This is a genomic window from Streptomyces malaysiensis subsp. samsunensis, assembly GCF_024519315.1.
Lineage (GTDB): Bacteria > Actinomycetota > Actinomycetes > Streptomycetales > Streptomycetaceae > Streptomyces > Streptomyces malaysiensis.
Map to the genome: position 1 here is coordinate 57,672 of NZ_JANIIC010000009.1, position 115,103 is coordinate 172,774.

General features: G+C 70.2%; 96 protein-coding genes and 3 pseudogenes (2 of these 99 cut by a window edge). 50 read left to right on the forward strand and 49 right to left on the reverse strand.

The window, feature by feature from the left end:
- The 3 genes from NQU54_RS10365 to NQU54_RS10375 form a co-directional block, all read left to right on the forward strand.
- A protein-coding gene (locus tag NQU54_RS10365; protein WP_257630807.1) for an N-6 DNA methylase crosses the window boundary here: on the forward strand, positions 1–863 show its end. Its footprint begins 1,156 nt before the window's first position; the window shows 863 of its 2,019 coding nt (coding positions 1,157–2,019); its start codon lies off the left edge, out of view; its stop codon occupies positions 861–863.
- A gap of 62 nt (positions 864–925) precedes the next feature.
- Positions 926–2,194, forward strand: a complete 1,269-nt coding sequence (locus NQU54_RS10370; RefSeq protein WP_257630895.1) for a restriction endonuclease subunit S — start codon at positions 926–928, stop codon at positions 2,192–2,194.
- The gene (locus NQU54_RS10375; protein ID WP_257630808.1) at positions 2,191–5,487 is read left to right on the forward strand and encodes a type I restriction endonuclease subunit R; all 3,297 of its coding nucleotides are present in this window, start codon (positions 2,191–2,193) and stop codon (positions 5,485–5,487) included. Before NQU54_RS10370 ends, NQU54_RS10375 begins: the two co-directional genes overlap by 4 nt.
- Positions 5,488–5,799: 312 nt before the next feature.
- Here the strand turns inward: NQU54_RS10375 and NQU54_RS10380 are convergent, their stop codons facing one another.
- Positions 5,800–7,953 (reverse strand): AIPR family protein, encoded by a 2,154-nt coding sequence (locus tag NQU54_RS10380; RefSeq protein ID WP_257630809.1) that lies wholly within the window; start codon positions 7,951–7,953, stop codon positions 5,800–5,802.
- A gap of 158 nt (positions 7,954–8,111) precedes the next feature.
- On the opposite strand from NQU54_RS10380, the gene NQU54_RS10385 reads away from it, so the two are divergent.
- Positions 8,112–9,629 (forward strand): serine/threonine-protein kinase, encoded by a 1,518-nt coding sequence (locus NQU54_RS10385; protein WP_257630810.1) that lies wholly within the window; start codon positions 8,112–8,114, stop codon positions 9,627–9,629.
- A 726-nt stretch (positions 9,630–10,355) separates the two neighbouring features.
- On the opposite strand, the gene NQU54_RS10390 is transcribed toward NQU54_RS10385, so the two are convergent.
- Both NQU54_RS10390 and NQU54_RS10395 read right to left on the reverse strand, forming a co-directional pair.
- A complete protein-coding gene (locus tag NQU54_RS10390) occupies positions 10,356–10,889 on the reverse strand; it encodes a protein NO VEIN domain-containing protein (RefSeq protein ID WP_257630811.1) in 534 nt (177 codons plus the stop codon).
- Positions 10,807–13,122, reverse strand: coding sequence for a sacsin N-terminal ATP-binding-like domain-containing protein (locus tag NQU54_RS10395; protein WP_257630812.1), 2,316 nt, complete (start codon positions 13,120–13,122; stop codon positions 10,807–10,809). Before NQU54_RS10395 ends, NQU54_RS10390 begins: the two co-directional genes overlap by 83 nt.
- 506 nt (positions 13,123–13,628) lie before the next feature.
- Between NQU54_RS10395 and NQU54_RS10405 the strand changes: the two genes are divergently transcribed.
- Positions 13,629–13,805: a hypothetical protein gene (locus tag NQU54_RS10405; protein ID WP_257630902.1), complete on the forward strand. Its 177-nt coding sequence runs from the start codon at positions 13,629–13,631 to the stop codon at positions 13,803–13,805.
- 427 nt (positions 13,806–14,232) lie between these two features.
- On the opposite strand, the gene NQU54_RS10410 is transcribed toward NQU54_RS10405, so the two are convergent.
- On the reverse strand, positions 14,233–14,550 hold the full coding sequence (locus NQU54_RS10410) for a hypothetical protein (RefSeq protein ID WP_257630813.1): 318 nt from the start codon (positions 14,548–14,550) through the stop codon (positions 14,233–14,235).
- A gap of 441 nt (positions 14,551–14,991) precedes the next feature.
- Entirely contained in the window at positions 14,992–16,059 is a 1,068-nt protein-coding gene (locus tag NQU54_RS10415) for an integrase core domain-containing protein (protein WP_257630814.1), read from the reverse strand.
- 310 nt (positions 16,060–16,369) lie between these two features.
- On the opposite strand from NQU54_RS10415, the gene NQU54_RS10420 reads away from it, so the two are divergent.
- From NQU54_RS10420 to NQU54_RS10465, 10 genes are all read left to right on the forward strand, one after another.
- A complete protein-coding gene (locus tag NQU54_RS10420) occupies positions 16,370–17,962 on the forward strand; it encodes a B12-binding domain-containing radical SAM protein (protein ID WP_257630815.1) in 1,593 nt (530 codons plus the stop codon).
- Positions 17,963–18,023: 61 nt separating this feature from the next.
- A complete protein-coding gene (locus tag NQU54_RS10425; protein ID WP_257630816.1) occupies positions 18,024–19,289 on the forward strand; it encodes a radical SAM/SPASM domain-containing protein in 1,266 nt (421 codons plus the stop codon).
- Positions 19,286–20,203 (forward strand): phosphotransferase, encoded by a 918-nt coding sequence (locus NQU54_RS10430; protein ID WP_232545908.1) that lies wholly within the window; start codon positions 19,286–19,288, stop codon positions 20,201–20,203. Before NQU54_RS10425 ends, NQU54_RS10430 begins: the two co-directional genes overlap by 4 nt.
- Positions 20,200–21,252: a phosphoenolpyruvate carboxykinase (ATP) gene (locus NQU54_RS10435; RefSeq protein ID WP_257630817.1), complete on the forward strand. Its 1,053-nt coding sequence runs from the start codon at positions 20,200–20,202 to the stop codon at positions 21,250–21,252. The genes NQU54_RS10430 and NQU54_RS10435 overlap by 4 nt, the downstream gene beginning before the upstream one ends.
- Positions 21,249–22,079: a phosphorylase family protein gene (locus NQU54_RS10440; protein WP_059148740.1), complete on the forward strand. Its 831-nt coding sequence runs from the start codon at positions 21,249–21,251 to the stop codon at positions 22,077–22,079. Before NQU54_RS10435 ends, NQU54_RS10440 begins: the two co-directional genes overlap by 4 nt.
- On the forward strand, positions 22,076–23,092 hold the full coding sequence (locus NQU54_RS10445; protein ID WP_059148739.1) for a thymidylate synthase: 1,017 nt from the start codon (positions 22,076–22,078) through the stop codon (positions 23,090–23,092). The genes NQU54_RS10440 and NQU54_RS10445 overlap by 4 nt, the downstream gene beginning before the upstream one ends.
- Positions 23,079–23,561 carry a TIR domain-containing protein gene (locus NQU54_RS10450; RefSeq protein WP_059148738.1) on the forward strand — a complete coding sequence of 161 codons (483 nt, stop codon included), beginning with the start codon at positions 23,079–23,081 and terminating at the stop codon, positions 23,559–23,561. Before NQU54_RS10445 ends, NQU54_RS10450 begins: the two co-directional genes overlap by 14 nt.
- A complete protein-coding gene (thiD, locus tag NQU54_RS10455; RefSeq protein ID WP_257630818.1) occupies positions 23,558–24,367 on the forward strand; it encodes a bifunctional hydroxymethylpyrimidine kinase/phosphomethylpyrimidine kinase in 810 nt (269 codons plus the stop codon). The genes NQU54_RS10450 and thiD overlap by 4 nt, the downstream gene beginning before the upstream one ends.
- Positions 24,361–25,482, forward strand: coding sequence for an NAD(P)/FAD-dependent oxidoreductase (locus NQU54_RS10460; RefSeq protein ID WP_257630819.1), 1,122 nt, complete (start codon positions 24,361–24,363; stop codon positions 25,480–25,482). The genes thiD and NQU54_RS10460 overlap by 7 nt, the downstream gene beginning before the upstream one ends.
- Positions 25,479–26,204: a TenA family protein gene (locus tag NQU54_RS10465; protein ID WP_257630820.1), complete on the forward strand. Its 726-nt coding sequence runs from the start codon at positions 25,479–25,481 to the stop codon at positions 26,202–26,204. Before NQU54_RS10460 ends, NQU54_RS10465 begins: the two co-directional genes overlap by 4 nt.
- Here the strand turns inward: NQU54_RS10465 and NQU54_RS10470 are convergent.
- Positions 26,195–27,529 (reverse strand): amidohydrolase family protein, encoded by a 1,335-nt coding sequence (locus NQU54_RS10470; RefSeq protein WP_257630821.1) that lies wholly within the window; start codon positions 27,527–27,529, stop codon positions 26,195–26,197. The genes NQU54_RS10465 and NQU54_RS10470 overlap by 10 nt on opposite strands.
- Before the next feature lie 81 nt (positions 27,530–27,610).
- Between NQU54_RS10470 and NQU54_RS10475 the strand changes: the two genes are divergently transcribed.
- From NQU54_RS10475 to NQU54_RS10490, 4 genes are read left to right on the forward strand one after another with little or no spacing between them, the layout of a single operon-like run.
- Positions 27,611–29,008, forward strand: coding sequence for a nucleotidyltransferase family protein (locus tag NQU54_RS10475; protein WP_059148733.1), 1,398 nt, complete (start codon positions 27,611–27,613; stop codon positions 29,006–29,008).
- A complete protein-coding gene (locus NQU54_RS10480) occupies positions 29,005–29,994 on the forward strand; it encodes a hypothetical protein (protein WP_059148732.1) in 990 nt (329 codons plus the stop codon). The genes NQU54_RS10475 and NQU54_RS10480 overlap by 4 nt, the downstream gene beginning before the upstream one ends.
- The gene (locus NQU54_RS10485) at positions 29,991–30,497 is read left to right on the forward strand and encodes a hypothetical protein (RefSeq protein WP_078640442.1); all 507 of its coding nucleotides are present in this window, start codon (positions 29,991–29,993) and stop codon (positions 30,495–30,497) included. The genes NQU54_RS10480 and NQU54_RS10485 overlap by 4 nt, the downstream gene beginning before the upstream one ends.
- The gene (locus NQU54_RS10490) at positions 30,497–31,504 is read left to right on the forward strand and encodes a pyridoxal phosphate-dependent aminotransferase (RefSeq protein ID WP_257630822.1); all 1,008 of its coding nucleotides are present in this window, start codon (positions 30,497–30,499) and stop codon (positions 31,502–31,504) included. Before NQU54_RS10485 ends, NQU54_RS10490 begins: the two co-directional genes overlap by 1 nt.
- A gap of 15 nt (positions 31,505–31,519) precedes the next feature.
- Here the strand turns inward: NQU54_RS10490 and NQU54_RS10495 are convergent, their stop codons facing one another.
- On the reverse strand, positions 31,520–31,891 hold the full coding sequence (locus tag NQU54_RS10495) for an inorganic pyrophosphatase (protein ID WP_257630823.1): 372 nt from the start codon (positions 31,889–31,891) through the stop codon (positions 31,520–31,522).
- On the reverse strand, positions 31,884–32,135 hold the full coding sequence (locus tag NQU54_RS10500) for a phosphopantetheine-binding protein (protein WP_257630824.1): 252 nt from the start codon (positions 32,133–32,135) through the stop codon (positions 31,884–31,886). Before NQU54_RS10500 ends, NQU54_RS10495 begins: the two co-directional genes overlap by 8 nt.
- A gap of 723 nt (positions 32,136–32,858) precedes the next feature.
- Between NQU54_RS10500 and NQU54_RS10505 the strand changes: the two genes are divergently transcribed.
- From NQU54_RS10505 to NQU54_RS10535, 7 genes are all read left to right on the forward strand, one after another.
- The gene (locus NQU54_RS10505; RefSeq protein WP_257630825.1) at positions 32,859–33,470 is read left to right on the forward strand and encodes a hypothetical protein; all 612 of its coding nucleotides are present in this window, start codon (positions 32,859–32,861) and stop codon (positions 33,468–33,470) included.
- Positions 33,470–34,978, forward strand: a complete 1,509-nt coding sequence (locus tag NQU54_RS10510) for a class I adenylate-forming enzyme family protein (protein ID WP_257630826.1) — start codon at positions 33,470–33,472, stop codon at positions 34,976–34,978. The genes NQU54_RS10505 and NQU54_RS10510 overlap by 1 nt, the downstream gene beginning before the upstream one ends.
- The gene (locus tag NQU54_RS10515; protein ID WP_257630827.1) at positions 34,975–36,237 is read left to right on the forward strand and encodes a type III PLP-dependent enzyme domain-containing protein; all 1,263 of its coding nucleotides are present in this window, start codon (positions 34,975–34,977) and stop codon (positions 36,235–36,237) included. Before NQU54_RS10510 ends, NQU54_RS10515 begins: the two co-directional genes overlap by 4 nt.
- Complete coding sequence (locus NQU54_RS10520; protein WP_257630828.1) at positions 36,230–37,432, forward strand: acyl-CoA dehydrogenase family protein; 1,203 nt, start codon at positions 36,230–36,232, stop codon at positions 37,430–37,432. Before NQU54_RS10515 ends, NQU54_RS10520 begins: the two co-directional genes overlap by 8 nt.
- A gap of 322 nt (positions 37,433–37,754) precedes the next feature.
- Positions 37,755–39,695 (forward strand): condensation domain-containing protein, encoded by a 1,941-nt coding sequence (locus NQU54_RS10525; protein WP_257630829.1) that lies wholly within the window; start codon positions 37,755–37,757, stop codon positions 39,693–39,695.
- Positions 39,696–39,846: 151 nt separating this feature from the next.
- A complete protein-coding gene (locus NQU54_RS10530; protein ID WP_257630830.1) occupies positions 39,847–41,751 on the forward strand; it encodes an ABC transporter ATP-binding protein in 1,905 nt (634 codons plus the stop codon).
- Entirely contained in the window at positions 41,748–43,577 is a 1,830-nt protein-coding gene (locus NQU54_RS10535) for an ABC transporter ATP-binding protein (RefSeq protein ID WP_257630831.1), read from the forward strand. Before NQU54_RS10530 ends, NQU54_RS10535 begins: the two co-directional genes overlap by 4 nt.
- 744 nt (positions 43,578–44,321) lie before the next feature.
- On the opposite strand, the gene NQU54_RS10540 is transcribed toward NQU54_RS10535, so the two are convergent.
- The 9 genes and pseudogenes from NQU54_RS10540 to NQU54_RS10580 form a co-directional block, all read right to left on the reverse strand.
- Positions 44,322–46,193, reverse strand: coding sequence for an AfsR/SARP family transcriptional regulator (locus tag NQU54_RS10540; RefSeq protein WP_257630832.1), 1,872 nt, complete (start codon positions 46,191–46,193; stop codon positions 44,322–44,324).
- A gap of 418 nt (positions 46,194–46,611) precedes the next feature.
- Positions 46,612–46,821 (reverse strand): annotated as a pseudogene (locus NQU54_RS10545) (ATP-binding cassette domain-containing protein); the annotation flags it as partial.
- Positions 46,822–47,522: 701 nt separating this feature from the next.
- On the reverse strand, positions 47,523–48,266 hold the full coding sequence (locus NQU54_RS10550; RefSeq protein WP_257630896.1) for an integrase core domain-containing protein: 744 nt from the start codon (positions 48,264–48,266) through the stop codon (positions 47,523–47,525).
- Positions 48,267–48,519: 253 nt separating this feature from the next.
- Positions 48,520–49,371, reverse strand: a complete 852-nt coding sequence (locus NQU54_RS10555; protein ID WP_059149134.1) for a class II fructose-bisphosphate aldolase — start codon at positions 49,369–49,371, stop codon at positions 48,520–48,522.
- A gap of 95 nt (positions 49,372–49,466) precedes the next feature.
- The gene (locus tag NQU54_RS10560) at positions 49,467–50,417 is read right to left on the reverse strand and encodes a DMT family transporter (protein ID WP_059149133.1); all 951 of its coding nucleotides are present in this window, start codon (positions 50,415–50,417) and stop codon (positions 49,467–49,469) included.
- Entirely contained in the window at positions 50,414–51,406 is a 993-nt protein-coding gene (locus NQU54_RS10565; protein ID WP_059149132.1) for an N-acetylglucosamine kinase, read from the reverse strand. The genes NQU54_RS10560 and NQU54_RS10565 overlap by 4 nt, the downstream gene beginning before the upstream one ends.
- A gap of 49 nt (positions 51,407–51,455) precedes the next feature.
- Positions 51,456–52,619, reverse strand: a complete 1,164-nt coding sequence (locus NQU54_RS10570) for an SIS domain-containing protein (RefSeq protein ID WP_257630833.1) — start codon at positions 52,617–52,619, stop codon at positions 51,456–51,458.
- A complete protein-coding gene (locus NQU54_RS10575) occupies positions 52,616–53,911 on the reverse strand; it encodes a D-tagatose-bisphosphate aldolase, class II, non-catalytic subunit (protein ID WP_257630834.1) in 1,296 nt (431 codons plus the stop codon). Before NQU54_RS10575 ends, NQU54_RS10570 begins: the two co-directional genes overlap by 4 nt.
- Before the next feature lie 199 nt (positions 53,912–54,110).
- Positions 54,111–54,899 (reverse strand): GntR family transcriptional regulator, encoded by a 789-nt coding sequence (locus tag NQU54_RS10580; RefSeq protein WP_043236804.1) that lies wholly within the window; start codon positions 54,897–54,899, stop codon positions 54,111–54,113.
- 429 nt (positions 54,900–55,328) lie between these two features.
- Between NQU54_RS10580 and NQU54_RS10585 the strand changes: the two genes are divergently transcribed.
- On the forward strand, positions 55,329–57,404 hold the full coding sequence (locus NQU54_RS10585; RefSeq protein WP_257630835.1) for a glycoside hydrolase family 36 protein: 2,076 nt from the start codon (positions 55,329–55,331) through the stop codon (positions 57,402–57,404).
- Between the two features lie 464 nt (positions 57,405–57,868).
- Here the strand turns inward: NQU54_RS10585 and NQU54_RS10590 are convergent, their stop codons facing one another.
- Complete coding sequence (locus NQU54_RS10590; RefSeq protein ID WP_257630897.1) at positions 57,869–58,951, reverse strand: integrase core domain-containing protein; 1,083 nt, start codon at positions 58,949–58,951, stop codon at positions 57,869–57,871.
- Between the two features lie 1,046 nt (positions 58,952–59,997).
- Between NQU54_RS10590 and NQU54_RS10595 the strand changes: the two genes are divergently transcribed.
- Positions 59,998–60,606 carry a hypothetical protein gene (locus NQU54_RS10595; RefSeq protein ID WP_257630836.1) on the forward strand — a complete coding sequence of 203 codons (609 nt, stop codon included), beginning with the start codon at positions 59,998–60,000 and terminating at the stop codon, positions 60,604–60,606.
- Between the two features lie 229 nt (positions 60,607–60,835).
- Here the strand turns inward: NQU54_RS10595 and NQU54_RS10600 are convergent, their stop codons facing one another.
- Positions 60,836–60,961, reverse strand: coding sequence for a hypothetical protein (locus NQU54_RS10600; protein WP_257630837.1), 126 nt, complete (start codon positions 60,959–60,961; stop codon positions 60,836–60,838).
- Positions 60,962–61,380: 419 nt separating this feature from the next.
- On the opposite strand from NQU54_RS10600, the gene NQU54_RS10605 reads away from it, so the two are divergent.
- From NQU54_RS10605 to NQU54_RS10615, 3 genes are all read left to right on the forward strand, one after another.
- On the forward strand, positions 61,381–61,938 hold the full coding sequence (locus tag NQU54_RS10605) for a TetR/AcrR family transcriptional regulator (protein WP_257630838.1): 558 nt from the start codon (positions 61,381–61,383) through the stop codon (positions 61,936–61,938).
- A 70-nt stretch (positions 61,939–62,008) separates the two neighbouring features.
- Complete coding sequence (locus tag NQU54_RS10610; protein WP_257630839.1) at positions 62,009–63,163, forward strand: NAD-dependent epimerase/dehydratase family protein; 1,155 nt, start codon at positions 62,009–62,011, stop codon at positions 63,161–63,163.
- A complete protein-coding gene (locus NQU54_RS10615; protein WP_308408478.1) occupies positions 63,160–63,693 on the forward strand; it encodes an alpha/beta fold hydrolase in 534 nt (177 codons plus the stop codon). Before NQU54_RS10610 ends, NQU54_RS10615 begins: the two co-directional genes overlap by 4 nt.
- A 262-nt stretch (positions 63,694–63,955) precedes the next feature.
- Here NQU54_RS10615 and NQU54_RS10620 read toward each other — a convergent pair whose 3' ends face one another.
- The 4 genes and pseudogenes from NQU54_RS10620 to NQU54_RS10635 all read right to left on the reverse strand — a co-directional run bounded on the left by NQU54_RS10620 (position 63,956) and on the right by NQU54_RS10635 (position 66,967).
- On the reverse strand, positions 63,956–64,765 hold the full coding sequence (locus tag NQU54_RS10620; RefSeq protein WP_257630840.1) for a Tim44 domain-containing protein: 810 nt from the start codon (positions 64,763–64,765) through the stop codon (positions 63,956–63,958).
- A gap of 152 nt (positions 64,766–64,917) precedes the next feature.
- Complete coding sequence (locus tag NQU54_RS10625) at positions 64,918–65,400, reverse strand: GMC oxidoreductase (protein WP_257630899.1); 483 nt, start codon at positions 65,398–65,400, stop codon at positions 64,918–64,920.
- Entirely contained in the window at positions 65,400–65,894 is a 495-nt protein-coding gene (locus tag NQU54_RS10630; RefSeq protein WP_257630841.1) for a GMC family oxidoreductase N-terminal domain-containing protein, read from the reverse strand. The genes NQU54_RS10625 and NQU54_RS10630 overlap by 1 nt, the downstream gene beginning before the upstream one ends.
- A 193-nt stretch (positions 65,895–66,087) precedes the next feature.
- Positions 66,088–66,967, reverse strand: a pseudogene (locus NQU54_RS10635) (DMT family transporter).
- A 52-nt stretch (positions 66,968–67,019) separates the two neighbouring features.
- On the opposite strand from NQU54_RS10635, the gene NQU54_RS10640 reads away from it, so the two are divergent.
- A complete protein-coding gene (locus tag NQU54_RS10640; RefSeq protein ID WP_257630842.1) occupies positions 67,020–67,544 on the forward strand; it encodes a MarR family winged helix-turn-helix transcriptional regulator in 525 nt (174 codons plus the stop codon).
- A gap of 55 nt (positions 67,545–67,599) precedes the next feature.
- On the opposite strand, the gene NQU54_RS10645 is transcribed toward NQU54_RS10640, so the two are convergent.
- Positions 67,600–68,370: an IclR family transcriptional regulator gene (locus NQU54_RS10645; protein WP_257630843.1), complete on the reverse strand. Its 771-nt coding sequence runs from the start codon at positions 68,368–68,370 to the stop codon at positions 67,600–67,602.
- A gap of 229 nt (positions 68,371–68,599) precedes the next feature.
- On the opposite strand from NQU54_RS10645, the gene NQU54_RS10650 reads away from it, so the two are divergent.
- The 3 genes from NQU54_RS10650 (at position 68,600) to NQU54_RS10660 (ending at position 72,093) form a co-directional block, all read left to right on the forward strand.
- On the forward strand, positions 68,600–69,883 hold the full coding sequence (locus NQU54_RS10650; protein ID WP_257630844.1) for a lyase family protein: 1,284 nt from the start codon (positions 68,600–68,602) through the stop codon (positions 69,881–69,883).
- A 194-nt stretch (positions 69,884–70,077) separates the two neighbouring features.
- On the forward strand, positions 70,078–71,448 hold the full coding sequence (locus NQU54_RS10655) for an MFS transporter (protein ID WP_257630845.1): 1,371 nt from the start codon (positions 70,078–70,080) through the stop codon (positions 71,446–71,448).
- A 213-nt stretch (positions 71,449–71,661) separates the two neighbouring features.
- Positions 71,662–72,093 (forward strand): hypothetical protein, encoded by a 432-nt coding sequence (locus tag NQU54_RS10660; RefSeq protein WP_257630846.1) that lies wholly within the window; start codon positions 71,662–71,664, stop codon positions 72,091–72,093.
- Positions 72,094–72,117: 24 nt separating this feature from the next.
- Here the strand turns inward: NQU54_RS10660 and NQU54_RS10665 are convergent, their stop codons facing one another.
- The 4 genes from NQU54_RS10665 to NQU54_RS10680 all read right to left on the reverse strand — a co-directional run bounded on the left by NQU54_RS10665 (position 72,118) and on the right by NQU54_RS10680 (position 77,716).
- Positions 72,118–73,797 (reverse strand): SpoIIE family protein phosphatase, encoded by a 1,680-nt coding sequence (locus NQU54_RS10665; protein WP_257630847.1) that lies wholly within the window; start codon positions 73,795–73,797, stop codon positions 72,118–72,120.
- Between the two features lie 204 nt (positions 73,798–74,001).
- On the reverse strand, positions 74,002–74,265 hold the full coding sequence (locus tag NQU54_RS10670) for a hypothetical protein (protein WP_257630848.1): 264 nt from the start codon (positions 74,263–74,265) through the stop codon (positions 74,002–74,004).
- 89 nt (positions 74,266–74,354) lie between these two features.
- A complete protein-coding gene (locus tag NQU54_RS10675; RefSeq protein ID WP_257630849.1) occupies positions 74,355–76,700 on the reverse strand; it encodes a glycoside hydrolase family 65 protein in 2,346 nt (781 codons plus the stop codon).
- A 95-nt stretch (positions 76,701–76,795) separates the two neighbouring features.
- Positions 76,796–77,716 (reverse strand): DMT family transporter, encoded by a 921-nt coding sequence (locus NQU54_RS10680; protein ID WP_257630850.1) that lies wholly within the window; start codon positions 77,714–77,716, stop codon positions 76,796–76,798.
- Positions 77,717–77,935: 219 nt separating this feature from the next.
- On the opposite strand from NQU54_RS10680, the gene NQU54_RS10685 reads away from it, so the two are divergent.
- Both NQU54_RS10685 and NQU54_RS10690 read left to right on the forward strand, forming a co-directional pair.
- The gene (locus tag NQU54_RS10685; protein ID WP_257630851.1) at positions 77,936–80,317 is read left to right on the forward strand and encodes a WD40 repeat domain-containing serine/threonine protein kinase; all 2,382 of its coding nucleotides are present in this window, start codon (positions 77,936–77,938) and stop codon (positions 80,315–80,317) included.
- A 74-nt stretch (positions 80,318–80,391) separates the two neighbouring features.
- Entirely contained in the window at positions 80,392–81,162 is a 771-nt protein-coding gene (locus NQU54_RS10690; RefSeq protein WP_257630852.1) for a class I SAM-dependent methyltransferase, read from the forward strand.
- Positions 81,163–81,263: 101 nt separating this feature from the next.
- On the opposite strand, the gene NQU54_RS10695 is transcribed toward NQU54_RS10690, so the two are convergent.
- Both NQU54_RS10695 and NQU54_RS10700 read right to left on the reverse strand, forming a co-directional pair.
- A complete protein-coding gene (locus NQU54_RS10695; RefSeq protein ID WP_257630853.1) occupies positions 81,264–82,121 on the reverse strand; it encodes a universal stress protein in 858 nt (285 codons plus the stop codon).
- 120 nt (positions 82,122–82,241) lie between these two features.
- Positions 82,242–82,916 carry a CBS domain-containing protein gene (locus tag NQU54_RS10700; protein WP_257630854.1) on the reverse strand — a complete coding sequence of 225 codons (675 nt, stop codon included), beginning with the start codon at positions 82,914–82,916 and terminating at the stop codon, positions 82,242–82,244.
- A gap of 219 nt (positions 82,917–83,135) precedes the next feature.
- Between NQU54_RS10700 and NQU54_RS10710 the strand changes: the two genes are divergently transcribed.
- The 3 genes from NQU54_RS10710 to NQU54_RS10720 all read left to right on the forward strand — a co-directional run bounded on the left by NQU54_RS10710 (position 83,136) and on the right by NQU54_RS10720 (position 86,323).
- A complete protein-coding gene (locus NQU54_RS10710; protein WP_306278571.1) occupies positions 83,136–84,368 on the forward strand; it encodes an Acg family FMN-binding oxidoreductase in 1,233 nt (410 codons plus the stop codon).
- Between the two features lie 166 nt (positions 84,369–84,534).
- On the forward strand, positions 84,535–85,197 hold the full coding sequence (locus NQU54_RS10715) for an amidohydrolase family protein (protein ID WP_257630855.1): 663 nt from the start codon (positions 84,535–84,537) through the stop codon (positions 85,195–85,197).
- Entirely contained in the window at positions 85,139–86,323 is a 1,185-nt protein-coding gene (locus NQU54_RS10720; protein ID WP_257630856.1) for an amidohydrolase, read from the forward strand. Before NQU54_RS10715 ends, NQU54_RS10720 begins: the two co-directional genes overlap by 59 nt.
- Here NQU54_RS10720 and NQU54_RS10725 read toward each other — a convergent pair.
- Positions 86,317–86,949, reverse strand: coding sequence for an NAD(P)-dependent oxidoreductase (locus NQU54_RS10725; RefSeq protein WP_257630857.1), 633 nt, complete (start codon positions 86,947–86,949; stop codon positions 86,317–86,319). The two genes, NQU54_RS10720 and NQU54_RS10725, sit on opposite strands and share 7 nt — an antisense overlap.
- Entirely contained in the window at positions 86,946–87,935 is a 990-nt protein-coding gene (locus NQU54_RS10730; RefSeq protein WP_257630858.1) for an EamA family transporter, read from the reverse strand. Before NQU54_RS10730 ends, NQU54_RS10725 begins: the two co-directional genes overlap by 4 nt.
- 80 nt (positions 87,936–88,015) lie before the next feature.
- Between NQU54_RS10730 and NQU54_RS10735 the strand changes: the two genes are divergently transcribed.
- Positions 88,016–88,897: a LysR family transcriptional regulator gene (locus NQU54_RS10735; protein WP_257630859.1), complete on the forward strand. Its 882-nt coding sequence runs from the start codon at positions 88,016–88,018 to the stop codon at positions 88,895–88,897.
- Between the two features lie 105 nt (positions 88,898–89,002).
- Here NQU54_RS10735 and NQU54_RS50015 read toward each other — a convergent pair.
- A pseudogene (locus NQU54_RS50015) lies at positions 89,003–90,339 on the reverse strand (LacI family DNA-binding transcriptional regulator).
- Here NQU54_RS50015 and NQU54_RS10750 point away from each other — a divergent pair.
- Entirely contained in the window at positions 90,260–91,156 is an 897-nt protein-coding gene (locus NQU54_RS10750) for an aldo/keto reductase (RefSeq protein ID WP_257630862.1), read from the forward strand. The pseudogene NQU54_RS50015 and the gene NQU54_RS10750 overlap by 80 nt on opposite strands.
- 111 nt (positions 91,157–91,267) lie before the next feature.
- On the opposite strand, the gene NQU54_RS10755 is transcribed toward NQU54_RS10750, so the two are convergent.
- On the reverse strand, positions 91,268–91,942 hold the full coding sequence (locus NQU54_RS10755) for an HAD family hydrolase (RefSeq protein ID WP_257630863.1): 675 nt from the start codon (positions 91,940–91,942) through the stop codon (positions 91,268–91,270).
- A 306-nt stretch (positions 91,943–92,248) separates the two neighbouring features.
- On the opposite strand from NQU54_RS10755, the gene tkt reads away from it, so the two are divergent.
- Genes tkt through zwf form a run of 3 tightly spaced genes read left to right on the forward strand, consistent with a single transcriptional unit; the run spans position 92,249 to position 96,819 of the window.
- Positions 92,249–94,297 (forward strand): transketolase, encoded by a 2,049-nt coding sequence (gene tkt / locus NQU54_RS10760; protein WP_257630864.1) that lies wholly within the window; start codon positions 92,249–92,251, stop codon positions 94,295–94,297.
- A 27-nt stretch (positions 94,298–94,324) separates the two neighbouring features.
- A complete protein-coding gene (gnd, locus tag NQU54_RS10765; RefSeq protein ID WP_306278573.1) occupies positions 94,325–95,359 on the forward strand; it encodes a phosphogluconate dehydrogenase (NAD(+)-dependent, decarboxylating) in 1,035 nt (344 codons plus the stop codon).
- Entirely contained in the window at positions 95,356–96,819 is a 1,464-nt protein-coding gene (gene zwf / locus NQU54_RS10770; RefSeq protein WP_257630865.1) for a glucose-6-phosphate dehydrogenase, read from the forward strand. The genes gnd and zwf overlap by 4 nt, the downstream gene beginning before the upstream one ends.
- Before the next feature lie 171 nt (positions 96,820–96,990).
- Here zwf and NQU54_RS10775 read toward each other — a convergent pair whose 3' ends face one another.
- The 3 genes from NQU54_RS10775 to NQU54_RS10785 all read right to left on the reverse strand — a co-directional run bounded on the left by NQU54_RS10775 (position 96,991) and on the right by NQU54_RS10785 (position 99,475).
- The gene (locus tag NQU54_RS10775; RefSeq protein ID WP_232637623.1) at positions 96,991–97,755 is read right to left on the reverse strand and encodes an SDR family NAD(P)-dependent oxidoreductase; all 765 of its coding nucleotides are present in this window, start codon (positions 97,753–97,755) and stop codon (positions 96,991–96,993) included.
- A gap of 148 nt (positions 97,756–97,903) precedes the next feature.
- A complete protein-coding gene (locus NQU54_RS10780) occupies positions 97,904–98,506 on the reverse strand; it encodes a TetR/AcrR family transcriptional regulator (RefSeq protein ID WP_257630866.1) in 603 nt (200 codons plus the stop codon).
- A gap of 60 nt (positions 98,507–98,566) precedes the next feature.
- The gene (locus NQU54_RS10785) at positions 98,567–99,475 is read right to left on the reverse strand and encodes a LysR family transcriptional regulator (RefSeq protein WP_257630867.1); all 909 of its coding nucleotides are present in this window, start codon (positions 99,473–99,475) and stop codon (positions 98,567–98,569) included.
- Between the two features lie 111 nt (positions 99,476–99,586).
- On the opposite strand from NQU54_RS10785, the gene NQU54_RS10790 reads away from it, so the two are divergent.
- Positions 99,587–100,021 carry a tautomerase family protein gene (locus NQU54_RS10790; RefSeq protein ID WP_069872520.1) on the forward strand — a complete coding sequence of 145 codons (435 nt, stop codon included), beginning with the start codon at positions 99,587–99,589 and terminating at the stop codon, positions 100,019–100,021.
- 15 nt (positions 100,022–100,036) lie between these two features.
- Here the strand turns inward: NQU54_RS10790 and kdpC are convergent, their stop codons facing one another.
- From kdpC to NQU54_RS10825, 7 genes are all read right to left on the reverse strand, one after another.
- Positions 100,037–100,666, reverse strand: a complete 630-nt coding sequence (gene kdpC, locus NQU54_RS10795; protein WP_257630868.1) for a potassium-transporting ATPase subunit KdpC — start codon at positions 100,664–100,666, stop codon at positions 100,037–100,039.
- 38 nt (positions 100,667–100,704) lie between these two features.
- Positions 100,705–102,798, reverse strand: a complete 2,094-nt coding sequence (kdpB, locus tag NQU54_RS10800) for a potassium-transporting ATPase subunit KdpB (protein WP_257630869.1) — start codon at positions 102,796–102,798, stop codon at positions 100,705–100,707.
- Positions 102,798–104,462 (reverse strand): potassium-transporting ATPase subunit KdpA, encoded by a 1,665-nt coding sequence (kdpA, locus tag NQU54_RS10805; RefSeq protein WP_257630870.1) that lies wholly within the window; start codon positions 104,460–104,462, stop codon positions 102,798–102,800. The genes kdpB and kdpA overlap by 1 nt, the downstream gene beginning before the upstream one ends.
- Positions 104,462–104,551, reverse strand: coding sequence for a K(+)-transporting ATPase subunit F (kdpF, locus tag NQU54_RS10810; protein WP_069872511.1), 90 nt, complete (start codon positions 104,549–104,551; stop codon positions 104,462–104,464). Before kdpF ends, kdpA begins: the two co-directional genes overlap by 1 nt.
- On the reverse strand, positions 104,548–104,691 hold the full coding sequence (locus NQU54_RS10815) for a hypothetical protein (RefSeq protein WP_167504774.1): 144 nt from the start codon (positions 104,689–104,691) through the stop codon (positions 104,548–104,550). Before NQU54_RS10815 ends, kdpF begins: the two co-directional genes overlap by 4 nt.
- A 166-nt stretch (positions 104,692–104,857) precedes the next feature.
- Positions 104,858–106,213: a diaminopimelate decarboxylase gene (gene lysA, locus NQU54_RS10820; RefSeq protein WP_257630871.1), complete on the reverse strand. Its 1,356-nt coding sequence runs from the start codon at positions 106,211–106,213 to the stop codon at positions 104,858–104,860.
- Between the two features lie 11 nt (positions 106,214–106,224).
- A complete protein-coding gene (locus NQU54_RS10825; protein ID WP_257630872.1) occupies positions 106,225–106,638 on the reverse strand; it encodes an SAV_915 family protein in 414 nt (137 codons plus the stop codon).
- Between the two features lie 212 nt (positions 106,639–106,850).
- Between NQU54_RS10825 and NQU54_RS10830 the strand changes: the two genes are divergently transcribed.
- Positions 106,851–109,340 (forward strand): DUF4118 domain-containing protein, encoded by a 2,490-nt coding sequence (locus NQU54_RS10830; RefSeq protein ID WP_257630873.1) that lies wholly within the window; start codon positions 106,851–106,853, stop codon positions 109,338–109,340.
- Between the two features lie 436 nt (positions 109,341–109,776).
- On the opposite strand, the gene NQU54_RS10835 is transcribed toward NQU54_RS10830, so the two are convergent.
- Positions 109,777–109,899 (reverse strand): hypothetical protein, encoded by a 123-nt coding sequence (locus tag NQU54_RS10835; RefSeq protein WP_257630874.1) that lies wholly within the window; start codon positions 109,897–109,899, stop codon positions 109,777–109,779.
- Between the two features lie 192 nt (positions 109,900–110,091).
- On the opposite strand from NQU54_RS10835, the gene NQU54_RS10840 reads away from it, so the two are divergent.
- Positions 110,092–110,775 (forward strand): hypothetical protein, encoded by a 684-nt coding sequence (locus tag NQU54_RS10840; RefSeq protein WP_257630875.1) that lies wholly within the window; start codon positions 110,092–110,094, stop codon positions 110,773–110,775.
- Entirely contained in the window at positions 110,772–111,302 is a 531-nt protein-coding gene (locus NQU54_RS10845) for a flavoprotein (protein WP_257630876.1), read from the forward strand. Before NQU54_RS10840 ends, NQU54_RS10845 begins: the two co-directional genes overlap by 4 nt.
- Before the next feature lie 81 nt (positions 111,303–111,383).
- On the opposite strand, the gene NQU54_RS10850 is transcribed toward NQU54_RS10845, so the two are convergent.
- From NQU54_RS10850 to NQU54_RS50020, 4 genes are all read right to left on the reverse strand, one after another.
- Positions 111,384–112,544 (reverse strand): LLM class flavin-dependent oxidoreductase, encoded by a 1,161-nt coding sequence (locus NQU54_RS10850; protein WP_257630877.1) that lies wholly within the window; start codon positions 112,542–112,544, stop codon positions 111,384–111,386.
- 29 nt (positions 112,545–112,573) lie between these two features.
- Positions 112,574–113,773 (reverse strand): SfnB family sulfur acquisition oxidoreductase, encoded by a 1,200-nt coding sequence (locus NQU54_RS10855; protein ID WP_257630878.1) that lies wholly within the window; start codon positions 113,771–113,773, stop codon positions 112,574–112,576.
- A gap of 2 nt (positions 113,774–113,775) precedes the next feature.
- Positions 113,776–114,330 (reverse strand): NADPH-dependent FMN reductase, encoded by a 555-nt coding sequence (gene ssuE, locus NQU54_RS10860; RefSeq protein WP_257630879.1) that lies wholly within the window; start codon positions 114,328–114,330, stop codon positions 113,776–113,778.
- A 337-nt stretch (positions 114,331–114,667) separates the two neighbouring features.
- Complete coding sequence (locus NQU54_RS50020) at positions 114,668–114,748, reverse strand: putative leader peptide (protein WP_355853955.1); 81 nt, start codon at positions 114,746–114,748, stop codon at positions 114,668–114,670.
- Between the two features lie 206 nt (positions 114,749–114,954).
- On the opposite strand from NQU54_RS50020, the gene NQU54_RS10865 reads away from it, so the two are divergent.
- On the forward strand, positions 114,955–115,103 hold the 5' portion of the coding sequence (locus NQU54_RS10865) for a LysR family transcriptional regulator (RefSeq protein WP_257630880.1). It continues 763 nt past the right edge of the window; only the first 149 of its 912 coding nucleotides appear in the window; it begins with the start codon at positions 114,955–114,957; the stop codon falls past the right edge of the window.

Genomic DNA, 115,103 nt, shown 5'->3' on the forward strand with positions numbered 1-115,103 from the left:
TGGAGGCTGTGGTCGCGCTCCCCGACCAGCTCTTCTACAACACCGGCATCTCCACGTACTTCTGGATCCTCAGCAACCGCAAGGCCTCGGCCCACAAGGGCAAGGTCATGTTGGTCGACGCCCGCGATCAGTGGGTCAAGATGCACAAGTCCCTCGGGGACAAGCGGAAGGTGATCAGCGAGGAGCAGATCACGCATGTGATGAAGCTGTATGCCGAGGGCCTGGAGATCGCTGAGAGCGAGTCCCACACGTTCCACGGCAAGGTCAAGGTCTTCGACAACGACGACTTCGGCTACCAGCGCATCACCGTCGAACGCCCGCTGAAACTGCGCTTCGAAGTCACCGAGGAGACGCTGGAGGAGGCCCGCGAGTCAAAGGGCGTGATCAAACACTTCGGGGAGGCAGGAGTCGAGCACTTCGCGGACGCTCTCAAACCGCTTCTTGGGAAGACATGGCCAGGAAAGAAGGCGGCCTGGGTGGCGGTCAACGCGGCGCTCGCCGAGGCCCGCATTCCATGGAGCCGCAACGCCTCCTTCCAGAAGGCGCTACGCGAGATCATCGGCGTGCGCGACCCTGAGGGCGAGGTGCAGATGAAGAAGGGCGAGCCGGAACCGGACCCGGAACTGCGCGATTACGAGAATGTGCCCTTGGATCAGGACGTGGATGAGTACCTTAAAGACGAGGTACTCCCATTCGTGCCCGACGCATGGATCGACCATGAGAAGACGAAAATCGGCTACGAGATCCCGTTCACCCGACACTTTTATGTATACGAGCCACCGCGCCCGCTGGCGGAGATCGACGCAAAGTTGAAGGGACTAGAGGAACAGGTTCAGAGGTTGTTGCGAGAGGTGGCGGAGTGAGCGTAACCGAAATCGCTCCATGGCTTGCAGGTTCGCAGTGGCCCACGGCGCCAATTCGTCTCGTGGCAAGATTGGGGTCTGGTCACACGCCGAGCCGCAGTAAACCTGAGTATTGGCAAGACTGCACCATTCCATGGATTACCTTGGCCGACGTCTGGCAGTTGCGTGGCAATCAAGTTGACTTCATCACGGAGACGAAGGAGCAGATCAGCAAGCTCGGGGAAAAAAATTCCGCCGCAGTCAGACATCCCGCAGGAACTGTAATTCTTTCCCGTACTGCGTCAGTTGGCTTCTCGGCAATAATGGGACGAGAAATGGCCACAAGTCAGGACTTCGTGACCTGGACTTGCGGGTCGCGACTTGTCCCCCGCTTTCTGCTGCATGCACTGCGCGCGATGGCTCCGGACCTCAAGCGGATCGCAGCCGGATCCACTCACAAGACGATCTATATGCCAGACGTAGAAAAACTCAGGGTCCCGTTGCCTTCACTGGAAGAGCAGCGTCGCATCGTCGAATTTCTCGATGCCGAGACGACTCGCTTGGATGACTTGGCTCGTGCATGCAGCGACCAACTGGACGCTCTAGCCGAACGCTCATTCGCGAGCGTCAGCGAGATCCTGATCCCGGGCACGCTCACACAGCCACTCGGCAAGTACCCGTACCCCTGGCTTCCCGCAATGCCCAAAGATACCCAACTTACACGCCTTGGCTACGTCTGTCGTCTACAGAACGGTGTCACAGTCGACGAGGGACGCGCTCGAACCGATAGTGACGTCACTCGGCCGTATCTCCGTGTAGCAAATGTTCAGGCCGGACACCTGGCGCTCGATTCCATCACGGAAATCACTGTTCCTAAACATGTGGCGAAGCGAAGCACCCTACGTACTGGCGATGTGCTGATGACCGAGGGGGGTGATCTCGACAAGCTTGGCCGTGGCACGGTGTGGCGCGGCGAGTTGGCCAACTGTCTTCATCAGAATCATGTCTTCGCCCTGCGTCCCGAGCTAGACAAGCTGGATCCGGAATATCTGGCGTTGATGACCCAGACGGTCCATGGCCGGTGCTACTTCGAAAGCACCGGAACTAAGACGACCAACCTGGCCTCCACGAACAGCGGCAAGATCCTCAGCTTTCCCGTCCCGTTGCCCAATCTCCAGAAGCAGCAGGAGCTCGTCAGACAGGTGCAGAAGCAACAGGAGTCCGTGCGACAGGCGTGCCAGGTCCTCACCCTCCAATCGGCTCTGCTCGCCGAACGCCGCCAGGCCCTGATCACCGCAGCAGTAACCGGTCAGCTCGACGTCACCACCGCCCGAGGTGTGGAGGCCCCGTGACCCTCACCAATACCCCCCGTGGCACCGCTCCCGTACAACCCCGCCCGGATTCCGAGTACGCCTTCGAGCGGACCATCGTCGAAGCCCTCACTGCCTCCGGTTGGCACGAAGGCGAGCGGGGGCAGGGCGCCTACAACCCCGAGCTCGGTCTCGACACGGCCCAGTTGTGGACCTTCTTTGGCGCCACGCAGCCCGCCGTCCTGGAGCAACTCAAGGAGTTCACCGGCGAGGCGGGGAGCCCCGAGGCCGCCAGCATCGCCATGCGTGAGTTCGGCAAGCTACTCGCCCGCGAAATCGACGCGCGCGGCACGCTCGACGTGCTGCGCAACGGCGTCAAGGACCGTGGCCTGCACATCGAACTCGCCTACTTCCGGCCCGCGCACGCCATCGCCGAGGACGCGTTCCGCAACTACCGGAGCAACCGCCTGACGGTGACCCCCCGCCTGCGCTATGCGCCCGACCACACCCGCGAACTCGACCTGGTCCTGTTCCTCAACGGGCTTCCCCTCGCGACGGCCGAACTCAAGAGCTCGGCGTCCCAAAACCCTCAGAACGTCGAGGATGCGAAGCACCAGTACCGCACCACCCGTGACCCGAAAGACCTGATCTTCGCCAAGCGGGCCCTTGTGCACTTCGCGGTCGACGAGATGCTCGTCTTCCTCACCACCCGCCTCCAGGGCGAGAAAACGCGCTTCCTCCCCTTCAACCAGGGGTCGAAGGGGCCCGGCAATCCTGGAGGCGCAGGCAACCCGCCCCTTCCCGACAGTGAGAACGGACCGGCCTACCGCACCGCCTACCTTTGGGAGGAGGTCTGGCAGCCGGACAACTGGATGGCGATCGTCAAGCGGTTCCTGCACGTCGAGGACCCCAGGAACAAGAAGGGCGCCGCGAAGACTGGGCGGCCGCGTCGCGTGTCCGTGCACAACCGGACCCTGATCTTCCCCCGCTACCACCAGTGGGACGCCGTCCGCCGCCTCACCACTCACGCCGCGTACCACGGCTCGGGCCAGAACTATCTCGTCGAGCACTCCGCCGGTTCTGGCAAGTCCAACACCATCGGCTGGCTTGCCCACCACCTCTCCGTGCTGCACGGTTCCGCCGAGCCGGGCACGCTCGATCCGAAGGCGGTCGCCGAACGGCGTATCGAGGCCGACAAGCCTGTCTTCCACAAGATTGTGGTCGTCACGGACCGGACCGTCCTGGACGACCAGCTCCAGGACACCATCTACCAGTTCGACCACACGCCGGGCGTGGTCCGCCGGGTCAAGGGAACCGAAGGCGCCAAGTCACAGCAGGTTGCCCAAGCCCTCGGTGACACCGGCACGAAGATCATAATCGTCACGGCGCAGACCTTCCCTCACATCCTCGAAGGCGTCACCGGACTGCAGGACAAGCGGATCGCGATCATCGTGGACGAGGCTCACTCCGGCCAGACCGGCAGCTCCGTGCCCAAGATGCGCAAGGTGCTGCGCGGACTCGGAGCGGAGGAGAAGGCCGGCAAGGACGAGGAGGAGTTCCTCACCGCCTCCGCTGCCGCACGCCAGATGCATCCAATGCTGTCGTACTTCGCCTTCACCGCGACACCCAAGAAGAAGACCCTCAACCTCTTCGGTGTCACCGACCCGGACACCAAGCTCAAGCGCGGGTTCCACATCTATTCGATGAAGCAGGCCATCGAGGAGGGCTTCATCCTCGATCCCCTGCGCAACTACACCCGTTACACGACCCATTGGCGGGTCGCCAAGGACGGTGCTGAGCAGATCGAGGTGGACGAGGACAAGGCGAAGGGCGAGCTCGCCAAGTTCGTCTATCTCAATCCGACCACTCTCGCCCAGCATGCTGAGATCATCGTTGAGCACTTCGCCGTACACGGCCGCCGCCGAGTCGGCGGGCGGGCGAAGGCAATGGTGGTCACCCGATCCCGGCAGGCCGCGTACAAGATGTACAAGCATTTGGTGCAGGCCACCAAGGACCTGGACTGCGCGGACCTTGGCGTCCTCGTCGCATTCTCCGGGGAGCTGGAGGTGGAGAAGGAGATCGACGGGGTCATCACAAAGGTCAAGGTCACCGAGGCTGAACTCAACGGCGTCTCTGAGAAAGAACTCCCTGATGCCTTCGCCTACACCCGCGCCGACGACCGCTACGCCGCCCTGCGCACCGGAAAGCCGGGCGGAGCGCCCCCGCGCACCGAGTACCGCATTCTCGTCGTCGCGGAGAAGTACCAGACCGGCTTCGACCAGCCGCTCCTCACCCACATGTACATCGAGAAGCCGCTGACCGACGTTGCCGCCGTCCAGACGCTCTCCCGCCTCAACCGCACCTACCCTCGCAAGAGCCAGGAGGATCTGTTCGTCCTGGACTTCGTCAACGACCCCGAGGACATCAAGAAGGAGTACGCCCCCTACTTCAAGGAGGCCCGCACCGAACCCGCCGACGTCAACCTCCTCTATACCTCCCAGCGCGAGGTAATGGACCACCGATTGCTGTACGAGGAGGAGATGGACGCCTTCGTCCGGGCCCTGGCCACCGCGCAGGCGGCCGACGGGTCCGCCTCCGTAGGTGAGCCGGGCGCCCGCCGCTGGGAGAAGGCCCACGCCGGCCTCTATCGCCACACCGACGCCGCCCGCGCCCGCTTCGTCGAGCGCCAGGAACAGGACGGGGACGCCGCCGAGGATTTCCGCGCTGACCTGCGCGGTTTCCTGCGTCAGTACGGCTTTCTGTCCCAGCTGATGCCGCGCGTCGACACCCGCCTCGAGCGCCTCTATCTCTATGGCAAGCACCTCGCCAATATCCTGCCCCCGCCCCCGTACGATCCCTCCCTCGACATAGGAGAGATGGACCTCACGCACATGCGGGTCACCAAGGTCGGCGACTACGACATCAGCCTCACCGACAACGACGTCGAGGACCTCGCCCCATACGGTGCCGAAGGCGCGGGTGGCCACCGAGACCCGGACAAGATCCTCCTTTCCGAGCTCATCGAGGAGTTCAACGTCCGCTACGGCCTTGGGCTGAGCGAAGCCGACCGTGTGATGTACGAGGAGCGCATCGTCGCCGCCGCAGAAGATCCGGACCTAGAGGACGCCGCCGTTGCCGCCCGTAACGAGGGCGACTTCGAGCACCCCTTCAACAAGAGGTTCCGCGACATCATGATCGAACGGGCCGAGGCGGACACCAAGTTCACTGAACGCTACTTCTCCGATGCCGAATTTCAGGGGCAGCTTCTTCAGGAGGCCCGCACGGCCGCGTACCGTCTGATCCGGCGCCGCCACAACCTCCCCGACACCCGCTGAGCCCACTGCGGGCGTACGTAAGGCGAAGGGGCGGCTACCGGAACACGCCCACCAGGAGCCACCCCTTCCACGTGTACTGTTCGCGCCCTCAGGCGCCCGGCCGAGGCCGCGTATCCGGCGAACACGGTCCAGGACGCCGGGTCCACGGCGAGCTGCGGGCCCGGTCGGCCGGTCAGTATGACATTCGGGCCCAAGGGCTCCTCCTCGTCGAAGCGCCGACCGACCGCCTGCGGATCGAGCCCCGCCGTTCCGTCGGCAAGACGGTGGGCGGAGCTCGATGTGTGCCAGGCGCCTCCAGGATGACGGTGGCTGTCAGCCCTCCGTCTCCTCCTCGGTGGCCAGCCACTCCACGGCCATGTCCCACAGGGACTTCTTGCCGCCGACGACCCAACGTGCCGGTCCCTGCACAGCGGTCGGCGCCTGATCCCAGCCAGCCAGCTCCCAGATGCGGTTGACGAGGCCGCTCGCCGAGTAGGGGTTGCCGTCGTAGGCCCACACCAGCGGCTTGGAGCGGTCGTTCGTCCAACTCGCTTGCTCCCTGCGGGGGTCGGCGGTCAGCCAGGCCCGTACGGCCTTCTCTTCCGGGGCGTTCATCGGGACGTACAGGACGGGAGTGCCCTCCGCCAGGAGCCGGGCGGTCACCAGGGTCGGCACCGCGTTCGGGCGGCGTCGGCGTCGGGGCTGTGGGGCGGGCGGCTGGTAGGTGTCGGGGACCTCCGGGACGGACCGCTCGGCCCGCACCATCGGCAGGACAAGGCCGACGAGTTCCTTGCAGCGGTCCTCGTTGGTGAAGGTGCTGGTGAGGAAGGACTGCGGTCCGTAGACCGTGTCGATCTGGTGGATGAGCCACTCCACGACCGGTCTGACCAGGTCCGGGACGCGAGCGAGGAGCGGCGCGAGGTCGAAGTGCGGGTCGTCGACGTCCTCCATGCCGGGGGCGAGGAGCTGGAAGACCAGATGGCAGATCAGCAGGTCACCGCGGAGCGTCGTGTCAGCTGCCCGGCCGCGAACCTGCTCGTGCAGCCGCTCCAGCGCCTCGCCGACCTCGCGGTGAACCAGGACGCAGCGCCAGATACGCAGGGCGCTCGGCTCCTCGCCGAACAGCCGCGCGTAGTTGCCGAGCCGGCCGCTCTCCCAGAGCAGATCCGTCGACCTCTTGGCGCGAACCGCCAGTTCCGGCGTACGGTGCGCGCAGGCCAGCGCGACGGCGGCATGCGCCACCGAGCAGCCCGCCTCCGGCGCCGGATCGGCCTCGCCGCGCTTGTACACGTACTGCTTGCCGAGGGACAGGTCGAAGTCCTCGCGGATGCGCGCCTGGGTGTCGTCCAGGGCGATGAAGTCCCGTAGCGATACATCGTTCTGGGTGTTGGTGGTCTGCGTGATGCGTTTCGCGTAGGTGGCCCGCTCGTCGCCGAGGTCGCCCAGGGCGATCACCCGGACGCTGACGTCTGCATCTTCGACGGTGTCCGGTGTCAGGCTCCGTGCCTCGTGGATCGAGGTGACTGTCTGGGCGCCGTTGACGACGCTGACGTTGCCCAAGATGAGGTCCACCGGCTCGTCGGGGCGACGGCGCCCGATCCAGCGCTCCTCGATGCTGTCGCACAGTACCGTGATGCCGTTGTTGAAATACCAGAAGTTGTCGGGTTCTTCGGCCAATGTCTTCTGGATGCCGGAGTTGATCGTGGTCAGGCCGAGGGAGTTCCGGATGTTCTGGGAAAACAGGCGCGGACCGTGCCTGTCATACCACTCAGCCACTTCGCCAGCCGCTACCGTGCCCTGGAAGGCGGTGAACGGCGTGTCTCGCTTGATCCACTTCTGCATCCGCACGGTGACGTCCACCGGGGCGGGCGCCCGGTCGTCCTTGAGCTGCTGCAACAGCTCACCCGCGTCCAGGAGTTCATAGCCGAGCATGGGGCCGTGCCCGCGATGGTCCTCGACTGCACGGTCCAGGACGTCCGTGGCGTGCTTGCTGAGCGGGTCGTCCCCCACGAGCGCGATCACCAGGTGGATCTTCAGGCGGGCGTCCGCCAGTGCGGAGTCCAGCTGCGCGGTGAAGGGCCGCAGCTTGTCGTTGAACACCTCGAACTTACGCTGCTCCAACAGGCTGAGCCCGTCGACCAGAGCGAGGGCCGCGTTCTGGTTGAAGCCCGCGTTCCCCCTGTCGTTCCACTTGGCCTGGACGAGCCACACCTGAGCTCCGTCGGTGACCGCGACCGCGTCGAGCCCGCCGTCCTCGTACCCGTCGATGACAGCCTTCGCGCAGGCCTCGTGGTCCAGGCCGGTCTTGCGGCGCAGCGCTGTCGCTGCCACTGCCCGCGACAGCCATGCGCGCTCCAGGTCGCGGCCCGACTTCTGTTCCAGACCACTCTCGTCGATAAGTCCCCGATAGCCCCGCTTGAGTCCCTCCTCGATCTGGTGCAGTTCCTGACGCGTCGTCCTCGACGGCCCCCGCCCTGTACCGCTCACGCTTCTCCTCGACCCCTCGTCGCCACCCCGCTTGTGTGCGCCGGGCCAGCGTAGCCCGGCACCATTCGCTCACCATGTGCGGGAGTCAGTGTCCGCGTGGACCTGCCGTACGCTCTTTCGAGGACCAGGTGCCCCATACGTCAGGAGGACGCCACCACATGACCATGGGCCAGACCCGACGCATCGCCGATCGATACGAGCTGAGCGCGCTGCCGATGCCCGGCGGCATGGGCCTGGTCTGGGAGGGATACGACATCGTCCTCGACCGGCCCGTCGCCATCAAGCAGATCCGCGTCGAGAAGGCCCGCACGCCCGCCGAACTCGCCGTGCTGGTAGGCCGGTTCAGGCGGGAGGCCCGTGTAACGGCGCGGATCGAGCACCCGGGCGTACCCGCGGTGTACGACGCGGCCATCGACCAGAACGCCGACTCGCCCGACGAGGCCGCCGAACTGTACGTGGTGATGCAGCTAATCCGGGGCATGGACCTGCGGGACATCCTCGCCGAGCAGGGCCCCCTGCCCGTCGAGTGGGCGGTCGCCGTAGCCGCGCAGGTCTGCTCCGTGCTGTCATACGCGCACGCCGTACCCGTCGTCCACCGGGATCTGAAGCCGAGCAACATTATGATCGACAGCAGCGGGGCGGTGAAGGTCCTCGACTTCGGTGTGGCCTCTGCCTTAGGAACCGACACGGCCCAGCTGACCGAGACCGGTCGCCCGGTCGGCACCCGGGACTACATGGCCCCCGAGCAGTTCCTGGGCGTCGGCGTCAGCCCGCGCAGCGACCTCTATGCTCTGGGGTGTGTCCTGCACGAGATGCTCGCCGGGCGCAGGGTGTTCAGCGGGACGGGCGATGCCGCGCTGCGGCACGTCCACGACAGCCCCGAACCACTTCGTTCCCTGCGGCCCGACGTCCCCGTCGAGCTGGAACGGCTCGTCCTGGACCTCCTGGAGAAGAATCCCGACGACCGCCCTACTGATGCGCATGCCGTCCACGACTGGCTTGTCCCACACCTTCCGTCACTGGGCTCCGGTACCGCACCGCGAGGCCCGTCCGGCCTGGCGGATCCCACCCTCCCCTATCGCACCCCGCTCGCTCCCAAGAGCCGCCCAGCCGTACGCGCCGTGCCTGGACCGGGGCGTCCCGCACCGCCCGCCGCACTGTCCGACGCGCTCGTCCAGGAGGGGGAGGAGGAAGCGGTGCGGCTGTTCGAGGAGGGGCGTTTCACGCAGGCCGCCCACGTACTGGAGGAGCTGCTCGACCAAGCCGACCCGCTCGACCCGCGCTTGTCGGAGACTCGGCGCATCCACGCGGGCGTCCTGCTCGCAGGAGAGGATTTTCGCCGTGCTCTCGGCGCGTTCCGGCATTTGGCAGCCGAAGCGACGGACGGCAGTGACCTCCGTGAATACCGTCAACACATCGCGCTGTGCCTGGCCACACTCGGCGAGCACGAACAGGCACTGGAGGAGTACCGCTCTTTGCTGCCAGACGCCCCGCACGCCGAGGTCGTCACGCTTCGGCAGAAGATCGCTGACCTTCTGCTGGCACTGCATCGCGCGAGCGAGGCGGCCGACTTGCTGCGAAGCCTTGTGAGCGAACTTCCTCCGGAACACCCCGCCGCGGTGCGCTCCCGCGAGCTGCTCAACCGCATCCAACTCGCGGGAGGAGCGACCGAATAAGGAGCTGGTGAGCAGCGTGGAGGCGTGTCCATTCACGGATGGTGCTGACCTGCGGCGAGACCCGGTGATCTCGGCAATCTGACGGTCTTGTAGTTTCTTGGTCGTATCGCGGCCGGGACCGTCGTACGAGGAGCCTGCCACGCTGGTCGCTGTGCAGGTCGGCGTGATCGATGAGCTGCGAGCTGAGGTCGCTGCGCTCCGGGCGAAGAACGCGCGGTTGCAGCTGCGCGGAGGCACAACCGATTCCTCCCCTCGCCCGGACTCCGGTCGGCGGCTTCGGCAGCGCCAGCTCTAGTTCGGCGTTGAGTGGCGCGATCCGTAGGGTCCCGGTACGAGTCCTCCCGGCACGCTCTTCCCCTTCTCCCAGGTCACGCTCGCGCAGACCGCCAAGCTGCTCGAGCCCTGGGGCGTGGACGGTGGAAGTCGTCGGAATCCCGGACCGAGCTTGCCGCCGATGCTCGGCCGGGATACCGTCGCGCCGCTTAAGCAGCGTGTGAGCCCGCGCATGCCACATGCAGCCGCCGCCCGGTGTCCTCGGGTTTATCTCCATACCAGAGGTTCTGAAATCCACCATCACGGGTCGGCACTCGCCGGCTCCAGGCATCGGGCATGCCCACGCGCGCCCCGCGATCCACTCTGCCTCAACGATCGCTCGATGTCGTAGAAACCAGAGAAGTAGACACGGGCCTTCCCGCACCGCCCACTGTGACCGGCGTACTTGATCTCTTATTTCTTCGAGATCGGGCGGGATGCTCCATGGGTCGGAGAAAACTGGTATCGCAGACCCCGGCCTACCACTCGGAACCGGTCACGCCCGGCCGCCGCGAATGGGTTTGGCAGTTCGAGCACCTGTCGCCGTTCTGGATCGAGGGCAGAGGTGATCAGCAAGATCCGATAGCGGGTCCCACGGGCGTACTCTCGCGCCGCCCTTTCCTCGGAGACACCCAGTTCGAACTCCATCCGCTCTGTGTCCGACTCGCTGGTCGCCTTCACCTCGTACAGGCGTGTGGTGCTGCGGTAGGCAACCTCGAAGTCGTAGCCGTGGCTGTCGGATGCTGCCGCGTCCTCGTTGAGGACCGCGGCGTAGCCCGAGATCCAGTGGACGTCGGAGTACCGGCGCTCCAGCCAGGCGCGTGCGGAGACCTCGCCTACCAGGCCGATGGCTGCTTTCTGTTCCTCACTCAGCTGGGCCTTGCGCGAGATGACGATCCTCGGTGTCCGCGTGTGCGGTGCGCGGCGAGGTTGCGGTACGGACGCCATCGTGCTGAGGCGCACCTTCCCGGACTGCGCGAGGAAGGTCTCGTCGACAGTCCGCGCGGCCGCTGAGCCAGCGTTGACGCAGGGCGGCCAGGGACGGGATCTCGTCGCCACCCGCGTCCAGGAACTTCGCTAGGCGTCGCCCTCCCTCGGTGCCCCAAGCCGGGGAGAAGAGACAACTTGTCGCCTTGATCCAGTCGCCGTCACCAGTGGGCAGGCGAAAGCCTGTCTGGGGCAGCCGACGGCGCTCGACCGCAGTGAGTGAGGGGAAGAGGCGGAGGGCGAAGGCCAAGGCATCCCGGCACAGGGCGTCCGAGGGGCTCTTGGCGAGGAGATCTCTCAGTGCCTCGAAGACCCGGCCGGGCCGATACGGGCGTACCAGCCGGTGGGTTTCGAGGAAGGTACGCCCGGGACGTTCCCAGGCGATGCCGGGATGGGTGAAGGCCATACGCCGACGCAGGGCCTTCAGCGCCTTCGGCACCTCAGCGGTGCCGTTGCCGCCCTCGTCCTCGGGATGGAAGAAGACGGATTGCTCGCTCTTGCCGGCCGTCTCCGCACCACCGAGCGCGGGCCAGAGCCGACCATCCTGATCGAGGATGATCCGCCGGCCGCTAAGGTCTTCGGGGTGGTCCGCGAACGCCCGCGCAAGGTCGTCATAGAAGTTTGCCCACAGGGGAACCGGCTGGGCCTCTCGAGCGGGCTGCAACCGTTCGGCGACGCGCTCCACCCACGCCGCAGCCGTCTGCGACGAAGGGAGCATCTGCGTTGTGAGAAGGTCCTGGTGGAGCTTGAGAAGACGGGCCTCCCTGAGTGGCCCGACAGAAGGATCGAGGAGGGGCCCTCCGGCCTCGGCCAGCGCCTTGGCGGTGAGGACCGTCCAGGGGCGCGTCCCGTCAGGCCATGCGAACGAAGCCCGAAGCGTGCCCCACGCGTCGGCCTCGACCAGGGGAACGATCGGTTCGTCCGCCAGCTTCCCGTCGAGCACCCTGTCGATTCGGGCCGGGGCGTCCCAGCACACGAGGTCCAGGACGAGATGCCGGACCGCGGAACACGGCCCCTGAGCCCGCAGTGCTGACACCAACCGCAGGCATAGCTCGGCTAATTGGTCCAGGAGGAACGGGTTCAGGCCCACAGCCTCGCTGATGTGAAGCCGGGCCAGTTTGGTGAAGAACGGAGCGTGGGCGTGGCCGCGGAAGGGTGCACAGGCCGCATCCGACATCGGGAGGAAGGTGTACAGCAGACCGCGTTCCAGGTCTTCGTCCAGCCGGAGCGCGAGTCCGACCCAGGCTTCGCCTTCCCACTTCAGCCACTTCGCGTCGATCTCGCGTGCCTCGACGCTCCGTTCGATCACTCGTCGCAGCTCCTCGGGGGCGAGCGTGCGGCGGGCCAGCAGATAGCGTCCCCCTTCCGCGAGGTCAACCTCCTCGACCCACCCTCTCTCCTCCCGGGCAACCAACGTGGACGGGGCCACGGAGCGGGCCAGTACGCGGCGACCGCCCCGGTCCCCGCCGTCCTGGACGTCTACGATCAGCTGACCGACCCGGTCCAGGAAGAGCAGCAGCGGTGCCTCGCCACTGATCGCTTCTGTGGCCTGCGCGATCGCGGCCTCCACCGCGTGCTTGTTGCGCAGTGGCAGGCGTACGACTGTGGAGAATCCCTCCGCGGCCAGGGACGTGAGCTCGGCATCGGTGACCTTAGCCGGGACCGGCAAGGCCAGGGGCGAGATGTCCTCGATCACCCGATCGGCCAGCTCCGAGTCGTCCACTAGCCCGCGTACGTCCTCAGGCCGCGCGAACCGGAAGCAGAAGCCGTCGAACTCCGCCGATGACGGAGACGCCTTGGAGTAGACCTCGGGCCAGTCCGTCAGCTCGAGCACACTGCGGAATCCGAGCCCCTTGTTGCCGATGCCCTCCCCGGCGCCCTTGTCCGACAAGGCGAGTTCCGTGATCGCGCGGAAGTTGCTGTTGGTGAATCCCGCGCCCTCGTTGGCAACGTACAGGACACCATTCTCGCCCGCATGCGGGCAGACGAGGACAGCGATCCTTCCAGCGCCGCACTCGGCCAGCGCGTCGTGCCCGTTCTGGATGAGCTCCAATACGGCGCGGCCCTCGTACTCCTGGGCCGTGTCCTCACTGACCGACTTCAGGCTCTCAGCAAAGCGCCAGTCCTCCCCTGCCTGGTCGTAGATCTGGATACGCCGCCGGGTCAGCCCCGTGATGATGTCCTGGAAGGCCATGCCAGCCTCCCCGTCTCGCATGGGTGAAATCACTTATCCCCCTCTGTGACCACGCACACAACGGGTGCGTGCCAGGAACCATGGCGCTCGCCCTGGGCCTTTTGCAGCAACGCTCGCTCTTTCCGGCCAACCTTGGTGGTGATTCATGGGTCGGCCAAAGGCAGCTGCGCGGCGGCTCCGGGTCAGAAGTCATCCGGTTAGAAGCGGCATGGGATGACTCAAAGAGATGCTTCAAACGCCTTGGCTGTCAGTGGCGGATGCTACGGCGGTGCGTGCGTCATAGCTGTACTGATCACGAACGTTGTTAACACCAGTCGGGCTTGATCATGGCGAAGACCTCCGGCGTGGTGGAGCTGTCTAGGACCGCACCGCACGGAGGTCTTCGTGTCTCACCGTAATGCCCGGCTGGCTGTTCACGGCAGACGGCTACCGGTCGAGCGTGTCCGCTCCGACCGTCCCATCGCCCCTCCACCTACCCGCCCGAGCTGCGCAAGTGCGCGGTGCGCATGGTCGCCGAGGTCCGCGGTGACTACCCGACCGAGTCCGCCGCGATCAACGCGGTCATGGTCAGGCTGGGCATCGGCTCGCGCGAGACGCTGCGCAAGTGGGTCCGGCAGGATCAGATCGGCTCCGGACAGCGTCCGGGGACGACAACGGAGGAGTCCGAGCAGATCAGGCGATGAAGAAAGAGACCGCCGAACTCAAGCGGGCCAACGAGATCCAAGGCCCCGGCGAGATTACTCGCAGCCGAGCTCGACCGGCCACACACGCTCGTAGCGTGCTACCGCCTCTTACGTGTCGAACCTGCGGCTACACCAGCGCCAGCACCGTCGTACGGGGCGTAAACCGTGGGGTATCGGCCCACATAGCTCCTGGGGGCGCGTACTGATAGCCCACGGGCTTTGTGAGAGTGCTGGTCGAGTCTCATTTCGGCCGACGCTTTGTGTGTTCCGGAGTCGTAGGTGAGCCGCAGCCCGAGCTGCCGGTAGATCTCGGCCCTGTCCTCGGGCCCGGTCTGGCGCACCACGGCGGCCAGGTCCTTGATCGAGCGGACGACCTGGGCGATCCCCTCCCCGCCACGCCGTAGGAGGTGGCGGCATGTCGTCGATGTCACGGCGCGCCGCCAACGGCTCGAACTCGGGGACTACGGCAGAAGCAGCTCTCCCCGCAACACCGGTGTGTACGTATGGTGCGTGTCGGGCCTCGGACACGTACCAATTCCCCACGGTTGTTCGTCGGCCGTGGGGATTTGTCGTTCTTCGAGCCGAGCGAGATCTCGGCGCGCACGGTCGCTTGCGCTGGAGCGTAGGTGAGCCGGAGCCCCAGCAGCCGGTAGATCTCGGCCTTGTCCTCGGCCTCGGCCTGCTGGATGACGGCGGCCAGGTCGCTGATAGACCGGACGAGCCGGGCGATCTCATCGCGGGACATCCGGGCGCCCGCCCCCTTCGACGACGAGCGCAGCTCAGCCTCCGCTCTGACCCGGCGGGCCTGCGTCTCGGCGATCCACTGTGTGACGAGGGTGGGGTCGGCGCCTGCTTCGAGGGCGGCCCGGTGGGTGGCCAGCTTGGCATCGCAGTCGGGATGACCGCGCGGGCAACTGCGGCGGCAGCAGGCTCTTGGTCGGGTGCCGCCGCGGTCGCCATGAGGTCGATGGTGTCGTCGAGCCGGTGCGGCAGAAACACTGTCGCCAGCCAGTTGTCGAGTGGCACGGTGATCCAGCTCTCGCGGAGGTAGATGTTGCGGGGGTGGTGGACGCGGTTGGCCAGGGCGTATTCCTCGGGGAAGCGGCAGCGGTAGTAGGCGTCGCCGTGGGACCCGTAGCGCTTCAGAACGGCTTCACTGGTCGTGAGCTGGGGTTTCGTTGGGTGGTCAGCTTGCTCGGTGGTATTCGTTGATGAGGCCTGTGACAGCCTGTCTGCGTGCGATCTGAGTTGTCGGTAGCGGTATGACGTTCGGGTCGTCGAGGGGTGCGAGCTGGTTTCGGCCTTGGTGGGGCCGATGGCTGTTGAAGTGACGGGCGTAGTCGTGAAGGAGTTGCTCCGCGTGGCCTCTGCCAAAGATCAGTACTCGGTTGGTGCACTCCTCGCGGACGGAGCGTACGAACCGCTCGGCATGCGGATTGCAGTTGGGGCTCCGGGGCGGGATCTTGGCCACGTTTATGCCCTCGCTGGCGAACACGGCGTCGAAAGCCGCCGTGAACTTCCGGTCCCGGTCGCGGATGAGGTGGGTGAAGTTCGTGATGCGGTCGCCGACCTGCCAGAGCAGCTGTCGGGCTTGCTGGGTGGTCCAAGCGCCGGTGGGGTGGGCGGTGACACCGAGGATGTGGACGGTGCGAGTGCGGACCTCCATGGCGAACAGGGCGTACAGCCGCTGCAGTCCGATGGTGTCGATGTGAAAGAAGTCCGTGGCCAGGAGGCCGTTTGCCTGTGCCCTGAGGAATTCCGTCCACTCTCTGCGCGCCTTCTGCCGGCATTGCCCTGAGTTGAGGCTGGCGGCGCGCAGGATACGGCGGACGGTGGCTGTGCTGATGATGTGGCCGAGGCGGCGTAGCTCGCCGTGTACGCGGCGGAAGCCCCACCGTGGGTTCTCGATGCCAAGCCGGATGACCAGGTCGCGGACTTCTTCGGATATCGGTGGGCGGCCTGGGGGAGGTGGCCGGGTCCACTTCTTCTTCAGCAGGCGCTGGTGCCAGGCGAGCAGAGTGCGTGGCGAGACGAGCCGGTTGCCGCGGAGGGCGCGGGGCAGGAGCCGGGCGAGTGCGGCAAGCAGCGCCCGGTCCGGCCAGTTGGGCTTTGGGGTGGGCACCTGTCGGCGCAGCACGGTGACCTCGTGGCGCAGGATGAGTATTTCGGCGTTCTTGGCCGCGGTAGATCGGCAGAGCAGAGCGAGCCACGCGAAGATTCGTGTGGCGAGTAGGTAGGTCAGCTGTACGAGCACAATGACTGATCATGCCCGACCGCGGGGTAAATGCCCAGGTCAGCAGCGGTGAAGCTGTTTTGAAGCGCTACGCGCCCCCACCGATCTGTCACCCTAGAGACGCAAGCACTCCAGTGAGGTAGTTGCGGCAACGCAAAATAGATGAAAACCACCTCTAACGGAGTCCTACTAGTCATCTCCCTTCTCTCTGTGCAGCTTGCTGGGTCGTCGGCGTCACGGGCCAGGGGAATGCAGTGAAGTTCGCGAGTGCGTGTCCGGCGGCGATCCGACGCCGACCCGGCAGAGATCGCCGAGGGCGATCCTGAACCCCATGAGCAAACGGAATGGGCCGGACCGCATTGTGCTGGCCACGCCCTCGCCGGTCACGCACCGCACCGCGGAGGAAAACCTCGGTCTTGGGTACCTCGCCGCCTACCTGCGTCAGGAAGGGTACGAGGTCGCGCTCATCGACGGCTGGCTGCAGGGTATCGACGTGGAGGCGCTGGCGCGGCGCATCGTCGATGCTCGCCCCGCGCTGGTGGGCTTCGCCTGCTACCGCAGCAACATGATGCCCGCCATCGAGGCCATGCGGCTGGTGCGCCGGGCCGGGGTCCGGCCGGTGACGGTGGCAGGGGGCTACGGTCCGACCTTCCACGCCGCGGAGTTCCTGGAGGCCGGATTCGACGCGGTGGTGCGCGGCGAGGGCGAGTTGCCGATGCGGATGCTCGCCCAACACGTGTGTACCGGCACCCCGTCGCTGGAACGCATTCCGGGTCTGAGCTTCCGCGACACCGACGGGACCCAGCGGCACAACGCCGAGCCCGCCCCCAAGCTCCCCTTCGCACAGTTGCCGCACCCGCACCGCGACACACTCGACCTGACGATCGCGCGGCGCAGCCTTGTGCACCTGCAGACAGCTCGCGGATGCCAGGCCACCTGCACGTTCTGCTCCATCATCGCCTTCGAGCGGGTCGGCGGCGGACCGACCTGGCGCCAGCGCAGCATCCGGGACGTCGCCGACGAGATCGAGCGGCTGTGGGAACAGGGCGCCCGGTATTTCAAGGTCATCGACGACTCGCTGGTCGAACCGCCGCGGGACGCCGCCTGGTGCGCCGAACTCGCCGACGAATTCGAGTCCCGCGGAGTGAGCCCCCGGCTGCGCGGCTCGATACGTGCCGACCGCGCCGAGGAGGACGTGGTCCGGGAGCTGGGCCGGGCCGGTTTCTTCTCCTTCTCCTGCGGTATCGAGAACTTCTCCCCCTCCGCCCTGCGCCGGATGGCCAAACGCGCCACTGTGGAGCAGAACTTCGCCGCTCTGGACCGCTTCCGGGCGCACGGCATCTACGTCCAGGCCGGGCACATCCTCTTCGACGACCGCACCACGCTGGCGGAACTGGAGGACAACTACGCCGCGATGCGCCACTATTCGTGGACGATTTCCAAGGGCATCTTCACCGAGATGTACGCCGCGGCCGGCACCCGCTTCACCAGGACGCTGACCAGGCGCGGCGGGCTGCAGATTGACCAGGACGCGCTCGGCAACACCCGCTACGACGTGCTGGATCCCCGGGTGCGGTGCGTCTACGGCGCGCTCAAGCGCTGGCAGAAGGAGCACGCGGCGGTCTACGACAAGGCCATCGACCCGCTTTCCGCCCCCAAGGCCTTGGACGACGCCGAACTCGCCCTGATGCACAGACTCTCCGTCGAACTGCGCGAGACGGACCTGGATCTCTTCCGCCTGCTGCTCGACGTCGCCACCGGGCCCACGGCCACCGCGCACCTGGAAGAGGAGATCCACGACCTGGTCGAGGCAGAGATCGCCCGCACCGCCCCCCACTACCGGAAGCTCGACACGCAGGTGGAGGAGGCGTATTGCGAGGTCGGACTCGTCTACGACGCGGACGACAACCCCTTTCTGTGCTGATCCCCTCCGACTGCCCCTACTCCTCCCGCCGCTGGAGAGTTCTCCCTTTTACGGAAAGGCCGTGGTCAACGTGTCCGAAGAGCAGAGCGCCAAAGTGGAACTCCCCTGGCAGCGCAAGTCGCTCCCGCTTGCGGTGATCGACGCGAAAGAGCACTTCACCCGGCCGGTGGGCCCGATCGAGCATGAGGACGCGGACGAGTGCCCGATCGACATCAAGAACATCGGCTGGACGCTCGGCAACGACTGTCCCTACCGCTGCACCCACTGCTACTCGATGTCCGCCCGCGAAAAAGGCATGGACTTCACACCCGAAATCGTCGACCGCATCGTCGAGCAGCTGGCGGCCAACGACGTCGAGACGGTGAACCTGGGCGGCAACGAACCGCTCTTCACCAACGGGCCGAACCCCAAGAACACCCTGCTGCCGAGGATCATCGACGGTCTGACCGACGCCGGCATCATCGTGGGACTCACCACCTCCGGTATCACGGCCCTGCACCTGGAGCGTGACCACAACGCGAGCTGGCGCCGGCTCAACGACCTCGACATCAGCTTCGACTCCCCGTTCGAGGACGAGCACAACGCCAACCGCGGCGCGAAGATCTACAAGCAGGCGATCCGCACCCTCGAGCTGGCCAAGGAGTACGGCCTCGACCACTCGATCATCATGTGCGCGATGAACTGGAACTTCACCCAGGCCCACCTGGAAGGCCTGCTGGAACTGGCGGTCAAGTACGACGCGCACCTGCGGATCAACCCCATCAAGCCCGTGGAGCCCAAACACATGGACTCGCTCCTGCCTGCTGAGCAGTACTACGAGGGCTTCTCCTTCCTGATGAAGCACTGCTCTCCGGTCGACCTCGGCGAGCCGCCGATCGCCGCGGTGACGGACTACCAGAACGCCAAGGGCTGCCCCTGCGGCCGGACCTCGTTCCGCATCCACTCCATAACACCTGACGGACGCATCCCGGTCTCGCCCTGCGTGTACCTGCACGACTACAAGGTGGGCGACCTGCGGGTCGACAACCTCTACGACATCATCCGCTCTCCGCAGTTCGCCTCCTTCCGCCGCCGCAACGCCAACCCACACCTGCTGGAAGGGTGCGAAGGCTGCGAGCTGCTGCAGTCCTGCCGCGGCGGTTGCGCCGGACGCTCCTACCTGCACCATGCGCACGAGACGGGCAAGCGCTCGCTGTTCGTGCGGGACCCGTACTGCCCCAAGGACGTCGCGCCCAAGCAAGAGTTCCCGCAGCAGCCCACGGTGCCGACCGACAAACGCCTGGTGCACATGGACTACTTGTGCACCTGGATCGGCAAGCCGAAGTGACCGCGCTGCCCGGGAAGGGCGGCGTCCTCGACGGGGCACTGGTCGACCTGGTGCCGCAGCGGGTGGCCGACCGGATGGCGGCACGGATCGGTGCCGAGCACCTGGTCCAGGTGCGAGCCGACAGCTTCAAGGAGAGGTCGGCGAACGCCTGGTTCCGCGGCACGGCCCGCAGGCGCGAGATCTTCGTGAAGCTCTACGCACGACAGGACCGGGCGGTCGTCGAACGGCTGGTCGCCCGATCGCTCGGTCCGGCGTGCAGCACGCGCCTGCTGGACAGCGGAACGGCCCCGGACCTCGGCGGATACGCGGTCTTCGACTGGGAACGCCTCGTCCCGCTCCCGCCGACCGCCGACTCCGCCGCGGCTGCGGGCCGCCTACTGGCCGCCGTGCACGAGACGGCTCCACCCGGCGCCGCGCCGCTGCAGGACCAGACGCCCTGCGAGGCGCATCTCGAAACGCACCTGTCGGCGCTGGCCGCCGAAGCGCCGGACCTGTACGGGTTGATCCGCGGGCGGCTGGCCGAACCCGCGCTGAGCACGCTGGTGCGAGAGGCCGGACGGCGTTCGGTGACCGCTCCGCGGGTGCTGCTGCACGGCGACTTCTCCCTGCGCAACGTCGCCCGCGGGGCCGGGGGCCGCGAGGTGGTCTTCGACTTCGAGCGGGCCGCGCTCGGCCCGTTCGAAGTCGACCTGCAGAGGCTGTGGGACCGGGAGCTGGCAGCGATCAGGGGCGGCCGCACGGCGTTCACCGCCGCCTACCGCCAGGAGCGGGACACGGACCCGGGACCGCCCGACCCGGTCCTGCTCGACTTCGCCCGCCTGTCCTGCGCGGTCAGCACGCTGACCGCGGCACGGCGCACCGACGACCCCGACTTCGAGGCCGAAGGCCTCACAATCCTGAAAGTCCTGCGATGACGACCAAGAGCTCGACGTCCCGTCTGCTGGCCGTTCCGGCGGCCGGTATCACGCTGACCGTCACCGGAGACCCCCGTACGGTGGCCGCGCTGGAGGAACTGGCCGCTCCCTTCTTCCCGCCCTCCTGCGGCCCGGACGGACGGTCTCTGCGCACGCCACCCGCCCCGGAGAGCCACTGGCAGCTGGACCTGGTCCGGGGACCCGCCGGTGGCACGGCGGAGGCCGAACCGGACGGCACCCCCGCGCACCGCACGGACTTCGACACGGCCGCTCGCCGGATCACCGTGCTCTGCGCCGAGGCCGAGTGGCTGCCGGTGATCGGCCTCCGGTATGCCCGGACCCTCAGCCGGGCGGTGGCGATCGGGGCGGGCGCCGTCCCGCTGCACGGCGCGGCCGTGGAACTGGCGGGCACCGGGATCATCCTGACGGGCGAGAAGATGGCCGGGAAGACCACCGCCGCGCTGTCCCTGGTCCGAAGCGGCGGCGCACTGATCTCCAACGACGACGTCCTGCTCGTCGCAGGCCCGGAGGGCTGGCGGATGGTCGGCGGGCCGCGCTCGGTGGGCATCCGGATGGAGTCACTGGGCGAGCACCGACCGGTGCTCTCGGCGGCCCGGCTCGCCGAGGCGACCGGCGCGCACCCCTCCAACCGCCCCGGCAAGCGGTTCCTGGCCCCCGGAGCGGTCGAGCGGATAGGCGGCTCGGTACAGGTCCAGGCTCCGGCCCACGTGCTCATCGAGCTGGTCAGCGACCCGGATCGATCCGTACGGCACCGATCGGGCGATCACGCACTGGACGACAAGGAGGCAGCCACCGTGCTGCGCGCATACCTGGAGGATGCCGCCGACCGACGGCGTTTCGACCTGATCGACGCCCTTGGCGCCCCGCCGCCCTCACTCACCGCCGACGTCCTCGGCTCCGTGGTGGGCTCGCTGCGGTTCTTCCGCTTCACCCACCCGGTCAGTGGCTGGGTGGACGCCTTCCTGGACTTCGCCCGCGCCGTCGCACCGGTCTCCTCCGCCATGGCCGCCTGGACGGTGACCGCATGAAGCTCGGAGTCGTCCTGCGCGCCGAGAACCTCATCCGGGAGAAGGAGTTCCGCCACAACCGGGTGGTCACTCCTTACGGCCCGGTGGACCGCATCTTCAGCGGTGCCCTGCACGGGGTGGAGACCCACTTCCTCTACGGCCGCTTCCCCGGCCGGCGCACACCGAGCTGGGAGATTCCCTACCAGGCCAACCAGAGTGCCTTCGACGAGTTGGACGTGGACCACCAGATCGGTACCTTCGTCGTCGGCGGCGTCGACAAGGCGGTGCGCGGCGGCGACCTCGTCGTCCCGCACGACCTGATCAGCTTCTCGGGTCCCGGCATCAGCCTGCCGCCGCGCGATAACCGTTTCAGCAACGCGCACGTCGTCCCGGCGTTCTGCCCCCTGCTGCGCTCGCTGCTGCTCCGCGGGGCGCGCGAGACCGGGACGGCCGTGCACGAGAGCGGGGTGTACTTCAACTTCTACGGCTTTGCCCGCATCGAGACGGACGCCGAGCTGAGCCTGATGGAAAAGCTGGGCGTCCGGCTGGTCGGGCAGACCCTGGACCCCGAGTTCACCCTGGCGCGGCTGCGCCGGCGGCATTACGCCGCCATCGCGGTGGCGATCGACTCCTACCACGACATGAAGAACGAGGCGGAGCAGGACCCCGACGTGTTCCGCGCCCGCTCCCGGCAGGCGATCGCCGACGGACGCGAGCACTTCGAGCGCATCATCGAGGCAGGACTGGCCACCCTCGGCGACGCCCCCGCCGAGGAGTGCGGCTGCGCGCGCGTCGCGACCGGCAACCACCGCGACATGTTCTCCTCCTTTCCCGAGGACCTGCTGTGAACCGCTTCCAGGGGCTCCAGGACGCCTACCTGCACCATCTGGCCGAGCTGCTGGACGAGCCGCAGTTCCGTAACGCCCCTCGCGGCCACGACAGCCAGGAGATCATCGGTTCCGGCTTCACCCTGGACGACCCGCTGCGCCGCCTGGTCACGCACCCGGTCCGGCGCACCAATCTGGTGTTCAACTTCGCCGAGGCCCTCTGGTACCTCTCCGGGCGCGACGACCTCGCCTTCCCGGCCCACTACGCGCCGAGTCTGACCCGGTACTCCGTCGACGGCAGGCACCTGACCGGCACCGCCTACGGGCCGCGGATCTTCCGCCACGGCCCCGGCGCGCTTGACCAGTGGGCCGCCGTCACGGAGACGATCCGGAAGGACCCCGACACCAAGCGCGCGATCATCCAGATCTTCGAACCGCGCGAGCTCCTGGTCCCGGCCAACCCGGATGTCGCCTGTACGCTCGCCCTGCAGTTCCTGCTGCGCGAGGGCAGGCTGCACGCAGTCGCCTACATGCGCGCCAACGACGCCTACCGGGGCATGGTCAGCGACGTCTTCTCGTTCACCTTCCTCCAGGAGGCGATGGCACGGCAGCTCCGCGTGCCAGTGGGCACGTACACACACGTCGCCGGATCACTGCACCTGTACCGGCCCGATGTGCAAGCGGCTGCCCGCCTGGTGGCGGATGGCACGCGCGGTGACCTGCCGCCCCACCGCATGCCCGCGCTCCCCGAAGGGGACAACCGGCCCCATGTCGCCCGGGTGCTGGAACTGGAGGAGGCGCTGCGCACGGGCGCGCTGCGTCTGGATGCCGACCGGATCGACGCCCTCGGCATGCCCCTCTACTGGGCGCAGGTCGTCACCCTCTTCGAACTCCACCGGCGGGCACTCGCCGCAGAGCCCGCCGGCGACCTGGCCGACCTGCTGCCTCCGCTCTACCGCCACCTGATGTACCGCCGCTTCCCCACGCTGGGTGCGGCCCCGTCCTCCCTGGAGGCCACCGATGCCGCAGTCTGAACCGGGACCCGCACGCCTCACCGTCTTCCTCGGCGGACCCTTCAAGGGCCTGCTCGACCCGGTCACCGGAAGAGTCCCGGAGGCCGACCGGGCCGGCTACACCACCCTGATCGACGCGTTCGAGGAACGAGGATGGCGGGTCTTCAGCGCTCACCGGACCGAGGCTTGGGGCGACGCACTGGTCAGCGACCAGGAGTGCACCCGGCGCGACTGGGAGTGGATGCTGGGCTGCTCGGTGTTCGTGGCCCTGCCAGGCCAGCCCGCCTCCCCGGGCACCCACGTGGAGCTCGGCTGGGCCTCCGCACTCGGCCGCCCGACGGTCGTCCTGGTGGAACCGGGCACCGAGTGCGCCGCGCTGGTCGGGGGACTGCCCGGGATCGCCCCCGTACGGCTTCTGGAGCACACCGGTGACACCAAGGCCGTGTGCGATGCGGTGGAGGACGCGGCGTGGACGGGGGTACCGGCGTGAGCGGGAACCCCGCCGGGCCGCGCGCTCGCTGCCTCACCATCGGCTCCTCCGACTCCGGCGGCGGGGCGGGCATCCAGGGCGATCTGAAGGCGTTCGCCCGGGCCGGCGTCTACGGCGCCAGCGTGATCGTCGGTGTGACGGCGCAGAACACCCTGGGCGTGACCGCCACGACGTCGATCGGCACCGACATGGTCGGCCACCAGCTGAAGGCGGTGCTCGACGACATCGGCACGGATGGAGTCAAGATCGGCACCACCTGGAGCGCTGAACTGATCTGGCTGCTGGTGGACCGGCTGGTCTGGCTGGACGAGGTGCCGGTGGTCCTCGATCCGGTGATGGTGAGCGCAGCCGGCTCCGCACTGGGCGGCGACGAGGAAGCGGTGACCGCGGTACGCGAGGGACTGCTGCCGCTGACCTGGGTGGCGACCCCGAACATGACGGAGGCACGGCGGCTGACCCGGCTGGAGGAGGAGAAGGACCCGGCGAAACTGGCCGAGGCGATCGTCGAACTCGGCGCTCGCGCCGCCCTCATCACCGACGCCTTCCCCGGCGGCGCCGGGGACTGGCTCTTCGACGGTGAACGGCATCACGAGATCACCGGACCCCGGCGCGCCTCCGGATGTGACCACGGCGCCGGCTGCGCGCACTCCGCGCTGCTCACCGCCTTCCTCGCCCGGGGCATGCCGCTGACCCGCGCCGCGCGCACCGCGCACGCGACCGTCTCGCTCGCCATCGAGCACGGCGCGGCGGACATCGGGAACGGCCGCCATCCGGTCGAGCTGACCGCCGGAAGCCTGCCGTGGTGACTTCACTGGGCTGCGATGTCGCGGTCCTCGGCGCGGGAGTGGTCGGCCTCTCCACGGCCTGGCTGCTCGCACGCCAGGGGGCCGCCGTCACCCTGCTCGACTCCGGAACGGCCGGATCCGGGGCCTCGCTCGGCGCGCAGGGCCAGCTCGTGCCGCCCTCGCCGGAACTGCGGCCGTTGTGGCAGCGAAGTCTGGCCCTCTACGCGGAACTTGCGGAACGCACCGGGATGCCCTGGGACGCCGAGCCCCCCGGCACGCTGGTCCTCTCCGCGCCCGGCGCGGCCGACACCAGTAGAGCGCGGACCTTCCCGGACGCCGAGGTGCTCACCGGGGAGGAGCTGCGCACGCTGGAACCCGCTCTCGGTCCGCTGGTCACGGCGGGCCTGCTGCTCTTTGAGGGCCGCCGCATCGAGCCGGCGGCGGTCGTCGGCGCGCTGCTGGCCGAGGCTGCCGGTGCCGGGACGGCGCTGCGCCTCGGTCTGGGACCCCTCCGGCTGGAGGAGGCCGGTGCGTCCGGGTGGGCGTTCGTGCGCGCCGACGGGGAGCGGTTCACGGCACCCCGCGTCGTGATCGCCGCCGGGGCCGGCGCGCGGGCCCTGCTCGCCCCCCTCGGGCTGCGCGTTCCGCTCACCTCCGTGAGTGGGCGGGTACTGGTCACCGAACCCGCGCCGTTCACCCTCGACCACGTCCTGGCCGAGTCGGTGATCGGCGTGCCGCGGTCAGTGGCACTGCTGGCCCATCAAACGCCGGACGGCGGCCTCGTTCTCGGCGGCTCCTGGTACCCGCACGACGAGGCAGAGCCGGACGACCTCGCGGAGCGGATCCTGCGCCGCGCCGACGAGCTGGTCCCCGGCGTGGAGCGGCTGCGGATCACCGCCCAGCGCGGCGGCCTGCGGCCGTTCCTGCCCGACCGCGCCCCCGTCGTCGACCGCCTGGCACCCGGCCTCTACGGCTGCTTCGGACACGGCGGCGAGGGCTACATCGCCGGCCCCGGCTCGGCCGACCTGCTCGTCGGTCTGCTCAACGCCGAACAGGACGGGCGGGCCGCACCCGCCGCGGAGCAGCAGGCATTGCTCGCGGGGTTCCGGTTCGGACGATGGAAGGAGCCGACATGAGTTTCCTCCAGGAGTGCCGTCGGCACTGCGCCGACGTCTGGGAGGCCTACCGCCACCATCCCTGGATCGAGGCGATGGCGGCGGGCACGCTCAGCCCGGAACGCTTCGTCTTCTTCCAGCTCGACGACGGTCCGCATGTCGCCGAGTTCAACCGCACCCTCGCCCTGGGCATCGCCAAGGCCCCGGTCGGGCACGCGTGGGCCAAGGCCGCCGCCCACGTCCTGGACGACCTGTCGACCGTCGGTGAACTCGGCGAGAAACGCTCCCTGGTCGAGGAGATCGGCTTCCGCGCCGAACCCGCCTTTGACCGGTGGACCTGCTCCCCGGCCCGCGAGGGCTACCTCAACCACCTGGTGCGCGTGGGATACGAGGGCACCTTCGCCCAGATCGCCGCCAGTGTCTACCCGTGTTCGCTCTTCACCGAGGTGATCGGGGAGCGCTTCGCGGGCGTGGAGATCCCCGGCCCGCCCGCCTACCGCCGCTGGGCGGACATGTACACCCGGCGCACCCGCACCGAGATGTGCGCGGCGCACGCCCACGTGGTGGAGCGGGCCGCTGCCGAGGGAGGAGCCGCCGAACGGGCCATGCTGCAGCGGCTCTACCGCCGCAGTCTGGAGCACCAGGTGCGCGTTTTCGACGCGGCTTGGGAACTCGACGGAGCCTGGCCGGGCGGCGCGGTGGCCCAGGCCGCCCGTGCGGTCGCCGCGGAGGACTACCCGTGACGGCCGAGGTCGACCGTGCCCGGCGCGAAGTCCCCCACCAGCTCGCCGCGCGGGCTGACGGTGCGGGCGACCTCGCGTCCGTGCCGCACCACGTGCAGCCGGGCGGGCAGCAGCCGCAGCGCCTGCACCGGATCGGAGGCGTCCAGCAGTACGAAGTCGGCGGGGCGGCCTTCGGCGATCCCGTAGCGTTCGCCGAGCCGCAGCACCCGCGCGCCCGAGACGGTCACCAGGTCGAGCACCCCGGCCAGTTGCGTGTGTCCGGTGAGGTGGCCGAAGAGCGCGCCCAGCTGGGCGACGGCGAGCATGTCCCCGGTGCCCAGCGGCAGCCAGGCGTCGAGGACGGAGTCCTGTCCGAAGGCCACCGTGACACCGGCCTCCAGCAGCTGTGCCACGGGCGCCATGCCGCGGCGCACCGGCGGCGCGTCACCGCGGCCCTGGAGCACCGCGTTGACCATCGGATTGGCCACCACCGCGATCCCGGCGCGGGCGAGCAGCCCGGTCGCCGCCGCCAGGGTGCCCGGGTCGTAGGCGGCCATGGCGGTGCAGTGCCCGAGCGCGACCCGGCCCTGCCAGCCGCGGGCGAGTGTCTCACGGGCCACCACCTCGGCCAGCCGGGAGCCCGGATCGTCGCTCTCGTCGCAGTGCGGATCCATGTCGGCGTCGAACTCCTGTGCCACGTCGAAGAGTTCCTTGACGTGCCGCTCCGCGTCCCGGGGCGTGCGCTCGTAGTGCGGGATGCCGCCGACCACGTCGCAGCCCTTGGACATGGCCGCGCGCAGCGCCTCGCGCTGGCCGGGCTCGCGCAGCAGCCCGTCCTGCGGAAAGGCCACCAGTTGCACATCGCAGACGCTGCGGGCCTCCTCCCGCAGGTCGATCAGAGCGCTCAGCGCGTCCGGGGCGCCCGGACTCACGTCCACGTGGCAGCGCACGTGCAGAGTGCCGGCGGCCACCATCCAGCGCAGCACCTCGCGCGCGTTGCCGTAGACCTGCCGGCCCGTCAGCCGGGTCTTACTCCGCGCCCAGACAGCGATTCCCTCCCGCAGCGTGCCCGAGCGGTTGGGGTCGGCCGGATCCAGGGTGAGCGCGGAGTCCAGATGCATGTGGGCATCGACGAACGGCGGCACCAGCAGCCGCCCGTCGGCGTCGATGACCCGGGCGACGGTGGCCGGCGTGCCGCGCCCGGACGACGCACCGATCCGGGCGAACCGCCCGTCGCGCACCAGGATGTCCACCAGGTCCGGTCGGTCGGCCAGCCGTGCGCGCCGCACCATCAGTTGCGCCGGTTCCGGTGCTTCCTCTGTTCCTCGGGCCGGTTGCGTGATCATGCCCAGATTATGTCCGCCCCGGTCCGGCCCTCCCACCCCCGTCCGGCCGTGCAGAGCCCTGACCCCCGCCAGGAGACCACCATGCCCGATACCCGTGTCCCGGCCGCCTTTCCGGAACTGCAGATGGGAGTCCTCGTCCCGGCGTCGCCCATCGCGGAGACACTCGACCGGATCGCCTCGCTGGTCCGTCGGGGCGAGCGCCCGCTGGACCGCGTCGCCGACGTGATCCGGCGCAACCGGGTCGTACTGATCGCCGCGGACCATCTCGCCACCGCGTCGGACGGCGCTGAACTCGCCCGGGAACTCGAGCCCTTCGTCGCCGAGCGGATCAGGCGCGCCGCCGCGCAGGACGCCGCGACCGGGTTGCTCGACCGCCTCGGAACCGAACTCGGTATCCCGGTATGGGGCATCAAGGGCCTTTCCAGCCGGGCCGACTACCCGGAGCCGAAGCTGCGCGAACTGCGCGACGCGGACGTCTGCGTCGCCGGGGCCGAGGAGGCACTGGCGCTCGCCGACCGGCTGCGGCGACACGGTTACCGCACGGACCATGGCGAACTGCCGTGGATCAAACAGACCACGGACCGCAGGCCCTACGGGCAGTACAAACTCACGGGCCCGAGCGGATTCGCCGCCGTGGACATCCACTTCGGCCCCGGCTACTCCACGGGCCACTGCGGCCTGCTGCCGCTGCCCGCGCCGACCGAACCGGGCCTGCGCCCGCTGCCTCAGGTCGCGAATCTGCGGCCGATGCTGGGCAACAGCGGCGGAGACGTGCACATCACGCTCAAGGACGTCAACGACCTCTGGGTCGCGGCCCGGACGCTCGGCCCGGCCGAGGTCGGCGCACTCGCGGCCGACGCCAGGACCGCTGTGCTGGGCGGGCACCTGGCCGACATCGCACGCGTCGTCCTGGAGATCACCCGCACCGACGCCGGCCAGCGGGAGGTGCTGGAGGCCCTGATCGCGGCAGGTCCGAGGCGCGCCGCCCGGCCGGTGGTCGCCACCGGCCTGATGGCCCGCACCGCGCCCGTCCGTGTGCTGCGCACCACCGGCCGGGCCTTCGGGCAGGCCGGCGCGCACACCCGTTCGCTCCCGGCCCGCGCGGGTGCGGTGCTCGGCGCCCTCGCCTTCTACGCCCTGCCCACCCGTCCGCGGGTGGTCGCCGCGCCCGCGCTGTCGCGGCGGCCCGCACCGTGGCGCTGCGTGCGGCTGGTCCCGCTCGAACTGGCCCGCACGCTCGACCGCGAGGGCACGGACGCGGGCGACCGGTGGCCCGGCGACCGGCTCACGCCGGCCGCGGCCCCCACCACGCCCGCTTCCGACGCCGAAGGCCGCACCGGGTCCGGCGCACCGGAGGGCGGGCTGCGCTGGTCGGCCGGCCACCGGACGCTGACCTACGGCTCTTCCGTCTTCGTCTCGACGGTGTGGGGCGTACTGCCGCGCGCGGTGGTCCGTGCCACCGGGAAGGCGGGCCGATGACCGGCACCGTACGGCTCCGGCCGCCGGACGCCGGGCAGGCGCTCGCCACCGTTGGCCTGACCGCCGGCCGGATCACCGCGCTGGTGGACGAGGGGAAGGCGCACGGGCCCCGCTACCTCGTCGGTTCACTCGCCTCCGGGTTCGGTAACGCCCGCAGCGACGTCGATGTGCACGTCCTGGTGGACGGGCTGGAACAACCCGTCGGATCCCGGCTGCACCATGTGGGCGACACGACCGTGGATGTGGAGCTGTTCCCCGCGCAGTGGCCCGCGCGCGAGGTGGCGCGTCTGAGCGGCGTCCCGGTCGCCGACCTGCCCTTCGGGCGGGTCGCCCTGGACCCCGCGGTGCGGGGCTCCCAACGGCGCTGGCTCTGCCGCTGGGTGCACGCCGTGCCGCTGGACGCCGGGACCGGGGCGCTCTTCTCCGAGGAAGAGGTCCGGGCGCTGCTGCCCGCAATCGTCCGGCAGGCCCTTGACCGTGCCCTGGTGGACGCCGCCGTCGCACTCCTTGCCGACCGTGCCACCCGGGAGGGGGCGGACGGGTGGACCGCGCAGGCGTCGGGCTACTTGTGGAACCGCGCGGCGCGCGGCGTCCTGGAGGTGCACTGCCGGGCCGCAGGCGATGTGACCACGGGGGAGAAGTGGCTGCCCGCCCGGGTGCGACGGCTCGGGCTGCCGCTGCCGGACCCGGGACCGCCCGCCGACGGCGGCGCCGGACTGCTCGCCCGGCTCGCCTGGACGCCTTCCGGTGTACTGGAAGCGGTCCGCGTCCGCCCCGCCGAGGGGCTGCGCCGGGCCGACCTGGCCGGGCGCGGCTTCCTGGTCAACCGGCACGACCGCTTGTTCACTGAGTGGCTGGAGGCCGAGGGCCCCCTCGCGCGGGTGCTGGGGGAGCACTCGCCGGGACGGCTGCTGGACGCCTTCAGGCGTGCCCAGCTGGACCTGGTGGCCGATCCCGACGTGGTGCGGGGGAGGCTGCAGCCGTGACTGTTTTCTCTTCGGATGACGGGATCGACGGCCTGTGGCTCGGGACGCACGGAGCCAACGGCGCCTGGCGGTATGCCCGTTCGGTCGACCCCACGCTGGAGGACATCGAGGCGGCGCGGGCCACGGGCGCCTGGGACCTGTGCGTCGAGGCATGCGCCAAGGCGCTGTACGCGATCCTCGTGTGCCACTGTTCCCTGGACGGGATGCAGGGAGTGCCCGAGCGGGAGCACCTGCACGCGCTTATCGCCTCCTCCGGCCATCCCGTGGCGGCAGCCCTGCGCGCCCTGCCCCTCTCCTACCGGGCCACCGAGGCCGACGCCGAGCGTGCGCACGCGGCCGTCGACGAGCAGGACGCCGTGCTCCGCGCACGGCTGCCGTTCGAGTTGCCGGTGATCCGGCAGGCCGGACGGCACGCGGCCACCGTGCGGGTCACCGCGCAGATCGGTCGCTTCCGGTCCGCGCGCGGGCTCGGGGCGCTGGACTGGGACCGTTCGGGGCTGTGATGCACGATCTGACCGGAGCCCCGTACCGGTGGCCGGACGAGCTGGCGGAGCTGTGGCGGCGCTGCCTTCGGCGGGCGGCCTGTGATCCGGGCTGGGACGCCCGGCCGCCCTGGCAGGGCGATCCCGAGTTGCGGGCCGCGCTGGGCGCCGTGCTCGGACTGTCCGTGGCGGCGGGCGGGCCGCTCGTCAGCTCGGGAATCCGCCCTCTGGTGGCGCCGTTCGCCCTCTTGGGACGCAGAGTCGTGGTGGAAAGGCCCAGCTTCCTCGGAGTCGTCACGGCCTTCGAACGGTGCGGTGCCCGGGTGCTCCAGGCGGATCTGAGGGAGGCGCTCCGCATCGCCCGGCCCGCCCGCGAGCACCTGCTGTGGATCACCTCGCCCTGGCGCAACCCCGACGGCTGGAGCCTGGACCGGGCGGCCGCCGACCGCCTGGCCGGCTTCGTCGCCGACGGCGGAGTCCTGGTGCAGAATGAGACGTACCGGTTCTTCACCCCTCCTGGGCTCCGTGCGGAGGGCCTGCGGGTGCCGGGCGCGTTCGTCGCTGGGTCTATGACCAAAGCTGCCGGGCCGTGGGCCCGGCTGGGCTGGCTGCACGGTCACACGGTGCCGCCCCAGGTCGAGGCACACCTGCGGGCCGCTGCCCCGCCGGCGGTATGGCAGCGGGCCTGGGCCCGCTTCGCCGCGGACGGGGGTGTCGAGCGGCTGCTGGAGCGCTGCCGGGCGGTGGCCGCCCTCACCGCCCACGCCTCGGCCGTGTCCGGCGCCCGGCAGCACGGCGGCGCCAGCGTGCTGGTACGGCTCGGCATCGAGGAGCCGGTGGACCACCTGCTGCGGGAGCACGGCCTGCGCGTCGGCGACGGACAGGACTTCGGGGCCCCGGCCGGGACGGTACGCCTGTGCTTCCTGGGCTGCCCGGCCGACTGCGACCACCGTGCGCTCGGCCTCCTGCCCTACCCGGACGCACACCGGGCCGGGGCACTGCCGCAACGGCAGGACACCGGCCCCTGAGGCCGCGCCCCGGGCCTACCGGCGGGGCACCAGCAGTCCGCCGATCTCCAGTACGTCGTTGAGCAGGTGGTGCACCTGCTCGATCTCCTGGGGGGAGCAGTCCAGCAGGATCTTCACCTCGACGTCCCGCTTGAGCAGGTCGGCGGTCAGGAAAACGCCGACCACGCCGGCGTCCGACGCGTCGCCGACGAAGACGTCCACCCCGTCGCCGTCACCGCCGGTAGTCCCTTCCAGATACCCGTAGCGGACGGGATAGATGGCTTCGGGGACGCGCGGGTGGCGCGATCCCTTCGGCCGGTCGACGACCAGCTCGGCCGAGGCGACCAACTCGTCGAGGTGGGCGAAGAACCCCGTCCCGCCTCCTGTCGCACCCTCCTGCTCAGCCATGGACGCTTTCCTTTCCGGCCACCAGGTCAGTAATGCTCTTCAGCGTCTCGAAGTTCTCGAAATTCAACTCGTCGTCTTCGAAGATGATGTCGAAATCCTCCTCGATGCGGAGCGTCAGCTCGACGCTGAGCAGCGAGTTGAGACCGTGATGGGAGAGGATGTCCAGATCTCCGATGCCCTGGGCGTCGCCGAGTAGTTCACCGACCCGTGCGCGCACGATATCGGTGACCTCGCACCTGTCCATGAGTTCGCCTTTCGCGTTCCGGTGACGACTCGAATCGTCGCAGAATCCATTCCATTTTTCCAGTGCCGAGTCGCACGGAAACACTTCTATGGGAAAGGCGGCACAATTCGGCTGATGTCCGGTCGGGAGCGGGAGGCGTCCTGTGCCGTTCCGGCCGGAGCGCCGCCCGAACCCGTCAGGTCCGGGCTGCGGACTGAGGGGGCCGCTCGACGCCGGTGCCTTCGGAGCGCCCTGTCCGGATGACTCACCGTCCCAGCGCCGGACACCGCGCCGCTCGCTCGCCGGGCCGTCTCCGCACGCCCGCGGGCCTGCCGGCGCCTGTCGCCGCAACGGATCCGACCTGACCGTGTACGACTACGGATCCCCCGTCGGCAGGGACTCCCTTCCGGTGCGCGGGACTTCACCTCGGAGGCCGCCGACGCCTTCACCGCCGCGGCGCGGAACGGGGGGCGGACTCCGCAGGGACGCTGATCGATCGGAGATCGGAAATAGATCCGGCGGTCTTAAATTGAGGGAGAAGGGCATGGCAGCCCGCCCCGATCCGGTATTCGCGTATACCTGCCCGAATCCCATGTCTGAGGAGTCATGTACCCAGCCGCCATTCCGGAGACAGCGGTGGAGAACACCGGGACGCCGGCGGAATCCGAGGCCTCACCGAATTTCAGGGACCGATTCCTTCACGCCCGGGCGACGGGCGCGCGCGGCGCCCCTCCGGAATTCGGGATGTCCGTGGACGCCGCGGAATCCCGCCTGCGGCGCCGAGACACGGTCCGGGACAAGCCGGGAGGGCCCGCGGAGCGCAGGCCGCCGTGGAAGGCAGCGCGGGCCCCCCTCGTCACGCTGCGGCGGCCGCGGGTCCCGGTGCGTCCGCAGACGCGGACCACCGGCTACACCGTCGCGTGCCCGGCCGCGGTCTTTGCCCTGCACGGGGTGATCGTCTCCGTCCGGCAACCGCGCGAGGCCCGCCGGATCCCGGACGGCGCCCGGGACCTCGGGGTCCGCCACCGGGGCGTGTGCTCCGTCCCGAAGGCACTGCGCGGACTGCCGCCGGGCGCGCTCCCGCTCCGGAACTTCAGCCACTTCGTAGTGCCGGACCGAATCGACGGCCGACGAGTGCATCCGGCCGATCCACAGTCCTGCCGGGCCGACACCCTTATGCGCGGGCCCGGAACCACCCTGGTCGTCATCGCGCACCGCCTCACCGCCGTCGAGGACACCGGCCGGATCGTCGTGCTCGACGAGGGCCGCGTCGTGCAGGCGGGGCGGCACGACGCGTCACCGGCGCACGACGGCCCCTGCCGCTCTTCGGTCCGGCCGGGCGGGGAGGGCGAGTGATGACGGACGTCGTTCCCACCACACCGGCGGCCCCCGGCATCCCCGTCGACCTGGTGGCCGTCCTCGACCGGGCCGCCCGTCTGCACGGTCCGCGCCCCGCGGTGCGTGACGCCTTTGGATCCTGGACCTGGAGCCGGCTCTCCGCCGCCAGTTGGACGGTCGCAAGGAGACTCGCCGAGCACGGCGTCGAACCGGGCGGCAGGGTGCTCTCGGTGCTGCCGCCGGGCCGGGAGTTCGCCGCGCTGCTCTTCGGCGTGCTGCGGGCCGGGTGCTCCCTCGTCCCGGCCCGCCCGGCGAGCAGCGACTTCGAACTCTCCCACCTGCTGGCCGACGCACGGCCCGTGCTCGTGGCGACCGCCGACAGACCGGTCCCGGCCGCCGGCGGTGCCGCGGTCCGCGTCTCCACCCTGCTGCGCGACGGTGTCCGCCCCGCCGCCGCCCCCGAGCCCCGCCACCAGGTCGGAGCGTCGGACGAGGCGCTGCTGCTCTACACCTCCGGCTCCACCGGACGCCCCAAGGGCATCGTCTGCCCTCACCGGGCGGTGGTCTTCGCCGCACGCGCCATCGCCGAGCGCCTCGGCTACCAACCGCAGGACGTCGTCTGGAACCGGTTGCCGCTCTCCTTCGACTACGGGCTCTACCAGCTCTTCCTCTGCGCACTCGCCGGCGCCGAACTGGTGCTGCCGCCGGGGGAGATGTCCGCGGGCGAGCTGGCGCGGCTGCGTGAGGGCGGCGCCACCGTGCTGCCCCTGGTCCCTGCCCTCGGTGTCACGCTGGCCCGGCTCGCACGGCGCGACCCGCGCCCCACCCGGGTGCGGCTGCTGACCAACACCGGCGCGGCCCTCGTCGGCGCCGACGCCGCCCGGGTCCGCGCCGTGTTCCCCGGCAGCTCCCTCGTGTGCATGTACGGGATGACCGAGTGCAAGCGCATCACCATCGCCGACCCCGACGAAGACCTGACGCACCCGGGCACCGTCGGCCGGGCCCTGCCGGGCACCCGGCTGTTCGTCGTCAACGAGCACGGCCGCCCGCAACCGCCAGGCACCGCCGGCCAGATCGTATCGGCGGGTCCGCACGTCATGGCCGGTTACCGGAACGCCCCCGAGGAGACCGCGCACCGCTTCGGCCCGGCCCCGGACGGCGACGGCACGGCCGTCTACACGGGCGACACGGGCCGGATCGATCCGGACGGGCGGCTGTACTTCCTCGGCAGGAGCGACGACATCTTCAAGCACCGTGGCTGGCGGATGAGCACCCTGGAGCTGGAGACGGCCCTGCTGGACGTTCCGGGGGTGCGGGCCGCCGCCACGGCGCCGCCCGACGCCGCCGGCGTACTGACCGTCTGGGCGGTCACGGATCTCGCGGCGCACGAGGTGCTGCGGGCACTGGTGGAGCGACTTGGCGCCGCGCGGGCGCCGGACCGCTGCGTCGTGCTGGCGGAGCTGCCTCGTACGGCCCACGGGAAGGTGGACCGTGTGGCGCTGCGCACAGGGGGGTGGCAGCGATGAGCCGCCCCGGGCACACCGTGATGCCCGACCTGCTCAGCCGGATCGCCCAGGAATACGGCACGCCGGCGTACGTCTACGAACTGGCCGCGGTGAGCGCCGCGGCCGCGATGCTCACCGCGGATCTGCCCGCCCCCAGCGGCTTGATGTACTCGCTGAAGGCGAATCCGCATCCGGCGGTCGTCGGCCGGCTGGTCACCGGTGGCAACGGTGCGGAGGTCAGCTCACCCGGCGAACTCGCAGCCGCCCTCGATGCCGGCTGCCCACCGGAAAAGATCATGTACACCGGACCGGGCAAGGATTTCCAGCACCTGGTCGGGGCCCTGACGGCCGGGGTGCGCTGTTTCTCGGTGGAGTCGCTGGTCGACCGAGACCGGCTGGCCGACGCCTGCCAGCTGCTGGGTGTCCACGCCGAATACCTCGTACGGCTCAACACCCCCCGGGGCAGCGCGCGCGGCGCCCTGCGCATGACCGGGCGGCCCACCGCGTTCGGCACCGACCTGGCCAACCGGCAGGAGATCGCCGCACTGCTGCGGGCCCGCGGCCGGGTCCGCCCCGTGGGCACCCACACCTTCAGCGCCACCAACGTCGACGAGCCCGCCGCGCTGCTCCAGGAGTTCCGCAGCGCCCTCGCCGCCGTCCGTACCGTGTGCGGCGCGGCAGAGTTCGCCCCGCGACTGCTCGCACTCGGCGGTGGGTTTCCAGCACCCATGGCACGGCCGGGCGCGCTGGCCCGCCATCCGGACCTCGCTGCGGGCCTCAAGAGTGAGCTGGACACGGCATTCCCGGGCTGGCGCCGGGGCAGGCCGCATATCCTCTTCGAGTCGGGCCGCTACCTGACGGCCACCGCCGGCACCCTGCTCACCAGGATCCTGGACGTCAAGGCATCCGGCGGCCGGACCTTCGTGGTGCTGGACGCCGGGGTGCACGTGCTCGGCGGGATGACCGGCCTCGGCCGCCTGATGGCGCCCAGTGCCCAGCCCTTCACCGTTGGCGGGAGCGGCGCCGGCGAGGAGACGGCGGTGACGCTGGCCGGCCCGCTGTGCACCCCGCTGGACGTGCTCAACGCCTCGGCCCGTCTGGTCGATCCGCGGCCGGGGCAGTTGCTCGCCGTGCCCAACACCGGCGCCTACGGCCCGACCGCCAGCCTGCTCGGCTTCCTGAGCCACACCGGCCCGGTCGAGGTCGTCGTCGAGGGCGCCCGGATCCACAGCGCCCGCCGCCTGGTCATCAGCTCGGAGAAAGTGGCTCCCCTTGTCTGAGTCCCGCACCCGCCCCATCCCCGCCCGACCAGCCTGCGACGGCAGGGCGCAGGACGACCTGGACGCGCTGGTCGCCCTGCTCGCGGTCAACGCCGCGGGCGTCGACCGCACCGCATGCTTCCCCGAGGAGAACCTCGCGGCCCTGCGCAGTGCGGGCTACCTCGGCTTCCTGATACCCCGCCGGTACGGAGGCATGGGCCGCGACCTGGCCGACCTGGTCACGGTGGCGCAGCGCCTCGCCGGAGCCTGCCTCTCCACGGCGATGATCTGGGCGATGCACTGCCAGCAGGCCGACGTGCTGGTGCGACACGCCGGCCCGCGTCTGGCCGCGGAGTTGCTGCCGCGGGTGGCCGCCGGCGAGGTGTATTTGGCCTCCGTCACCACCGGGACGGTGACCGGAGGCCACCTGCTCTCCGCAGCCGACGCTCTGGAGCGTGGCATCGAGGAGGAGATCCTGCTGCGGCGCGAGGCCCCGGTGGTCACCGGAGGAGAGCACGCCGACGGCTTCCTGATCACCATGCGCGATACGGCCCACGCGGACGGGCACGCGGTCAGCCTGGTCTACGCCGACCGCGACGCGCTCACGGTCGAGGCAACCGGCGGTTGGAACACCCTGGGGATGCGGGGCACGGCCAGCGGGGCGCTGAAACTCTCCGGTGCGGTGCCCCCGGACCAGGTCGTCGGGCCGCCCGGTGGCTTCCGGGAGGTCGCCCTGGACAGCATGATCCCGGTGGGACACCTGGCCTGGAGCGCCTGCTGGCTCGGCGCCGCCCGCTCCTCCTTCTCCGCTCTGCTGCGCTGGCTCAGCAGGGAGCAGCGCGAGCGCCTCTCCTCGCCCCTGGTGCACGAGCGCCTCGGCCGGATAAGGCTCGACCTGGAACTGGTCAGCGGATACCTCGGCGGGGTGCGCCAAGAGGTGGAGCGAGTACGCGCCGACCGGTCCCGGCCGGACTCCGCCGAGGTGCAGATCCACCTCAACTCCCTGAAGACGGCCGCTTCGGAGCTGACCTATCAGGCGGTCGACCGCATGGTGCAGCTTGCTGGACTGGCGGTCGGCTATGGCACGGACTCGCCCGTCCCACTGGAGCGGACGCTGCGGGATCTGCGTTCCGCCGCGCTGAACTACTCCAACGACCGCTTGTGGACGGCCAACGGAGCGCTGTGCCTGCTCGACCGCGGTGTCACGCTGCTGTGAACCCGCCTGAGGCGGATACGCCGGCGTTCCGCAGCGCCGACTGCGCTGTGCCGCCCTCGACCCGGACCGGGCGATGCCCGGCCCGGAAAGAGGAACGCGACAGTTCCCCACACAGGTCCGCGCTCACGTCGAGCACGTCTTTGCCCGTACGAAGGCCGGCAGACCGGCAGGACCGGACATCTCGTGAACGTCGTGGATTTTCGTGTGCGCTGCTCTTGTCGAAAGGAGAAAGATGACTCGCCGGCAGGACTCCATGAGTAGGGAAACGCATATATCGTCTCCTGCCGAGGGGGTTCGAGCCCCTCTGATGTGGTCTCAGGAGATGTACTGGTACCAGTATCATCTCCCCCTCCCCGTCGTCGACAGCGCGAAGATTCCGCTTACCATCCGGATACCGGGACCGGGCGCCTCGGAAAAGTCGGTGGTCGATGCCGTCCGAAACCTGATGTTCCGGCACGAGGCTCTGCGGACCCTTTATCCGACCGACTGCTCCGGTGTCCCTTTTCAACTGGTACTCGATCGGTTCGAGGATCCTCTTCCGGTCCGTCGGGAAGGCGACGGACCGGAAGAGGTCGAGGCAGTCTTTCATGCCCTCTTCGACCCGCCTATGGATCAATCCGCGAATCTCCCGCTCCGCTTGGGATTCACGATGGAGAACCAACGCGTAAAAACGCTCGTACTGCTGCTGAACCACATCTCGGCTGATGGGGCGAGCCTCTCTGTCGTACGAGCGGAACTGGAAAGGGATCTTGGCCTCTCCTCGCGGAGTGCGGGCCCTCGGGCAGCCGCTGAACGGCGACAGGTGAGGGTGCAGCCGTCGTCGCTCGCACGGCAGCAGGCATCAGGCATGCGCGATGCACGGAATGGCAGGGCCCTGCGACACTGCGAGGATGTTCTGTCCTCCGCGCCGGCGGCGCAGTTTCCCCGCTTTCGTTCCACCGCGGGCGCGTACCCGCATGCGGAGGCCGGGAATCGCTACCAGCGGTCGTCCCTTCGGTCCTCTCGACTCCTCCTGGCCCTGCGAAAAACGGACAGGAAATCCGGATCCAGTGTGTCCTCCATGCTGTCCACCATATTCTCCGTAGCTGTCGCCGCGCTCTCCGGAAACCCCAGGGTCGTCTTCAGAACCAACTTTTCAAACCGGTTCCAGGAGCTTGAGAACTCGGTCGGTTGCTTTTTCCAGGAGGCGCTGGTCTCTGTGAACCCATTACCGGACGTCACCATCGGCGAGCTGATGACCGAAACCGAGCATCGCACTCTCGTAGGAGCCAGGCATGCACAGTACTCATATCTGCGGTTCCGGGACCTGAAAGCGCGAGTGGAGGCACAGCGCGGTCACCCGATCCGGCTGGGCACGATCATCAACTGCAGCAGCCGATTCAAGGAGGCGCTGCAGGGCCCCGGCATCCCGACCCACCCCGCAGAGGTCCGGCCGAGTTCCATCAAGAGGCTTGAGTGCCTGTGGCGCGATGAATACACCGATCTCTGCCTGAGGAGCTACCCGAAGGACGGAGAAGCGATCCTGGACCTCATCGGACACCGGACCGTGATCGGGCAGGACCAGATCGACAGGATGCTGACCGGGATGGAACGGTTCCTGATGGCCTGGGCGGACGAACCGGACCTGGCGAACACAACGGTGACGGAGGTGGTGGAGCGTTTCGGACTACCGGTCTCACACTACGGCGAGGGCTGGGTCCACATTGATCACAGCTGGGTGAACACGTCCGAACTGGAGCGATTGATCCGCACGGTCGAGGGGGTCGAAGCTGCTTCGGTCCGCGTCGCGGAACGCCCCCCACGTGAACATGCCCTCGTTGCCCGGCTCGTCGGCGAGCCGGGCAGGCAGGCGGAAGTGCGAGCTCGCATCCTGGCCGCGCTGCGTGAGGAAACGGACCTCATCTGCCCGCATGAGTTCGATTGGCGCGACAGGCTGCTGGAACCCGGCGCCTCGCTGCCCACCGACATCGCGCCTGGCACAGCCACCGCGTCCGCCGTCCACCGCGACTCGGACCGTCGGACCGCCGGGGCGGGCGACCGGGCGCTGACGACAGCCCTGTCGGCGGCCATGGACGACGCCGAGGTCGATCTGGATCTTTCTTACGCGCAACAGGGAGGAACCGCCGTCATGGCACCAGCAGTGGTGAAGCATCTCGCGTCGCTGGGATTCGCGGGACCCACCCCGGACGATCTGCTGGGACCGTGGCCCCTGCGTGCTGTGGCGGAGCTCTGCGCCCCGCACCGGGAATCGCTCGGCCGATGAGTACCACGACTGCCGGCACAGAGCCCTCTCCGGCCCACCTTCCCGGACCGTCGGACGACGTCACGGACCGGCGAACCCGTCGGTGGACGGCTTCGCAGCGAGAACGCCCGTCTCCGACGGGTACGGATCCTCTGGGGGACGGTTGAACAGGATGTCCACCGATCGAGATGCGGGCGGGACGACACCCCTCACCAAGTCCCTGCTCACAGACCGTCTCGACCTTCTGCGGCTCTCCGCAGCCGACCGCCGTGTCAGCGGTCTCCTCGTCCTGGTCCACCTGTGGGCGGCGGCGGTGCCCGCGCTCACCGCGGTGGCCACCGGTTGGCTGGTGGCCGGACTCACCGGCGCCGCCACCGGGCGGGAAACCGTCTCGGCAGTGGCGTGGCCGCTGATCGCCGTCTCCGCGCTGCTGGTGGCCGACGAGATCCTCACCTCGCTGGGCAGAACCCTGGAGCAGTACAACGCCGGACGCATCGACGCGCGTATACGGCGTCGGGTCCGTCGCCTGGCCATGGCACCGTCGAGCATGGCGCACCTGGAGGACCCGGTCTTCGCCGATGAAGCCGCACGTGCCTCGGACGTCGGCGAGGGCCGGGTCCGATCACCGGGAACCGCGGCGGTGGGCCAACTCCGTCTGTGCTTCCGCTTTCTGGGGGCGCTGGGCTCCGCCGCCGTGATCGCCGTGTCCTTCTCTCCTTGGCTCGCCGTCGTCCTGCTGGTGGTCTGCGCCGTCAACCGGGCGCTGATCCGGCGCTGGTGGGTGCACCTCGCCGAGGTGCGCGACGAGCGCGAGAGCATGCGGCGCCGGGCGGAGTACTGGAGTGATGTCGCCTCGACCGGGCCGGCCGCCAAGGAGGTCCGTCTTTTCGGCCTGCACGAGTGGGTGGTCCGGCGGCGTACTCACGAACTGCTGGCCTGGGCGGAAACGATCTGGTCGGCTCGCCGTGAGATCCTGCGTCAGCAAGGCTGGATCGCTCTGCTGGCAGCGATCGCCGCCGGCTCCGCGCTGCTCCTGCCGGGGCTGGCCGCCGCGCGCGGCGACCTTTCCGTCAGCGCCTTGATGACTGTGATCGTTGCCGCATGGGGCGTCTTCCAGATCGCCTCCATGGGGCGCGAGGCATTCGACATCGAGTACGGCCTCGGCGCGGTCCGCGCGCTGGAGCGTCTGAACACCACGCAACACGGGATCGCCACGTCCGCCGGCACCGATGTCCGGCAGGCCGGCGAGCCGTCGGCCACCCCGGAAGAGGGTGCCCCGGCGACTCTGCGCACCGAAGGGCTCGTCTTCGCCTACCCCGGCAGTCAGCACCGGGTCATCGACGGTCTTGACCTGACCGTCCGTTCCGGCGAAGTGCTGGCACTGGTCGGGCACAACGGCGTCGGCAAGACCACCCTGATCAAACTGCTGTCCGGCCTCTACCTCCCGACCGCCGGCCGTCTGCTGGTCGACGGACGGCCCCTGGACGCGGCGGGGGCGTCGGCGTGGCGCAAGCGCGTCGCGGTCGTCTTCCAGGACTTCAACCGCTATCCGCTCTCGCTCGCTGACAACATCGCCCTCTCGGCGCCCGAACACCGCCACGACAAGGAGGGGATCCGAGCCGCCGCGCGCCGCGCCGGCGTCGACGTCCTCGCCGACCGGAGTCCCGACGGCTATGACACTTTGCTCAGCGCCGACCGCACCGGCGGCACGGACCTTTCCGGCGGCCAGTGGCAGCGCGTCGCGATCGCGCGCGCCGTCTTTGCCGTCGAACACGGCCGGGACCTGCTGGTCCTGGACGAGCCGACGGCCCACCTGGACGTCCATGCGGAGGCCCGCTTCTACCGTCAGGTCGTCGCCGAGGTCACCGGGGCGACGGTGGTGCTCATCTCGCACCGCCTGTCGACGGTGCGTCAGGCGGACCGGATCGTCCTCCTGGAGGCCGGGCAGGTCACCGAGCAGGGCACCCACCGCGAACTGCTGGACGACGGCGGCGAGTACGCCCGACTCTTCAGGCTCCAGGCCGCCCGTTTCACCGACACCGGGCCCCGCACCGGAGAGAAGGAAGCCGCACGATGAGTGCGAAGAGCTCCGCAGGCGCGGCGAGGTCCGGGTCCGGCACCCTGCGGACCGCGCGCCACACCTTCGCCCTGGCATGGCGTATCGACCCTCCTGTGGTGGGCGTGGTCGTCGCCCTCTCCCTCGCCCAGACGGGCGCGGTCGCGGCCACGGGCCTGAGCCAGCGCCGGGTCGTCGACGCGGCGCAGAGCGCCGGCGGGCATCCGCTCGGTGCCCTGGTCCTAGCTGTCCTGATCGGGGTGGCCGGTCATGTCACCGCCGCGGCGGGCAACCGCGTCCGGTACAACTACCAGCACGACCTCACCGACCGCGTGGACCTTGAGGTGAACCGGGAGATCCTCACCGCCACCGCCTCCATCCCCACCCTTGAGCACCTCGAACGTCCCGACTACCTCAACCGCCTTGAGCTGCTGCGTCGCCAGACCGGCGCACTGGCCGGATCCTGCTGGTCCCTGAGCGACACCGCGATCGACGTGATCAGCGCCGGGCTGTCGGTGTGGCTCCTGGCCGGTGTCCACCCGGCCCTCGCCGTCCTGGCGCTGCTTGCGTTTCCCCCGCTGTGGGCGGCCGAGCGGGCCAAACGCAGCCTTGCCGCGGCCCGTGCCGCCACGGCCGAGGACCAGCGTCTCGAGGACCGGATCCACCGCATGTTCCTGACACCCGAAACGGGTAAGGAGATCTACCTGGCCGGAGCCGGTGCCGTTCTGGACGAGACCGCCCACGCCGCCCGCACTCGCGTGGCCACCGTCGTCCTCAAGGCCCGGCTCGGGGCGATCGGCTGGCAGCTCACCGGCTGGGTCTGCTATGCGGCCGGGTTCATCGCAGCCCTGGTCCTCACCACCTGGCTGGTCGCCCGGGACGCGGCCTCGCTCGGGGATCTGATGCTGGTCATCACTCTGGGCACCCAGCTGCGTCTTCAGATCCGCGGGACCGTCTCCGGTTATTCCCGTGTCGCCGAGGCCGGCGACACCACCGGCCACTACCTGTGGCTGCTGGCCTACGCTCGTCGGCAGCGGCCCACCGGCACCCGCCTCGTCCCTCACACGCCGGAGCACGCCATCCAGGTGCAGGACGTCGCCTTCACCTACCCCGGTTCGCAGGAGCCGGTCCTGTCCGGGGTGAACCTCACGCTGCGGCCCGGATCCACTGTCGCCGTAGTAGGGGTGAACGGTGCGGGCAAGACCACCCTGATCAAACTGCTGAGCGGGATGTACGCGCCCACCGCAGGGAGGATCGAGGTCGGCGGCGTTCCGCTGGACGAACTGGACACCATGGCCTGGCGCCGTCGTCTCACCGGCGCCTTCCAGGACTTCGTCCGTTTTCAGCTGCCCGTCCGTCACACCGTGGGGATCGGCGATCCGGACGCGATGGACAACCGGGAGGAGGTGGCCCGTGCAGTGCATGAGGCAGGGGCCGACCCGATCGTCAACCGGTTGCCCGATGGCCTGGACACCCAACTGGGCACGGTCTACGGAGGAGCGGAACTCTCCCAGGGGCAGTGGCAACGCCTGGCGCTGGCCCGCGCCCTGATGCGCCGACACCCGCTGCTGCTCGTACTGGACGAACCCACCGCCGCCCTCGACCCGCTGGCCGAGCACGAACTGTACGAACTGTTCATGCGGCAGGCGGGTGCGGACCCCGGCCGGATCACCCTCCTGGTCTCCCATCGCTTCTCCACCGTTCGGGGAGCCGACCACATCGTGGTCCTGCACGGCGGCCGCGTCAGCGAACAGGGCACCCATGCCGAGCTACTGGTCGCAGGCGGCCACTACGCGGAGTTGTACAGGACCCAGGCCGAGGCCTATCAGGAGGAGGGCAGCCGATAAGAAGGGCTCAGGAGCAGCCCTGTGGACCAGCCCTCGCGTTCCGCAGGAACGCCCAGCCGTTCCTGGGCACCGCCCGCCCCTGCGAGTCGCCCGCACACTGCGGATCTTGCGGCGCGGCTGCGGCGATCCCACCTCGCGGCGTGAACCGGACGGGAGGCGGTGGCGTGTCTCCCGGACTCCCACCGGTCCGGTGACCGGGCACCGCACCGGGGCCCTGAGCCACACGAACGCCCCCGCTCGGCCACCTGCCCGATCGGCGGCCCGGCCGTAGGGTCGAACGGGTTGGGAGCAGGGCTGGTGTCGTAGGGTTCCCCCGCCTCTTCTTCGTGACCCTGCATGAGCTTTCGCGCCGTGACGTCCGTCTCGGCCCGGACGCATTGCGGCGGCTGGCGGGGCCTGCTCCCGGCGGCCCTCTTCGGACCGGACCCCGGGCCCCGAACAGCCGTCGGCCGCGGTGCGCACGGGGCGCTCCGTATGCGGACCTTCGGTACCCGGCCGCAACGAGGCGTGCCCGCCGGCCTCCTGCCCGGCCGACGTCGCGGTCCGGGGAACCGACGCCGTCGCGGTCGCACGCAACAGCGTTCGTCCGCACGAGCAGTTGGAGGACTTCCTCGCGGTGTTCGCCACCACAGGGGGGCTGCGGGCCACGCTGCGTGCGATGGAGACCGTTTCGTCCGGACGGACCGGTCCGGGAACCTGCGATGGCTCCCACGCCCGCGGGCCCCGGCACCTTCGGGGCCGTCGTCATTTCGGCTGGGACACGGCGTACGTGGTCCACCGCGAGGCGGCGGACAGGGCGGGCACCGTGCGAAGTTTCGCGGTCTCCTTCGCCCGTGTGTGATGGCGGGCGAAGCGGCGGACCAGAGGGTGCATGGTGTAGCTGCCAGGTGTCGCGGGTTCCAGCAGCACCGCGTCCACGAGCGCCTCGAGGAGGTCCTCCGTCGCGAACCGGTCGGCGTGGAGCACTGTCGCGGCGGCGGAGAGCGTGATCTGCTCACCCGTGCCCCTCGCGAGCAGCCGCAGGGCGCGTGCCTGCTCCGGCGGTAACCTACGGTAGCCGGATTCCAGGGCGTTGCTCACGGAGAGTCCGCCCACCTGCAGTTCCGCGACGGTACGCCGCTCGTTGCCGAGCCGCTCGCCCATGACGGCGAGGGACCAGTCCGGACGGGCCGCTAAACGGGTCGCCAGGATGCGTAGCGCCAGCGGCAGCCCGCCGCAGGCCTCGGTGAGGAACAATGCCTCGTCGGGTTCCCGCTCCAGTCGGTGCCGCCCGAGGGTCCGGCCGAGCAGTTCCAGTGCCTCGTGGTGGGTGAAGGAACGCAGTCCCAGCTGGCGGGTGAGCGGCAGCCCGGCTAGCCGCGCGCGGTGGGTGACGACCACGGCGCAGCTGGACGACCCCGGCAGCAGGTCCCGCACCTGGTCCGCATCGCGTGCATCGTCCAGCACCAGGAGCATCTTCCTGCCGTCCAGCAGGGAGCGGAACATCCGACAGCGGGCTGCCGTGCCGGCAGGCACCGCTTCCACGCCCAGTGCGGACAGGAACCCCGCCAGCACCTCGCTGCTGTGCGCCGGACGGTCGCCGCTGCCCCGCAGGTCCCAGAACAACTGGCCGTCGGGATAGGCGTCGCGCACTCTGTGCGCCACGTGCACAGCCAGCACGCTCTTGCCCACCCCACTCATACCGGTGAGCGAGACGACGGCCGGCGCGCTGCCCCGGCTCCCGGTCAGCAGCTCGCACAACTCGTCGATCTCGGCAGTCCGGCCGGTGAAGTCCGGCAGGTCGGGCGGCAGTTGCGCGGGGACGAGGCGGGCCGAGCCGGGCGGCGTCACCGTCACCGTCTCGGTGACGGTCGCCGGAAGCAGGTCCCCCTGCAGAATCCGCTGGTGAAGCTCCGTCAGCTGGGGACCGGGTTCGAGACCGTACTCCTCCACCAGAAGGGTGCGGGTCGCGTTGAACACGGCCAGCGCGTCGGCCTGGCGTCCCGCCGCGTACAGGGCCCGCATCAGCAGGCCGTGCAGCCGTTCGCGAAGGGGATACGCGTCGGCCAGTTCCCGTAAGCGCAATATGGTCATCTGGTGGCGGCCACGGGCGAGGTCGAGTTCCAGTTGCTCTTCGGTGACGGTCAGGCGCAGTTCGGAGAGCCTGTCACGCTGCCGTTCGGCGAAGGGGCCCGGCACGCCGGCCAGCGGATCGCCGCGCCACAGGTCCATGGCTTCGTCGAGTATGTCGCTTGCCGTGTCGGACTGCCCGGCGAGCCGCAGCCGCAAGGCTTTCTTCAGCATCGCCTCCGCACGGTTGGCGTCCACGGCGGATGCGCCGATGTCCAGGCGGTAGCCATCCCCCACGGAGAGCAGCTCGTGCGCGGGCGAGCCCTCGCTGCCCAGGAGGCCGCGCAGCCGCCAGATGTGGGTCCGGATGCTGCGTACGGCCGCGGCGGGGGGCTCCTCGCCCCACAGTGCCTTGACGAGTTGGGTCATCGACACGGCATGGCCCGCCAGCAGTAGGAGAACCAGCAAAGTGCCCTGCTGCTGCGGTGCCCCCAGCCGGGGCAGCTCCGTGCCGTCCCGATAGGCGCGCATCTCGCCGAGTACGTCGAATCCAAGCCCGGGGATCAATCCAACCTCCTGAGGAGAAACGGTACGGCCGCCTCGAAGGCGGTGGTCCGTCCCCCACCACTGCCAGAGAACCCAGACGACTTCACTGCCCATGCGAACAGCCGCAACACCAAACAACACCAAACCCACGCCCCCATCGGCGGCGCGGTCGCCCCGGGTTGGGGCACCGTCGCAGGCCGCCTTCCCGGACTTTTATCGATGCCGGGGAGGGCGGATGGCCATCTGGTCGTCCGCTCGGTGTGTCGACGAGGTTCCGCACGTCCGTGGCCGTGACCAGCACCGTGCGAACGGCGCGCGACGGCGTCGGACGGGGACAGGACCCGGGCGGCGCCCTGGCAGTCGCCGCGGTGAGAGGGAAGTCAGGTACCGGTGCATGGCGCCGCTCAGGCGTCGCGGTCAGGGCAATGCCACTGCCTGGTCCGGCCATGCAGTGCATGAGCGTGGACTTGCCGGATCCCGAAGGTCCCATGATTGCTGTGAATTCGGTCTGCCGGAACCCGACAGAGACGCTGTCCAGGGCGACCACCTGGGTCTCGCCCTGTCCGTAGACCTTGGTCAGGTCCGTTGCGCGGGCCGCGGCCACGGCAGGGCGGGCCGTGGTGGGAGCGCTGGGGGGGAAGGCGGTCACGATGAAGTGCTTCTGTCGTATGGGGTCGTTGGACCGGAAGATGCCGAGGGCCCGCCGAGGTGGATCAACAGGATTTCGCTGTGGCTTCCATTGTCTGTGCCGGCGAAATCTCAGACATCCGACCGCATGCCCGTTACTGCTCCGGCCTTGAGTCGAAGACGGGCGTTGCTGGGTAGTCCTCAAGAAGGAGAGACCCCCGCCCTGAGTCGATGAACTGGCCAAACCTCAATGAGCTGCCACGGGACAGGACCGAACGTTTCATCGCCGAGTGTCGGTGGAAACAGATACGGCTCGGCGCCCGCACGACCGCTGCCTGGTGGGAGGCGGCGGGGCAGGAGCTGCCGCGCAGCCGGTTCGGGGTCCGGCAGCCCGGTGGCGCTCTTCGTTGTCCAGGGGGTCACCGGATCGTCAGCTGTTCGCGGACGTCCAGCGCCGCCCAGACCTCGCGGCCTGGGACACGGCCGCCATCAGGTCGGTATTGTGCCGCGCGTGGGCGAAATCGGGTGCGGACCGGCTGCCCGTCTGCAGGTCGCGAACCAGACATGCGTAGAGTTCGGCTACGTTCAGCGCGGGGCTTGCGGTGGTGGCAGGAGCCGCGGGCTTGTCGGGGGCGGCGAAGGAGATGCTGGAGGCCAGGCTGAGGTCCCCTGTGCCGCTCGAAAATACGATTCAGCTCTGTGAGCTGCGGCGATGCGGTGCGGTCAGGCAGCGTGACGGTATTCGTTTATCAGACCGTCGAGGACAGGTTGTCGCTGGATTCGATGGGCTTGGAGGTCAGCAACAGTGGCCGGGACGGGCGGTTCGGTGCTGTCTGGAGGTAGTTGCTGCCGAGATTGATGGGGGCGGTGTTGGTTGTAGTGCCTGATGTAAGCGGTGAGTACTGCGTGGGCGTGAGTCGCGTTGTAGATGAGGATCAGGTCGAGGATCTCGCGGCGTAGGGTGCCGACGACTCTCTCGCAGATCGCGTTCGCTCTCGGTGCCTGGGGTGGGCTGAGTAGGACCTGCATGTCGTCTGCGTCGAAGATGGCGTCGAAGGACCTGGTGTACTTCGAGTCCCGGTCCCGGAGCAGGAAGCGCAGTGGGTCCATCCGGCACCCCAACGTCATGGCGAGGTTCCTCGCCTGCTGCGTGGTCCACTCGGCGGTGGGGTGGGCGGTGACGCCGGCGAGGTGAACGCGCCGGGTGCCGTGCTCGATGAAGACCAGAGCGTACGGCGTGACTGCGAAGACCTCCCGCCGTCGCCCGCGAGGCACCAACCGCGACAGCGCGGCCAGCCAGATCCGATCGGCCGGCTCGTAGCGGACCCGCGCGATCTGACGACGCAGCACCGAGTTCTCGTGCCGGAGCGCCAACACCTCCGCGTCCTTGGCCACGCGGCTGCGCAGCACGGCAGCGGGCACCATGACCAGGTTTCTGGCCAGCGCGGTGACAATCGACAGCACCATCGAAGGATCGTCCCAGATGCTGTGCGGGTTCTGGCGGAAAAGCTTGCAGGTCACGTCCAGGATCGTGTTTCCGAGCGGGACAGGCATCACGCTGCCTGCACCCCAACTGCGGTAGACCGCACTACGCAGGGTGACAGCCGCACACCCCAGACACCCTCGAATACTCATGATCACAGCACGGGGGCGGTGCCCACGACGCACGGAACCCGTCACCGACCAGGCGACATCAGGTGCGGGAAAGCTTCGGGCCCGCTCAGCCACTCACCACACCGAGAAGGACCCGGACCGTCTCCGCCATCGTCTCCCGGCCCTGGGCGACGTAGGGGCGGGGGTCGGTCAGGTCGGGCCGGGCCCCCAGCGCTTCGCGGACCGCGCCGGTGAACGCGACGTTGAGAGCGGTACCGATGTTGATCTTCACGATGCCCGCCTGGACGGCTTGTCGCAGATCGTCGTCGCCGACGCCCGACGAACCGTGCAGCACCAGAGGTACGGGCACGGCCTCCCGCAGGCGTTCGATGAGCGCGTGGTCCAGGGTCGCGGAGCGTTCGGTCATCGCGTGGCTGCTGCCGACGGCGACGGCCAGGGCGTCCACGCCGGTGTCCGCGACATAGCGCGCCGCCTCCTGCGGGTCGGTGCGCACCCCGGCAGCGTGGGCGCTCGCGGGAGCGTCGGGCTTGCCGCCCACATAGCCGAGTTCGGCCTCCAGCCACAGGCCCGCGCCGTGGGCCCACTGGGCCGCGGCGCGGGTGGCGGCGAGGTTCTCGGCGTACGGCTGCGCCCCGGCGTCGAACATCGCGGAGGAGAACCCCGCGTCGGCCGCCGTGCGCAGCAGCCGCATGTCCGTCACGTGGTCCATGTGCAGTGCGACATCGACGTCACAGGCCTTGCCGACCTCGGCCGCGGCCCGCGCGATGGGCTCGACCCGGCCGCCGTGGAACCGTACGGCGTTCTCGCTGATCTGCAGGATCACCCCCGGGGCGCCCGCGGCGGCCGCGCCGGCGGTGATCGCCTCGGCGTGCTCCAGCGTGATCACGTTGAACGCCGCGACGGCCCGGCCTGCGGCGGCGGCCTTCGAGACGAGTTCGCGCGTGGGAACCAGGGGCATAAAGGTGTCCCCTCGCTTTCATGTCGGTTCGGTGAGTACGGGCCGGTGTCGGCCCGTATTGCTACGTGGTTCGGCCGGTACGGATATGTGGGCGATCAGGACTTCTGCGGGGCCGGACTCACGTCCGCGCCGTCGTCCGCCGCGCCCGGGGCCACGGAGTTCTCGCCGCTCTTCTCGTCGCTGTAGACCATCAGGGTCGAGCCTGCGAGGGCCAGCACGATACCGAGGGCGCCCCACACGTTCGGGAGCGTCCGGTAGACAGCCAGGGACAGCACGATGGTCAGCACCGGGGCCAGCGCGTTGGTGATGGGGGCGACGACCGTGGCCTTGCCCCGGCTGAACGCCATGACCAGGAACAACGCGCCGACCGCGTTGAGGACCTGTGTCACCGCGGTGAGTGCCGGCGCCTGCCACGGAGCGTCGGACGGGAATTCGCCCATCATCACGAACGCCACCGGGACCAGCAGCAGTCCGCTGATGGTCATCCAGCCGAAGGTCGTCGCGTCGTTGACCCCGACCACCGCGGCTTTGCGCATGCAGAACGCCTGCACGCCCCAGGCAACACAGATCAGGATGGCCATCAGCAGCCACGGGCCGTGCGAGTTCGAGTCGTCCTTGCCGCTGGGAATGCTGAGCAGCACGATCGCCGCCAGCGCCGCGACGACACCCACTAGGGCGAGCCGGTTGATCCGCTCCCGCAGCAGCGCCATCGCCATGAGGACGGTGACCACCGGGGAGAGCGACACCAGGGGGAAGATCAGGTACGCCGGGCCGTTGGCGAGCGCGTGGAACAGCAGGAGTTGGCCGCCTGCGCCGGTCAGTCCCGCGATCAGTCCGTACACGGCGGCGATCGGCCGGCGGTCGAACGTGTTGCCGCGCATCGCGAAGTACGCGGGTATGAGCATCGTGAAGGCCCAGATGATGTAGATCATCTCGTTGGGGTAGCCGTACCTGCTGTTCGGCTCGCTGGAGAAGGCGCCCCACACACCCCAGAACAGGACCAGCAGCGACGCGTACAGGATCCAGCTCTTCGTGCCTCTGTTCATCGGTCTTCCCCTCCTGAGGCAGAGATCCCGGAGGCCATGCGCAGCGCGTCGAGCGCGGGCTGGTCGAGCGGGGTTCCGGCGATTTTCGCCGCGTACAGGGCGGCGCCTACGACAGGCTCGTAGAGAGGGTGTCGCAGCTCATAGTTGGTAAAACGATTCTTCAGTCCGGTGGCGAACGCCTCCAGAACCGTGTGGGCGCCGAAGGTGCCGCCGGAGTAGGAGACCGGTACGGTCTCGTCCGGGCCGAACTCCAGCCGCTCGCGGGTGACTTCGACGAGCAGGGCGAGTTCCCGGCCGGCATCGGTGAGGATCTCCGTGGCGGCCTCGTCGCCCAGAGCGGCCGCCTCGGCCACGGAGCGGCTGAGCGCGGCGATCCGGCTCCGGTCGCCCTGCCACTGGTTGTGGACGACGTCGATCACGTCGAGGTCGGACGCGAGATCCAGGTGGCGCCGGAACACCTCGGCCAGGGGGCCCTCGGGGAGCCGTCCGTCGCCCATCCGTGAGAAGGCGTTGAGGCCCCGGACCGCGATCCAGTGCGCCGACCCCTCGTCGCCGAACATCTCGCTCCAGCCACCGACGCGCACGCCCCGGCCCAGCCGCTCGCCGTAGGTCATCGAACCGGTGCCGCTGATGACGTTGATGCCGTCGACCGCGCCCAGTGAACCGGCCCAGCCGCAGACCATGTCGTTGTCGCAGGCGTAGCGGTCGTGCCCGAGCACCGCTCGCGGGGTCGCGTTCAGGACGGGCAGATCGCGGGTCGCCTCCCCGTAACCGGGCAGCCCGAAAAAGGCGTACTCGATGTCGGCAGGGGTCAGCCCGGCCGCCGCGCAGACAGCTTCGACGCCTTCCTTCAGCACACCCTCGACAAGCTCGATGCCGTGGGAGAAGTAGTACGAACTTGCCGCCTGCGCTCGCGCCACGACTTGTCCGGACCGGTCGACCATGCAGAATGCGGTTTTCGTACCGCCACCGTCGACACCTAGGAACATCGTTGTACCTCCGTCCGGCGCCCTCGAACCGCGCCGTCGATGCCTTTGATCAGTTGTGCAAGGAGTGCAAGGTCACGCCCTGCACCACGCGGTTGACCTCACCCGAGGGGAACGGGTTGTCGGGCCGCAGGTACCGGGCCAGAGAGGCACGCAGGGCGATGAGCTGGGCGTACACCACGGCGGACAGCGCCAGGGCGACATCCTCGACGCCATCGAGGCCCGGAAGCGGCCAGGCGTCGGTGCCTGTGCCCTCCGTTCCCGCGCCGGAGTCCGCGGAGACCGTGACGACGCTGCCGGCGGGCAGATTTCCGCGCAGCTCCGCATAGATGTCCTGGTCGTACTTGCGGGTGTACGGGTCGTTCGACATGTACACCACCGCGACCGAACGGTCGTTGAGCACCGCCTTGGGACCGTGCCGGAATCCCAGCGAGGATTCCGCGACGGCCATGAGCGTCCCACCGGTGAGCTCGAGCACCTTCAGCGCCGACTCCTCGGCGAGGCCCTTCAGCGGGCCGCTGCCGAGGAAGACGATCCGCTCGGGCGCGCTCTCCAGGAGGGCGCCGACGGTGCGGTCGACAGCGCTGCTGTCGGTGATCGACTCGGCTGCCCGGGCCAGGCGTTCGGCGACGCCGTCGTAGGCGCTGCCGCCCAGGGCGAGCAGTGCCGCGAGTGTCATGCACGTGAAGCTCGACGTCATGGCGAAGCCGCGGTCGTTGGACCCGGGCGGCATCAACAGCACGTGGGACTTCGGCAGCTCCGCGTGTTCGCGCGCCAGGCGGCCCTGCTCGTTGCAGGTGATCACGAAATGGTGCACCTCGGAGAGGACCTGGTCGGCCAGGGCGGTGGCGGCCACGGACTCGGGGCTGTCGCCCGACCGTGCGAAGGAGACCAGCAGCGTGGGAACGTCCTCGGCGAGACAGCCGCGGGGGTCGGCGACGAGGTCCGTGGTGGCAACCGCGTCGACGCGCCGTCCCAGACGCCGGGCCAGGGCGGGCTGGAGCACCTGGCCGGCGAACGCGGAGGTGCCGGCACCGGTGAGCACCACGCGCAGATCGCCGCGGGCGACGAGCGGACGCAGGAAGGGGTCCAGCGAGTCCCGGGAGGCCGAGACGATCCGGTCGACCTCGCGCCACAGCGCGGGCTGCTGGGCGATCTCGCGGACGGTGTGGGCAGCGCCGTCGTCCAAGGACAGCGTGCCGGAGGGCGTGGTCACACGTACTCCTTCTGGTTCGGGCGGGAGGCGCGGTCGTAGTCGCGCAGAACATCGCGGACGTGGTCCACGGCCAGGTCGCGCGGCCGGGCGGCGAGCTCGCCGTGGCGGACACGGGCGTACTGGAGCGGAAGATGTGCGCTGAGCAGCGGCAGGGGGATGTCCACGGCCGAAAGGTTGTCCATCAGCCGGGCCTGGGCCTTTTCGATCTCAGGGTCGGGCCAGTAGTAACGCATCCGGTCGCTGTAGCTGTAGCGGCGTGCGAGGCGCTGCTCGGCGGCGCCGCCCGGGTAGTAGCCCTCCCATGTGGCCGGCTCCGCGAGCATCCGCCGCTCGACGACCTCGGCAAGCCGTGACCGCTCGGCGGCCGGCACCAGTTCGTCCTCGATCGCGGCGAGGGCGAACAGCGCCTCGCGCAGGGCGAAGGTCAGCCCGGGGCCCACCTTGAGGACCGCCCAGTGGTCCTCGACCAGCGCGGTGAGCGCCTCGGTGGTCTGGTAGTCGGTCGAGTGGGCCTCGTAGACCATGGTGGGCTCGTCGTCGAGGACCTTGCGCAGCTCCTCGGTCAGCTCCCGCCGGTAGTCGACGACCTGAAGGTGGTCGAACTCGACGGCCGGCTGGACGACGAGGGCCATGACACGCGGCCAGACCTCGTCGATGCCGTGCCGGGCGAACGCCTTGCGGTGCTGCTCCAGAGTGGTGCGCGCCGCCTCGGGCGTGGTCGGGACGAGCGCGCCGAGCGTCTCGTGCGCGCCGCCGGGTGTGGGCACCTCGGTACCGATCACGTACCGGATCCGCTCGGCCCGCTCGGGGCCGGCCGTCTCCTCGGCCACGCGGATCAGCCGCGCGGCGCGTTCGGCGACCACGTCGTCGGTCAGCGGTACGGGGTCACCGGCGCAGGCGAAGCTGCAGTCCAGGTGGATTTTGGTGAAGTCCGCCGCCACGTAGGCGGCGACCAGGGCGTCGGCCCGCTCCATCGCCTCGTCGGGCGTCAGGGACTGCCACCGGTTCGGTCCCAGGTGGTCGCCGCCGAGAATCACGCGGTCCAGTGGCAGACCACTTTCGGCGGCGATGCGGTACACGAGGTCGCGGAAGTCCGCGGGCCGCATGCCCGTGTAACCGCCGTACTGGTCAACCTGGTTCGAGGTCGCCTCCACCAGTACATGACCGCCGCTCTCCCGTGCTTGCACCACGGCTGCCTCGATGACCAGTGGATGAGCCGAACACACCGAGGTGATGCCCTGCGGCTGTCCGGCCTTCTGGCGCCGGACCACCTCGCTCAATGGGCTCTGCATTGCCAACCCCTTACTCAACGTGCATTTTGAGCCCTTCCGCCACGTTGGCCCGGAGCCCAGAGGGGACGGTACTGGTCTCATTGATGGCCGTCAATAGTCTTATTTTGGTATGCATCTGGTATTCGATACCGCGCATCACGTCCGCCCCGCAGCTGGTACGTGGTGCAGGAGGAGAGTCTCCGTGACCTGCGGTGATCAATCAGCCCTGATTGGTGATGGAGGCCCGGAACCGGTAGCGGTCCCCTCGGTAGACCTGGACGGTCAGTTCGATCGGGCGTGATTCCTGGTTCGACGTCAGCTGGGTCGCGACGAGCATCGGCATGGTCTCCCCGATCTCGAACAGCTCGATCTCCCGTGGCGTCGGGTGGCGGGCCTCGACCGAGTAGTCGGCGACGCGGGGCAGCTGCGGCGGGTCGGCGGCGCGCAGGGTGGCGTAGAGCGAGGCCGTGTTGAAGTCGGTTTCGGCCAGGGCCGGGCAGGCCGCCAAAGGAAGCCGGTTGTGCTCGAGCACGACCAGCAGACCGTCGAGGAAGCGCAGTCGGTGGAGGTCGAAGAGGTCGGCGCCCGGAGCGATCCGGAGCTGCTCGGCCTCGGACACCGTGGCCGGGCGGACGGTGGCGGAGAGCACCTTGCCGGCCGTCGTCAAGCCGTTGGCCTGGGCATAGTCGGCGAACCCCTGGACCTGCGGGGCCGCCGAGCCGGACGTCATCGTCGCCTCGGGGAGCAGACCGAGCTCGGCGACGAACCACCCGCGCGACGACGACGGCCGCACGATGCCCCGTGACTCCAATTGCGCGAGGGCCGCTCGCAGCGTCACGCGCGACACGGCGTACCGCTCGACCAGAGCCCGCTCGGAGGGCAGCCGGTCACCGGGGCGGGCGGCAGCGGCGCGCAGGTCCTCGAGCAACTGCGTGGCCGTGCGCTCGTACAACGGGAGGGCATCGTCCCCGAACAGACCTCTGGGCATCGGCGTTCTCGCATCCGTCATACCAGAAACATACCAATTCGATCGACGGCGCGAACCCTCGTCCGGGCGGCCCACCCGTTGACATGCCACTCGAATACCACTTACGTTCTCGCAGCAGGCCACCTGGTGATGAAGAAGTCGCCCGTGAGCGACCTTCCGTTTCGCCGTGCCCCGGGCACCCTCCGGTGATCGAGGCAGCGTTGTCGCAGCTCACCGAGGATGGCCGCGCACTGCCGCCGGAAGCGACCTCGCACCGGGGTGCCCGTTCGGACGCCACGCCGTCCCCGACCCCACCCGACCCACTGCGAAAACCAGTAGCAGACCAGGCATCGACCAGCCTTACGGACGGTCGCCTCGTCGCGAGCACGCGGCTCGACTCTGAACGATCCACCACGACGGACAGAAGGCAGCTGCCCCAGTCGGGCACGCACGACCGAAAGAGAGTTCGACATGACGGACATGAACCGGCGAAGCGTACTGAAGGTCGCGCTGGGGGGTGCCGGCCTGGCCGCCATCCCCGCCGTGGCCATGGGCGCCTCACCCGCGGCCGCCGCACCGAACTCGGATCCTGACCTCGTCGGAGTCGGCGACACCTCCATCACCCTGGAGTTCGACGACCAACTGCGAAGCCGGGTCGCGCTTAAGGGCGTCGACCTCACCCGCTTCGACGCCGGCGAAGCCCTGCTGGTGGGCGACAAGGCCATCGAGGCGTTCGCCTACCGCGGACACCGGACCCGCGACACCCGGCACCCCCGCCACGGCGCGGGCGTCCGGGTGACGATCGAGGGCACGTCCAAGGAAGGCGTGCACAAGACGGTCGAGCTGACCTCCTTCGAGCGTCTTACCGGCATGATCGTGATGAAGGTGACCTACACCAACAGGTCCTCCACCGCACTGAAGGTCACCGGGTGGCGCAACGGAGCCCACGAACTCCTGGAGACCCCCGGAGGCTTCTACACCTTCTCCGGCACCACGTACACGGACCGCCGCGACTGGGTGATGCCGGTGAAGGACGGCTACGTCCAGGAGAACTCGCTGGGGATGGACTCCTCCGACTACGGCGGCGGCACCCCGCTGGCGACCGTCTGGCGCCGGGGCGCGGGCCTTTCCGTCGGACACGTCGAGCCCGTGGCGACGATCCTGCGCATGCCGGTCCGCAAGACGGACGCCGGAGCGAGCATCGCCATCCAGGACGACACCGCCCGCACCCTGAAGCCGGGCCGTCGGCTCAGCACCGACACCACGTTCCTGACCGCCCTCCCGGGCGACCACTTCGTGCCGCTCCAGCGGTACCGCGACTACATGAGCGACACCGGCCAGCGCGCTCCCAAGGTCCCCGCCTCGGCCTTCGAGCCCATCTGGTGTGCCTGGGGCTACGAGCGCGACTTCACCGTCGAGCAGGTCACCGGAACGCTGCCGAAGGCGCACGAGGTCGGCCTGCGCTGGGTCGTGCTCGATGACGGCTGGCAGACCAACGAGGGCGACTGGGACATCAACACGGCGAAGTTCCCGCGCGGCGAAGCGGACATGCGGGCCTTCACCAAGGAGATACGGGACGCCGGCCTGCGACCGCGCCTGTGGTGGGCCCCGCTGGCGGCGGACCCCGACAGCAACCTGATCCGGGACCGCTCCGACATGCTGTTGCTGGACCGCGACGGCAACAAGCAGGACGTCACCTGGTGGGACGCCTACACGCTCTGCCCGGCCTACCAGCCGACGGTGGACTACTTCGTCGAGCAGGCGAAGAGGTTCATCGGCGACTGGGGCTACGAGGGGCTCAAGATCGACGGCCAGCACCTCAACAGCGTCGCACCCTGCTACAACCCGAAGCACCGGCACGCCCGCCCCGAGGAATCCACCGAGGGCGTGGCGCGGTTCTGGAAGGCGATCCACGAAGCCGTGCACGCGGCGAACCCCGACGCCCTCGTCGAACTCTGCCCCTGCGGCACCGCCTTCGCCTTCCACAACCTGCCCTACGTCGACCAGTACCCCAGCTCGGACCCGGAGTCCTCCTACCAGGTCCGGAGCAAGGGCAAGTCGATGAAGGCGCTGATGGGCGCGGGCAGCAGCTACGCCGGCGACCACGTCGAACTGAGCGACAACGGCGACGACTTCGCGTCCTCCTACGGGGTCGGAGCCGTCCTGTCGACCAAGTTCACCCTCCCCGGCACCGGAGCCCCGGACAAGGCGACCGACCTCACCCCGGAGAAGGAGGTCCTCTGGCGCAAGTGGGTGTCCCTGTACGAGAAGAACATGCTGCCCACCGGCGAGTACCGCGGTGAGCTGTACGACATCGGCTTCGACAAGCCCGAGGCGCATGTCGTGGCCACGAAGCGGACCCTCCACTACGCCTTTTACGCCGACCAGTGGGACGGGACGGTTGAGCTGCGCGGTCTGGGCCGCACGCGGTACCGCCTGACCGACCCGTTCACCGGCAAGTCACTCGGAACTGCCACTGCTCAGCACAACACCGTGAAGCTGTCCTTCGAGCGGTTCCAGCTCATCGTGGCCGAGCCCATCGGCTGATCGGCGGACGGCCGTGGCGACGCTCTTTGATCATGCGAGTGGCGTGCCACAGGCTTGCCGGGCCCCGCTTCCCCCGGCAGGGCAGGTGGCGGCTCGGGCCCGGCATGGCCGGTAAGGTCGCGCTGGTCTTGGGCGTCACCGTCGGTCATCTGGCGGACCGTGCCCCTGCCGAATACTTCATCCGTGCAGGTCATGCTGCATGTTGGTATTCGTGGAGGATGCCGCCGAGGTGGTCGTGGCGGCGTATGTCCAAGGCGGCTCAACTTGTCCGGATCGTTGATCGGTGTGGGCGTGGGTGCAGCGGTCGGGCGTTGGCGATGCCCTGGTGGGGTCGGTGGGCGTTGTACTGTCCGTACTTGTGCAGGGCGTGCAGGAGGTGGCGCTGGTTCCAGATCAAGGTCCGGTCCAGGAGCTCAGGTCTGCAGGTCTGTACCCTGTGCCGCTCGAAAAGTCGTCGCTGCACGTCATGCCGCATATCGGTACTCGTTGACGACGCCACCGAGGATCCGGGTGCGCAGGACTTTGCGGGGGCTGATGTCGTGCCCCGTGGCCGGTTGGTGGTCAGCGTCGGGCGGTAACTGGTTGCGGGCTTGATGGGGTCGGTGCTGGTTGTAGTGCCGCTCATAGGCTGCAAGGACGTGGCGGGCGTGGGCCTTGTTCATGATCAGGAGGTGGTCGAGGACTTTGCGTCGGATGCTGCCGATGATGCGTTCGCAGTGTGCGTTCATACGGGGAGCTTGTGGCGCACTTTTGAGGATCTCCATGTCCTCGGCCTGGAAGACGGCGTCGAATGTCTCGCCGTACTTGCCATCGCGGTCGCGCAGCAAGAAGCGCAGGGAGTCGATACGTGGGCCCAGGTCGGAGGTGAGATTCCGCGCCTGCTGCACGGCCCAGTCCTGTGTCGGGTGGGCGGTGACGCCAGTGATGTGCAGTCGCCGGGTGCCGTGCTCGAGGAGCACCAGCGCGTACAGCCGCTTGCCGAGTGCGGTGTCGATGTGGAAGAAGTCTGCCGCGATGATGCCCTCGGCTTGCGCGGTCAGGAACTCGCGCCAGGTGGGGCCTGCGCGGCGCGGCGCCGGATCGACGCCCGCGGCATGCAGGATCTCCCAGACTGTCGACGCGGCGATCCGGTGCCCGAGTCGGGTCAGCTCCCCCTGGATCCGTCGGTGCCCCCACCTCGGATTCTCCCGGGCCAGCCGTAGGACGAGTTTCTTGATCGCTGCCGTGGTGGGTGGGCGTCCGGTGCGACGGCGCGCGGTGTAGTCCCACTTCGCGGCGAGGAACCTGCGATGCCAGGCGAGCAGGGTGCCGGGGGTGACAGGGAAGATCTCACGCCAGTGGCGCCGGGGTATCAGCGAGGACAGGGCGGTGAACCAGAGCCGGTCGGCGGGCTCGTAGCGCACCGGTCCGGCTAACTGGCGGCGCAGGACCGCGTTCTCGTGCCGCAGCACCAGCAGTTCCGCGTCCTTCGCTGTCCCGCGACGGAGGAGCACCGATGGAACAGTCAGCAGGCTTCGGGTCACCTTGTACAGCAAGGGCACGATCACGGGGGACATGATCCCAGCGGACTGGCCGTACCACTCCCACCTGCGACGACGACTTTTCGAGCGGCACTAGATATGCGGCATGACGTGCAGCGATGACTTTTCGAGCGGCACAGGTCTGATCCCGCTCCCCGGAAACCATGGGCAAGGCCGGGCTCTCGTGGTGGTGTGCAAGCACTTGCAGGTCAGCGAGCGGCCTGCCCTGTCGGTGCGTGGTTGCGGATTACCGAGCCAGTTGAGATGACCTGTTAAACGGGGCATCGGGGACGCGTAGCGACGAGCACCTTCGCCTGCGCGCATCGCAGTGTCCGTACAGCGGCGAGGCCCACCGTTGCAGCGGCACGTCGTCGAGTGCCCAGACGGCTGTCGCCGCCCGCGATGTGAGAACGCATCAGCCCTGGGTCCAGGGCGTCCGCGTCGATTCTGGCGAGCAGTCGTCTGAGCTGTTCAAGGGCAGGGGAGATCGGAGATGATGCGTCGGCAGGCACGGGCAGTCCAAGGTCACAGAGCGTAGAGAACTCCATGATCGCGGACGTCCGGGCCTGCTGTGTACCGAACCCCGCCCAACATGACGAGACGTCAGCAACCGGGCGTCAGCCGACTACGCCGAAGTCCTGACCGAAGAGGGCGCGGTAGTACGCGACTTCCGGTTCGCGCTCCATCCCAGATGTTGCCGGTGGGGGTCTCCGTTGTTGCGTTGTCGGACCATCCGGTTGGTTTCCGCTGCGCTCTTCGAGATGCACGACGAATGGATCGCCTTACCTCGCCGCCACCTCCCCGAAGGTGATATGGGTGATATCTGTCGTAAACTCCCTTTTAGTTCCTCCGCGCTACCCAACGTACCGAAATGCAACCGCCAGTTGATCCCCAACAGCATGACGAGGGACACTACCTGGCGGATGCGTGTTCCCGACCGAGTGGCACTCGCTTCGGCGTCCTCCCGCGCAGGTCATCGGAGGCCATTTACCCAAAGATTACTGGGCAGTTGACCTCAGGGTTTCGTGGTAGCGTCCTCGTTCGGAGGGACAGTGCAACCTGAAAGGGAAATCGTGAACACGGAGAAGATCGCCGCTCGCCGCCTCTCGCTGGAAGAGGTGACGAAGCTCGGCGTGAAGGACAGGCTCTTCATTTCCGCCGACACGGCAGAACTCAGGCTTCCCGACTGCTATGTCCCTGCTTTTCTGACCAAGTCCGGTGAGGATTTCGAGGGCGGCTCGATCACGGCGAGAACCGTATTCCAGGAAGAGGTCTCCTGCCTTCCCGGCGACGAGAATGAAGCCGGAATCTACTTGGCTGACGAGAACGGCTCGGTGACCATCGAGGTCCTCCAGTCCGCCGGTGTCGTGCTGGACCTGGCACTTTTCGTCCCTGGTGGGGACAAGGGAGCCCTCACGGCCCTTTACGCTGCGGCCCGGCAGGCCTTCGGCGCCGACACCGTGCAGATCTGGCGCCAGGGCCTCAAGGAGGTTCCCGACGTGAAGGTCGACATCTTCGAGGAGCAGATTCCCCGGGGGCGCAAGGGGACCGACAGCCCCAAACGTGACCGTCGCGCGTTCGACACCTACCCCACCCGTGCAGACTTCATCGAGTTCTCCGCGGGGTGGAAGCCGGTCATTGAGATTCACAGGCCGATTGTTGACGACACCCCGACCATCTGAGGCGGCGTTACCTCTCGGTCTCGGCCTGAGAGAACGCCGAGAACGCATGCGCCGGACCCGGCCGACCCCTGAGCGGCCGGGGAGCCGTCGGAAAATAACTCACGAACGACGAAGCGCCGTTCCACTCGATGACCTCGCGAGACAGACCGCCTGACCAAAATCAAAGCCTGAAGTTATTCTTCGACAGCCCTCAGGGCTTCGCCGTAGTCGAGTGACGTCCACTTCGTGCTCAGGCGAGGCCGGGGAGCATGAGAGGTCGGCGGGCGTCACACGCATCGCGGCGACGGCCGGAGGCGATGTTCTTCGCGCCGTTCAGTCGCAGGGCGCCGACCGCGAGGTTGCGCCAGGTCGCCATAGCGCGGGGTGCGCTGTCAGTCCGCCACCGCGCACGCGGTCAGGTCGAGGACGACGGCCGGCGCGTGCTCGTCAGCGGTCGAATCCCCCCTCGGACACATACTGATGGCCCACGGGCTTCATGAGAGTGCCGGTCGAGTCTCGTCCCGGCCAGCGCTTTGTGTGTGATGCGGTTGTGCTCTCCCTTGCATATGCCGCCGAAGACGGACATGACGGGGTCGTGGGCCTTGTTGTGGACTGCGGGCGCACCCAGCCGAATCACCCGCGTCGCCGACCAGCGTTTTGTCCGGCTCCCTCCGGCGGGTCCTCCCAAGCTCTTGGTCAGGCAGACCCTGGAGGTCGCTCCCGGGTCGGCGGAGGTCCGGGCGGCGAGGCGGGCGGTGGGTTGAAAGAATATGCAGACCGGTCTATTTTCAAGGCATGGGACAGAAGGGCGCCGAGACGCGGGACCGACTGCTGGACGCGACGCAGGAGTCGGTCGAGGCCGCGGGCTACTTCGGCACCGGGCTCAACCAGGTGATCACGGCCAGTGGCGCGCCCCGTGGCTCGCTCTACTTTCACTTCCCCGGCGGCAAGGACCAGTTGGTCGCCGAGTCCATCCGCCGGGCAGGACGGGCGATCGACGACGTCATGGGGGGCCTGGCCAATTCCAGCGCATCGGCGGCGGAGTTCGTCGACGGGATGCTGCGGCACCTGGGTGACCGGCTGGAGGAGTCGGGCTGGCGCAAGGGGTGCCCGGTGGCGACCGTGGCGCTGGAGACGGCGGCCACCAACGATCTGCTACAGGAGGCATGTTCGGAGGTCTACGGCTCGTGGGAGGCGGCCCTGCGCACGCAACTGGCCGGACGCCCGGACGCCGACGACCTCGCGGTCACGATCCTGGCCCTGACCGAGGGCGCACTCCTACTGGCTCGGGTGCACCGCGGCAGAGGGCCCCTGGACAGCGTCGCCCGTCAAATTGGCGCTCTGCTGAGGTGATACGGCCCGCCGTGACCGGCGGGCTTTTTCATGGGCCAAAAATATGTAGACCGATCTATTAAGGATTCTCATGGACGCGATCGTCTTCGGCGCGACCGGCTTCATCGGACGCTCCCTGGCCGCCGAGTTGCTCAGCCGGGGGCAGCGGGTGGCGGCGGCCGTACGCAACGACACCATCACTCCCTGGCTGATTTCCCAGGGAGTGGGCACCGCCAGGCTGGAACTCGTCGCAGCCGATATCACCCGACCGCTCTCAGGGCTGCCCGAGGTGCGTGATGTCTACAACGCCGCCGGTCGCTACGGCTTCGGCCTCGGCGTGCGGGAGGCGCGGGAGACCAATGTCACCGGGGCGCTCAACGTGCTCGAGTGGGCCGCGGCGCTGCCGGGGTTGCGGCGGCTGGTGCACATCAGCGGGTACCGGGTGAGCGCACCGGGCGGCACGCCCGACTACGCCGGCCTTGGAGCGTATGAGGCATCGAAGCGCGAGGGCGATCTCGCGGTGCGCGCCCGGGCGCGCGAACTGGAGGTCCCGCTGACCATCGCCAATCCCGGCGTCGTGATCGGTTCGGGCCAGTACATCGGCCTGGCTCCTCTTGTCGAGGACCTGTGGAACGGGCGGCTGCCCGCGCTGCCCGGCGGCCGTGACACCTTCGTGCCGATTGTCACGGTCGACTACTTCGCCCGGTTCCTCGCGGAGGTCCCCACATCGCCTGCGGGCGAGCACTATTGGGTGCTCGACGACACCACCCCGCTCCTGCCCGAGCTGATCCGCGCGATCGCCGACCACACAGGTGTGCGGGCACCTCGAAGGACCGTTCCTGCCGGGCTGTTGCGACGCCTGCCGCGCAAGTTGACCGGTGTCGATCCCGAGACGCTGTCCTTCCTCTCCGCCGACCGCTATCCGACAGCTACCGCCCGTGCCTTCGCCGCGAGCGCCGGCCTGGAGATGCCCCCGGCCATCGACGCCCTGCGTACATGGGCCGACGACCTGGTGGCCGCGCGCTTCGGTGCCGCGTCGCCCTGGCTGAGCTCGTACGGCTTCCGCACCGTGGCGGGCAGCCGCACCTGGGTGACGGGGGAGCGACACCATCCCGACTACGTCCTGCTGCACGGGCTGCCGATGAACGCCGACCTCTGGGCACCCCTCGCCGCCCGACTCCCGGCCCCGTTCTGGCCCCCGACCTGCCTGGCCTGGGACGCTCGGCCACCGCGGCCCAGCCGATGAACGCCTGGCTGGCCGATCTGCTGAGCCCGGCGCGGACCCGCCCTGTGCTGGTCGCGCACTCCCTGGCCTGCGGAACCGCGCTGCGCTTCGCTGTCGATCATCCAGACCGCGTCAGCGGGCTCGTCCTCGTTTCCCCGGCCTTCCTACAGGCGCCCGTCCGCCGCCTTGCCCGCTCGGGCCTGGCCGCGCCGATGATGCGCCGGATGTCCGCCACTCGGCTGGCACGCACGCTCGGCATCCCCGAGGGAGCGGAGGTGGAGAGCGCCGCGGCGGACCTGCGCCGTCCCGGGGTGGCGCGCCGGGTCGCCGCGGCGGTGCGCACCGACATCGCCCAGCGCCCGCACTCGCGGGCGCTGCTCGACCGGGTGAGCGTCCCGGTCCAGATCGTGGTGGGCTCGGCCGACCCACTGATCGAGGCCGTCGATCACCCGGTCACCGAGATCGCCGGGGCCGGGCACCACCCCCAGTTGACTCACCCCTCACAGGTCGCTCGTCGCGTCGGTGGCTTCACCGCGCCGGTCGGCGGATGACTCCCGGCGGGCGGGCTTCCTCGACGCCGTCCTTGTCGACATTCCGGTCGCCGATCGTAGGCGCAACTGGCTTGCCCCTTCTGCCGGCCCGCAGCAAGGACTCGTCGGAGGGCGGGCCGTACGGGAGGCGACGGCGCACGGCGCGGGAGACCGTCGTGCGGCTCCGGGCCGCACCCGAGCCCTCGCTATCCCGGCGGGGCCCGCGGGAACGCGGCCGGTCGGCTTCCACGGTGGAGCCGGCCGCGATGTCCGGGGCGGCCCTTCATGGCGGCCGTTCCCGCTCGCGGCCGCGGGTCGTTGCCTTCCTCTTGCGCAGGGCCCGCCCGGGTTCGCTCCCGCCCTTGGACTCCGAGGCCGGCTCTTTCATGGTCCGCCCGGTGGCCCCCGAGACGTGGCCCGAGGCTTTGTCCGAGACCTTGCCGGACACTTTGCCCGTGGACCTTTTCGCCGTACGCCCGGCCGACCGCACGGTCTCGGTGGCGGTGCCGCCCGCCTCCTCGGTGGCCTTCCCGGCACCCTCGCCCACCTCTTCCGCCACCTTCCCGGCCGCCTCACCGGCGTCCTCCACGGCTCCGCCCGCGCCCTCCCCGACCTCTTCGACAGCCTTGCCAGCGCCCTTGCCCACGTCCTGGACCGCTTCTCCGGCGCCCTCCCCCAGCTCGCCGACCGCCTGCTCGGCGCCGCTGCCCAGCCTCTCCGTCGCCGACCCGAGACCGGACGTCACCTGCTCCAGGATCTGGGGGTTGCGGTCGATGGTGGACAGCACCCTGCCGACGATCGCCGCGACATTGTCGAGCCGGACCTTGAGCAGGGCCCGCGCCTCCACACCCTTGATGTCGAGCTCCACATGGCCGAGTGACACATCGGCGCCGACGCCGAGCTTGAGCAGGTCCAGGACCTCCGCCTGGAGGGAGACCCTGGCTTGCAGGTTCTCGACCTTCAGGTTGATCTCCTCGACCTGGAGCTGCGGTACGTCGAGGAGCACATCCGGGTCGCCGGACTCGCCGACGGGCTCCTCCTCGTCCATGTCCGGCTCGTCCGGCTCGTACTCAGCGTCAGAGTGGTCCCTCATGCTGCCCCTCGAAGTGTGCGTGTGAGCATGCAGAGTGTGCGTGCGAGCGTGTGCCGTCCCTCTTCACACTAAAGGCGGTATCCATATTCCGCGCCCAGAGCCGAGTGGCGCTGTGACCCGTCCCCGGCACGGAATCAGGGCCCACAGGACGTTCACTCGTCGACGGGCCGGAGCGAGGACCGCCCGGACGTGTCGTTTTCGGAGGTGAGATACGTGGCTGCTCGTTCAGCGATGGCCAGGATGGTGCTGTTGGGGTTGCCCGAGATGATGGAAGGAATGGTGGATGCGTCGACGATGCGGAGGCCGCTGATGCCGTGTACTCGTAGGTGGGGATCTACTACGGCGTGTGTGTCGGTGCCGATACGGCATGTACCGACGAAATGGTTGTAAGGATGCAGACTGCGGCGAATATTGTCCCGGGAGTCGGAGTCGCCGTGCGCGGGTGTGCCGGGAGCGGTTTCGCGGTCGCGCCAGTCGACCAGTGCACCGGCCTCGCCGAGTTCCAGGGCTTGTCGCATGCCGATGACCATGCGGTCGAGGTCGCGCTCATCGCCCAGGTAGTTCGGATTGATGAGTGGTGGGGTGCCAGGGTCGGCGTCGGCCAGACGCAGCGATCCCCGGCTGAAGGGTGTCATCAGCGACACGCGTACGGAGTACCCGCTTTCCGCCCCTGGTCGCCGACGCGGATACAGGGGGAGTCGAGAAAGACCATCTGTAGGTCCGGTTGATCGGATAGACCACTGCTGAAGCGGACGTTCGGTTTACGGACGAACGCTTTACGGACCGGACGCGAAGCCGTGTAGGCAACGGCGATTACCGGATGGTCATGCAGATTTTCACCCACACCGGGGAGGTCGGCCTTCACCGTGACGCCGACGTGACGCAGGTGGTCAGCCGGGCCTATTCCCGACACCATCAGCAACTGCGCCGACCCGATCGTGCCGGCGGCAAGGACGGCCTCATGTCGTGCGTAGGCCGAGCGTTCCGCGCCATTCTTGTCGTACACCACGCCGCGGCATCGCTGTCCGTCGATGATGAGCCTGCGGGCCATCGCGTTGGTGACCACCGTGAGATCGCGGCGGTGGAGGACGGGACGCAGGGAGCTCGCTTCTGCGAGCCGAATTATCACAGTCGAACCCAATTCGTGATATGCGCCTGGTCACAAATATAACTCAGATCATAAGAACGCGAGAGTTCGTGATGGGCTGTCAGCGAGTCGCCGATCTCGGTGGTTGCTCGATGTGCCATCACGTGGAAATTGACTGGGCGCGTCCCGCCGGGCATCGGCCGGGTGTCCAGTGGCTCGAGGGCCGCGTCTTCGCTTACGTGGCCGGTCGGCGGGTGGTCGTTGGGCCCGTTGCCTCGCATCCGTCCGCCGCGCTGGGCCTGGGAATCGCGGGCGCTTGCGCGGGACGCTCGTCGGATGCCGGATGGGGGTGTGCCTGACCGCCGTCGCGTCGGCTTGCGCGTCTGGGTTGGCCCAGGGCTACTCCGGCCAGGACCAGGAGCAGGCCGCACAGTTGCTGAACGGTCAGCGACTCTCCCGCGAACGCGATGCCGAGCAGTACGCCCGTAACGGGGTTGAGCAGTCCGATCAGTCCGACCGTTCCCGCGGGCAGGTGCCGTAGTCCGGTGAACCAGGCGGTGAAGGCCAGCGCGGTGGCGACCAGGGTGACGTAGCAGAACGCGAGGAGCGTCGGCGTGGGGAGTGCGGGCGGAGGGCTTTCCACGGCCGCGGCGACCGGGAGCAGGAACAGACCTCCGGCGGTGAGCTGCCAGGCGGTCGAGGCGAGCACATCGGCACCGGCGCTCCACCGTTTGGCCAGGATGTAGCCGAAGGACGACATCAGCATGGCGGCGGCCGAGGCGAGGATTCCCGGCACGCTCACCCCGTCCACCCCGGTGAACAGCATGAGACAGACCCCGCCGAGTCCGATCGCGGCTCCGGCCAGATGGGCGGGCCGGGGCCGCTCGGACACCAGGGGCCAGGCGATGAGCACCATCGTCAGCGGGGACACCGCCATGACGGTTGAGGCGACGCTTGTGGGAAGCAGTTGGGAGGCGGTGTAGACGAGGACGAAGAACACGCTCATGTTGAGCGGCCCCGTAGAGCGGGTGGTCGGCCGGCAGGAACTCATGTGTGACGAAGTAGGTGGTCCCCCAGGCCACCGGCGCGACCGCGGTCAGTGCCACCCAGCGCATATTGGCTTCCATGGAAGCCAATGTAGCTTCCTGGGAAGGTATTGTCGTGGGTATGGAGCACGATGAACCCCTGGACCGGGTGGCCCGCATCCAGGCCGACTGGCGCCGCGAGCGCCCCGACGTCGACATCACCCCGCAGGGAGTGATCGGCCGACTGCACCGCCTGGCCGACCGGCTCACCGAGGAACTCTGCCTGGTCTACCGCCGCTACGGCCTCAGCGAGGGCGAGTTCGACGTCCTGTGCGCACTGCGCCGCGCCGGTGAGCCCTACGAGCGGGCACCCGGCGAGCTCGCCGCGCACACCATGGTCACCACCGGCGCGATGACGAAGCGAATCGACCGCCTGGAGCGAGCCGGACTCGTCACCCGCCGCCGTTCCGACGACGACCAGCGCGGCCGGATCGTCGGCCTCACCAGGCCCGGACGCGAACTGATCGACCGCGCGTTCACCGACCACATGCGCAACGAACGCCACCTGCTGGATCTACTGGCACCTGCCGAGGCCGAGTCACTCGAAGCGCTGCTCACCACCTGGCTCTTCCGCATGGAACATCCGCCTGCTCCCGGCAGCCAGTGATCCGCCCCCTCCGGGCCGCCACCAGCGCGTCCGCCCGCGGTGGCCCGTCGCGTGATCAGCGGGTGCCGGACTGGAGGGGGTGCGCCAGCGCGGCTTCGAGGCCGCCGGCCGCGGCGCGCAGTCGGCGGGCGATGTCGTCGATCCGGGGAATCAGCCGTGATGTCGGTCCGGAGATGTTGAGGACCGCGACGAGGTCGCCGGCAGGGTCGCGGACAGGGATGCCGACCGAGGTCAGACCGATTTCCACTTCTTCGCTCGCCAGGCTGTAGCCGCGCTGTCGTTCGGCACGCAGCCTGGCCAGTAGTTCATCGAGGCTGCGGGGGCCGGTCAGACCGTGGGCGGGGGCGAGCAGGTCGTCGGCGGTGAGGGCATCGACGAGTCGGTCGTCGGAGTCGAACAGCAGGGCGCGGCCCGAGGCGGTGCAGTGCATCGGGGAACTGCGCCCCACCCAGCCACCGGCCCGCAGCGACTGCGCGGACTCCTCCCGCAGCACGGTCAGTGAGCGGTTGCCCTGTTGGACCGAGAGCAGCGCGACCTCGCCCGTGTGCGCGACGACCTTGCGCAGGACTGGCCGGGCGGCGCGCAGCAGTGCCGTGTCACCGGCGCCCGAGGCCAGTACGAGCAGCGGCCATCCGAGCCGGTAGCGGCGGGTTTCCTCGTCCTGTTCGACCAGGCCGCTGCGTTGGAGCGCGTGCAGCATACGGGAGACCTGGCTGCGTTCCCGGCCGACCGCGCGGGCCAGATCGCTGACCTTGTGGTCGCCGTCCGCGCCTTTGTCGGCGAAGGCGAGCAGGAGAGCCGCGACCCGTTCGGCTGATGAATCCATGTTCCGAAGTCTCACATGTTGTTGTCACCACAGCAACGCACATGATCTTGCCCGGCGAAATTTCTGAGCAGCAAGGCGGCAGATGTTGTTCTGCCGGCAACGAGTCTGGTCACTCGGTTGCTCGGGACGCACACTTTCCGGCACTGCGGACACCGCATCGCACCGCATCGCATCGCACCACGCCGCACCGCATCGCATCGACGCTGCTGAAGGAAAGAGTGAGTCACCGATGACCACCGACGTTCATACGACCACCGGGGATCGGCTCTACGGGCCGCAGACGGAACTGGGGGTGCGGAACTTCCCCCTTCGCGGCCGCGCCTTCGGCGACCTGGTCCCCTTCGTGCGCAACTACGCCCTGGTCAAACTGGCCGCCGCCCGCGTCAACCACACCCACGGCGTACTCGACGAGGTCCGCCGGGACGCGATCGTCGCCGCCTGCCAGGAAATCGTCGACGGCGTACACCCCGGCCAGTTCCCCACGCCGTTGGTCCACGGCGGTGGCGGCACCACCGCGAACATGAACGTCAACGAGGTCGTCGCGGCCCGGGCCGCGCAGATCGCGGGTGTCGCCGTCCATCCGAACGATCACGTCAACGCCTCGCAGTCGACCAACGACACCTATCCGACCGCGATGGCGCTGACCCTGCTGGAACTGGTCGACGCCCCGGTCGCCGCGCTCCGCGAGCTGGCGGCGGCGTTCGACCGCAAGGCCGAGGAGTTCGACGGCGTTGAGCACCTGGGCCGTACCTGTCTTCAGGACGCGGTCAGCCTCACCGCCGGTGACTCCCACCGGGGCCACGCCGCCGCCCTCCGGCGGGTGGCCGACGGGCTGCGCGAGGCCGCTCACGCGCTGCACGAGGTGCCGATCGGCGGCACCGCTGTGGGGACCGGCATCGGTGCCCCGGACGGCTTCGCGGAGCAAGCCGCCGTCGAACTGGCGGAGCTGACCGGGCGTCCCGTCGTCGCCGCGCCGAACCGGTTCGACGCCATGTCCCACATGGACCCGTACGCCGCGATCGCCGCGGCCGGTTCCCGGGCCGCGATCACCATGGCCAAGATCGCAGCCGACATCCGGCTGCTGTCCGCCGGCCCTCAGGGCGGGTTCGGGGACCTGACCATCCCGGCCGTGCAGGCCGGGTCGTCGATCATGCCGACCAAGGTCAACCCGGTGATCCCCGAATACGTCATGCAACTGGGCTACCGGGTGCGCGGCCAGGCGCTCACGGTCGACTGCGCCGTGGCCGACGGCGAGCTGGAACTGAACGTGATGGAGCCGGTCGTCATCGACGCCCTCACCACGATCTTCGACGACCTCACCGCCGCCGCCGAGACCTTCGCCCGCCGGTGCGTCGACGGGCTTGCCTGGGACGGCCCGCACCGCGAACGCAATCTCGCCGGTGCTCTCGACCACTGGGTGGAGCTCTCGGCGGCCGAAGGCTACGAGACCGCCACCACCCAGCTTCGGGGGACCGCCACCACCCAGCTACGCGGCGACGCCACCACCCGCTGAACACCGCGTCCCCGGCCGCCCGTCCCCGGCGCCGCCCTCGTCGCCGTTCCCGCCGCCTCCCCAGCCGCCGTCCCCCTGGGCCCGCCCCGCCCCGGCGCCTCGGCACCCGCTCTCTCCCCGCCCGGCAGGGCACGCCTCGCGCCACGCGATCGGTGTGCCCGCCCCAGCAACGCAGTAAGGGTGTGAACCCCACCATGAGAAAATCCACGCCACCAGACGTCCGAGCACCGCGGGACACCGCGTCCGCGACGGTCGAGCTGGAGGATGTGCCCTTCGGCCGCTTCCACCTGCACGTCGCCGTCGCCGGTTCGGGCGGACAGTTCAGCGACGGCTACATCCTGGGAATCATCGGGATCGCCCTGACCAGCGCCACGGATGACCTCGCACTCAACGCGGTGTGGCTGGGCCTGCTCGGGGCCGCCTCCCTGGCCGGTCTGTTCTTCGGCAGCCTGTTCTCCGGCGCGCTGATCGACCGCATCGGCAGGCACCCCATCTTCGCCTTCGACATGCCGCTGTTGGCGGCCCTGTCCCTGGCACAGTTCTGGACCGCCGCCGCCTGGCAACTGCTCCTGCTGCGACTGCTGTTGGGGCTCGTGCTGGGGGCCGACTACGCGGCCAGCAAGACACTCGTCAGCGAACTGGCGCCCCGCAAGAGCCGCGGCCGCATGATGAGCGTTCTCGCGATCGCGTGGGCCGCCGGTTACACCATCGCCTACCTGGTCGGCTACCTCATCGCCCAGACGGCCTCGGGTGACCGGCCGTGGACATGGATGCTGGCCAGCAGCGCCGTACCCGCTCTGCTCGTGGCGGCCGCCCGGCTCGGCGTGCCCGAATCCCCGCGGTGGCTGATCGCCAAGGGACGCGCCCAGGAGGCCGCCGCGATGATCGCGGCGAAGATCGGGCCGCATGTCACCCCGCCGACGGCACCGGCACCGGCACCATCCTCCGGCGCTCCGGCCGAGTCGGGCTCCCTGCGGGCCCTGTTCGCACCGGCGCTGCGGTCGCGCACGGTGATCGCCTGCGTGTTCTACCTGTGTCACATCATGCCGTACTTCGCGCTGAGCACGTTCAGCCCCCGCATCCTGGCATCACTCGGCGTGCACAACGCCTACTTCGGCGGTGCGGTCTACAACCTGCTGCTCCTGGTGGGCGCCGTCGTCGGCATGAGCGTCATCGACCGGCTCACCCGACGCCGGTTCCTGATCGGCAGCTTCGCCGTCGCCGCGGTGCTCCTGCTCCCGCTCGGGATTCTGCACGATCTGCCGATCACCCTCGTGATCGTGCTGTTCGCGGCACTGGCCTTCGCGCTGTCGGCGGCCGACACCCTGGCCTTCGTCTATCCGCAGGAGCTGTTCCCCACCCGGATGCGTGCGACCGGTGTCGGCGCGGCCGTCGCCGCCAGCCGGATCGGCGCCAGCATCAGCACCTTCCTGCTGCCCGTCGTGGTGGAGTCCTTCGGGATCCGCACGGCCATGACGGGCCTGGTCCTGGTACTCGCCGCCGGAGCACTCGCCTGCTACCGCTACGCCCCGGAGACCAGCGGCCTGAAACTGGGGAGCCAGTGATGCGCCGCAACGGCCACGCCACCGAGGACGCGGCTTTCCAGGACGCGGCCCGCACCGCCCTCGGCACCGTGTTCGCCCGCCCCCGGCACGGCGTTCGTCAACGCCGCGTTCGCCCACGGCCAGGACTTCGACGACACACAGCTGTCGACCACCGCCATGTCTCCAGCGTCGTCTGGGCGGCGCTGCCGGCGGCCGCTCCACCGGAGGCCGACGGTGCCCGGCTGGCGGAGGCGTGCGGCCGACGCCATCGAGCTGACGGTTCCCCCGCTGGTCGCGGAGGAGACCACCAACGCCTGGCCCGACAGCCTTCCGCAGGCCCGTATGGGACTGGCCTTCACCGTCGCCCTCGCCCTGGCCGTCGGGCGGGTGGACGACGCCGCCCTGCGGACCGGCCTCGGTGACCGGGCGGTGCGTTCGGTCTTCGACCGCATCGCCGTGCGCATCGAGCCGGACGAGCCCGAACCGGCCCGGTACGAGCCCTGGGCCCGTATCGAGTCCGCGCGGGTCGGCCGGGAACAGGGTCTCGTCGTCCCCACCGACGCCGACATCCGGCGCAAGTGGCAAGCGGCCGGCGACCGGCCTGCTCCCACGCCCCTGAAGTCGATGGCCACCCTGGGACAGGCCCTCGGCGAACTGCCTTGCTGAGGCGGTGAGTTCAGACCCGTCAAGCTATGGGTGGCCGTCCTGGCGGCGGATGAGCAGCAGCGCCACATCGTCGGTCCCGGCGGCGGCCGGTGCCTGGCGGAGCAGTCTGTCGGCTATGACGTCAGGTGGCGACGCCGCTGCCCATCGCAGGTGGTCGGCCAGCTCCGCGAGCGAGGCGTCGATGTCGGTCCCGGGGGTCTCGACCAGCCCGTCGGTGTAGAGCAGCAGAGCGCTGCCGGGCGGCAGCGGGGTTTCCGCCGAGGTGTAGAGGGCGCCGGGCTCGATGCCGAGGAGCGGTCCCGGGGGCACATCGAGAATGGTGACCTGCCCCTCGGCATCCAGCAGCAGGGGCGGCGGATGCCCCGCGGTGGCCAGCAGGGCGCGGTGCGCGGCGAAGTCGATATGGGCGTAGAGGCAACTGGTGAAGAGCCCGGCGTCCAGGTCCGTGAGCAGCCTGTTGGTGCGGGTGAGCACTTCGTCGGGGCGGGCCCCCGCGGTGGCGTGCACCGCGGTGCGGACCTGTCCCATGAGGGCGGCGGCGGTCACGTTGTGCCCCTGGACGTCGCCGATCGCCGCCGCGCAGCCGGAGTCGAGCCGGATGAGGTCGTAGAAGTCGCCGCCGATCTCCACGCCCCGGGTCGCCGACCGGTACCGCGAGGCGACCTCCAGGCCGGGGATGTCCGGCAGGGCCGTGGGGAGCAGCAAATCCTGTACCCGCCGGGCGAGTTGCTGCTGTGCGTCGTAGAGCTGGGCCCGGTCGAGCGCCTGGGCGAGCAGCCCCGACAGCGAAGTGAACAGGGTGCGGTAGCCGGAGCCGAACTGATGTGGTGCGCGGTAGCCGAAGGCGACGCAGCCGACCGGCCGGCCCAAGGCCGTCAGGGGCATCAGCGCGAAGGCGGACAGATGGCTCCGGACCGACCAGCCGGGGAAGGCGTGGTCCATCTCCTTCGGGCTGGTGAAGAACAGCGCCCGCTGTTCCGCCACGCAGCGGGCGGCAGGGGTGGCGGCGTCCAGCGGGTGGTCGTCGAGGATCCGGCTGGCTTCCTCGGTCAGCCCCCGGTGGCCGAGGACGCGCAGCCTGGTCCCGTCCACGCTGAGGAGGGCGATGCTCTCGGCATCGAAGGCGGACATCACGGGGCTGCACACGATGTTGACGATGTCCCGCACCTTGACGGCCTGGCTGAGGACGGTGGCCAGTTGCATCAGGTGGTACAGAGAGCCGACCCGGGTGGGGGCCTCGTCGCTCGCCGGGGTGAGCACCGCCTCCTGATCCGCGGTCTCGGCCGTGGGTGTCGGGGTGGCCGACAGCACCTTCTCGGCGGGGGCCACGGTCCGCCGGATACGGACGCTGATGCCGGAGGCACCGGGGTAGAGGCGGAAGGACAGCCAGACATCGGGGGGCCGCAGGGCGGTGAAGGAGGTCGGCAGCCGGGTGAACAGGGCCCGTCGGTAGCTGTCCTCGTAGATGAGATCGCTCAGCCAGGGCAGGACGTCCCAGGGCAGCGCCCCGATCAGCGCGCTTGCCGAGGTGCCGAGGAGCTCCGCGGTGGCGGCGGTCACGAAGGTGACCTCGCCGTCCAGATTCATCCCCAGGCCGCCTCCGGGGAGCCGCTCGGCGAAGTGGGCACCCTCGCGTGCCTCGTCCGCCTGGTAGCGCCTCGCCTCCTGCCGGGGGACGACGAGCGGCCGTCGGTAGGCCCGCACGGGGCGCCCCTCCTCGGCGCACCGGCTGAGCAGCTCGCTGAGGCGGTGGGCACCGGCGTCGACCGCCGCGAGCTCCGCCGGAATGGGATCGGGCGGGTGGGAACCGGGCCAGAGGAGGTTGAGTACGCCCCACAACGTGTCGCCGGTGAGCAGCGGCGTATCGACGACGGCGTACGGGTAGGGCGCCGCGACGGCCGACTCGGGCTAGAGCAGCGCCCGCTCGTTGGGGCCCATCCAGATCTGTCTGCGCTCGCGCGCGGACCGGGCGATGGCGAAGTTCGACTCCAGCCAGATCCGCGCCCACGGACCGGCGAATTTCGCGGGGAAACCGCTGAGCAGCGTGGCGAAAAGCGTGGGCTCGCCCGGTGGGAGCAGCAGGAGCAGCCCGCCATAGGCACCACTCTTCTCGACCACCCGGTCGAACGGTGGAATAAGGATCTCGGGCCCATGGATAGCCATATGCGGCACAAGGTACATTATGTAACCAGTCGCGGCCGAGTAGAGCGACGCGGGCACCCGGCTGGCCGTCTCCCCGGCGCCGCCCGGGGAAAGCCTGGTCAGCCGCGGGGCGTCGGGCGTCTGCCCGGTGGCTGGTCGGGTCTGGGCATCACCGGCGGTGGTTCGATGGGGCGGGTTTGCGGGGCGTCCGCGGACAGGGTGATGACCTCGCCGGCGTGGCTGATCCGGATGGGCTCGCCGGCCGTCAGCGCGTAGGTGACCCGCGAACCCGTGATGTCGACCCGCAGACGGCTCCGCCGGTACCGCAGCGAGAAGGCCAGCCGGCCGAGGCTTTCGGGCAGCCGGGGAGCGAAGTACAGGACCTCCCCGTAGTCACGCATCCCGCCGAAGCCCGCGACCAGCCCTATCCAGGTGCCCGCCAGGGAGGCGATGTGCAGGCCGTCGCGGGTGTTCTTCTCCAGGTCCGCCAGGTCCATCAGCGCCGCCTCGCCCAGGTAGTCGTAGGCGAGACGGAGATGACCCACTTCCGCGGCCATCACACACTGGACACAGGCCGAGAGGGAGGAGTCCCGGACGGTCAGCGGTTCGTAGTAGGCGAAGTCGCGCGCCTTCTCGTCGGCTTCGAAGGCATCGCCGCACAGGAACATCGCCAGCACCAGGTCCGCCTGTTTGACCACCTGTTTCCGGTACAGGTCGAAGTACGGGAAGTGCAGCATCAGGGGGTACAGCTCGGGTGGTGTGCCCTTGAAGTCCCATACGTCGAGGGCGGTGTAGCCCGCCGACTGCTCGTGGAGGCCCAGCTCACGCACGTACGGCACGAACATCGCCTTGGCCGCGTCCCGCCATCCGGCGGCCTCCGCCTCGTCGACACCGAGCGCCGCGGCCTGCTCCGCGTGGCGCTCGGCCGCGTCGGCGGCGGCCCGCAGATTCACCCGGGCCATGAGGTTGGTGTACGTGTTGTCGTTCGCCACCGCGCTGTACTCGTCGGGGCCGGTGACGCCATCGATGTGAAAGCGGCCCCCGGAGTCGTGATGGCCGAGGGAATGCCACAGCCGGGCCGTCTCCACCAGCAGTTCCACACCGGTCCGCCGCTCGAAGTCGGTGTCGCCGGTGGCGCGGACGTAGCGCACGACGGCGGTGGCGATATCCGCGTTGATGTGGAAGGCCGCGGTGCCGGCCGGCCAGTAGCCGGAGCACTCCGCGCCATCGATCGTGCGCCACGGGAAGGCCGCACCCCGCAGCCCCAGCTGCCGGGCGCGCTCGCGCGCCGCCGGAAGGGTGTTCTGCCGCCAGTGCAGGGCCTCGGCCACGCAGTTCGGCGAGGCGTAGGTGAGCAGTGGCAGTACGAACGCCTCGGTGTCCCAGAAGGCGTGTCCGTCGTAGCCGGAGCCGGTCAGGCCCTTGGCCGGGATCGCCCGCTGTTCGGCCCGGGCGCCGGCCTGGAGTACGTGGAAGAGGGCGAAGCGCACCGCCTGCTGGATTTCCGCGTCGCCCTCGACCTCGATATCGGCATGGCTCCAGAAGCCGTCGAGAAACTCCCGCTGCTGGTCGACCAGGCCCTGCCAGCCGGTGTTGCGCGCACCGCTGAGCGCGGCCTCGACCTGGTCCCGCACGGCCGGCAACGAGCGGTACTCGGACCAGCCGTACGCGACGAACTTCTCGATGCGCAGCTTCTCACCGGGTTCGAGAACGGCGGTGACGGTCAGACGGCCCACGTCATCCGTGCTCTCGCCGGAGATCTGGCTGGATCCTGGGCCCCGCACCACATGGTCGGCGGCGGCAGCGACCCGCTGATTGCTCACCGCCGTGCGGTGCACCAGACGCAACCGCAGGTCGAAGGCGGTGTTCTCCTCGGGCAGAAGACACGACTCCAGGGCGGCGCCGACCCGGGGATCGCCGGTGAGCTCGGGCAGTTGCTCATTGGCGACGAGCTCCGACTGGAGGACCACGTCCGTCCGGTCGTCCAGCGGCTCCACCTCGTAGGCCACCGCGGCGATGGCGCGCTGGGTGAAGGAGACCAGCCTGGTGGAGTGCACCCGTACGGTCTTGCCGACCGGCGAGGTCCACTCGCACACGCGGTGGAGCAGCCCGGTGCGCAGGTCGAGCACCCGCTCATGGGACCGCAACCGCCCGTAGCGCAGGTCGAACGGTTCGTCGTCGACCAACAGCCGGATGACCTTGCCGTTGGTCACGTTGATCACCGTCTGCCCGGACTCGGGAAAGCCGTAACCGCCCTCCGCGTACGGCAGCGGATGCTGCTCGTGCACACCGTTGAGGTAGCTGCCGGGCAAGGCGTGCGGTTCGCCCTCGTCGAGGTTGCCGCGCCAGCCGACATGGCCGTTGGACACGGCGAACACGGATTCGCTCTGGGCCAGTACGTCCAGGTTGAGCTCGGTCTCGCGAAGACACCAGGGCTCGACGGCGTAGGCATGGTGGGTGATCACTTCCGACCCTCCAGCAGCTCGTAGAGTCCGATGCCACGATGCTCACTGCGTCCGGGAAGTCCAACTTCGCCGTATTCACGAGTTTACCGGTGACATCATCCGCGCGCCGCCGCGGGCTGTCCCATGGCGTCGAGTTCGTCCTTGCCCGGGTCGAGGCAGCGGGCGAGGCATCGGGTGCGGGACAGCCCGAGGATTCCGTACAGCAGCACACCCAGCCCCAGCAGCGCCGGTAGCAGCCAGAATCCGGTGCGTGGATGCTCTCCGTAGAGCGTCACACCGAGACAGAAACTCACCGTGGCATCGCCGAGCGTCAAAGCGGGTTGCGAGCCGATCAGCGGGCCCCCTTGCATGGCCACCCCGAGCAGGAACAGGGAAAACGAGCCCACCGCCGCGAAGCTGTACGTCTGCCACGCGGTGAAGAAGGCGACGGTGCCCCGGGTGGAGAGCACCTCCATGGCCGACTTGACCAGCGCCGCGGTGACGGCGTTTCCGATGGCTGCCGCCGCCGCGAGGCTGGCCGCCCGCATCAGACCGGCCGGGCGCCGCAGACCGGTGAGAACGAGGGCGGCGCCGATCCCTCCGGTGACCGCGAGCGCGGGCAGCCACCACCAGATGCCGGGCACCTGCTCGCGCCCTCCGCTGGGAGCCAGCGAGAAGAGGACCAGGGCCAGACCGCCGACGATGCAGGCCACGCGGATCCATGACGCCCGTGTCACACCGACCCGGAAGACCATCCCCCCGATCACCAGGGCGAGCGGGAGTTCGAGGATGAAGATGGGCTGGACAGCGGCCAGCGATCCGGTGGCCAGAGCCAGCGCCTGGAAAAGGGCCGCGAAGATCACCCCGAGCATCCCGCCGAACCATACCGGGGTATGCGTCAGGTCGCGGATCAGCCCGATGCGCAATGACCGTGACGCGGGGACGGTGAGCGCCGCGCGCCGCTGCAAGACGGTCCCGAGTGCGTTGCTGCCGGCCGCGAGCAGGGCGAACAGGATGGACAGCATGATCGTCACCATGGGCACCACTCCCGGGCTCGCGTCTGTTCATCGCGGTGCGCTCCGTCGGCCCCCCGGCCAGGCTACACAGATCGCGCCGGACGATGGCCTCCGCCGATCCCCGCGGTCCCGCCCCCGCCGGTGGCGCCACCGCGTCTTGGGGGAGAGCTGTTCCGGGACGGTGGGGTTCGTTTACGCTGTCGCTCGCTCGAACGGTGAGAGACGGGGTGACGGGGAGCGATGTCCCGACCGGAGCATGGTCGACCGGCGGTTCCATCCAGGGGTGCGGGGCAGGGACCGGGGTGGCCGACAGCTCCGCCGCCACACCGCCCGCTGGGGGCGGCTGATCCCGCCGAGGCCGGTCCGTACCGGCTGGAGGCGGTGCTGGGCGCGGGCGGGATGGGCCGTGTCTATCTGGGGCGTACGCCTGCCGGTAGCGCGGTGGCGGTCAAGGTCGTCCACCGCGAATACGCGGGCGACGCGTCCTTCCGTAAGCGCTTCGAACAGGAAGTGGCGGCGGCCCGGCGGGTCCAGGGCCTCTACACCGTGCCGGTCGTGGACGCGGATCTCCAGGCCGAAGAGCCCTGGCTGGCCACGGCGTACGTACCCGGGCCGTCCCTTCAGCACGCGGTCGCCGAAAGCGGGCCGCTGCCCGCCGAGGCGGCGCTGGGGCTGATCGCCAGGGTTGCCGAAGCCTTGCAGTCCATCCACGCCGCCGACGTGATCCACCGGGACCTGAAACCCTCCAACATCATCCTCACCGCGGATGGGCCCAAGGTCATCGACTTCGGTATCGCCCGGGCCGCGGACGTCACCGCGGTGACCGCCACCGGGATGCGCACCGGGACGCCCGCCTATATGGCGCCCGAGTACATCAGGGGGCAGAACGTCACCGAGGCCGGCGATGTGTTCGCGCTCGGAGTCGTCGCCCACTTCGCCGCCACCGGACGGCTCGCCTTCGGCGGCGGCACCGACCACGGTGTGGTCTACCGCATCCTGGAGCAGGCTCCCGACCTCGACGGCTGCCCCGAGCCGCTCCGGACCATCGCCGCCGGCTGCCTGGAGAAGGAGCCGGAGCGGCGGCCGACCCCCGCCGAGGTCATCGCACAGTGCCGACGGGGCTCCGCTACGGGAATCGCCGAGGCGCACACACCAACTGTCGTGTCGCCGTCGGCGCCCGAGCCCGCCACGCGGTCGGCGCCCGAGCCCGTCATACGGCCAGGGGCCGAGCCCGCCACACGGCGGGCGTCCGAGCCCGCCGCGCTGCCAGGGGCGGAACCCGGCGCACGGCGAGGGGCCGGGCCCGTCACCCCCGGCCCGCCCAACGCCCCCGGGGCGCCCGACGCCGACACCCTCACCTCCGCGCCGCCCCGAGGAGCCAGGTCCGCCACCCCCGCACCGCCGACGCCCGCTCCCGCCGCGCACCCCCCGGCGCGGGGCGCCGCCCCCGGCGGTCCCGCGACGCCACCGGACACGGACACCCCGCCGGACCCACCCACCCCGGACCCCGTCGCCACATCCGCCCCGGGGCTGCCCGTACTGCTCGGCGGGGCCGGGATCCTCGTCCTCGCCGTCATCCTGATCGCCGTCTACCTCCCCGGCTCTTCCCCCGACCGAGGCCCCAGCCTCCCCTACCGTTCGTTCGGGCCCATGGCCTCCCTCGGCCCCACCGGCCAGTCCAAGACGGCGGAAGGCTTGGCGTTCAGCCCGGACGGCAAGACGCTCGCCACCGGCAACGACGAGGGCAAGGTGCGGCTGTGGAACGTCGCCGACCGCAAGCCACGAGCCACGTTCACGCAACGCGACAGCGTCGGCAACGAGGGGTTCGCGAACCGCGGTGTGACGTTCAGCCCCGACGGCAAGCTCCTCGCCGCCACCAATACGACCGGGTGGCTGACCATGTGGGACGTGGCCGAACACCGGCAGGTTCGCTTCCTCGGCGGAGTCGAAAGCGGCGAAAGGGTGGCCTTCAGCCCTGATGGCAAGCTGTTCGCCACCGGCAGTGGGCCCGGCTCGGTGTTCCTGTGGGACACCAACAGCCGCGAGGACGAGATACTCGCCTACTACGACCAGGAGGCCAAGGTTACGGGCGTGGCGTTCAGCCCGGACGGCAAGACGCTGGCCTCCGCGGGCGACGACTCCGACAGCAACCTCACCCCGAAACACTCGGTGCGGCTGTGGGACGTGGCACACCGCGATCCGGAACCTTACGGCCAGGACGATCCACGGGTCACCATCTCCCCCGCGCAAGGAGTCCTGAGCCTGGCGTTCAGTCCGGACGGCAGGACGCTCGCCACCGGCAGCTACGACGGCAAGGTGCGGCTGTGGGACGCGGCCACCGGCCGTCAACGAGCCACCCTCGGCGACTCCCTTGTCGCATCGGAGGTCAATCACCTGGCGTTCAGCCCGGACGGCAAGACGCTCGCCACCCCCTCCGCATACGGCCTGTTGCTGTGGAACGTGGCCACCCGTAAACCGCGCGCCATCCTGTCGACCAGCGCGGAGGGGGCGGCCAACGTGATCCAGGACGTGTCCTTCAGCCAGGACGGCCGGCTCATCGCGGGCAACGACAGCAAGCACCGCAGGGTGTACCTGTGGAAGAACCCGTACCGGGCACGCTGAGCGCTCCGCTGGAGGTGCCCTGATTCCGCTGATCCGCTTGGAGGGCGAGAGGGCGAGAGGACGAGGATGGGCGTATGACCGCCATCTCGCGCGCCCATTCGTTCAACGCGGCCGCCGCCCAGTACGCCGCGAACCGCCCTTCCTACCCGCCCGCACTCCTGGACACCGTCGAGGAACTCGCCGGACGCCCCCTCGCGGGTGCCCGTGTCGCCGATGTCGGCGCGGGGACCGGCATCGCCACCGCCTTGCTGCGCGAGCGCGGCGCCGATGTGATCGCCGTCGAACCGGGCGCGGGCATGGCGGCCCAGTTCCGCCACGCGCTTCCGGACGTGCCGATCGTCCGGGGCGACGGCAACGCCCTGCCGCTCGCCGACGCCTCCCGCGACCTGATCACATACGCGCAGTCCTGGCACTGGACCGACACCGAGCGGTCCGTTCCCGAGGCGCTGCGGGTGCTGCGCAAAGGTGGCGCGCTGGCGGTCTGGTGGGACACCACGGCCTTCGATGTGCCGTGGATCGCCGCCCAGGCCGAACGCATCGCGATCCACTGCGGTGTGGAGCCGGGCCCTCGGGCGCGGCCCGACGACGGCCAGGCCGCCCGGCTCGCGGGCCTCACGGGTTTCCCCGGTCTGCGCCACACACGCCGCCATGTGCGCTGGAGCCGCGTCGTCTCCCTCGATACGCACCTCGCCAACATCACCAGCCACTCGGCGTTTCTCGTTCTCGGCGAGGCCCGCACCCGGGCGTTTCTCGCCGAGGAGCGCGGTCGGCTGAGCGAGATGTTCCCGGACGGGACTGTGGGGGAGACCTACGTGGTCGATCTGCTGGTGGCGACCCGCGCCTGAGGCTGCCGAGGGCCCGCCCATCCATGGGTCCCGGTCATGCGCGGGTTCCGCGGGTGCGCAGGGCCGCTGATGCGCAGGCCCTGGCCATGCGCGGGTCCCGCTCACTCATGGGGGACGACGGCGACCGGACAGTCCGCGTGGTGCACCGCGGCCTGCACCACGGGGCCCAGGCGGGGCCCCAGCGCGGGCGGGCGCTTCCGCCGGCCGACCATCAGCAGATCGCTGTCGGCCGCGGCCTCCACGACGGCCTGGGCCGGACTCTCCAGCCGGACCTCGTCGACGACCTTCACCCGGGGGAACTTCTCCCGCCAGGGCCGCAGCACCTCGTCCATTTCCCGGCGCGCCTGCTCCGCGGTCTCCCGGGCCACGTCGGAATCCGTATCCGTGCCGGAGCCGCGCGCCCGCTCCGGCCTTCTGCCGTGGACGGCGTGCAGGGGCACATCGCGGGTGAACGCGGTGACGTAGGCGAACTCCAGGAGGTTGTCCTGGGGGCCGTGCAGGCTCAGGCCCACGACCACATGCCGTCGGTGTCCGTCCGCTTTCTGCCCCGCGCGCATCAGTACCACCGGCCGCTCCGCGCGGGCGATGGTGTACAAGCCGATGTCACCCAGGAAGAAGCTGGCCACCCGGTCCAGCCCCCGCGATCCGAGCACCAGCATGCGGGACCGCGCGGCCGCGTCGAGCAGCGCCTTCTCGGCCTCGTCCGCGACCAGGTCCTCGATGATGGTGAGCTCGGGATGGTCGCGGGCCAGCTCGGTGTGCGCGTCGTGCACGATCCGCTTCGCCCAGTAGTTCTGTTCGTCCGCCGCCGGGCTGTCGGGTGTGGCCGGGCACAGCAGGATCCACGCATGTGTCAGGCGCAGCGCCAGTTGGCGCCGCTCCGCCTCGTCGGCGGCCCAGTGAGCGGCGGCCAGGCTCTCGGCGGAGCCGTCGAGTCCCACGGTGACCACTTGTTCCATGGCGTGCCTCCTGCCGGATGCGGGGATGCGCGGATACCTGGATACGCGGATACCTGAATGCTGGAATACCGGGATACCGGGATACCGGGATGTGTGGTTGCCAGAGCGCCTGGGCCGGGTCTACGCGGCCGTGGCCGCGCCCCCGGTGTCATCGGTGCCGTAGGCGATGTGTTCGGTCACCGAGACCACCCCGTCCACGCTCCGGCACAGCCGCACGATGACCGGGATCAGGCTTCTGGCCTCGACCGATCCGTTCAGAGTGACCTCGCCCTCCCGTACGTCGACCGTCATGGCCGAGGGAGCCAGCCGCAGGGTCCGGCGCAGCAGGTCCCTCTCGATCTCGTCGCGGATCGCGTCGTCGTGGCGCAGGAAGACCCGTAGCAGGTCGCCACGGGTGATGATGCCGAGCAGCTTGTCGGTCTCGTCCACGACGGGGAGCCGCCTGATGTTCCGGTCCGACATCACGCGGGCCGCCTCGACGACCGTCCACTCCGGACGCGCGCACACGGCGGGTGCCGACATCAGCGCGTCGGCCCTCGCCCCCTCCGCCTTCGCGCGCTCCCATGCCTCCAGGCGCGGGACCGGCAGCAGACCGGACGGGTCGGTCTGCCCGGCCGACTTGCGCAGCAGATCGGCCTCGGACACCAGGCCGATCGGGCGTCCCGAGCCGTCCACCACCGGCACGGCGGTGACATCGTTCTCCGTGAGCAGCCCTACGAGTTCCTTGAACGGCATCTCACGCGGCGCCTGGACCACCGGGCGCGTCATGAGCTCTCCGACCGTTCTGTGGTGCATGTTCCGGCTCCTCTCGCAGACCCGCGGCGGGTCGGCCGGTGTTCGCCTATCGAGCTTGCCAGCTCATGCCCGCCGCCGGATGAGCCTCATGGCACCTTCTCCCGGCCACCCGGCCCACCACGGGGCCATCCGGCCCCTCGTCCGGGGGCTTTCCGCCCCCAGGACACCTTCCGCCCGCGGTGCCACATTGGAGATGTCAGGCAGAGAGGCGGGATCTCGATGCGTGCCCACGTCGGCGACCAGTTGATTGTCGAAAGCCCCACCACCGGTGCCACCAAACGCGACGGTGAGATCGTCGGGCTCCACCATGACGACGGGACACCTCCCTATGACGTGCGGTGGTCGGACACCGAGCAGGTCACCCTTGTGTTCCCCGGCCCGGACGCACACATTCACCCCATCGCACACGGGCCCGAAGAGCCGCGGGAGGCGGCCGGGCAGCGTGTGTCCGCGGCGGCGCGGCGCGGTGCCCGTTCGCTCTCCGAAGCGGTGATCATGGCTCTGGTGCAGGACGCCACGGCCGCCCCTTCGATGCACAACGCCCAGCCCTGGCGGTTCCAGTACCACCGGCGCAGGCGTGTCTTCCACCTCAGGGCCGATCTGCGGGGTGCCCTGCCGCACTCCGACCCCGAACTCCGCGCCCTGCACATCGGCTGTGGCGCGGCCCTGATGAACCTGCGGGTCGCGGTGGCCCATGAAGGCTGGGAGGCGGACACCCGGGTGCTGCCCGACCCCCGTGACCCGATGCTGCTCGCGTCGGTGACACTGACCCGCCCGCTCGGCGACGAGGCCGATCCGGCGGCGCTGTACCCCGCGGTGCGCACCCGGCACACCAGCCGGTACCCGTTCGCCGAGACGGAGATCCCCGGCGCCGTGCGGGCCGCCCTCGTCGACGCCGCACACCGGGAGCACGTCGCGCTGGCCTTCGCCTCCGGCTGGCATCTCCAGTCCGTACTGGAGCTGGCGCAGGAGGCCGAGGCCCGCAACCTCACCGACGCCGGTGCCGCCGCCGACCTGGCCCGCTTCACCCGCAGCGCGGACGAGACACGCCCGGCCACCGAAGGGGTCCCGGAGTCCGCCTTCGGGCCCCGCCGCCGGATCGGCAAGGCGCCCGTGCGCGACTTCGCGGGCGGCAAGCCGGTGCCCGGCCGCGCGGCCGCCGATTTCGAGTCCGTCCCCAACCTGGCGTTGCTGAGCACCTCACAGGACCGTCCCGTGGACTGGCTGCGCACCGGCCAGGCGGTGGAGCGGGTACTGCTGCGCGCCACCCTGGACGGACTGGCGGCCTCGTTCGTCACCCAGGCCCTGGAGTGGCGGGACCTGCGGTGGCCGCTGCGCGATCCGATGTCGGGCATGGCCTATGTGCAGATGGTGCTGCGGCTCGGCTACGGCCCTCCTGGCACCCGGACCCCCAGGCGGCCGGTCGACGACGTGCTGGACCTCGAGCCGTAGAGCCGGAGGGGCGCCGGAAACCGGGTGTCCGAGTCGGCATAGAGCCACGGAATCCGTTGTCGATGCCATTGCCCACGGGCCATATCGGCAGTTCCGGATGGCTGTTGCTTATGTGCTTAATCACCAAGGCTGACGCGTCACACCTCATCACACTCAGGGAGTGAGCATGAGCCTTGACCTGGCGCGTCGTCGTCTGCTGGCGGCCGCGGGCGCGGCGGGTGCCGCGGGTGCCCTCGGCCTCGTCCCCTCCGGCGCGTTCGCCGCCTCCGGCCGTCGCCCGCCCGGATCCCGCCGTTCGGCCGCCACGATCATCCACGGTGGGCAGGCGCTGACCGGGCTGCCGTACCTGCCCCGGCAGGAGGCGCTTGCGAAGCTCACCGGGTTCCTGAACGCGAGCGAGGGCCAGGAGCCGGGCGGATGGCTGGTGGTGGAGGACTGGAACCCGGTGGGCCTGCCCGCCGGGACCGAGACCCACCACCGCGTCCTGGACGCGCTGCCGACCCGCCGCCCGATCGCGCTCAAGGGCTCGGACGCCCACAACATGTGGGTCAACCAGCGCGCCCTGGACCTGGCGAAGATCACGTCGAACACCCCGGACCCGGCCGGGGGCCATATCGTCCACGACTCGGCCGGAGCACCGTCCGGGCTGCTGAAGGACACCGCGCAGGACATCGTCGCGGCGGTGATTCCGCCGCCCGACCGGGACAAGACGCTCGCGACCGGGCTCGAAGGCCCTCCACCAGGCGGCGGCCAACGGCATCACCACCTACATGGACGCGGCCACCGAGCCCGGCGCCCTCGGCGTCTATGCCGATCTGGCCGCCTCTGACCGGCTGCCGCAGCGGGGCGTTCCCGCGCTGCGCCTGGATACCGACCTCATCCGCGACCCGAAGGCCGCGCTGGCCCACGTCAACGAGCAGCGAGCGGCCCATGGCCAGGTGCCGGGGCTGTGCTTCGGGACGGTGAAGGTCTTCCTCGACGGAGTGATCGAGCACCCCGCGCAGACCGCCGCGCTGCTGGAGCCGTACCTCGACGCCAACGGCAAACCCACCGACAACCGTGGCGACTTGTACGTCACCGCCACCGAGTACGGGCGGCTGGCCGCCGTCCTGGACCGGGCCGGCTGGCAGTTGCACGCACACGCGATCGGCGACGGCGCGGTGCGCACCGCGCTGGACGGCTACGAGACGGCGGCACGCGCCAATGGCCGCCGTGGCAACCGGCACACCATCGCCCATCTGCAACTGGTGCACCCGGACGACTACCGGCGCTTCGCGCCGCTGGGCGTGGTCGCCTGTATGCAGTTGCAGTGGGCGATGCGCAATGTGTGGACGATGGACGCCCTGCTGCCCTACATCGGCCCGGACCGCCACCGGCTGATGTATCCGGCGCGCAGCCTGGAGCGGCACGGCGCGGCGCTGTCCGGGGGATCGGACTGGCCGGTGGATCGGCTCGACTCCTTCAACCAGATCCGCACCGCCGTCGACCGGCGGGGCGAGGAGGGGGCGCTGTATCCGGAGCGGGAGGACATCAGCCGCTCGACCAGTCTGCGCATGCACACTTCGGGCTCGGCTCATCAGCTCCGTATAGACCACGAGACCGGTGTGCTCACCCCGGGCCGGGCCGCCGATGTGATCGTGCTCGACCGGGATGTGACCCGGGTGCCGGTCGAGGACATCACCGGTACGGAGGTCCGCCTGACGCTTGCGGGCGGCAGGCGTATCTGGGACGCGGAGCGGCCCGGCGCCCAGGCGTCGGCCGCGTCGTTCGCGGCGGCCCGGCCGGCCTCCCTCGCCACCGTGCACGGCCGTCATGCCGCGTGCGGCTGCCACGGCCGACGGCCCGTTGCGTCACCCCTCTCCCTCGGGCCCCCGCGTAGACCGGTCTCCCTCGGGCCCGCGTGGACCGGCGGAAGTCGGGCGCGGTCCGGGCACGTCCGGCGGAGCGTTCAGTAGCCGACGGTGAAGTGCCGTTCCTCGCCGGGGATTTCGAGTTCGTCGAGGACGGCCACGGCGAGGTCCTCGGCCGAGATGCGGGACGCGCCGTCGGCGGTGGTGATGAGGGTCGTGGTGCCGCGCCGGTACTTTCCGGTGCGGTGCCCGGGTTCGAGGAGGGCCGGTGGGCTGAGGTAGACCCAGTCGGCATAGTGCGTTCGGCAGATGTCCAGCTGCGCGGCGCTGGCGGCGGCGATGGCGCGGTACGGCGGCGGCACGTACTCCGGACTGTCGAGAACGAGCCGGTCCGGGTGGCCCGGGACCCGCAGGGGCGCGGCGCCGCCGACGACGAGGATGCGTGTCCGGGTCGTGGCGGCAGCGGCGAGCAGCGCCGTCGTGGTCGTGACGGCGGTGTGTTCGTGCCCGGGGGCGGGGCGGGTGGCGGCCACGATCGCGTCGGCGCCGAGGAGGAGTTCGCCCATGCGGCCGGGGTCGTTCGCATCGCCCTCGACGGCTTCCACCCCGGGTGGCGGAGCGGTCGGTGGTTTCTTGCGGAACACCGCGACGAGGTCATGGCCCCGCTTCGCGGCTTCGGTGACGACGCGCGAGCCGACCATGCCCGCGGCTCCGACGACGGCGATCTTCATTGAGGTCTTCCTTCCGGAGTGCGGGTGGCGACGGCGTCGTGTGAACGGGGGCTACGGGTGTGCCGGTCGCGCGGGGTGCGCCGGGTGCGCGGGGGAAGCTGTCCCGCGACGATCGCGGCGAGTGAGAGCGCGAACCCCACGAGCTGGATCGGGCCGAGCGTCTGGTCCAGCACGATGGCGCCGAGAACGGCCGCGACCAGCGGCGAGAGCAGGGCGAGAACCGCGACGGAGGCGACGGGCAGGGTGGTGATGCCCTGGAACCACAGGGCGTAGGTGATCAGACCGCCGACCAGCCCCAGCCACAGATAGCCGAGGGCGGCGCTGCCGCCGATCGCGGGAGGCGATCCCTCGGCCAGGAAGGTGAGCGGCAGCAGAAAGAGGCCACCCGCGGTGAGTTGCCACCCGGCGAAGGCGGTGGCGCCGACCCCGGCGGGGCGCCCCCAGCGCTTGGTGAGCGTCACGCCGAGCGCCATCGTGACCGCACCGGCGAGCCCCGCCACGACGCCGACGGTGTCGAGCGCCGCGTTCGGCCCGATCACCACAAGCCCGACGCCGGCGACGCCTGTCACACCCCACAGGAGGCGCCAGAGGGAGAGGGCTTCATGGAGCACGGTGACGGCCAGGACGGCGACGACGAGCGGCTGGGCCGCCGCCAGGGTGGCGGCCACCCCGCCCGGGAGGCGTTCGGCCGCGATGAACAGCAGCGGGAGGAACAGCCCGATGTTCAGCACGCCGAGCACCGCGGCCTTGCCCCACCAGGCTCCGCGCGGCAGCGTCCGGGTGATCGCCAGCCCGATCAGACCGGCGGGCAGCGCACGCAGGAACCCCGCGAAGAGCGGATGTCCCTGGGGGAGAAGCTCGGTGGTGACGACATAGGTCGTGCCCCACACCGAGGGGGCGAGCGCCGTCAGGGCGGTGCGCGGCAGGTTTCCGCGGCGGACACCGCCGGCTCCGCCGGAAGCCACTTGTGTGGTGTGACGTGTCATGCCTCGAAGTGTCGCCGTGCGGCGATTGATGAATCCAACACATGTTTGTCACCTCATGGATCTCGAATCAAGATGGATCCATGGAGCTCCAGCAGATGCGCTATGTCGTCGCCGTCGCCGAGACGAACAGCTTCACCCGGGCCGCCGAACGGTGTCTGGTCGTCCAGTCCGCCCTCAGCCACCAAATCGCCCGCCTGGAAAAGGAACTCGGCGCGCGACTCTTCGAGCGCACCAGCCGCCGGGTGTGGCTGACACCGGCCGGTGAGGCGTTCCTCCCGGCCGCCCGCCAGTGTCTGGACGCCGCGGAGCGAGCGGCCGCCGAGGTCGCCGCGGCCGTCGGAGAGGTACGCGGACGGCTCGCCGTGGGCCTGATCCCCACCGTCACCGCCGTCGACATCCCGGGCGCGCTGCGGGACTTCCGCGAGCGGTATCCGCATGTGCGCATCCGCCTGCGGGTGGGCGCGAGCGACGACCTCGTGGAGCAGGTCAAGGAGGGAGCCATCGACGTGGCGTTCCTCGGGCTGCCGACCACGGCACGACCGCGGGGCGTGGCCGCCCATGAACTCGCGCAGGACCGGCTCGTCGCCGTGGTCGCACCGGACCATCCACTCGCGGGGGAGCCGGAGGTCGACCTGCGCAGGCTCTCCTCCGAGGTGTTCGTGGACCTCCCGGCCGGGACGGCCGGACGCGCCCAGTCCGACGTGGCCTTCGAAGCCGCGGGTCTCAGCCGTGATGTCGCCTTCGAAGTGACCAGCGCGGACTTCATCGCCCGGCTCGTCGGGCCGGGTCTCGCCGTGGCCATGCTCCCCAGGGCTTATGCGCCTCAGCTCGCCGGTGTCGTCACCATCGAGGTGGCCGACGCCCCGGCCCGCGTCGAGTACGTCATCTGGAGCCGCTTCACGCGTACGCCCGCGGCGACCGCCTTCCTCGCCGCACTCGACATCACCGCGACGGAATCTTGAGCCGCGACGGAATCCTGAGCCGGGACGAATCCTGAGCCGCGACGGAAGCTGAGCCACGACGGAATCCTGAATCGCGACGGAGTCCTGAGCCGCGGCGGCAGGGCGTCACGCCCCGTCCCGGCGGCCTCGCCGCATCGAGGAGACCCGAACCTCCAGCCGGGTGCCGATCACCACGGGCGGTGGTGTGTGCGGGGGATCCTCCACCAGGCTGACCAGCGCGTCGACGGCCGCCGTACCGGCCTGCTCCGGGCCCAGTGACACCGTCGATACGGGCGGGACCGTCCGGCCGTAGGCCGGGTCCTCGCTGCGGCACACCACCATCAGGTCCTCCGGCACCGAAGACCGCACCGCGCGGCCGCCTCCAGGACCTGACGGCCGCACGGGTCGTACAGGCCGAACACCGCGTCCGGCCCGTCCTCCCCGGTCAGCAGGGCGTCCAGCCCCCGTCCCGTGTCATCGTCCGCGTCGAACGGGACGACGCACGGCCGCACACCGGTCCGCGAACACCACCTCCGGTAGGAGGTCGCGCTCGCGCGGCTGTAGTACTCCTGGGTGGGCCCGGCGATCAGCGCGATCCGCTCCGCGCCCTGCCCGGCCAGATGCTCCAGGACATGGCAGGTCATGGCCTCGTGGTCGTTGTCGACCCACGTCTCCCGAGCCCGCAGATCGCCGGGGCGGCCGTCGAACACCAGCGGCAGCCCGCGGGCGCGCAGCAGCCGCACCACGGGGTCGCTGGGCGGACTGTCCAGCACCACCACCCCGGCGGCCGGCAGGGTGCGCCATCTGTGCTCGGCGGGCCCCGCGGGCATCGCCATCAGCGCGTAGCCACGCCGATGCGCGGCGACGGTGGCCGCGCTGATGGCCCGGGCGAAGTACGGCACGCTCGCGAAGTCCCAGGCGCTCTGGCCGTGAGCGGTCACCGCGAGACCGAGGGTGCGCCCGCCGCCGCCCGCCGGGCCGTATCCGAGCGCGCCCGCCACCGCCTTCACCCGGGCCCGCGTGGACTCCGAGACCCGGCCCGTGCCGTTGAGCACGTTGGACACCGTCGCGGTCGACACCTCCGCCGTCCGTGCCACATCCGCGATCGTCACCCTGGACACGCCCGGCAGAATACGCGCCCGCGCCCCCGCCGATGTCGCGCGCGAGGGCGGGCGAAGTGGGATGGCGGGCCCGGGGGACCCGCGGGTGGGTGCGTCGCGGCCACCCGCGGCCGCGATGTCCTGCCGAGCCTGGTAGCCGTGGACACGTACGACTCCACCCGCGCTTCGCGGCGCCGGAACAGCGCGCCACCCCGAGCGCACCACCCCGGAGGACGGCGCACCACCCCGAACGCACCACCCCAGTGGAAGGAAACCTCCGCCCGTGACCGCATCCCTCGTCCACGCCACCGGCACCTTCGAGATCGCCGGCAAGAAGGTCGCCCGTCTCGGCTTCGGCTCCATGCGACTCACCGGACTCGGTGTCTGGGGCGAACCCGACGACCGCGAGGAGTGCCTCCGCGTGGTCCGCCGCGCCGTTGAGCTCGGCGTTCAGCTGATCGACACCGCCGACTCCTACGGGCCGAACGTCAGCGAGGAGATCATCCGCGAGGCCATCCACCCCTACCCGGACGATGTCCTCATCGCGACCAAGGCCGGTCTCACCCGCAGCGGCCCCGATGTGATCGAGACCGCACAGGGGCTGGTGCGCCTGGGCCCCGCGGCATGGCCGCCCGTCGGGCGTCCGGAGTACCTGCGCCAGCAGGCCGAGCTGAGCCTGCGGCGCCTCGGCCTGGACCATATCGACCTGTTCCAGCTGCACCGCGTCGACCCGCAGGTTCCGCTGGAGGACCAGGTGGGGGAGTTGAAGGCGCTCCAGGACGCGGGCAAGATCGTCGCGATCGGCCTGTCCCAGGTGACCGTCGACCAGATCGAGCAGGCACGGCGGATCGCCGACATCGCCACCGTCCAGAACCGCTACAACCTCACCGACCGCGGCTCCGCCGATGTGCTCGACCACTGCACCCACCACGGAATCGGCTTCATCCCCTGGGCCCCGGTGGCCGCGGGCGGTCTCACCCGGCCCGGTGGACCGGTCGACCGCATCGCCTCCGCCCATGGCGCCACCCCCGCCCAGGTCGCCCTCGCCTGGCTCCTGGCCCACTCCGAGGTCACACTGCCCATCCCGGGCACCTCCAAGGTGGCCCACCTGGAGGACAACACGGCCGCGGCACAACTGCGCCTGAGCGGTGCGGAGATCGACGAGCTCACATCGTCATGACCCGTGTCCGGCGAACCGGGGAGCCCGGCGCCGAGCGGTACACCGCGCGGGGAGGCCGCCCACGGGGCGGCGGGCCGAGCACCGGGGACCCCGTTCGCTCCCGGGCCGTTCTCATATGCGCGGGAACGGTTCGGTCAGCGCGGTGAGCACATGGTCGGCCTGTGCGGCACGCAGCTCCTCGACGCTGTAGTGGCCGCTGGCGACCCCCACCGCGGTCGCGTTCGCCGCGCGCGCGGCCTCGATGTCGCGCGGGGTGTCCCCGACCACGTAGACCTCGGAGCGGGTCAGGTCGTGCCCGTGCAGCCGGGCGGCCTTGGCCATCGCCAGCCGGGTGATCTCCGCCCGGTCCGGGGAGTCAGAGCCGTAGGCGCCGAACACGAAGTAGCGGCCCAGCCTGCCCCGTTCCATCTTGATCCGGGCCGCGCCCTCCATCGCGCCGGAGATCAGTCCGAGGATGATCCCCGCGTCCGTGATCCGCCGCAGGGTGTCCTCGACGCCGTCCAGGACGCGGTACCCCTCCGATACCGGGATGTCCTCCGAGAGGTGCCACAGATACGCGGCGTACAGGCGGGCCATCTCATCGTGACTGGGTTCGCGGCCGAGCACGGCAAGGAACGTCTTCCGGCCGACCTGCGGATCCGTCTCCCCGGCCGAGGTGTGTTCGCCGATATCGGCGGCCACGCCGTGCAACCGGTCGAAGGCCCAGGCCCAACTCCGCCTTCCCGAGCCTCCGGTGTGGACCAGGGTTTCATCGATGTCGAAGAGCGCTGCTATCGGTCCGGCCATGGTTCGTTCTCCTCCGGTTCCGCCTCCTCCAGGGTGCGCGATGGCACCGGGAGCGGCCAGTCGCGCGGCGGCCTCGCCGACCGGAGTTGAGGGTGGATACGGGCGAGCCTAGGCTGGTGGGAGTGGGCGAGTGAGATGGCCCACATCCGGTTGAACGCCCAACCAGCGTGCCTGGCAAGGCGGTCCCTTCCGAACCGGGCCGGCCTCATCACGCGGCCACGGGCCGGCTCCGGCCCCCTCCGCCAGGCCCGCCGACGCAGCGCACAAGCGCAGACACCCATCGAGCGCACGGAGGGCGGGGTAGCCATGACCGACCTGGACACGCTGTCGGTGAACACCATCCGCGGACTGTGCATGGACGCGATCCAAAAGGCGAATTCGGGGCACCCCGGAACGCCGATGGCGATGGCGCCCGTCGCGTACACGCTGTGGCAGCGGTTTCTGCGCTTCGACCCCGACGATCCCATCTGGCCGAACCGCGACCGCTTCGTGCTCTCCGAGGGCCACGCCTCCGCCCTGCTCTGGTCGCTGCTGTACCTGACCGGCGTCCGCACGGTCGACCCCGACTACGAGGTGCTGGGCCGTCCGGCGGTGACCCTGGACGATCTCAAGTCCTTCCGGCAGCTCGACTCGCGCTGCCCCGGCCACCCCGAGTACCGGTGGACCAGCGGCGTCGAGACGACCACCGGCCCGCTCGGCCAGGGGGTCGCCACCTCCGTCGGCATGGCGATCGCCGGCCAGTGGCTGGCGGCGCGGTTCAACCGCGACGACTTCACGCTCTTCGACTTCGATGTGTACGCGCTGGCCGGGGACGGCTGCATGATGGAGGGCGTCTCCTCGGAGGCGGCCTCGCTCGCCGGGCATCTGCGGCTGTCCAACCTGTGCTGGATCTACGATTCCAACCGGGTCACCATCGAGGGCCACACCGACATCACCTTCACCGAGGACCTCGCCGCCCGCTTCCTGGCCTACGGCTGGAACGTGACCACCGTCGCCGACGCCAACGACCTCGGCCGGATCAGCCGCGCCTTCCACACCTTCCGGGCCGAGACCGAGCGGCCGACGCTGATCCTCGTCCACAGCCATATCGGCTACGGCTCGCCGGTCGAGGACTCGCCGAAGGCACATGGTGCGCCGTTCGGGCCGGAGGGGGTCAGGGCCACCAAGCGTGTCCTCGGGATTCCGCCGGACGCCGGGTTCCACATACCCGACGGTGTGCCCGACTGGTTCGCGCGGGGCATCGGGGCGCGCGGCGCCGAGCTGCGCACCGCCTGGGAGAAGACGTTCGACGCCTACCGCAGCGCGTACCCCGATCTCGCCGACGAATTGGAGCGGATCCAGCGTCGTGAGCTCCCGGACGGCTGGGAGTCCGCGCTGCCCACCTTCCCGGCCGATCCGAAGGGCCTGGCCAGCCGCGACTCCTCGGGCCGGGTGCTGAACGCCGTGGCCAAGGCGGTGCCCTGGGTGCTGGGCGGGTCCGCCGATCTGACACCGTCGACCAAGACCCGGCTCACCTTCGGCGGGGCGGGCGACTTCGAGCCCGACGACCGGTCCGGGCGCAATCTGCACTTCGGCGTGCGGGAGCACGCGGCCGCCGCCGTCGCCAATGGAATGGCGCTGACGAAGCTCCGTCCGTACTGGTCCGGCTTCCTGATCTTCTCCGACTACGCCAAGGCGGCCATTCGCCTCTCCGCGCTGATGGAGATCCCCACGGTGCACATCTTCACCCATGACTCCATCGGGGTCGGCGAGGACGGTCCCACCCACCAGCCCGTCGAGCAGCTCGCGGGGCTGCGCGCGACACCGGGGCTGCTCGTGTTCCGCCCCGCCGACGCCAACGAGGTCACCGAGACCTGGCGCGTGGTCGCCGCCCTCCGCCGGGCGCCGGCCGCGGTGGTCCTCTCCCGCCAGGCCCTGCCCACCTTCGACCGCGACCGGCTCGGCGCGGCGAGCGGTGTCGCGCGGGGCGCCTACGTACTGGCCGACGCGGACCGGGGCGAGCCCGAGGTGATTCTGCTCGCCACCGGCTCCGAGGTGGCGCTCGCGCTGGCCGCGCACGAGGAGCTCACCGCCGAGGGCATCGCGTCCCGGGTGGTGAGCATGCCGTGCTGGGAGCTGTTCGACCGTCAGCCGCGGGAGTACCGCGATCAGGTGCTGCCGCCCGCGGTGACGCGGCGGGTGGCGGTGGAGGAGGGCTCCACGCTCGGCTGGGACCGGTATGTCGGCAGCGCCGGGGCCATCGTCGGAATGCACACCTTCGGGGCCTCCGCACCCCTCAAACAGCTGCTCACCGAGTTCGGATTCACCCCTGAGCGCGTCTCGCAGGTGGCACGCGAGCTGGTGGCTTCGGGCTGAGAAGGCAACGACGCGACAGGAGAGCACATGGCTACCGACACCCCCATGCAGCTCGGCATGATCGGGCTCGGCCGGATGGGCGCGAACCTCGTGCGCCGGCTCATGCGCGACGGCCACCGCTGTGTGGTCTACGACGTCAACGAAAGCGCGGTCAGGGAGCTGGAGGGCGAGGGCGCGGTCGCCGCCCGCTCGCCCGGCGACCTGGTGGCGAGGCTGGAACGGCCACGGGCCGTGTGGCTCATGCTGCCCGCCGCCGTCGTACAGCCCACCCTCGATCAGCTCACCGAGCTGCTCGACCCGGAGGACGCCGTCATCGACGGCGGCAACTCCTACTACCGCGACGACATCACCCGCGCCGCCCAGCTCGCCCCGCACCGCCTGCACTATCTGGACTGCGGAACCTCGGGCGGCGTCTGGGGACTCGAGCGCGGCTACTGCCTCATGATCGGCGGCGAGCACGAGCCCGTGACCCGGCTCGACCCCATCTTCCGCACCATCGCGCCCGGCACCGGCTCCGCCGAGCCGACACCCAGCAGACACGGCGACGGAACCGCGCCCCAGGGCTATCTCCACTGCGGTCCGAACGGAGCCGGGCACTTCGTGAAGATGGTCCACAACGGGGTCGAGTACGGAATGATGGCCGCGATCGCCGAGGGGCTCAGCATCATCGACCACGCCGACGCCGGGCTGCGCAAGCGCACCGCCGACGCGGAGACCACCCCGCTGCGCGAGCCGGAGGCGTACCAGTACGAGATCGACGTCGGCGAGGTGGCCGAGGTGTGGCGCCGCGGCTCGGTCGTGGGCTCCTGGCTCGTCGACCTCACCGCGGACGCACTGGCCCGCTCGCCGAAGCTGGAGGAGTTCACCGGGCGTGTCTCGGACTCCGGCGAAGGGCGGTGGACGGTACGGGCCGCGATCGACGAGGGCGTACCCGCCGCCGTGATCTCCACCGCGCTCACCGACCGGTTCCAGTCCCGGGGCCTCGGCGAATTCGCCGACCGGGTCCTGTCCGCCATGCGCAGCGAGTTCGGCGGACACGCCGAGAAGGGGACCGGGTCATGACGGGACCGACGGGACCGGACGACCATGTGATCGTGCTCTTCGGCGCCACGGGCGACCTCGCCAAGCGCAAGCTCCTCCCGGGGCTGTTCCACCTCGCCACGGCGGGCCTGCTGCCCGACGGCTACCGCATCGTGGGCTCGACCCCGCACCGGTCCGCGATGAGCGACGAGGCGTTCCGCGCCCTCGCGCACGACGCGATCGCCGCCTTCGGACGGTCCAAGCCGTCCGGGCCGGTGTGGGAGACCTTCGAGGAGTCGCTGTCCTTCGGCGCGGCCGACCCCGAGGACCCGGCCCCGCTGCTCGCGGCCGTACGGACGGCGGAGGACTCCCTCGGCGGGCCGTCGCGCAGACTGTTCCACCTGGCCATTCCGCCCTCCGCGTTCGGGTCCGTCGTCGGCATGCTCGGCGATACGGGGCTGGCGGAGAACGGCAAGGTGATCGTGGAGAAGCCCTTCGGCACCGATCTGGTGTCGGCACGGGCGCTCAACGAGACGATCCACTCCGTCTTCGACGAATCCCGGGTCTTCCGGATCGACCACTTCCTCGGCAAGGAGTCGGTGGAGAACATCCTCGCCCTCCGATTCGCCAACGGTCTGTTCGAACCCATCTGGAACCGGAACCACATCGACTATGTGCAGATCGATGTGCCCGAGACGCTCGGCATCGAGGGCCGTGGCCACTTCTACGAAGGCACCGGGGCCTTCCGGGACATGGTCGTCACCCATCTGATACAGGTGCTCGGCATCGTGGCGATGGAACCACCGGTCTCGCTCGCCGCCAAGCCACTGCGCGACGAGAAGGACAAGGTGTTCGAGGCGCTGCGCCCCATCGGGCCCGAGCATGTGGTGCGCGGCCAGTACGAGGGCTACCTCGACGAACCGGGTGTCGCCGCCGATTCGCAGACCGAGACGTTCACCGCGCTGCGGGTGGAGCTGGACAACTGGCGGTGGGCCGGAGTCCCGTTCCACCTGCGCTCCGGCAAACGCCTCGCACAGGGGCGCCAGGTGGTCACTCTCGGGCTGCGCGAGCCGCCCCTGCGGATGTTCGCCACCGACCTCGCCGATCAGGAGAAGTACCGGGGCAACAAGATCGTGATCGACTTCGGGGACCCCGGATGGATCGCCACCCGCTTCCTCGCCAAGGAGCCCGGCCCCGCCATGCGGCTCGAACCGGTCACGATGGCCTTCGGCTACGCCGGCTCCTACTGCGAGGCCAATGGACTCGAGGGCTATGAACGCCTGATCCTGGACGCCATGCTGGGCGACCAGTCGCTGTTCACCCGGTCCGACGGCATAGAACACATCTGGGCGGCGTCGACCTCCCTGCTGGAGAACCCACCGCCGATCCAGACGTACGCCCCCGGCTCATGGGGCCCGGAGCCCGCCATCAGCGAACTGATCGCACCGGATCTGTGGCATCTGCCGGACGCCGCCGAGGTCGTGTCCGGAACCGGCGCATGACCTCGGGCGCCGCGGAAGGGGTCTCGCTGACAGGAGCGATATCGTGCGTGCCATCGTCATCGAGAAGTTCGGTGAACCGGACAGCCTCGTCTTACGGCGTCCGGGGGCGCCGCGCACGGCTGGCGCGGCACCCCCGGTGGGTGGGCCCGCCAATCGGCCCGTGGTGTGCGGCTACGCCGCCAGGACCGCCGCCGTGGTGCGCCCGCCGTCGACGTCCAGCACGATGCCGTGGACGAACGCGGCCTCGTCACCGGCGAGGTAGACCGCGGCGTGTGCGATGGCCTCCGGGTGTCCGATGCCCCCGGCCGGGGTGCCCTTCATCATGTTCTCGGCCGGGTGCGCCACGCCGGGCACGGGTGTGTGGACCACCCCGGGGGAGATCGCGTTCACCCGCACACCCCGCGGGCCGAACTCGGCGGCCCAGGCCCGGGTCAGGGTCTCCATCGCGCCCTTGGAGGAGCTGTAGAGCGCGCCGACGGGAATGCCCAGACGGGCGACCCAGGACCCCAGGTTGATGATCGCTCCTCCGCCGGCCTCGGCCATGGCCGGGGCGAGCGCGGCGGTCAGGAAGAACGGCGCCTTCACATTCACCGCGTAGACCCGGTCGAAGCTCTTCTCGTCGGTGTCCGGGGTGCTGTCACCGGGGAAGATACCGGCGTTGTTGACCAGGACGTCGATGCCTCCGCCCAGCACGGACACCGCCTCCTCGGCCAGGGCGCGGGACGCCTCGGCGCTGCCGTCCAGATCCGCCTGTACGAAGTCGGCCCGGCCGCCCCGCGCGCGGATGGCGTCGACGACCTCCGCGCCCCGCTCGGCGCTGCGGCCGGACACCACCACATGTGCGCCCTCGGCGGCGAACCGCTCCGCGATCGCCCGTCCGATGTTGCTGGTGGCGCCGGTCACCAGGGCCCTCTTGTCATGCAGTCGTCCACTCATCACGCGCTCCCGCCACGTTCGTCCACCGCACCATCGACGCCCTGCGGGCATGACCTCGATCGGGTCATCCGCGCGGGACACCGCCCGGATCCGCCCGGGGGTCATGCCACTGTGCGAAGAAAAAAATGGACTTGCAAGTCCAAACAGGTCAGGCCGCGGCGGCGCGCCGCAGATCCTCGATGCCGAGGTCCAGCGCGGCCCGCAGATGGTCGGCCTGACCGGTCGACTGGAGGATCGCCACACCGCCCTGGAGGCCCGCCAGCAGCGCGGCGGCGCGGTGCTCGACATCCAGGTCGGCGGGCAGGTGTCCGGCCGTCTGGAGGGCCCGGATCCCGGTGGCCAGGCTCGCCTGCCACTGGCGCATCAACGTCACCACGACGTCCCGGGCGCCCGGGGTGGAGCGGCCCAGGTGGAGGACCAGCGAGCCCATCGGGCACCGCTCGCCCTGCTCCTCGTAGCGCTCGACCACCACATCGCGCCACCGCTGCCACGCCTCCCAGGAGTCCAGGCAGCCCAGATACGGCTGCTGGTCCTCCAGGACCTGGTCGGCCTCGTGGTGGGCGACCGCCAGCAGCAGCTCGTCCTTCCCCTCGGGGAAGTAGTGGAAGAGCTGGCTCTTGCTGGTGTGGGTGCGGGCCATGACGTCGTCGAGGGTGGCCACCGACACGTCCTTCTCGCGCAGCACCTCGGCCGCGCCCTCGATGATCCGGTTCCGGGTGGCCTTCCCCTTCGCCGTCAGCTCCTTGCGCATGGCGTGGCCCTCTCTCGACTGGACTGGCTGGTCCAGTCTACGGGGCCTCTCCCGGCCGGATCAGTCGGCCAGTTCGGCGGCTTCCTCCCGCAGGACGCGCACCACCACGTTCGCCGACTCCGTGGTGGGCCCCGGCGAATGCGCCAGGCTGACGCGCCGCCACTCCTCCGCGACGCCTTCGACGGCGACGATGCGCACACCGGGCGGGACGGCGGGAAGCAGTGTCGACGGGGCCGTGGTGATGCCCACCCCGGCCGCGACCAGGTGGAGCTTCGTCAGCCAGTCGCGGGCGGTGTGGCGGACCCGGGGCCGTCCCGGCAGCCCCGGCCACACGCCGAGCAGCGGCTCCTGCGCACCGGCCGGGCTGGCGATCCACGGCTCGTCCGCGATCTCCTCGGCCGTGACGCTGTCGCGCCCGGTGAACCGGCCGCCCGCCGGGACCGCCACCGCCAGCCGGGTCTCGAGCAGCGGCTCGACGCGCAGCGGCGGGGCGTCGGTGTCGGGGGAGCGGTGCGGTGGTCTGGAGGACAGCAGGGCGATGTCGAGCGTGCCGGCGCGCAGCGCCCGTACCAGCGACGGGGTGGTGCCCTCCCGTGTGGACACCCGGATCCGGGGGTGGTCCCGGCGCAGCGCCGCCAGCGCGCGGGCCACGAACACCGCTCCCGCGGTGGGGAAGAAGCCGAGCCGGACCGGGCCGTCCGCCGCTCCCGCCCCGCGCAACTCCCGGTCGGCGGCGTCGAGCGCGTCCAGCGCGACCACGGCGTGGCGCAGCAGGGCGCGGCCCGCGCCGGTCAGCCGCACACCGCCGGGATGGCGGTCGAAGAGCCGGGCGCCGGCCGCCTGCTCCAGCCCGGCCACCTGCCGGGAGACGGCCGACTGGGTGTACCCGAGCGCCTCGGCCGCGGCGGTGATCGTGCCCCGCTCCGCCACCTCGCGCAGCACCCGCAGCCCGGCCAGGGTCACGTCCATGAGCGCATGTCCATGAGCGCGCAGCATACCCGCCATGCGGGACATTCGTTGGCGGAATGTCTCGGCGGTTCCTAGCGTGGAGGGCACACCACAGCAGAACGGAACGACACCATGCCTTTGGTCAACATCTACATGCGTGAGGGAACCACCCCGGAGCACCGCCGGAATGTCTCGCTGGGCATCCACCGGTCCATGGTGGACGTCCTGAAGGTCCCGCAGGACGACCAGTTCCACCTCATCCACGAGCTCAAGCCGGAGAACGTCCAGACGCAGCCGGTGTCCTTCGGCATCCGGCGCGGCGAGGGCGCGATGTTCATCCAGCTGTTCTTCAACGATCGCGACCCGGGGCAGAAGGCGGATCTCTTCGCGGCCATCCGCGAGAACCTCCGGCTGTACGCGGACGTCCCGGAGGAGGACATCATGCTCTGCGTGGTCGAGACGAACCGCGAGAACTGGTGGGCGGCCGGCCGCACCGTCAACCCCCGGACGGGCTTTGACGAGCGCATGGACCATGTGCTCGGCGACACCGCGGCCACCACGGACTGAGTCCCGCCGGACGCCTCAACGGTGGTTGGCCAGCGCGGCGTTGAGCTGGACGACGTTCACCCGCCGCTCGCCCAGGAAACCGAGGACACGGCCCTGGATGTGAGCGGTGACCAGCGCGTGCACGGTCGCCGGCCGCAGACCGCGGACCCGGGCGACCCGGTTCACCTGCTCATGGGCGTACGCCGCGGAGATATGCGGATCGAGGCCGGAGCCGGAGGCGGTGACGGCGTCCGCCGGGACGTCCCGGGGATCGACACCGTCGAACCTCGCCACCGCGGCCCGCCGCGCCTCGATCGTGCGGACCAGTACCGGGTTGTCGGGGCCGAGGTTGGAGGCGCCGGAGGCCAGCGGGTCGTAGCCGCCGGCGGACGGGCGGGGCTGGAACCACGCGGGATCGGGCCCGGGCGCCCGGCCGGAGTTCCTCCGGCGATCCTCGGGGAGGGTGAAGTTCTGGCCGAGGAGGGTGGAGCCCATGGTCGTGCCGTGCCGGGTGATCCGTGAGCCGTTGGCCTGGTACGGGAAGGCGCCCTGGGCCACTCCGGTGACGGCCAGCGGGTAGAGGAAACCGGTGATGGCGGTGAGCACGAGCAGGATCCGCAGGGCGGACAGGTGGTTGCGGACCACGGGGGAGAGCGAGCTGGTCATGGCGGTGCCTTCTGCCAGGCCGTCCTGGCGGTCGTCGGTCAGCGCAGTCCGGGGATGAACTGGACGACCAGATCGATGAGTTTGATGCCGAGGAAGGGCAGGACGAGCCCGCCGAGGCCGTAGATCCGCAGATTGCGGCCGAGCAGGCCCGCCGCCGAGGAGGGCCGGTAGCGGACACCGCGCAGCGCGAGCGGGATCAGCGCGACGATGATCAGCGCGTTGAAGATGATGGCGGAGGCGATGGCCGAGGTGGGGCTGTGCAGCCGCATGACGTTGAGCTTCTCCAGGCCCGGATATACCACGGCGAACATCGCGGGGATGATGGCGAAGTACTTCGCCACGTCATTGGCGATGGAGAAGGTGGTCAGCGCGCCGCGCGTGATGAGTAGCTGTTTGCCGATCTCCACGATCTCGATGAGCTTGGTGGGGTCGGAGTCCAGGTCCACCATGTTCCCGGCCTCCTTGGCGGCCGAGGTGCCGGTGTTCATGGCCACGCCCACGTCCGCCTGGGCCAGCGCCGGAGCGTCGTTGGTGCCGTCGCCGGTCATCGCCACCAGCTTGCCGTTCGCCTGCTCCCGACGGATGAGCGCCATCTTGTCCTCGGGCGTGGCCTCCGCCAGGAAGTCGTCCACTCCGGCCTCGTCCGCGATGGCCCGCGCGGTCAGCGGATTGTCGCCGGTGATCATGACGGTGCGGATGCCCATCCGTCGCAGCTCCTCGAACCGCTCCCGCATCCCGTGCTTGACCACGTCCTTGAGGTGGATGACGCCGAGCACCCGGGCGGCCCCCCGCTGCTGGTCGCCGTCGCGTTCGGCCACCACCAGCGGGGTGCCGCCCTCCTGGGAGATCCGGTCCACGACCGTACGGGCGTCGGTGCCGGACCGTCCCCCGTGGCCGGCCACCCAGTCGGCGACGGCCGAGGCGGCGCCCTTGCGCACCTGGCGGCCGCCGATGTTCACCCCGCTCATCCGGGTCTGGGCGGTGAAGGGCACGAACTGGGCCTCGCCCAGCTCGCCCTCGTCCCGCGCCCGCAGTCCGTACGTCTCCTTCGCCAGGACCACCACCGAACGGCCCTCCGGCGTCTCATCGGCGAGCGAGGACAACTGGGCGGCGTCCGCGAGCTCTTCGACCGGCGTGCCGCCCACCGGCAGGAACTCGGCGGCCTGGCGGTTGCCGAAGGTGATGGTCCCGGTCTTGTCCAGCAGCAGGGTGTTGACGTCCCCCGCGGCCTCCACCGCGCGGCCGGACAGGGCGAGGACATTGCGCTGGACGAGCCGGTCCATACCCGCGATGCCGATCGCGGACAGCAGCGCCCCGATGGTGGTGGGGATGAGCGCGACCACCAGCGCGGCCAGGACCACGATGGACTGCTCGGCCCTGGCATAGAGCGCGAACGGCTGGAGGGTGACCACGGCGAGCAGGAAGACGATGGTGAGCGAGGCGAGCAGGATGTTCAGCGCGATCTCGTTCGGTGTCTTCTGCCGCGCCGCGCCCTCCACCAGCGCGATCATCCGGTCGATGAAGGTTTCCCCCGGCCTGGAGGTGATCTTCACGACGATCCGGTCCGACAGCACCTTCGTACCGCCGGTGACCGCCGAACGGTCGCCGCCGGACTCGCGGATGACCGGCGCCGACTCACCGGTGATCGCCGACTCGTCGACCGAGGCGACGCCCTCGACCACATCCCCGTCCCCCGGGATGATCTGCCCCGCCTCGACCACCACATGGTCGCCCAGCCGCAGTTCCGCGGCGGGCACCTCCTCCTCCGGCACCTCCTCCGACGCCCCGGTCGCCGCGCCCGGCCGCCAGTCCACGAGCCGGCGGGCGGTGGTGGCGGTCTTCGTCCGCCGCAGCGTCTCCGCCTGGGCCTTGCCCCGCCCCTCGGCGACCGCCTCCGACAGGGCGGCGAAGAGGACGGTCAGCCAGAGCCAGACGGTGATGACCCAGGCGAAGACGCTGGGGCTCCGGATGGCGAACGCGGTGGTGAGGAGCGCGCCGACCTCCACCACGAACATCACCGGGTTGCGCACCATGCCCCGCGGATCCAGCTTTCTGACGGCGTCGGGCAGGGAGGCGACCAGCTGCTTCGGGTCGAGCAGTCCGCCGGAGACGGGACGGGACGGTGCGGACATCACTGGAGCCCTTCCGCGAGTGGTCCCAGCGAGAGCGCGGGGAAGTAGGTGAGGCCGACCACGATGAGCACCACGCCGGTCAGCAGGCCGACGAACAGCGGCCGGTGGGTGGGCAGCGTCCCGGCCGTGACCGGCACCGGGGCCTGCCCGGCCAGCGATCCGGCCAGCGCCAGGATGAACACCATCGGCAGGAAGCGGCCGAAGAGCATGGCGAGGCCGAGCGCGGTGTTGTACCAGGTGGTGTCGACGGAGAGCCCGGCGAAGGCGGAGCCGTTGTTGTTGCCCGCCGAGGTGAAGGCGTACAGCACCTCGGAGAAGCCGTGCGGCCCGGGGTTGAGCATCCCGGCGCGTTCCCCCGGCCGCGCCATCGCCAGGGCCGCGCCGGCCAGTACGACCGTGGGGGTGGTGAGGATGTACAGGGAGGCGAACTTCATCTCCCGCCCGCGCAGCTTCTTGCCCAGGTACTCGGGGGTGCGCCCGACCATCAGCCCGGCCACGAAGACCGCGATGACCGCCAGGACGAGGATGCCGTAGAGACCGGATCCGGTGCCGCCGGGCGCGATTTCGCCCAGCATCATGTTGAAGATCGTCATCCCGCCGCCGAACGGTGAGTACGAGTCATGGGCGGAGTCGATCGCACCGGTGGAGGTGAGGGTGGTGGAGGCGGCGAAGAGGGCCGAGGCCCAGACGCCGAACCGCTGCTCCTTGCCCTCCGTCATGGCGCCCGCCGCATGGCCCGCCCGGCTGCTGACGCTGTGCAGTTCGTCGACGGTGACGATGGCGACCGAGGCGGCCCAGATCAGCGCCATGACCGCCACGATCGCGTACCCCTGCCGGTGGTCGCCGGCCATCCGGCCGAAGGTGCGCGGCAGCGCGAAGGCGATCGCCAGCAGCAGATAGATCTCCAGCCAGTTGGTGAAGGCGTTGGGGTTCTCGAAGGGGTGGCTGGAGTTGGCGTTGTAGAAGCCGCCGCCGTTGGTGCCCAGCTCCTTGATGACCTCCTGGGAGGCCACCGGACCGCCGGTGAGGCTCTGGTGGCCCCCGGCGATGGTCGGGATCGACTCGGCGCCGTGCAGGTTCTGGATGACCCCGCCCGCCACCAGCACGATCGCGAAGACGAAGGCGAGGGGGAGCAGGATCCGCAGGGTGATCCGCGTCAGATCCACCCAGAAGTTGCCGACCCGGTCGGTCTCCTTGCGGGTGAAGCCGCGGATCAGGGCGGCTACGACGGAGATGCCCACCGCCGCCGAGACGAAGTTCTGCACCGCGAGCCCGGCCATCTGCACCAGATGGCCCAGGGTCGACTCGCCCGCGTAGGACTGCCAGTTGGTGTTGGTGACGAAGGACGCGGCCGTGTTGAAGGACTGGTCCGCGGGCATCGGCGGTCTGCCGAGCGACAGCGGCAGCAGGTTCTGGAGCCGCAGGAAGCCGTACAGGAAGAGCACCGAGACCGCGGAGAACGCGAGCACCCCGCGCAGATAGGCGCTCCACCGCTGATCGGCGTCCCCGTTCACCCCCACCAGCCGGTAGACCAGCCGCTCGACGCGCAGATGGCGGGGGGTGGTGAGGACATGGGCGATGGCGTCGCCCAGCGGCCGGTAGGAGAGCGCCAGCGCCGCCACCAGCGCCAGGATCTGGAGCCAGCCCGCGAGCGTGCCGCTCACTAGAACCTCTCCGGGAAGATCAGGGCCAGCACCAGATAGCCGAGCAGGGCCGCGGCCACGATCAGCCCGACGAGGTTGTCGGGGCTCACAGCCGCCCGGCCCCTCGCGCGACCGCGCCGATGACGGCGAACACGGCGACGGTCAGGACGATGAACACCACATCTGACATACGGGCAGCACCCCGGCGGGTCGGGTCGTTAGGGCCGTGGCCGCTCACCACCTCGGCCACCGACGACCCTTGTTAGCGCGGCCCGCGCCCCCGCCCGGCGATGTCGACGGTGTCTCGGGACAAGTCTGACCGATGGAGTGAACCCCCGGAGCGTCGGTCAGACCATCGGCAGCCGGAACCGCGGCCGGAGACCTTTTGTTTCTCCCTGTAGACCGACGTCTTCTCCCTACAGTCCGACGTCGCGGCGGCGGATGTCGTCCAGCGACTCGCGCCGTATCAGCAGCCGCGCCCTGCCGTCGGCCACCGCGACCACCGGCGGGCGGCCGACCAGGTTGTAGCCGGAGGCCATGGACAGGTGGTACGCACCCGCCACCGGCACCGCGATCAGGTCGCCGGGGCGGACGTCGCCCGGCAGCTCCGCCTCGCCCGCCAGCACGTCCCCGGCCTCGCAGTGGCGTCCGGCCACGGTGGCGGTGGCGGGTGGCGCCGTGCTGGTGCGGCCCACGAGCCGGGGCGCGTAGCGCACTCCGTACAGCGCGGGACGCGGGTTGTCGCTCATGCCGCCGTCCACGGCGACGAAGGTGCGGTGCCCGGTGCGCTTGACCGCCAGGACCCGGTAGAGCGCGATCCCGGCCGGGCCCACGACGGCGCGGCCCGGTTCGATGATCAGCCGTGGCACGGGCAGCCCGGCCGCCGCGCAGCCGTCGGCCAGTTCGGCGCGCAGCCGGGGCCCGAGCGCGGCGATGTCGAGGGCGGGCTCACCGGGGCGGTAGGCGATACCGTGCCCGCCGCCCATGTCCAGCTCGGGGAGGGTGATCCCGTGCTGGTCCCGGACCCGGGCCAGCAGTCCGACCATGCGCCGCACCGCCGCCAGATAGGGCTTGCCGGAGGTGATCTGGGAGCCCAGGTGGCAGTGGAGGCCGACCAGCTCCAGACGTGGCTGGTCGAGGATCCGGGCGATGGCGTGGTGCGCCGAGCCGTCGGTGAGCGACAGGCCGAACTTCTGGTCGTCGGTGCCGGTACGGATCTTGGCGTGGCCGCCCGCGGCGATGCCCGGGGCGACCCGGACCATGACCTTCTGGCGGCCGCCCTCGGGCACGGCGACGGCCAGCCGGGCGATCTCCGAGGGGCTGTCGATGACGATGCGCCCGACCCCGAGGCGCAGGGCGGCTTGGAGGTCGTACGGGCTCTTGGCGTTGCCGTGCAGCACGATGTGCTCGGGCGGGAAACCGGTGGTGACCGCGAGTTCGAGCTCTCCGGCCGAGCACACGTCCAGGCCCATGCCCTCCTCCGCCACCCAGTGCGCCATCGCGCGGCACAGGAACGCCTTGGCGGCGTAGAGGACGGCGGCCTCCGGGAAGGCGTCGTGGTAGGCGCGGCAGCGGGCCCGGACCTCGGTCTCGTCGAGCAGGTACACCGGGGTGCCGAAGCGGTCCGCGATCTCGGTGAGGGACACTCCGCCGACGGCCAGGTCCCCGTGGTCCAGCGGGACGGTCGAGGCGGGCCAGACCGACAGTGCGGGGTCGGTGGGCGGTGTGTGGGGCGCGCGGTGCGCGGTGCCGGTGATCAGGGGCGTGGCCATGGCGTCCTCCCTCAGCCGAGCCACACGCTGAGGAGCCCGACGAGGGCGGCGGCCCCCGCCGCCCGCACGGCGCCGACGGCCTGGGGGCTCCAGGTGAGCGTGGTGGTGTCGCGGCGCCGCGGCGCCGGTGGTGCGATGTCGCGGACCGTGAGCCGCGGGTCCACGATGAGTGAGACGGCGCCGAGCGGTTCGGCGAGGGCGCGCAGCGCCGGTTCGCCGAGCCGGATCCACGGCTGCCGGGCGCCCAGGACCTCGGTCAGCCCCTGCCGGGTGGAGAAGCCGACGGCGGTACGGCCGCCCTGGGGCGTACGGAAGATGCGCACGGCGCAGCCGGCGGGCCCCGGCCGGACGGGGACGTACAGGACGCGTCCGGCCGGGACGGGTTCATCGGGTTCGGAGTCGTCTCCATACAGACGGTCGGTCATGACGTGCCTCCAGGGGAGAGAGGAAGGCCCCGGACCGGACAGAGGACCGGGGCCCGGACAGGACCGTAACCACCGCGGCCCGCGGTGGGAGCTCGTCCCTGACGTGACGCTGACGCGACGGCGGGAAGTCTTGACGCGGCGCTGGCGCGGCAGGCGGGGCGCACCATGGAAGGGCGGGGCGCGGTCGCGGCAGTGTGCACAGGAGGCCGTCGATGGCACGTGGACGGTTGCGGATTCATCTCGGGGCGGCGCCCGGGGTCGGGAAGACCTACGCCATGCTGCAAGAGGGCCGGCGGCTGTGCGAGCAGGGTGCCGACGTGGTCATCGGCCTGGTCGAACCGCATGGCCGGCGGCTGACCGCGGCCCTGGCCGAGGGGTTGGAGACCATCCCCCGGCACACCCTGGTCCACCGGGGCACGGCCTTCACCGAGCTGGACCTGGACGCGGTGCTGGCCCGGCACCCCCAGGTCGCCCTGGTCGACGAACTGGCCCACACCAACGTCCCCGGATCGCGCAACGCTAAGCGCTGGCAGGACGTCGAGGAACTCCTCGACGCCGGGATCGACGTGGTCACCACCCTCAACATCCAGCACCTGGAGTCGCTGAACGACGTCGTACGGCAGATCACCGGCGTCGTCCAGCACGAGACGCTGCCCGACGAGGTGGCGCGCCGCGCCGACGAGATCGAGCTGGTCGACCTGTTGCCGGAGACGCTGCGCCGCCGGCTGGTGCACGGCGATGTCTACCCGCCGGATCGTGTCGAGGGCGCCCTCACCCACTACTCCCGGCTGGGCAACCTCACCGCGCTGCGCGAACTCGCCCTGCTGTGGCTCGCCGACCGGGTCGAGGAGGGGCTTCAGCGCTACCGCGCCGAGCACGGCATCACCGCTCCCTGGGAGACCCGGGAGCGGATCATGGTCGGCCTGACCGGGGGCCCCGAGGGCGAGACGCTGATCCGCCGCGCCGCCCGGATCACCGCCCGGACACCGGGCAGCGAACTGCTGGCCCTGCACGTCGTCCCCGGTGACGGGCTCACCCTCCCGGCCCCGGGCGCACTGGCCGGGCAGCGGGCCCTGGTGGAGTCGCTGGGCGGCAGCTACCACCAGACCACGGGGGAGGACATCCCCGAGGCGCTGCTGCGGTTCGCCGAGGCCGAGAACGTCACCCAGATCGTGCTGGGCGCCAGCCGCCGGGGGCGGTTCTCGCTCCTGCTGCGGGCCGGTGTGGGGCGGCGGACGATCCACGGGTCCGGCCCCATCGACGTGCACATCGTCACCCACGAACAGGCGGCGGGGGCCGCCTCGCCCCGGCTGCCGCGGCCGCCCCGTGGCACCGGACCGGCGCGGCTGTGGTCGGCCACGGCCGGGGCCGCGGTGCTGCTGCCGCTCCTCACGCTGGTGCTGACCGCGGTGCGCGACCGGGTCGGCCTGCCCGGCGCCCTGATGAGCTACCTGCTGGCGGTCGTCGTGGCCGCCCTGGTCGGCGGGACGTACCCGGCGCTGGCCACGGCGGTCGCGGCGGGGCTGCTCGCCGACTTCTACTTCACCGCGCCCCTGCACTCTCTGAAGGTCACCCGCCCCGTCGACATCGTGGCGCTCGCCGTCTTCCTCACCGCCGGCTGGCTGGTCGGGGCCGCCGCGGGCGCGGCCGCCCGCCGCACCCGGCAGGCGCTGCGCGCCACGTCGGAGGCGCGTGCGCTGAGCCGGCTCGCGGTCGCCATCGCACGCGGCCAGGACCTGCCGGCCCTCCTGGAGCAGGTGCGGGAGAACTTCGCCCTGACCTCGCTCAGCCTGCTCCAGCGCGAACCGGGCCATACCGCCGAGCCCCGCTGGTACGTCGTCGCCAGCACCGGTGAACGGCCGCCCGAGCGGCCCTACGAGGGCGATCTGGAGGCCCCCATCGACGATGACCTCACCCTGGCCGCCCGCGGCCACGGCCTCGGCGGCGACGACCAGCGCATCCTCGCCGCCTGTGCCGCGCAGATCGGCATCGCGCACACCCAGGGCCGGCTCACCCGGCACGCCGCCGAGACCGACACCCTCGCCGCCGCCGAACACACCCGTGCCTCGCTGCTCCTCACCGCGAGCCACGATCTGCGGGCGCCGCTGCGCGCGGCCGAGGAGGCGCTCGTCCGCCTGCGCCCCACATCGGACGGGGAGACCCGCGGCATCGCCACCGCCCGGTCGGCGGTGCGCCGCGCCACCCAGCTCCTCACCGACCTGGACGACCTCAGCCGGCTGCACGCCGGGGCGCTCGACCTCTACCTGCGCCCCGTCGACCTCGACGAGGCGCTGACCGCCGCGCTGGACGACCTCGGAACCGGCGGCCACACGCTCGTCCTGCGGCTTCCGGAGCAACCGCCGTACGTCCTCGCCGACGCCGTGCTGCTCACCCGCGTCCTGACCGCGCTCGCGGCCGACGCCCTGCGCCACAGCCCGCCCGGCGCACCGCCCACCCTCACGGCCGAGGCCCGGCCGGGCCACCTGACGATCCGCATCACGGACGGCACCGATCCCGATACGGAAAGCGATGGCTCCCGTGTCGATGCCCGCGCCGACAGTCTGCCCCTGCGGCTGTCCCGCGACCTCGGCGAGGCGATGGGCGGCACCTTGGACCACACCACCACCGGCGGCGCCTTCTCCGTGACCTTCACCCTGCCCACGGCCGCACACCGCATCGCCCCCTCACCCGCCGGGCAGTGACCGCGCCCACTCCGGCTTGCCGCTTTGGTGATCCGCGCACCACGCGCCGGGCGGACTTGGCACGGTGGGACCATGACGAGCATTGATCCGGACACACCTGGCACGGACACACCCCGCGCGGACGCACCTCGTACGGACACTTCACGGACCGACACTTCACGGACCGACGCGTCGCGCACCGACACACCTCGCACGGACGCCTCCGGGCCCACCGAGCCGCCGCGCCGGGTGCCCGCCGTTCAGGCGATGCGGGGCGCGGCACGGCAGTTGGGGGAGTCCGGGGTTTCCGAGCGGGCCGTGGAAGACACCCTTGCCGCGCCCGTGGATGGTGAAGCCGCCCGGGAACGCTCCGAGGCGGCCGACTGGCTACGCGGCTACTCATCGAGCACGGCGGGGAAGCTGCGGCGGTCGACGTGCTCAAGGCCGCCCGGGCGTGCTACCTCCGGGGCGCGGGCCGGTTCGCTGTCCCGGTCGCCAGGTCGGCCGCACGGTGACGGCCGGACGACGGCAACAGCAGCCGCATCGGCAGTTCGAAGATCCACGCGATAGCGTGGGTCATGCTCATCAACCTCCAAGCGGTTGAGGGGCCACGCCCCCGGGCCGGTCGCACGGTCGCGGGGGTCTGTCTCGTGGCCTGTCGGGTACGAATCCCGACCTTTGTCCTGTGAGTGTTGGGGCCGACGTGGCCCGTTTCCCATGTTGCACGACAGTAAGCGCGGTATAACCGTGTGTGAGTACGCGAAGTGCGTGCATGGCGCTGGCGTGGCACGCGGCGGACCGTGCCGTCATGGCGGCCGAGCGCTCCGGGGACGCCGTCGCCATCGCGGGAGCCGCGCGGCATGTGTGCGACGCGATGTTCCACCGTGGGAACAGTCGTGAAGCGGTCGAGTTCGCCACCGCGACGGCAAGTCGGCACCAGCGGGATCTTGTGCGCAGCTCCCAGGGGCTCAGCGTTCTGGGCATGCTGTACCTGAAGGCGTCCCTGGCGGCGGCCCACGCCGAACACCGCAGCGACGTTCCGGGGCTTCTCGAAGCGGCTGGGGACGCTGCCGAACGACTTGGTGTCGACGGCGATGCCCTGTGGACCGCTTTCGGCCCGACCAACGTGAGCATTCATCGCGTCTCGGCCCTCGCGCGCATGCACGACGGGGCCGACGCCGTCGCCGCTGCCGCGCAGATCGAACAGACCGGCCTGAGCGCTCTGCCCCGCGAGCGCCGCGCGGCCCACTTGGTCGACGTGGCCCGCGGTCTCACACAGGCTGGACGCCGCGAGGAAGCGGTGACGAAGTTACTCGAAGCCGAGCGGGAGGCACCGGAAGAGGTGCACTGCCGTCCACGGACCCGGCGGCTTGTCGAGGACCTGCGCCTACTCGGCGCCGGTTCGGCCGAAGGACCCTTGCGCGGGCTCGCCGGCCGTTGTGGACTTCCCGCATGACAGATTCCCGTGTGCTCTACCTGATCGCCTGCGCTGCTCCGCCTGCCCAACGCATCAGAACCGGTATCGAGAAGGCGCAGGCAACCGGGTGGGATGTGTGCCTGGTACTCACCCCGTCGGCCGCTCGGTGGCTTGATGAGGAACTGCTGGAATTGGCCGAACTGACCGGGCACCCGGTGCGCACGGCGTACAAACTGCCGCAGCAGGCGGACGTATTCCCGTCGCCTGATGCTCTTCTCGTGGCCCCGGCCACCTTCAATACGATTAACAAATGGGCGCAAGGCATTGCTGACACGCTCGCGCTAGGACTCGTCACGGAAGCCATCGGGCTGCAACTTCCAGTGGTCGCCCTGCCGTATCTCAACCAGGCACAGGCAGGACATCCGGCGCTGGGACGCAGCGTTGATCTCCTACGGGCCAATGGCGTGACCGTTCTTCTCGGGGGAGACGGATTCATTCCGCACATCCCCAAGCACGGCAACGTAGACGCCTACCCGTGGGATGCGGCCTTGGCCGCCCTGTCATAAGTCCGGTCTGGGTGCTCACGACTGACGGCCCCGGGGCCCGCTCGGCGCCGTGCCGTCAGGAGCTGCCCGAGGCCGTGGCCCTCAGGAGCTGCCCGTCGCCGCGAACGGGACCTGGGCGGTGGGCTGTTCGGGAGCGGCGGAGTGGAAGGGGTGGGACCACAGGCCCTGCGAGCGCAGCAGGGGCAGGACGCCCTCGCCGAACCAGTACGCCTCCTCCAGATGCGGATAGCCGGACAGGATGAACTCGTCGATGCCGAGGCGGTGGTATTCGGCGATCCGCTCGGCGACCTCGGCGTGGCTGCCCACCAGGGCGGTGCCCGCGCCGCCGCGGACCAGGCCGATACCGGCCCAGAGGTTGGGGTGGATCTCGAGGTTGTCCAGGCTGCCGCCGTGCAGGGCGAGCATCCGCTGCTGGCCCTCGGATTCGCTGCGGCCGAGGCCGGTCTGGATGGAGCGCACGGTCTCCGGGTCGAAGCCGTCGAGCAGCCGGCGGGCCTCGGCCCAAGCCTCGTCGGCGGTGTCGCGGGTGATGACGTGCAGCCGGATGCCGAAGCGGAGCGTACGGCCCCGCTCGGCGGCCAGGGAGCGGATCCAGGCGATCTTCCGGGCGACCTGGGCGGGGGGTTCGCCCCAGGTGAGATAGACATCGGCGTGGCGGGCGGCGACCTGTCCAGCGGCGGGGGAGGAGCCGCCGAAGTAGACGTCGGGGACCGGGTCGGGGAGCCGGGCCAGCTTGGCGTCCTCGACCCGGAGGTGCTCGCCGTCGAGATCCACGGTCTTGCCGTCCCACAGGTCGCGGACGATGCCCAGGAACTCGCCGGTGCGGGCGTAGCGGGCGTCCTTGTCCAGGAAGTCGCCGTAGGCGCGCTGCTCATGGCTCTCCCCGCCGGTGACCACGTTGAGCATCAGCCGTCCGCCGGTCTGCCGCTGGTAGGTGGAGGCCATCTGGGCGCCGAGGGTGGGCGAGAGGAAGCCGGGGCGGAAGGCGACCAGGAACTTCAGCCGTTCGGTGTGCCGGCTGACCATCGCGGTGGTCAGCCAGGCGTCCTCGCACCAGGCGCCGGTCGGGGTGAGCGCGCCCACGAAGCCGAGCTGTTCGGCGGCGCGGGCGATCTGGCTGAGATAGCCGACGGACGGCGGGCGGTCACCTCCGGCCGAGGTCACGGGTGTGCCATGGCCACCGCCGACGACATGGCGGCTGTCGCCGTTGGTGGGCAGGAACCAGTGGAAGGTGAGGGACATGGTGTGACTCCGTTCAGCGGGAGCGGGGGCTACAGGAGGCCGTGGCGGGGTGGTTTCGTGCCGTTCAGCACATAGCGGCCGATGTGCTGGACCTTCCAGCGGGCCGGGTCGTGCAGAGTGTGCGTACGGGCGTCCCGCCAGTGGCGGTGCAGGCCCAGGGAGTCCAGGGCCGAGCGGGTGCCGGAGACCTCGAAGAGCGAACTGCCCGTCTCCACGGCCGCGTTCGCCGCCGCCACCTTCGCCGCGGCCACCGCGATCGACGCCTCGGCGGCGGTGTCGTCGTCGAGTTGGTCGCGGGCGGTGTCCACGGACCGGGCGGCGGCGGACAGCAGCGCCTCGGCACCGCGGACCTGGAGGGCCAGTTCGCCGAAGCGCTGGATCAGCAGCGGATCCTCGGCGGCGGTCTCGAAGCCGCTCTCGAACCAGGGGCGGCTCTTGGTGCGGACGAAGGCCACCGCCTCCGCCAGTGCCCCCGAGGCGATCCCCGCGTCGATGGCCGCGTGCAGCAGCTGCGCGATGGCGCCGTGCAGTTGGGGACCGCGAAAGGTGAGGTGGTGCGGTACGACCCGGTCGGCCGGTACGGGCACGGCGTCCAGCCTTACGGTGCCGCTCGCGGTCGTCCGCTGGCCCATGCCGTCCCAGTCGTCCTCGACGGTCAGACCGGGCGCGTGCCGTGGCACGTAGGCCACATGGAGATCGTCGTTCTCCGCACGGGCCAGCACCGGGATCCAGTCGGCGAACAGCGCACCGGTGGAGTAGTGCTTGACACCGGTCAGGGTGTACGAGCCGGCGGCGGCCGGGGTCAGGCGGGTGCGGATGTCCTGGATGTGTTTGGTGCCCGCCTCCGACTGGGCGTTGCCGAACTGCTTTCCCGCCAGCACCTCGCCGAAGAAGAACGCCTGCTGAGCCTGTGTGCCCTGACGGCGCAGCACATTGATGTAGACGAAGTGGCTCTGCGGGATCTGGGCGAGGCTGGCGTCGGCGGCGGCGAGCAGCCGGAACACCTCGGCGAGGGTCGCCGCGGACACATCCGCCCCGCCGTACCCGGCCGGAACGGTGATCGCCAGCAGCCCGGACGCGGACAGCCGGTCCAGCTCGGCACGCGGCAGCCTGCGCCGCGCATCGCGCTCGGCCGCGCCGGTACGGAACTCCTCGGCCAGCGCCGCGGCCACCTTCAGCGCCTCGGTGTCATCGGCGATGACATGCGCGGGTCCGGGCGGGGACGACACGGTCAGCTCGCCGCGGCCAGCACGGTGGGGTGGCCGAGCGCCGCCGAGAACTGGTCGACGACCTGCTCAAGCGCCTCGGCGGCCCCGGCCGCCACGCTCACCCCGCCGTCCGGCTCCACCGTGATGTCCTTGTCCAGGGTGAACCAGCCCTGGACGATATGGGCCGCGCCCATGGAGGACAGCACCGGCCGCAGCGCGTAGTCGATGGCCAGGACATGGGCGGTGGTGCCACCGGTGGCCAGCGGCAGCACCGTCTTGCCCGCGAGAGCGTACTGCGGCAGCAGATCCAGCAGGGACTTCAGCAGCCCGGAGTAGGCGGCCTTGTAGACCGGCGTCCCCACGACGAGCCCGTCCGCCTGCTCGACCAGCGCCTTGGCCCGGACGATCGCCGGATGCGAGAAGTCCGCGCCGAGCAGCGCGGCGGGCGGAAGGGTACGCACGTCGAGCGGGACCACCTGATGGCCCTGGGCGGTCAGCCGGGCGTCCAGATGGCGCAGCAGCCGGGCGGTGCGGGAAGTGGCGGAGGGTGAGCCGGAGAGGGACAGAACGGTGGCCATGAGCAACCCTTCGTGATGCGGTCGGGGCGGGATCGGGAGCCGGTGGGAAGGGCGGAGATCAGGACGGCGCGAAGCCGTTGTGCCCGGCGAGCGGGGCCAGGCCGGGAACTCCCGTTGGAGCGAATACGGGCATGGGGAGTCGGCGCCCCGGCGTCGAAGGGAATTCATCGCGGACGGGGCGAGGAAAGACCGGGAGCGCGAAAGGGCGCGAAAGGCGGGGAGCGCGGCCGCATTTCCTCGGGGGAGGGCGGCGGCTAAAAGCCTTTCCCGATCATGAGAGGCCGTGGAGAGCGAAGCGGAGGCGATCCCTCAGGGCTCGCTCGGACCCGGCGGCGGGTCAAGCAGGACAGCAACAGAACGCGCTGGAAACACGCGCGAGGTCGACGTGGCGTCGCCGCGTGAGGTCCTGTCGCTTCATGTCACCGATCCAACCAGGGGGAAGTCCTGCCGGTCAAGAAGGCCCGGGGTCCATTCCATATCCCGGACGCGGGGGCCGGGCCGCGGAATTCCACGGTGCCCGCTTCGAGATTACCCGGGACACGGCCCGGGGAGTGAGTCGGTATTCATGAGACCGTGATAGGGAACCCCTTGAAGCGGGCCCACCGGACGGGCATCGTGCGGGGTGTGCGAATTGAGCAGCTTGAATACATCGCCGCGGTCACCCGCCTCGGCTCGCTCCGCCGCGCCGCCGAGGAACTGCATCTGTCCCAGCCGGCGCTCAGCGAGACCGTGCGCAACCTGGAACGCGAACTCGGCGTGGATCTGCTGGAGCG

What these genes read in the sequence shown, in the direction of transcription:
- NQU54_RS10385 (WP_257630810.1), top strand. Translation starts at nt 8,112, where the DNA reads ATGACCATGGGCCAGACCCGACGCATCGCCGATCGATACGAGCTGAGC.
- NQU54_RS10390 (WP_257630811.1), bottom strand. Translation starts at nt 10,889, where the DNA reads ATGGCGTCCGTACCGCAACCTCGCCGCGCACCGCACACGCGGACACCG.
- NQU54_RS10395 (WP_257630812.1), bottom strand. Translation starts at nt 13,122, where the DNA reads ATGGCCTTCCAGGACATCATCACGGGGCTGACCCGGCGGCGTATCCAG.
- NQU54_RS10405 (WP_257630902.1), top strand. Translation starts at nt 13,629, where the DNA reads ATGGTCGCCGAGGTCCGCGGTGACTACCCGACCGAGTCCGCCGCGATC.
- NQU54_RS10410 (WP_257630813.1), bottom strand. Translation starts at nt 14,550, where the DNA reads ATGTCCCGCGATGAGATCGCCCGGCTCGTCCGGTCTATCAGCGACCTG.
- NQU54_RS10420 (WP_257630815.1), top strand. Translation starts at nt 16,370, where the DNA reads ATGAGCAAACGGAATGGGCCGGACCGCATTGTGCTGGCCACGCCCTCG.
- NQU54_RS10435 (WP_257630817.1), top strand. Translation starts at nt 20,200, where the DNA reads ATGACGACCAAGAGCTCGACGTCCCGTCTGCTGGCCGTTCCGGCGGCC.
- NQU54_RS10440 (WP_059148740.1), top strand. Translation starts at nt 21,249, where the DNA reads ATGAAGCTCGGAGTCGTCCTGCGCGCCGAGAACCTCATCCGGGAGAAG.
- NQU54_RS10450 (WP_059148738.1), top strand. Translation starts at nt 23,079, where the DNA reads ATGCCGCAGTCTGAACCGGGACCCGCACGCCTCACCGTCTTCCTCGGC.
- NQU54_RS10465 (WP_257630820.1), top strand. Translation starts at nt 25,479, where the DNA reads ATGAGTTTCCTCCAGGAGTGCCGTCGGCACTGCGCCGACGTCTGGGAG.
- NQU54_RS10470 (WP_257630821.1), bottom strand. Translation starts at nt 27,529, where the DNA reads ATGATCACGCAACCGGCCCGAGGAACAGAGGAAGCACCGGAACCGGCG.
- NQU54_RS10475 (WP_059148733.1), top strand. Translation starts at nt 27,611, where the DNA reads ATGCCCGATACCCGTGTCCCGGCCGCCTTTCCGGAACTGCAGATGGGA.
- NQU54_RS10480 (WP_059148732.1), top strand. Translation starts at nt 29,005, where the DNA reads ATGACCGGCACCGTACGGCTCCGGCCGCCGGACGCCGGGCAGGCGCTC.
- NQU54_RS10490 (WP_257630822.1), top strand. Translation starts at nt 30,497, where the DNA reads ATGCACGATCTGACCGGAGCCCCGTACCGGTGGCCGGACGAGCTGGCG.
- NQU54_RS10495 (WP_257630823.1), bottom strand. Translation starts at nt 31,891, where the DNA reads ATGGCTGAGCAGGAGGGTGCGACAGGAGGCGGGACGGGGTTCTTCGCC.
- NQU54_RS10500 (WP_257630824.1), bottom strand. Translation starts at nt 32,135, where the DNA reads ATGGACAGGTGCGAGGTCACCGATATCGTGCGCGCACGGGTCGGTGAA.
- NQU54_RS10505 (WP_257630825.1), top strand. Translation starts at nt 32,859, where the DNA reads ATGTCCGTGGACGCCGCGGAATCCCGCCTGCGGCGCCGAGACACGGTC.
- NQU54_RS10510 (WP_257630826.1), top strand. Translation starts at nt 33,470, where the DNA reads ATGACGGACGTCGTTCCCACCACACCGGCGGCCCCCGGCATCCCCGTC.
- NQU54_RS10515 (WP_257630827.1), top strand. Translation starts at nt 34,975, where the DNA reads ATGAGCCGCCCCGGGCACACCGTGATGCCCGACCTGCTCAGCCGGATC.
- NQU54_RS10525 (WP_257630829.1), top strand. Translation starts at nt 37,755, where the DNA reads ATGTACTGGTACCAGTATCATCTCCCCCTCCCCGTCGTCGACAGCGCG.
- NQU54_RS10530 (WP_257630830.1), top strand. Translation starts at nt 39,847, where the DNA reads ATGTCCACCGATCGAGATGCGGGCGGGACGACACCCCTCACCAAGTCC.
- NQU54_RS10535 (WP_257630831.1), top strand. Translation starts at nt 41,748, where the DNA reads ATGAGTGCGAAGAGCTCCGCAGGCGCGGCGAGGTCCGGGTCCGGCACC.
- NQU54_RS10550 (WP_257630896.1), bottom strand. Translation starts at nt 48,266, where the DNA reads ATGGTGCTGTCGATTGTCACCGCGCTGGCCAGAAACCTGGTCATGGTG.
- NQU54_RS10555 (WP_059149134.1), bottom strand. Translation starts at nt 49,371, where the DNA reads ATGCCCCTGGTTCCCACGCGCGAACTCGTCTCGAAGGCCGCCGCCGCA.
- NQU54_RS10560 (WP_059149133.1), bottom strand. Translation starts at nt 50,417, where the DNA reads ATGAACAGAGGCACGAAGAGCTGGATCCTGTACGCGTCGCTGCTGGTC.
- NQU54_RS10565 (WP_059149132.1), bottom strand. Translation starts at nt 51,406, where the DNA reads ATGTTCCTAGGTGTCGACGGTGGCGGTACGAAAACCGCATTCTGCATG.
- NQU54_RS10575 (WP_257630834.1), bottom strand. Translation starts at nt 53,911, where the DNA reads ATGCAGAGCCCATTGAGCGAGGTGGTCCGGCGCCAGAAGGCCGGACAG.
- NQU54_RS10580 (WP_043236804.1), bottom strand. Translation starts at nt 54,899, where the DNA reads ATGACGGATGCGAGAACGCCGATGCCCAGAGGTCTGTTCGGGGACGAT.
- NQU54_RS10585 (WP_257630835.1), top strand. Translation starts at nt 55,329, where the DNA reads ATGACGGACATGAACCGGCGAAGCGTACTGAAGGTCGCGCTGGGGGGT.
- NQU54_RS10600 (WP_257630837.1), bottom strand. Translation starts at nt 60,961, where the DNA reads ATGGCGACCTGGCGCAACCTCGCGGTCGGCGCCCTGCGACTGAACGGC.
- NQU54_RS10605 (WP_257630838.1), top strand. Translation starts at nt 61,381, where the DNA reads ATGGGACAGAAGGGCGCCGAGACGCGGGACCGACTGCTGGACGCGACG.
- NQU54_RS10610 (WP_257630839.1), top strand. Translation starts at nt 62,009, where the DNA reads ATGGACGCGATCGTCTTCGGCGCGACCGGCTTCATCGGACGCTCCCTG.
- NQU54_RS10615 (WP_308408478.1), top strand. Translation starts at nt 63,160, where the DNA reads ATGAACGCCTGGCTGGCCGATCTGCTGAGCCCGGCGCGGACCCGCCCT.
- NQU54_RS10620 (WP_257630840.1), bottom strand. Translation starts at nt 64,765, where the DNA reads ATGAGGGACCACTCTGACGCTGAGTACGAGCCGGACGAGCCGGACATG.
- NQU54_RS10625 (WP_257630899.1), bottom strand. Translation starts at nt 65,400, where the DNA reads ATGACACCCTTCAGCCGGGGATCGCTGCGTCTGGCCGACGCCGACCCT.
- NQU54_RS10640 (WP_257630842.1), top strand. Translation starts at nt 67,020, where the DNA reads ATGGAGCACGATGAACCCCTGGACCGGGTGGCCCGCATCCAGGCCGAC.
- NQU54_RS10645 (WP_257630843.1), bottom strand. Translation starts at nt 68,370, where the DNA reads ATGGATTCATCAGCCGAACGGGTCGCGGCTCTCCTGCTCGCCTTCGCC.
- NQU54_RS10650 (WP_257630844.1), top strand. Translation starts at nt 68,600, where the DNA reads ATGACCACCGACGTTCATACGACCACCGGGGATCGGCTCTACGGGCCG.
- NQU54_RS10655 (WP_257630845.1), top strand. Translation starts at nt 70,078, where the DNA reads ATGAGAAAATCCACGCCACCAGACGTCCGAGCACCGCGGGACACCGCG.
- NQU54_RS10680 (WP_257630850.1), bottom strand. Translation starts at nt 77,716, where the DNA reads ATGGTGACGATCATGCTGTCCATCCTGTTCGCCCTGCTCGCGGCCGGC.
- NQU54_RS10685 (WP_257630851.1), top strand. Translation starts at nt 77,936, where the DNA reads ATGTCCCGACCGGAGCATGGTCGACCGGCGGTTCCATCCAGGGGTGCG.
- NQU54_RS10690 (WP_257630852.1), top strand. Translation starts at nt 80,392, where the DNA reads ATGACCGCCATCTCGCGCGCCCATTCGTTCAACGCGGCCGCCGCCCAG.
- NQU54_RS10695 (WP_257630853.1), bottom strand. Translation starts at nt 82,121, where the DNA reads ATGGAACAAGTGGTCACCGTGGGACTCGACGGCTCCGCCGAGAGCCTG.
- NQU54_RS10700 (WP_257630854.1), bottom strand. Translation starts at nt 82,916, where the DNA reads ATGCACCACAGAACGGTCGGAGAGCTCATGACGCGCCCGGTGGTCCAG.
- NQU54_RS10710 (WP_306278571.1), top strand. Translation starts at nt 83,136, where the DNA reads ATGCGTGCCCACGTCGGCGACCAGTTGATTGTCGAAAGCCCCACCACC.
- NQU54_RS10715 (WP_257630855.1), top strand. Translation starts at nt 84,535, where the DNA reads ATGAGCCTTGACCTGGCGCGTCGTCGTCTGCTGGCGGCCGCGGGCGCG.
- NQU54_RS10720 (WP_257630856.1), top strand. Translation starts at nt 85,139, where the DNA reads ATGGACGCGGCCACCGAGCCCGGCGCCCTCGGCGTCTATGCCGATCTG.
- NQU54_RS10725 (WP_257630857.1), bottom strand. Translation starts at nt 86,949, where the DNA reads ATGAAGATCGCCGTCGTCGGAGCCGCGGGCATGGTCGGCTCGCGCGTC.
- NQU54_RS10730 (WP_257630858.1), bottom strand. Translation starts at nt 87,935, where the DNA reads ATGACACGTCACACCACACAAGTGGCTTCCGGCGGAGCCGGCGGTGTC.
- NQU54_RS10735 (WP_257630859.1), top strand. Translation starts at nt 88,016, where the DNA reads ATGGAGCTCCAGCAGATGCGCTATGTCGTCGCCGTCGCCGAGACGAAC.
- NQU54_RS10755 (WP_257630863.1), bottom strand. Translation starts at nt 91,942, where the DNA reads ATGGCCGGACCGATAGCAGCGCTCTTCGACATCGATGAAACCCTGGTC.
- tkt (WP_257630864.1), top strand. Translation starts at nt 92,249, where the DNA reads ATGACCGACCTGGACACGCTGTCGGTGAACACCATCCGCGGACTGTGC.
- gnd (WP_306278573.1), top strand. Translation starts at nt 94,325, where the DNA reads ATGGCTACCGACACCCCCATGCAGCTCGGCATGATCGGGCTCGGCCGG.
- zwf (WP_257630865.1), top strand. Translation starts at nt 95,356, where the DNA reads ATGACGGGACCGACGGGACCGGACGACCATGTGATCGTGCTCTTCGGC.
- NQU54_RS10775 (WP_232637623.1), bottom strand. Translation starts at nt 97,755, where the DNA reads ATGAGTGGACGACTGCATGACAAGAGGGCCCTGGTGACCGGCGCCACC.
- NQU54_RS10780 (WP_257630866.1), bottom strand. Translation starts at nt 98,506, where the DNA reads ATGCGCAAGGAGCTGACGGCGAAGGGGAAGGCCACCCGGAACCGGATC.
- NQU54_RS10785 (WP_257630867.1), bottom strand. Translation starts at nt 99,475, where the DNA reads ATGGACGTGACCCTGGCCGGGCTGCGGGTGCTGCGCGAGGTGGCGGAG.
- NQU54_RS10790 (WP_069872520.1), top strand. Translation starts at nt 99,587, where the DNA reads ATGCCTTTGGTCAACATCTACATGCGTGAGGGAACCACCCCGGAGCAC.
- kdpC (WP_257630868.1), bottom strand. Translation starts at nt 100,666, where the DNA reads ATGACCAGCTCGCTCTCCCCCGTGGTCCGCAACCACCTGTCCGCCCTG.
- kdpB (WP_257630869.1), bottom strand. Translation starts at nt 102,798, where the DNA reads ATGTCCGCACCGTCCCGTCCCGTCTCCGGCGGACTGCTCGACCCGAAG.
- lysA (WP_257630871.1), bottom strand. Translation starts at nt 106,213, where the DNA reads ATGGCCACGCCCCTGATCACCGGCACCGCGCACCGCGCGCCCCACACA.
- NQU54_RS10825 (WP_257630872.1), bottom strand. Translation starts at nt 106,638, where the DNA reads ATGACCGACCGTCTGTATGGAGACGACTCCGAACCCGATGAACCCGTC.
- NQU54_RS10830 (WP_257630873.1), top strand. Translation starts at nt 106,851, where the DNA reads ATGGCACGTGGACGGTTGCGGATTCATCTCGGGGCGGCGCCCGGGGTC.
- NQU54_RS10835 (WP_257630874.1), bottom strand. Translation starts at nt 109,899, where the DNA reads ATGACCCACGCTATCGCGTGGATCTTCGAACTGCCGATGCGGCTGCTG.
- NQU54_RS10840 (WP_257630875.1), top strand. Translation starts at nt 110,092, where the DNA reads ATGGCGCTGGCGTGGCACGCGGCGGACCGTGCCGTCATGGCGGCCGAG.
- NQU54_RS10845 (WP_257630876.1), top strand. Translation starts at nt 110,772, where the DNA reads ATGACAGATTCCCGTGTGCTCTACCTGATCGCCTGCGCTGCTCCGCCT.
- NQU54_RS10850 (WP_257630877.1), bottom strand. Translation starts at nt 112,544, where the DNA reads ATGTCCCTCACCTTCCACTGGTTCCTGCCCACCAACGGCGACAGCCGC.
- ssuE (WP_257630879.1), bottom strand. Translation starts at nt 114,330, where the DNA reads ATGGCCACCGTTCTGTCCCTCTCCGGCTCACCCTCCGCCACTTCCCGC.
- NQU54_RS50020 (WP_355853955.1), bottom strand. Translation starts at nt 114,748, where the DNA reads ATGAAGCGACAGGACCTCACGCGGCGACGCCACGTCGACCTCGCGCGT.